The sequence below is a fragment of the Ruegeria sp. BHSC029 genome (genome assembly GCF_059613085.1).
Genome location: NZ_JBXWRU010000005.1, coordinates 56,767 through 172,109, shown reverse-complemented (window position 1 = coordinate 172,109; position 115,343 = coordinate 56,767). Strand labels below are relative to the sequence as shown.

General features: G+C 59.4%; 94 protein-coding genes, 1 tRNA gene and 4 pseudogenes (1 of these 99 running past the window's edge). 53 read left to right on the top strand and 46 right to left on the bottom strand.

Annotated features, from left to right (window positions below; all coding sequences use genetic code 11):
- The 10 genes from AC2FML_RS13805 to AC2FML_RS13760 all read left to right on the top strand — a co-directional run.
- A protein-coding gene (locus tag AC2FML_RS13805) for a bifunctional aspartate transaminase/aspartate 4-decarboxylase (RefSeq protein WP_496783612.1) crosses the window boundary here: on the top strand, nt 1-1,301 show its 3' portion. It extends 316 nt beyond the left edge of the window; only the last 1,301 of its 1,617 coding nucleotides appear in the window; its start codon lies off the left edge, out of view; the stop codon is at nt 1,299-1,301.
- Between the two features lie 116 nt (nt 1,302-1,417).
- A complete protein-coding gene (gene bioB / locus AC2FML_RS13800; RefSeq protein WP_496783610.1) occupies nt 1,418-2,398 on the top strand; it encodes a biotin synthase BioB in 981 nt (326 codons plus the stop codon).
- Entirely contained in the window at nt 2,395-3,525 is a 1,131-nt protein-coding gene (locus AC2FML_RS13795; RefSeq protein ID WP_496783609.1) for an 8-amino-7-oxononanoate synthase, read from the top strand. The genes bioB and AC2FML_RS13795 overlap by 4 nt, the downstream gene beginning before the upstream one ends.
- Entirely contained in the window at nt 3,522-4,142 is a 621-nt protein-coding gene (gene bioD, locus AC2FML_RS13790; RefSeq protein ID WP_496783607.1) for a dethiobiotin synthase, read from the top strand. The genes AC2FML_RS13795 and bioD overlap by 4 nt, the downstream gene beginning before the upstream one ends.
- Nucleotides 4,139-5,425: an adenosylmethionine--8-amino-7-oxononanoate transaminase gene (gene bioA / locus AC2FML_RS13785; protein WP_496783606.1), complete on the top strand. Its 1,287-nt coding sequence runs from the start codon at nt 4,139-4,141 to the stop codon at nt 5,423-5,425. Before bioD ends, bioA begins: the two co-directional genes overlap by 4 nt.
- A complete protein-coding gene (locus tag AC2FML_RS13780; RefSeq protein ID WP_496783605.1) occupies nt 5,422-6,039 on the top strand; it encodes a pimeloyl-ACP methyl esterase BioG family protein in 618 nt (205 codons plus the stop codon). Before bioA ends, AC2FML_RS13780 begins: the two co-directional genes overlap by 4 nt.
- Nucleotides 6,036-6,794: a methyltransferase domain-containing protein gene (locus tag AC2FML_RS13775; protein WP_170372041.1), complete on the top strand. Its 759-nt coding sequence runs from the start codon at nt 6,036-6,038 to the stop codon at nt 6,792-6,794. Before AC2FML_RS13780 ends, AC2FML_RS13775 begins: the two co-directional genes overlap by 4 nt.
- 107 nt (nt 6,795-6,901) lie before the next feature.
- Nucleotides 6,902-8,767 (top strand): PAS-domain containing protein, encoded by a 1,866-nt coding sequence (locus AC2FML_RS13770; RefSeq protein WP_437342670.1) that lies wholly within the window; start codon nt 6,902-6,904, stop codon nt 8,765-8,767.
- Nucleotides 8,767-9,468, top strand: a complete 702-nt coding sequence (locus AC2FML_RS13765) for a response regulator transcription factor (protein WP_480727499.1) — start codon at nt 8,767-8,769, stop codon at nt 9,466-9,468. Before AC2FML_RS13770 ends, AC2FML_RS13765 begins: the two co-directional genes overlap by 1 nt.
- A gap of 213 nt (nt 9,469-9,681) precedes the next feature.
- Entirely contained in the window at nt 9,682-11,448 is a 1,767-nt protein-coding gene (locus tag AC2FML_RS13760; protein WP_170445006.1) for an ABC transporter ATP-binding protein, read from the top strand.
- Here AC2FML_RS13760 and AC2FML_RS13755 read toward each other — a convergent pair whose 3' ends face one another.
- From AC2FML_RS13755 to AC2FML_RS13735, 5 genes are all read right to left on the bottom strand, one after another.
- Complete coding sequence (locus AC2FML_RS13755) at nt 11,449-12,759, bottom strand: HlyD family type I secretion periplasmic adaptor subunit (RefSeq protein WP_496783602.1); 1,311 nt, start codon at nt 12,757-12,759, stop codon at nt 11,449-11,451.
- A complete protein-coding gene (locus AC2FML_RS13750; RefSeq protein ID WP_496783600.1) occupies nt 12,743-14,890 on the bottom strand; it encodes a type I secretion system permease/ATPase in 2,148 nt (715 codons plus the stop codon). Before AC2FML_RS13750 ends, AC2FML_RS13755 begins: the two co-directional genes overlap by 17 nt.
- Nucleotides 14,891-14,892: 2 nt before the next feature.
- Nucleotides 14,893-16,230 (bottom strand): TolC family protein, encoded by a 1,338-nt coding sequence (locus AC2FML_RS13745; RefSeq protein ID WP_496783598.1) that lies wholly within the window; start codon nt 16,228-16,230, stop codon nt 14,893-14,895.
- A complete protein-coding gene (locus tag AC2FML_RS13740) occupies nt 16,217-17,041 on the bottom strand; it encodes a SapC family protein (RefSeq protein ID WP_170421363.1) in 825 nt (274 codons plus the stop codon). Before AC2FML_RS13740 ends, AC2FML_RS13745 begins: the two co-directional genes overlap by 14 nt.
- Before the next feature lie 64 nt (nt 17,042-17,105).
- On the bottom strand, nt 17,106-20,924 hold the full coding sequence (locus AC2FML_RS13735; RefSeq protein WP_496783596.1) for an Ig-like domain-containing protein: 3,819 nt from the start codon (nt 20,922-20,924) through the stop codon (nt 17,106-17,108).
- A 235-nt stretch (nt 20,925-21,159) separates the two neighbouring features.
- Here AC2FML_RS13735 and AC2FML_RS13730 point away from each other — a divergent pair, with 235 nt between their 5' ends.
- Nucleotides 21,160-23,199 carry a dockerin type I domain-containing protein gene (locus AC2FML_RS13730; RefSeq protein WP_496783594.1) on the top strand — a complete coding sequence of 680 codons (2,040 nt, stop codon included), beginning with the start codon at nt 21,160-21,162 and terminating at the stop codon, nt 23,197-23,199.
- A gap of 5 nt (nt 23,200-23,204) precedes the next feature.
- Here the strand turns inward: AC2FML_RS13730 and AC2FML_RS13725 are convergent, their stop codons facing one another.
- From AC2FML_RS13725 to AC2FML_RS13715, 3 genes are all read right to left on the bottom strand, one after another.
- Entirely contained in the window at nt 23,205-24,512 is a 1,308-nt protein-coding gene (locus AC2FML_RS13725; RefSeq protein ID WP_496783592.1) for an HlyD family type I secretion periplasmic adaptor subunit, read from the bottom strand.
- Entirely contained in the window at nt 24,509-26,233 is a 1,725-nt protein-coding gene (locus AC2FML_RS13720; protein ID WP_496783745.1) for a type I secretion system permease/ATPase, read from the bottom strand. Before AC2FML_RS13720 ends, AC2FML_RS13725 begins: the two co-directional genes overlap by 4 nt.
- Nucleotides 26,234-26,434: 201 nt before the next feature.
- A complete protein-coding gene (locus AC2FML_RS13715; RefSeq protein ID WP_093963099.1) occupies nt 26,435-27,310 on the bottom strand; it encodes a MurR/RpiR family transcriptional regulator in 876 nt (291 codons plus the stop codon).
- A 104-nt stretch (nt 27,311-27,414) separates the two neighbouring features.
- On the opposite strand from AC2FML_RS13715, the gene AC2FML_RS13710 reads away from it, so the two are divergent.
- From AC2FML_RS13710 to AC2FML_RS13680, 7 genes are all read left to right on the top strand, one after another.
- Nucleotides 27,415-28,200, top strand: a complete 786-nt coding sequence (locus AC2FML_RS13710) for an N-formylglutamate amidohydrolase (protein ID WP_170525855.1) — start codon at nt 27,415-27,417, stop codon at nt 28,198-28,200.
- 16 nt (nt 28,201-28,216) lie between these two features.
- On the top strand, nt 28,217-28,735 hold the full coding sequence (locus AC2FML_RS13705; protein WP_170391474.1) for a TRAP transporter small permease subunit: 519 nt from the start codon (nt 28,217-28,219) through the stop codon (nt 28,733-28,735).
- The gene (locus tag AC2FML_RS13700) at nt 28,735-30,060 is read left to right on the top strand and encodes a TRAP transporter large permease (RefSeq protein WP_170369364.1); all 1,326 of its coding nucleotides are present in this window, start codon (nt 28,735-28,737) and stop codon (nt 30,058-30,060) included. The genes AC2FML_RS13705 and AC2FML_RS13700 overlap by 1 nt, the downstream gene beginning before the upstream one ends.
- 70 nt (nt 30,061-30,130) lie before the next feature.
- On the top strand, nt 30,131-31,162 hold the full coding sequence (locus AC2FML_RS13695; RefSeq protein WP_093963096.1) for a TRAP transporter substrate-binding protein: 1,032 nt from the start codon (nt 30,131-30,133) through the stop codon (nt 31,160-31,162).
- An 86-nt stretch (nt 31,163-31,248) separates the two neighbouring features.
- Nucleotides 31,249-32,601, top strand: a complete 1,353-nt coding sequence (locus tag AC2FML_RS13690; protein ID WP_496783590.1) for a glutamine synthetase family protein — start codon at nt 31,249-31,251, stop codon at nt 32,599-32,601.
- A 94-nt stretch (nt 32,602-32,695) separates the two neighbouring features.
- Nucleotides 32,696-34,078: an aldehyde dehydrogenase family protein gene (locus AC2FML_RS13685; RefSeq protein WP_496783589.1), complete on the top strand. Its 1,383-nt coding sequence runs from the start codon at nt 32,696-32,698 to the stop codon at nt 34,076-34,078.
- Between the two features lie 66 nt (nt 34,079-34,144).
- Complete coding sequence (locus AC2FML_RS13680) at nt 34,145-35,290, top strand: iron-containing alcohol dehydrogenase (RefSeq protein ID WP_496783587.1); 1,146 nt, start codon at nt 34,145-34,147, stop codon at nt 35,288-35,290.
- A gap of 43 nt (nt 35,291-35,333) precedes the next feature.
- Here the strand turns inward: AC2FML_RS13680 and AC2FML_RS13675 are convergent, their stop codons facing one another.
- Nucleotides 35,334-37,301 (bottom strand): RiPP maturation radical SAM C-methyltransferase, encoded by a 1,968-nt coding sequence (locus tag AC2FML_RS13675; RefSeq protein WP_496783585.1) that lies wholly within the window; start codon nt 37,299-37,301, stop codon nt 35,334-35,336.
- 6 nt (nt 37,302-37,307) lie between these two features.
- Entirely contained in the window at nt 37,308-37,589 is a 282-nt protein-coding gene (locus tag AC2FML_RS13670; RefSeq protein ID WP_170341400.1) for an Os1348 family NHLP clan protein, read from the bottom strand.
- Nucleotides 37,590-37,740: 151 nt separating this feature from the next.
- Here AC2FML_RS13670 and AC2FML_RS13665 point away from each other — a divergent pair, with 151 nt between their 5' ends.
- On the top strand, nt 37,741-40,617 hold the full coding sequence (locus AC2FML_RS13665) for an ATP-binding protein (RefSeq protein WP_496783583.1): 2,877 nt from the start codon (nt 37,741-37,743) through the stop codon (nt 40,615-40,617).
- 50 nt (nt 40,618-40,667) lie between these two features.
- On the opposite strand, the gene AC2FML_RS13660 is transcribed toward AC2FML_RS13665, so the two are convergent.
- The 14 genes from AC2FML_RS13660 to AC2FML_RS13595 all read right to left on the bottom strand — a co-directional run bounded on the left by AC2FML_RS13660 (nt 40,668) and on the right by AC2FML_RS13595 (nt 62,161).
- Complete coding sequence (locus AC2FML_RS13660) at nt 40,668-41,426, bottom strand: maleate cis-trans isomerase family protein (protein ID WP_170582693.1); 759 nt, start codon at nt 41,424-41,426, stop codon at nt 40,668-40,670.
- Complete coding sequence (locus AC2FML_RS13655) at nt 41,423-42,505, bottom strand: pyridoxal phosphate-dependent aminotransferase (RefSeq protein ID WP_496783581.1); 1,083 nt, start codon at nt 42,503-42,505, stop codon at nt 41,423-41,425. Before AC2FML_RS13655 ends, AC2FML_RS13660 begins: the two co-directional genes overlap by 4 nt.
- Complete coding sequence (locus AC2FML_RS13650; protein ID WP_496783580.1) at nt 42,502-44,151, bottom strand: hydantoinase B/oxoprolinase family protein; 1,650 nt, start codon at nt 44,149-44,151, stop codon at nt 42,502-42,504. Before AC2FML_RS13650 ends, AC2FML_RS13655 begins: the two co-directional genes overlap by 4 nt.
- A complete protein-coding gene (locus AC2FML_RS13645) occupies nt 44,148-46,247 on the bottom strand; it encodes a hydantoinase/oxoprolinase family protein (RefSeq protein ID WP_496783579.1) in 2,100 nt (699 codons plus the stop codon). Before AC2FML_RS13645 ends, AC2FML_RS13650 begins: the two co-directional genes overlap by 4 nt.
- 224 nt (nt 46,248-46,471) lie before the next feature.
- Nucleotides 46,472-49,132, bottom strand: coding sequence for a molybdopterin-dependent oxidoreductase (locus AC2FML_RS13640; RefSeq protein WP_496783744.1), 2,661 nt, complete (start codon nt 49,130-49,132; stop codon nt 46,472-46,474).
- Nucleotides 49,132-49,464: a nitrite reductase small subunit NirD gene (gene nirD, locus AC2FML_RS13635; RefSeq protein ID WP_093963084.1), complete on the bottom strand. Its 333-nt coding sequence runs from the start codon at nt 49,462-49,464 to the stop codon at nt 49,132-49,134. The genes AC2FML_RS13640 and nirD overlap by 1 nt, the downstream gene beginning before the upstream one ends.
- Entirely contained in the window at nt 49,461-51,896 is a 2,436-nt protein-coding gene (nirB, locus tag AC2FML_RS13630) for a nitrite reductase large subunit NirB (RefSeq protein WP_496735972.1), read from the bottom strand. The genes nirD and nirB overlap by 4 nt, the downstream gene beginning before the upstream one ends.
- A 4-nt stretch (nt 51,897-51,900) precedes the next feature.
- Complete coding sequence (locus tag AC2FML_RS13625) at nt 51,901-53,580, bottom strand: ABC transporter ATP-binding protein (protein ID WP_496783578.1); 1,680 nt, start codon at nt 53,578-53,580, stop codon at nt 51,901-51,903.
- 5 nt (nt 53,581-53,585) lie between these two features.
- The gene (locus AC2FML_RS13620; RefSeq protein ID WP_068345377.1) at nt 53,586-54,668 is read right to left on the bottom strand and encodes an ABC transporter permease; all 1,083 of its coding nucleotides are present in this window, start codon (nt 54,666-54,668) and stop codon (nt 53,586-53,588) included.
- A gap of 72 nt (nt 54,669-54,740) precedes the next feature.
- Nucleotides 54,741-56,108, bottom strand: a complete 1,368-nt coding sequence (locus tag AC2FML_RS13615; protein WP_170359409.1) for a CmpA/NrtA family ABC transporter substrate-binding protein — start codon at nt 56,106-56,108, stop codon at nt 54,741-54,743.
- Between the two features lie 294 nt (nt 56,109-56,402).
- Complete coding sequence (locus AC2FML_RS13610; RefSeq protein WP_496783577.1) at nt 56,403-57,572, bottom strand: ABC transporter substrate-binding protein; 1,170 nt, start codon at nt 57,570-57,572, stop codon at nt 56,403-56,405.
- The gene (locus tag AC2FML_RS13605; protein WP_260066444.1) at nt 57,569-58,153 is read right to left on the bottom strand and encodes an ANTAR domain-containing response regulator; all 585 of its coding nucleotides are present in this window, start codon (nt 58,151-58,153) and stop codon (nt 57,569-57,571) included. The genes AC2FML_RS13610 and AC2FML_RS13605 overlap by 4 nt, the downstream gene beginning before the upstream one ends.
- Before the next feature lie 412 nt (nt 58,154-58,565).
- Complete coding sequence (locus AC2FML_RS13600) at nt 58,566-60,947, bottom strand: thiamine pyrophosphate-binding protein (RefSeq protein ID WP_496783575.1); 2,382 nt, start codon at nt 60,945-60,947, stop codon at nt 58,566-58,568.
- 14 nt (nt 60,948-60,961) lie between these two features.
- Complete coding sequence (locus AC2FML_RS13595; protein ID WP_496783573.1) at nt 60,962-62,161, bottom strand: methionine gamma-lyase; 1,200 nt, start codon at nt 62,159-62,161, stop codon at nt 60,962-60,964.
- 114 nt (nt 62,162-62,275) lie between these two features.
- Between AC2FML_RS13595 and AC2FML_RS13590 the strand changes: the two genes are divergently transcribed.
- Both AC2FML_RS13590 and AC2FML_RS13585 read left to right on the top strand, forming a co-directional pair.
- Nucleotides 62,276-62,728: an Lrp/AsnC family transcriptional regulator gene (locus tag AC2FML_RS13590; RefSeq protein WP_480727544.1), complete on the top strand. Its 453-nt coding sequence runs from the start codon at nt 62,276-62,278 to the stop codon at nt 62,726-62,728.
- 143 nt (nt 62,729-62,871) lie between these two features.
- Nucleotides 62,872-63,273, top strand: a complete 402-nt coding sequence (locus AC2FML_RS13585; RefSeq protein WP_496783571.1) for a helix-turn-helix domain-containing protein — start codon at nt 62,872-62,874, stop codon at nt 63,271-63,273.
- A gap of 1,065 nt (nt 63,274-64,338) precedes the next feature.
- Here the strand turns inward: AC2FML_RS13585 and AC2FML_RS13580 are convergent.
- The 3 genes from AC2FML_RS13580 to AC2FML_RS13570 all read right to left on the bottom strand — a co-directional run bounded on the left by AC2FML_RS13580 (nt 64,339) and on the right by AC2FML_RS13570 (nt 67,190).
- Nucleotides 64,339-64,836 carry a hypothetical protein gene (locus AC2FML_RS13580; RefSeq protein WP_496783570.1) on the bottom strand — a complete coding sequence of 166 codons (498 nt, stop codon included), beginning with the start codon at nt 64,834-64,836 and terminating at the stop codon, nt 64,339-64,341.
- Nucleotide 64,837: 1 nt separating this feature from the next.
- Nucleotides 64,838-65,959, bottom strand: coding sequence for a GmrSD restriction endonuclease domain-containing protein (locus tag AC2FML_RS13575; protein ID WP_496783569.1), 1,122 nt, complete (start codon nt 65,957-65,959; stop codon nt 64,838-64,840).
- A gap of 436 nt (nt 65,960-66,395) precedes the next feature.
- On the bottom strand, nt 66,396-67,190 hold the full coding sequence (locus tag AC2FML_RS13570) for an SDR family oxidoreductase (protein ID WP_496783567.1): 795 nt from the start codon (nt 67,188-67,190) through the stop codon (nt 66,396-66,398).
- A 228-nt stretch (nt 67,191-67,418) separates the two neighbouring features.
- Between AC2FML_RS13570 and AC2FML_RS13565 the strand changes: the two genes are divergently transcribed.
- Together AC2FML_RS13565 and AC2FML_RS13560 are read left to right on the top strand one after the other, a co-directional pair.
- Nucleotides 67,419-68,378 carry a TAXI family TRAP transporter solute-binding subunit gene (locus AC2FML_RS13565; protein ID WP_496783566.1) on the top strand — a complete coding sequence of 320 codons (960 nt, stop codon included), beginning with the start codon at nt 67,419-67,421 and terminating at the stop codon, nt 68,376-68,378.
- A 129-nt stretch (nt 68,379-68,507) separates the two neighbouring features.
- Nucleotides 68,508-70,244 (top strand): TRAP transporter permease, encoded by a 1,737-nt coding sequence (locus AC2FML_RS13560; protein ID WP_496783564.1) that lies wholly within the window; start codon nt 68,508-68,510, stop codon nt 70,242-70,244.
- A gap of 140 nt (nt 70,245-70,384) precedes the next feature.
- Here AC2FML_RS13560 and AC2FML_RS13555 read toward each other — a convergent pair whose 3' ends face one another.
- The 5 genes from AC2FML_RS13555 to AC2FML_RS13535 all read right to left on the bottom strand — a co-directional run bounded on the left by AC2FML_RS13555 (nt 70,385) and on the right by AC2FML_RS13535 (nt 74,776).
- Nucleotides 70,385-70,582 (bottom strand): hypothetical protein, encoded by a 198-nt coding sequence (locus tag AC2FML_RS13555; RefSeq protein ID WP_496783563.1) that lies wholly within the window; start codon nt 70,580-70,582, stop codon nt 70,385-70,387.
- A 366-nt stretch (nt 70,583-70,948) separates the two neighbouring features.
- On the bottom strand, nt 70,949-71,875 hold the full coding sequence (locus AC2FML_RS13550) for a porin family protein (RefSeq protein WP_496783562.1): 927 nt from the start codon (nt 71,873-71,875) through the stop codon (nt 70,949-70,951).
- Nucleotides 71,876-72,301: 426 nt separating this feature from the next.
- Nucleotides 72,302-72,589 carry a thermonuclease family protein gene (locus AC2FML_RS13545; RefSeq protein WP_496783743.1) on the bottom strand — a complete coding sequence of 96 codons (288 nt, stop codon included), beginning with the start codon at nt 72,587-72,589 and terminating at the stop codon, nt 72,302-72,304.
- A 127-nt stretch (nt 72,590-72,716) separates the two neighbouring features.
- Nucleotides 72,717-73,496: a COG3904 family protein gene (locus AC2FML_RS13540; protein ID WP_496783560.1), complete on the bottom strand. Its 780-nt coding sequence runs from the start codon at nt 73,494-73,496 to the stop codon at nt 72,717-72,719.
- A complete protein-coding gene (locus AC2FML_RS13535; RefSeq protein WP_170343017.1) occupies nt 73,496-74,776 on the bottom strand; it encodes a hypothetical protein in 1,281 nt (426 codons plus the stop codon). Before AC2FML_RS13535 ends, AC2FML_RS13540 begins: the two co-directional genes overlap by 1 nt.
- A 200-nt stretch (nt 74,777-74,976) precedes the next feature.
- Between AC2FML_RS13535 and AC2FML_RS13530 the strand changes: the two genes are divergently transcribed.
- From AC2FML_RS13530 to AC2FML_RS13495, 8 genes and pseudogenes are all read left to right on the top strand, one after another.
- Entirely contained in the window at nt 74,977-75,864 is an 888-nt protein-coding gene (locus AC2FML_RS13530) for a LysR family transcriptional regulator (protein WP_496783558.1), read from the top strand.
- 107 nt (nt 75,865-75,971) lie between these two features.
- A complete protein-coding gene (wrbA, locus tag AC2FML_RS13525; RefSeq protein ID WP_496783557.1) occupies nt 75,972-76,595 on the top strand; it encodes an NAD(P)H:quinone oxidoreductase in 624 nt (207 codons plus the stop codon).
- Nucleotides 76,595-77,233 (top strand): DsbA family oxidoreductase, encoded by a 639-nt coding sequence (locus AC2FML_RS13520; RefSeq protein WP_496783555.1) that lies wholly within the window; start codon nt 76,595-76,597, stop codon nt 77,231-77,233. Before wrbA ends, AC2FML_RS13520 begins: the two co-directional genes overlap by 1 nt.
- 177 nt (nt 77,234-77,410) lie before the next feature.
- Nucleotides 77,411-78,310, top strand: coding sequence for an EamA family transporter (locus AC2FML_RS13515; RefSeq protein ID WP_496783554.1), 900 nt, complete (start codon nt 77,411-77,413; stop codon nt 78,308-78,310).
- 175 nt (nt 78,311-78,485) lie between these two features.
- Nucleotides 78,486-78,938: a hypothetical protein gene (locus AC2FML_RS13510; RefSeq protein WP_496783552.1), complete on the top strand. Its 453-nt coding sequence runs from the start codon at nt 78,486-78,488 to the stop codon at nt 78,936-78,938.
- Between the two features lie 262 nt (nt 78,939-79,200).
- Nucleotides 79,201-79,449: pseudogene (locus AC2FML_RS13505) on the top strand (integrase core domain-containing protein); the annotation flags it as partial.
- Nucleotides 79,450-79,801: 352 nt separating this feature from the next.
- Nucleotides 79,802-81,202 (top strand): hypothetical protein, encoded by a 1,401-nt coding sequence (locus AC2FML_RS13500; protein ID WP_496783551.1) that lies wholly within the window; start codon nt 79,802-79,804, stop codon nt 81,200-81,202.
- 118 nt (nt 81,203-81,320) lie between these two features.
- Nucleotides 81,321-82,106 (top strand): hypothetical protein, encoded by a 786-nt coding sequence (locus AC2FML_RS13495; protein WP_496783549.1) that lies wholly within the window; start codon nt 81,321-81,323, stop codon nt 82,104-82,106.
- Nucleotides 82,107-82,496: 390 nt separating this feature from the next.
- Here AC2FML_RS13495 and AC2FML_RS13490 read toward each other — a convergent pair whose 3' ends face one another.
- Nucleotides 82,497-83,711 (bottom strand): hypothetical protein, encoded by a 1,215-nt coding sequence (locus AC2FML_RS13490; RefSeq protein WP_496783547.1) that lies wholly within the window; start codon nt 83,709-83,711, stop codon nt 82,497-82,499.
- A 648-nt stretch (nt 83,712-84,359) separates the two neighbouring features.
- On the opposite strand from AC2FML_RS13490, the gene AC2FML_RS13485 reads away from it, so the two are divergent.
- On the top strand, nt 84,360-84,806 hold the full coding sequence (locus tag AC2FML_RS13485; RefSeq protein WP_496783546.1) for a hypothetical protein: 447 nt from the start codon (nt 84,360-84,362) through the stop codon (nt 84,804-84,806).
- Between the two features lie 258 nt (nt 84,807-85,064).
- Here the strand turns inward: AC2FML_RS13485 and AC2FML_RS13480 are convergent.
- Nucleotides 85,065-85,664, bottom strand: a pseudogene (locus AC2FML_RS13480) (IS66 family transposase); the annotation flags it as partial.
- Nucleotides 85,665-86,385: 721 nt separating this feature from the next.
- Here AC2FML_RS13480 and AC2FML_RS13475 point away from each other — a divergent pair.
- From AC2FML_RS13475 to AC2FML_RS13460, 4 genes and pseudogenes are all read left to right on the top strand, one after another.
- Entirely contained in the window at nt 86,386-87,087 is a 702-nt protein-coding gene (locus AC2FML_RS13475; protein WP_496783545.1) for a hypothetical protein, read from the top strand.
- Nucleotides 87,088-87,230: 143 nt separating this feature from the next.
- Nucleotides 87,231-87,366: pseudogene (locus AC2FML_RS13470) on the top strand (IS3 family transposase); the annotation flags it as partial.
- A 133-nt stretch (nt 87,367-87,499) separates the two neighbouring features.
- Nucleotides 87,500-87,634, top strand: a pseudogene (locus tag AC2FML_RS13465) (excisionase family DNA-binding protein); the annotation flags it as partial.
- 17 nt (nt 87,635-87,651) lie between these two features.
- Nucleotides 87,652-88,635 (top strand): tyrosine-type recombinase/integrase, encoded by a 984-nt coding sequence (locus AC2FML_RS13460; RefSeq protein ID WP_496783544.1) that lies wholly within the window; start codon nt 87,652-87,654, stop codon nt 88,633-88,635.
- A gap of 71 nt (nt 88,636-88,706) precedes the next feature.
- Here the strand turns inward: AC2FML_RS13460 and AC2FML_RS13455 are convergent.
- A tRNA-Pro gene (locus tag AC2FML_RS13455) sits at nt 88,707-88,783 on the bottom strand.
- Nucleotides 88,784-88,888: 105 nt separating this feature from the next.
- Nucleotides 88,889-90,001 (bottom strand): THUMP domain-containing class I SAM-dependent RNA methyltransferase, encoded by a 1,113-nt coding sequence (locus AC2FML_RS13450; protein ID WP_496783543.1) that lies wholly within the window; start codon nt 89,999-90,001, stop codon nt 88,889-88,891.
- 298 nt (nt 90,002-90,299) lie between these two features.
- Between AC2FML_RS13450 and AC2FML_RS13445 the strand changes: the two genes are divergently transcribed.
- From AC2FML_RS13445 to nqrF, 6 genes are read left to right on the top strand one after another with little or no spacing between them, the layout of a single operon-like run.
- A complete protein-coding gene (locus AC2FML_RS13445; RefSeq protein ID WP_480637977.1) occupies nt 90,300-91,643 on the top strand; it encodes a Na(+)-translocating NADH-quinone reductase subunit A in 1,344 nt (447 codons plus the stop codon).
- 5 nt (nt 91,644-91,648) lie between these two features.
- A complete protein-coding gene (locus tag AC2FML_RS13440; RefSeq protein ID WP_170391488.1) occupies nt 91,649-92,857 on the top strand; it encodes an NADH:ubiquinone reductase (Na(+)-transporting) subunit B in 1,209 nt (402 codons plus the stop codon).
- Nucleotides 92,850-93,665 (top strand): Na(+)-translocating NADH-quinone reductase subunit C, encoded by an 816-nt coding sequence (locus AC2FML_RS13435; protein WP_170359420.1) that lies wholly within the window; start codon nt 92,850-92,852, stop codon nt 93,663-93,665. Before AC2FML_RS13440 ends, AC2FML_RS13435 begins: the two co-directional genes overlap by 8 nt.
- Complete coding sequence (locus AC2FML_RS13430; protein ID WP_170341437.1) at nt 93,665-94,318, top strand: NADH:ubiquinone reductase (Na(+)-transporting) subunit D; 654 nt, start codon at nt 93,665-93,667, stop codon at nt 94,316-94,318. The genes AC2FML_RS13435 and AC2FML_RS13430 overlap by 1 nt, the downstream gene beginning before the upstream one ends.
- Nucleotides 94,318-94,926: an NADH:ubiquinone reductase (Na(+)-transporting) subunit E gene (gene nqrE / locus AC2FML_RS13425; RefSeq protein WP_050603817.1), complete on the top strand. Its 609-nt coding sequence runs from the start codon at nt 94,318-94,320 to the stop codon at nt 94,924-94,926. The genes AC2FML_RS13430 and nqrE overlap by 1 nt, the downstream gene beginning before the upstream one ends.
- Before the next feature lie 12 nt (nt 94,927-94,938).
- The gene (nqrF, locus tag AC2FML_RS13420) at nt 94,939-96,159 is read left to right on the top strand and encodes an NADH:ubiquinone reductase (Na(+)-transporting) subunit F (protein ID WP_170341483.1); all 1,221 of its coding nucleotides are present in this window, start codon (nt 94,939-94,941) and stop codon (nt 96,157-96,159) included.
- Nucleotides 96,160-96,623: 464 nt separating this feature from the next.
- Here nqrF and tviB read toward each other — a convergent pair whose 3' ends face one another.
- The 6 genes from tviB to AC2FML_RS13390 form a co-directional block, all read right to left on the bottom strand.
- Entirely contained in the window at nt 96,624-97,907 is a 1,284-nt protein-coding gene (gene tviB, locus AC2FML_RS13415) for a Vi polysaccharide biosynthesis UDP-N-acetylglucosamine C-6 dehydrogenase TviB (protein WP_170341460.1), read from the bottom strand.
- A gap of 22 nt (nt 97,908-97,929) precedes the next feature.
- Nucleotides 97,930-98,943: a GDP-mannose 4,6-dehydratase gene (locus tag AC2FML_RS13410; protein ID WP_170341462.1), complete on the bottom strand. Its 1,014-nt coding sequence runs from the start codon at nt 98,941-98,943 to the stop codon at nt 97,930-97,932.
- Between the two features lie 113 nt (nt 98,944-99,056).
- Complete coding sequence (locus tag AC2FML_RS13405; RefSeq protein WP_496783541.1) at nt 99,057-99,485, bottom strand: hypothetical protein; 429 nt, start codon at nt 99,483-99,485, stop codon at nt 99,057-99,059.
- Nucleotides 99,467-99,832, bottom strand: a complete 366-nt coding sequence (locus AC2FML_RS13400; RefSeq protein ID WP_170444528.1) for a hypothetical protein — start codon at nt 99,830-99,832, stop codon at nt 99,467-99,469. The genes AC2FML_RS13405 and AC2FML_RS13400 overlap by 19 nt, the downstream gene beginning before the upstream one ends.
- Before the next feature lie 294 nt (nt 99,833-100,126).
- Nucleotides 100,127-100,546 carry a YjbF family lipoprotein gene (locus tag AC2FML_RS13395; protein WP_496783540.1) on the bottom strand — a complete coding sequence of 140 codons (420 nt, stop codon included), beginning with the start codon at nt 100,544-100,546 and terminating at the stop codon, nt 100,127-100,129.
- Nucleotides 100,471-100,827, bottom strand: a complete 357-nt coding sequence (locus tag AC2FML_RS13390; RefSeq protein WP_496783539.1) for a hypothetical protein — start codon at nt 100,825-100,827, stop codon at nt 100,471-100,473. Before AC2FML_RS13390 ends, AC2FML_RS13395 begins: the two co-directional genes overlap by 76 nt.
- Nucleotides 100,828-100,985: 158 nt before the next feature.
- Here AC2FML_RS13390 and AC2FML_RS13385 point away from each other — a divergent pair, with 158 nt between their 5' ends.
- From AC2FML_RS13385 to AC2FML_RS13370, 4 genes are all read left to right on the top strand, one after another.
- Nucleotides 100,986-101,813 carry a metallophosphoesterase family protein gene (locus AC2FML_RS13385; protein WP_496783538.1) on the top strand — a complete coding sequence of 276 codons (828 nt, stop codon included), beginning with the start codon at nt 100,986-100,988 and terminating at the stop codon, nt 101,811-101,813.
- Between the two features lie 89 nt (nt 101,814-101,902).
- The gene (locus AC2FML_RS13380; RefSeq protein ID WP_480696881.1) at nt 101,903-102,406 is read left to right on the top strand and encodes a sugar transferase; all 504 of its coding nucleotides are present in this window, start codon (nt 101,903-101,905) and stop codon (nt 102,404-102,406) included.
- Between the two features lie 765 nt (nt 102,407-103,171).
- Nucleotides 103,172-103,957 carry a GNVR domain-containing protein gene (locus AC2FML_RS13375; protein ID WP_496783536.1) on the top strand — a complete coding sequence of 262 codons (786 nt, stop codon included), beginning with the start codon at nt 103,172-103,174 and terminating at the stop codon, nt 103,955-103,957.
- Between the two features lie 143 nt (nt 103,958-104,100).
- Nucleotides 104,101-104,406: a tyrosine-protein kinase family protein gene (locus AC2FML_RS13370; protein ID WP_496736885.1), complete on the top strand. Its 306-nt coding sequence runs from the start codon at nt 104,101-104,103 to the stop codon at nt 104,404-104,406.
- A 4-nt stretch (nt 104,407-104,410) separates the two neighbouring features.
- Here AC2FML_RS13370 and AC2FML_RS13365 read toward each other — a convergent pair whose 3' ends face one another.
- Complete coding sequence (locus AC2FML_RS13365) at nt 104,411-104,935, bottom strand: CBS domain-containing protein (RefSeq protein ID WP_093963355.1); 525 nt, start codon at nt 104,933-104,935, stop codon at nt 104,411-104,413.
- Nucleotides 104,936-105,060: 125 nt separating this feature from the next.
- Here AC2FML_RS13365 and AC2FML_RS13360 point away from each other — a divergent pair, with 125 nt between their 5' ends.
- From AC2FML_RS13360 to AC2FML_RS13330, 7 genes are all read left to right on the top strand, one after another.
- Nucleotides 105,061-105,246 (top strand): hypothetical protein, encoded by a 186-nt coding sequence (locus AC2FML_RS13360; protein WP_170435711.1) that lies wholly within the window; start codon nt 105,061-105,063, stop codon nt 105,244-105,246.
- A gap of 66 nt (nt 105,247-105,312) precedes the next feature.
- Nucleotides 105,313-106,338: an FAD:protein FMN transferase gene (locus tag AC2FML_RS13355; RefSeq protein ID WP_496783534.1), complete on the top strand. Its 1,026-nt coding sequence runs from the start codon at nt 105,313-105,315 to the stop codon at nt 106,336-106,338.
- A gap of 15 nt (nt 106,339-106,353) precedes the next feature.
- Nucleotides 106,354-106,599: a (Na+)-NQR maturation NqrM gene (gene nqrM, locus AC2FML_RS13350; protein ID WP_093963352.1), complete on the top strand. Its 246-nt coding sequence runs from the start codon at nt 106,354-106,356 to the stop codon at nt 106,597-106,599.
- Nucleotides 106,600-108,267 (top strand): sulfatase-like hydrolase/transferase, encoded by a 1,668-nt coding sequence (locus AC2FML_RS13345; RefSeq protein WP_496783533.1) that lies wholly within the window; start codon nt 106,600-106,602, stop codon nt 108,265-108,267.
- A 92-nt stretch (nt 108,268-108,359) separates the two neighbouring features.
- Nucleotides 108,360-109,877: a 2,3-bisphosphoglycerate-independent phosphoglycerate mutase gene (gpmI, locus tag AC2FML_RS13340; protein ID WP_496783531.1), complete on the top strand. Its 1,518-nt coding sequence runs from the start codon at nt 108,360-108,362 to the stop codon at nt 109,875-109,877.
- A complete protein-coding gene (locus AC2FML_RS13335) occupies nt 109,874-111,007 on the top strand; it encodes a murein hydrolase activator EnvC family protein (protein WP_496783530.1) in 1,134 nt (377 codons plus the stop codon). The genes gpmI and AC2FML_RS13335 overlap by 4 nt, the downstream gene beginning before the upstream one ends.
- 6 nt (nt 111,008-111,013) lie before the next feature.
- Complete coding sequence (locus tag AC2FML_RS13330; RefSeq protein WP_170525885.1) at nt 111,014-112,360, top strand: S41 family peptidase; 1,347 nt, start codon at nt 111,014-111,016, stop codon at nt 112,358-112,360.
- Between the two features lie 54 nt (nt 112,361-112,414).
- Here the strand turns inward: AC2FML_RS13330 and AC2FML_RS13325 are convergent, their stop codons facing one another.
- The 3 genes from AC2FML_RS13325 to AC2FML_RS13315 all read right to left on the bottom strand — a co-directional run bounded on the left by AC2FML_RS13325 (nt 112,415) and on the right by AC2FML_RS13315 (nt 115,184).
- Complete coding sequence (locus AC2FML_RS13325; protein ID WP_496783529.1) at nt 112,415-113,941, bottom strand: MFS transporter; 1,527 nt, start codon at nt 113,939-113,941, stop codon at nt 112,415-112,417.
- Between the two features lie 110 nt (nt 113,942-114,051).
- Complete coding sequence (locus AC2FML_RS13320) at nt 114,052-114,411, bottom strand: hypothetical protein (protein ID WP_170341499.1); 360 nt, start codon at nt 114,409-114,411, stop codon at nt 114,052-114,054.
- 11 nt (nt 114,412-114,422) lie between these two features.
- Nucleotides 114,423-115,184 (bottom strand): DUF6478 family protein, encoded by a 762-nt coding sequence (locus AC2FML_RS13315; protein WP_496783527.1) that lies wholly within the window; start codon nt 115,182-115,184, stop codon nt 114,423-114,425.
- Nucleotides 115,185-115,343 lie beyond the last annotated feature (159 nt).

The window sequence follows — 115,343 nt, the reverse complement described above, 5'->3', positions numbered from 1 at the left end:
TGGATGTGGTCGACCACGCCATCCGGGCCTTCGGTTTCGACGCTGACGAATTCGTGCACGAACTGACGGACTCGATCATCGGCGACAACTACCCTGTTCCCGACCGTATTCTTAAGCACAACGCCGCCATCGCCCATGAATACCTGATGTGGGCCATGTGTGCCGGGCACCGTCCCGATGCGCAGTTCGACCTGTTTGCGGTGGAAGGCGGCACGGCGGCCATGTGCTATATCTTCAAATCGCTCAAGGCCAACCGGCTGTTGAACCCGGGCGACACGATCGCCCTGTGCACGCCGATCTTCACGCCCTATCTCGAAATGCCCGAACTTGAGGATTACAGCCTCGAGTCCGTTCACGTGGAAACGGACGAGGAAGATGGGTTCCAACTGACCGATGCTGCAGTCGAAAAGCTGAAGGACCCCAAGGTCAAGGCCTTCTTTCTGGTCAATCCGGGCAACCCGTCGTCGGTGGCCCTTAGCAATGCTTCTCTGCGCAAACTCGCGGATTTGGTCGAGAACCATAGGCCGGACCTGATTATCCTGACCGATGATGTGTACGGCACTTTCGTACATGATTTCACCTCGGTCATGGGCTACATGCCCCGCAACACGATCGGCGTTTATTCCTATTCGAAATATTTTGGCTGCACCGGTTGGCGGCTCGGCGTGATCGCCGTTGCGGAGGACAATATCTTCGACGAAAAGCTCGCCGCGCATCCTGCCGAGATCAAGCAGAAGCTCGACAAGCGTTACGGCACGCTCAGCCTGCACCCCAGCGAAATCAAATTCGTCGACAGGCTCGTGGCCGACAGCCGGGATGTGGCCCTGAACCACACTGCCGGATTGTCCCTGCCGCAGCAGGTCATGATGACGTTGTTCTCGCTCTGCGAGCTGGTCGACACTAAGAAAGCCTATCAGACCGCCTGTATCGAACTGGTGCATCGACGGTTCCACCTGCTGACCGAAGCCTTGGGGATCGAGGTCCAGCCGGGCGATCACTATGACGCCTACTACGGCATCATCGACTTCGAATTCTGGCTGCGCAAATACGTCGGCGAAGAGGTCGTGGACTGGATCAAGAAGAACGTCCACCCGTTGGACATCGCGTTCAAACTGGCCGAGGACTATGGGATCGTGCTGCTGAACGGCAGCGGTTTCGATGCGCCGAACTGGTCCGCGCGGGTGTCTTTCGCCAACTTGCCGGACGAGGCTTACTCCCAGATCGGCCGCGCCGTCCGTTCGGTCGCGCGCGGTTATGTGCAGGCCTATCGGGCGGCGAACAACAAGCCACTTCACGGTTGAATCGCCGTTAGCGGTCACGGTCATTTTCTGCGCCTGTGACATCGCGGATGTTGCGTTTTTCGGCTTTATTGATAAACCCGGGTAAATCTGAATCATCGGGAAAAATTATCTATAAAATGTCGGCTACATCGAACACCTGGACCCGCGAAACCGCTCAGGCCATCTATGACCTGCCGCTGATGGATCTTCTGTATCGGGCGCAGACCGTACATCGCGAGAATTTTGACCCCAACAAGGTGCAGATGTCGCGGCTTCTGTCGATCAAGACCGGCGGCTGCGCCGAGGATTGCGCCTATTGCTCGCAATCCGCACGCAACGGCTCCAAGCTGAGCGCCTCGAAACTGATCGAGGTCGAACGCGTTCTGGCCGAAGCTCGCAAGGCGCGCGACTCGGGCTCGACCCGGTTCTGTATGGGGGCGGCCTGGCGCGAGCCCAAGGATCGCGACATGGACGCGCTGGTCGCCATGATCGAAGGCGTCAAAGAAATGGGCATGGAAACCTGCATGACCCTGGGCATGCTGGACGACACCCAGGTGGTGCAGTTGCGCGATGCGGGGCTGGACTATTACAACCACAACATTGACACGTCCGAGCGTTACTACCCCGAGGTTATCACCACCCGCACCTTCGCCGACCGGATCGACACGCTGAACCGCGTGCGCGAGGCGGGGATGAAGGTCTGCTCGGGCGGCATTCTGGGCATGGGCGAAAACGGCGAGGACCGGATCGACATGCTGGTGACGCTGGCCAACCTGCCCGAGCCGCCGGACTCGGTTCCGATCAACATGCTGATGCCGCAGGCCGATACTCCGCTGGCGGACGCCAAGCCGATCGACCCGATCGATTTCGTGCGCATCATCGCGCTGGCTCGGATCATGATGCCGAAATCCCATGTCCGCCTGTCCGCTGGCCGCAGCGACATGAGCGACGAGATGCAGGCCATGTGCTTCTTTGCCGGTGCCAACTCGATCTTTGCTGGCGACACGCTGCTGACCGCCGAGAACCCCGAGGAAAGCAAGGACGCGATCCTGTTCGCCAAGCTGGGCATCCAGCCGATGGAGGCGGAGTCCGAGGCCCGCGTGGACGCGGCCGAATGACAGCGACCGCAAGGCTGGGCAATGCGCTGAAGGTGCTGGAAACGCGCCATCGGCTGCGCAGGCTTGCGCCCCGCACGGGGCTGGATTTCGCGTCCAACGACTATCTGGGCTTGGCCGGGTCCGACGTTCTGAAACGCGCGGCGCAGGGCGCTCTGGACCGGGGTGTTCCGCTGGGGTCGGGCGGGTCGCGCCTGCTGCGCGGCAACCATCCCGAGCACGAGGCGCTGGAAGCCGAAGCCGCCGCCTTTTTCGGCGCCGAGGCGGCGCTGTACATGGGCGGCGGGTTTCAGGCCAACCAAGCGATTTTTTCGACCCTTCCTGCGGCCGGGGATCTGATCCTGCATGACGAGTTGGTCCATGCCAGCGCGCATGAAGGCATGCGCCTGGGCAGGGCCGAGACCCGTGGCTTTGCACATAACGACGTTTCGGCGGCGCGCGCGGTGCTGGCCGACTGGCGCGCGCAAGGCGGCACGGGCCAGGTCTGGATCGCGGTCGAAAGCGTCTATTCGATGGAGGGCGATCTGGCCCCGTTGACCGCCCTGGCCGAACTGGCCCGAGCCGAGCAGGCAGTACTGGTGGTGGACGAGGCCCACGCCACGGGCGTCTTCGGCCCGAACGGGCAGGGACTGGCCCATGGGTTGGACGCCGAGACGTTGACCCTGCACACCTGCGGCAAGGGGCTGGGCGCCAGCGGCGGGCTGATCTGCGGACCTTGTGAAATGATCGACACCCTGATCAACCGGGCGCGACCGTTCATCTTTGCGACTGCCCCGTCGCCATTGGACGCCGCCATCGTGCGGGGCGCGTTGCGGGCCGTCGGACAGGACCCGGGCCTGACATTGGCCGCGCGCGACCGGATGGCCCATGCCCATGCCGAGGCCGCGCGTCTGTGCGGGTTGATCGGATTTCACAGCCAGATCATGCCCGTCATCGTGGGCGAGGACGCGGCCACGATGGATCGCGCGGCGAACCTCCAGCAGCTGGGGTTTGACGTGCGCGGCATCCGGCCGCCCACGGTGCCGCGCGGCAGCTCGCGGCTGCGGGTCTCGATCACCGGCAACGTGGGCGCGCAGGACATCACGGCGGTGTTTCAGGCCATCGCCGAACAACAGGCAGGAACCGCATGACCGCAGTGATCGTGACCGGAACCGACACCGGCGTCGGCAAGACCGTGTTTTCCGCCGGGCTGACCGCGGCCCTCGGCGCGCAGTACTGGAAACCCGTGCAATCGGGGCTTGAGGAGGAGACCGACAGCCAGATCGTGGCGCGCCTGTCCGGCCAACCGGTCCTGCCCGAGACCTATCTGCTGAACCTGCCCGCCTCGCCGCACCTGTCGGCCGAGGCCGAGGGGGTCGAGATCGACCTTGACCGACTGACCCTGCCGCAGACCGATGGCCCGCTGGTGGTCGAAGGGGCAGGGGGCGTCATGGTGCCTCTGACCCGGCAGGACTATTACCTTGACCTGTTCGCCCGCTGGCAGGCACCCGTGATTCTGGTGGCCCGAACGGCCCTGGGCACGATCAACCACACGACCCTGTCGCTGATGGCGCTGCGTGGCGCCGGCTGCCCGGTGGTCGGCGTGGCCTTCATCGGCGACCCTGAACCCGGGGTCGAACAGACCATCATCCAGATGTCGCAGGTGCTCCACCTGGGACGCCTCGGCCGGATCGAGAATCTGACACCCGACACCCTGCGTCACGCCTTCGAGGCGATCGACATGGACACGATCCGAGGTGCCCTGTGACCCCGCTGGAATTTGACGCCCGCCACCTTTGGCACCCCTATACGAACGTGGCCGAACCGGGCCCGATGCATCTGATCGACCGGGCCGAGGGCGTGTATCTGTACCGCGAGGACGAGGCGAAGATGATTGACGCGATGTCCTCGTGGTGGTGCGCCATCCATGGACACCGCCACCCGGCGATCACCGCCGCCATGCAGCAGCAGCTGGACAGGATGCCCCATGTCATGTTCGGCGGTCTGACCCACCGGCCGGCGATTGATCTTGGCCGCAAGATGGTGGCCCTGCTGCCCGAGGGGCTGGACCGGATCTTCTATTGCGACAGCGGCTCGGTCTCGATCGAGGTGGCGATGAAGATGGCGGTGCAGTTCCAGATGGCCCATGGCCGCACCGACAAGGTCGAGTTCGCCACGATCCGCGGCGGCTATCACGGCGACACCTGGAAGGCTATGAGCGTCTGCGACCCCGTCAACGGCATGCACGGGCTGTTCCGCGGCGCGCTGTCGATCCAGCATTTTTTGCCGCGCCCCTCGGTACGTCTGGGCGACGATTGGCCCGAGGACCCGTCGCAGAACGGGCTCGACGCTCTGGAACAATTGCTGCGGGACAAGGCGCACCGGCTGGCTGCGCTGGTGCTTGAACCGGTCGTGCAGGGCGCGGGCGGCATGTATTTCTATCACCCCGAGTTTCTGCGCCGGGCCAAAGCTCTGTGTCAGGCCCACAATGTTCTGGTGATCTTCGATGAAATCGCCACGGGTTTCGGCCGCACCGGAGAGTTGTTTGCCGCCACCCATGCGGAGGTGACACCGGACATCATCTGCCTGGGCAAGGCGCTGACGGGGGGACATGTCTCTTTCGCTGCGACCGTGACCACCGAACAGGTGGCTTATGGCATCGGCAACAGCGAGGCCGGCGTGTTCATGCACGGCCCCACCTACATGGCCAACCCGCTGGCCTGCGCTGCCGGCATCGCCAGCCTGGGGCTGCTGGAAGACGGCGGCTGGCAGGCCCGTGTGCGGGCCATCGAGGCGCAGATGAAGGCCGAACTGGAGCCAGCGCGGGGCCTGCCCGGCGTGGCCGATGTGCGGGTGCTGGGCGCCATCGGCGTGATCGAGATGGAGCACACGGTCGATCCGCGCATTGCCCATCGGCGGGCGCCGGAAACCGGTGTCTGGCTGCGTCCCTTCGCGCGCAACATCTACTGTATGCCGCCCTATGTGATTTCAAGCGACGAGCTGAGCCGGGTGACGGCGGCCATGGTCGAACTCGCGCGAGGCGACGCATGAGGCGGCACTGGCTGAACCGAGACGGCGCAGCGCAGTTGACGCTGGTGTTCGGCGGATGGGCGCTGGGGCCTGCGCCGTTTGCGGGCCTGACCGGGGCGGCGGATGTTCTGGTGGTTGACGACTATCGCAACCTCGATGACGCCCTGCCCGAAACCGGCGATTACGACACGGTCCGGCTGCTGGCCTATTCTTTCGGGGTCGCGTCGGCCGCGCATTGGCTGGCGGGTCACGGGCTGACCTGCGCCCGCAAGGTTGCGGTCAACGGTACGCTGTTTCCGGCGGATGCGGACCGGGGCATCGCGCCCGAGACGGTAGCAGCCACGGCCGATGGTCTGAGCGCGGCCAGCTTTGCCCGGTTCTGCCGCCGGGCCGGGCTGGATGGCCCCGCGCCCGGGATCGGTTTCGCCGCGGCGGCCGAGGAACTGCGGGCCATCGCGGCGCGCGGACCTGCGCCCGATCCCGGGTTCGACCGGGTCTGGATTTCCGCCTCGGACCGCATCGTGCCGACGGCCGCGCAGGAAATGGCCTGGGGCCAATCGGACACCGTGCGCCGCATCCCCGGCCCGCACCAGCCTTTCGCGGCGGGGCAGACCTGGGCGGAGTGGTTCGCATGAACGCCATGCCGACGGACCGCATCCGGCGCAGTTTCAGCCGCAGCTTCGGCAGCTATCACTGCGCCGCTGGCCCGCAGGCCCGGATCGCCCGCGCGTTGGCGCAGCGGCTGGTCGATCTCGGGGCACCCCGCCAGTTTGGCACCCTGTTCGAAATCGGCTGCGGCACCGGCCATCTGACCGAGGCGCTGCACCAGCAGTTTTCGTTCACCCGGTCCACGCTCAACGACCTGATGGCCGAGGCCCGGGACACCGCGCGGCGATGGGGCGCGGATTTCCTGCAAGGCGATATCCGAAATGTGACATGGCCTGCGCTGCCCGACCTGATCGCCTCGGCCTCGACGGTCCAATGGCTGGACGATCCGGCGGCGGTGGTTCGCCGCGCGATGCACGAGGTCGCACCCGAAGGCTGGGTGGCCATTTCGGGATTCGGCCCGGACCAGTACGCCGAGCTTTCCGCGCTGGGGTCGGCCGCCCGCGCGCCCGGCTTGTGCGCCCCTGATGATCTGGCCGCAGGCATCGGCCCCGAGGTTGAAATCCTTGACCTGTGGCAGGATCGGCAACCGCTGTGGTTCGACACGCCGTTGGACGTGCTGCGCCACCTGCGTGAGACCGGGGTGAACGGCCGTGCGGCGCAGGTCTGGACCCGCGCCGACCTGACCGATTTCAGCACACGCTATCGCGCCGCGTTTTCCGGCCCCGAAGGCGTGCGCCTGACCTATCACCCCGTCTGGATTATCGCCCGCAAACCCGGTTAGGGGCCAACCGGTCGCATCCGGCCCCCCTACACCTGCCCGAAAACTGGTGATAGGCCTGTGCCCAGGGGAGGATCGGCTTGGACATTTCCGAACAGCGCATCAAAGAGATGACCACCGCAGGGCTGAACCTGATCGGTCAGGCCCTGTCGATCTATGACGACAAGCTGCGCCTTGTGGTCAGCAACAAGCGCTTTCAGGAAATGTTCGACCTGCCCGAAGCCCTGGTGCAGCCCGGTGCGCTGTTCAGCGACACGATCCATTTTCTGGCCAGCCGGGGCGAATATGGCCACGATCAATCGGTCGAGGATCTGGTCAGCGTCCGGGTCGAACAGGCCTTGGCGTTCGAGCCGCACTACATGGAGCGCGTGCGCCCCAACGGACAGGTGATCTCGATTGAGGGCGCGCCGCTGCCCACCGGTGGCTGGGTTGCCGTCTATACCGACATCACCAGCACCAAGCGGGTCGAAGAGCTGCTGCGCAGCCGGTCTGAGGAGCTGTCGGACCAGTTGCTGAGCCATGCCGAAGAGCTTTCGGCGACCAACCGGCAACTGGCGGCCACGATCAGCGCGCTGGAAGAGGCCAAGCGCCAGCTGACCGAGATCGAAGCGCGCACCCGCATGACCACCGAGATGATGCCGGCCCATATCGCGCATCTGGATGCTGAGGGGCGGTACGACTATTCCAACCGGCGGCTCAGTTCGGTCCTGCCGGGGCGGCCGTCGGACATCCTGGGGCTGCACATCTCGCAGGCGCTCGGCGCGCATGCCTACGAGCGGGTCCGGCCGCATCTGCAACAGGCCTATGGCGGGCAGGCCTCGGTGTTCGAATTCACCGAGGATCAAGATTCGCGCCGTATCCGTGTTTCGTTCACGCCCGATGGCACGGGCGGCGTCTATATCATGTCGGTGGACATCACCGAGGAAACACAGGCCCGCGTGGCCCTGCAGCAGACTCGACGCCGGGCGATGGCCGCGCAAATGACCAGCGGGCTGGCGCATGATTTCTCGAATCTGTTGACCATCATCCTGGGCATGCAGGCCAAACTGGAGAAGATGGACCTACCCGAAGACGCCGCCGAGCTTGTCGCAGCAACCCAGCAGACCGCGCGGCGCGGCGGGCAATTGCTGAACCGCATCGCCGACATGACCGGCAATCGCACTCCGCAGCCACAGGCCACCGACATGCGCGGATTGCTTGAGGATCTGCGGGTGCTGGCCTCGCCTTCGCTTCCGCGTGGGGTGGGGCTGTCGGTGGTCAACACCCTGCCGGACGAGGCGCTGATGCTGGACCCGGGCATGGTTCAGGACGCGTTGTTGAACCTGGTGCTGAACGCCCGCGACGCCTGCGGCAGCAGCGGGCAGATTACCATCAGTGCCCATGCGATCGGCCGGATCTGGGTGGAAATCACCGTATCCGATACCGGTCCGGGGTTTTCGCCGGATGCGCTGGACAAGGCGTTGAACCCGTTTTTCACCACCAAGGGCAGCAAGGGGTCGGGGCTGGGCCTGCCGATGGTCTATGACACGGTCAAGCTGGCAGGCGGAGACCTGCAACTGCGCAATACGCCCTCGGGCGCATCCGTGATGCTGCGGCTGCCCTACCGGCCCGCTCCGCCTGTCCAGTCGGGCCTGGCGCTTCTGGTCGAAGACAGCGACGACTTGCGCCACCAGTTCCGCGACATGCTGGTCGATCTGGGCCTGTCGGTGATCGAGGCGACCTCGGCGGATGAGGCGCTGGTCCTGGCCACCAGCCTGGACGATATCTCGGTGATCCTGTCGGACATCCGGCTGGAGGGCGCTGCCACCGGCATTGATCTGGTCGAACGGCTTGCTCTGCCAATTCCGGTGATCCTGATGACCTCGCTACCCTATGATGACCCGCTGCACCGTCAGGCTCTTGCCAAGGCGCCGGTCCTGCGCAAACCCTTCACCCGCGCGCAATTGTCCGCGCTGATCCGAACCGAGGCCGCCTGATGACCCAACCCCTGGTGACCATTCTGGACGACGAACCCGAGATCCGCCGGATTCTGACCGAAGCGCTGGAGGATGCCGGGTTTAGAACGCAGAGTTTTGCCCGCGCCCGCGAATTCGAAGCGTCACTGAAACGGGTTACGCCGGATGTCTGCCTGGTGGACTTGTCGCTGCCGGATACAGACGGGTTGGCGCTGGTGCATCGGCTGGCGCTGGAACAGGGGGCGGCGGTCATCATCATCTCGGGGCGGGCACAGGTACAGGACCGGGTGACGGGGCTGGAGTTGGGGGCAGATGACTACATCACCAAACCCTTTGACCCGGCTGAGGTGGTGGCCCGCATTCGCGCCCGTCTGCGTGCGCCCAAGGCACAGCAACACCATTCGGATGTGGCTCGGTTCAACGGCTGGACTGCCTATTTCGATCGCTATGTGTTGCTGTCCGATACCGGCGCTGAAACACCGTTTAGCCATGCCGAAGGCGAAGTGTTGCGGTTGTTCCTGGAAAGCCCCAAACGCCTGATCAGCCGCGCGCAGATGCAGGAAACACTGGGTGGCGCAGCCGTTGAAAGCTTTGACAGGGCGATGGACGTGCGTATTTCGCGCCTGCGCACGAAGCTTGGTGAAGACCCGAAAAACCCGCGCCTTATCAAGACGATATACGGCGCGGGGTATATTTTTCTGGGGGATGTCGCATGGGATTGACCAATTCCGCCGGTTGAATTCGACTTGCACGACGCCGAACCAGACCACTGGTGACGCGGTCTGGTTTCTTGGGCTGCCTCTGGAAATCCGGCTGAAGTGACCTTAACTTCTGCCGGCTACACTTTGCGGTGCGGTATTGAAGCGCGTAACTATGGCAGCTTGCAAACTCTGCGCTGACGCGCAAGAAAGCGTCAGCTTGATTTGGAGACCCTTATGATCAGGAAAACCTGGGCCAAGTGGCGATCCGGCCATATCGGTCGGCTGGTGGGCGACAGCCTGCGGGCACAAGGCAAGAAATATGCGGTTGCCATGTTTGCCATGATGATCGTCGCCGCGACCACCGCAGGGACGGCTTGGATGATGGAAAACATCGTCGATGCCATGACGTCGCCTGACATGCGGTCTCAGGTTCATATCATAGCGTCAGCAGTAATCGTGCTGTTCCTGGTCAAGGCGCTGGCTTCTTACGTCCAGTCCGTGTTTCTGGCTCGCGCCGGCAACCGCATCATCGCCGAGCAGCAGGAGAAGTTGTACAAAAAACTGCTTCGGCGTGGGGTGGATTTCTTTTCCAAAAGTGAGTCTTCGGACCTTCTGATGCGTGTGACCCGGGGCGCGTCGGCCGCGCGGACGCTGGTCGATGTGATCGTGACCACGTTCGTTCGGGATGCGCTGACGCTCGTGGGTCTCATCTTTGTGATGGTTTATCAGCAGCCTGTGCTTTCGGGGCTGTTTTTCATTGTTGGGCCGGTCGCGCTGCTGAGCGTGCGCTATCTTTTGAAAAGCGTCCGCTCGATCATGCAATCCGAGCTCAAATCACTGGCCGAAATCATCCGGGTTCTGCAGGAAACATCGGCCGGGATCAAAATCATCAAGGTCTTCGCACTCGAAGATCGAATGACCGAGCGGATGAACTCGGCCATAAGAAGCGTTGAAAAACGCTCGAACGAAATTGCCAAGCTGCAGTCCATCGCCAGCCCAATGATGGAATTTCTGGCCGGTGTAGCCGTTGCCGGCGTGTTGGTCGTCAGCACAATGGGAATTGCCGGAACTGAACCGCCGACCGCGGGTCAGCTGATGTCCTTCATCACGGCGCTTCTGATGGCCTATGAACCGGCCAAGCGGCTGTCCCGGATGCGGGTGACCATCGAATCCACGTTGGTTCCGATCGAGATGATGTTCGAACTGCTGGATCAGGAAGACCCAATGCGCGAAAGCCCGCAACCCCAAGAGCTGCGGTCCGGTCCGGGCGAGGTACGCCTGCGGAACGTCACCTTTGGCTACAGCGGTGGTATGCCGGTGATCAATGGGATGAACCTGACCTTCGAGGCCGGAAAAACAACCGCCTTGGTGGGGCAGTCGGGTGGAGGCAAGTCTACCATCTTTGGCCTCATCATGCGGTTCTACGATCCTGACCAAGGCTATGTCGAGATCGACGGACAGAATTTGCAGGATGTCAGCTTTGCCTCCCTGCGGCGCAAGATTTCTTATGTTGGCCAGGATACGTTTTTGTTCTCCGCGACGGTCATGGAAAACCTGCGATATGCCCGTCCCGATGCGACCGAAGACGAGATTCGCGATGCGGCCAAAGCCGCGCATGCGCATGACTTCATCATGTCGCTTCCCAAGGGATACGACACCGAAGTCGGAGAGAACGGTGCGTTTCTGTCGGGAGGGCAGAAACAGCGGTTGGCCATTGCCCGCGCCATTCTTCGGAAGGCCGAAATTCTGCTGCTCGACGAAGCGACCAGCGCGCTGGATGCCGAGTCCGAGGCTCTGGTGAAGCAGGCGTTGGATAAACTGACGGAGAACGTGACCACGATCGTCATCGCTCACCGGCTGTCGACCGTGCTTGAGGCAGACAAGATCATGGTTGTTCAGGACGGTCAGGTGATCGAACAGGGCAAGTTGGATGAGTTGATGGAACAGAATGGCAGCTTCCGCCGCCTGTTCGATCAGCAATTCAAGACACCGGCTGCATAATCAATCCCGCAAAGCCTGGTTCTTTACCTTGAGAACAGGCTGGATGAGGTAGTCGAGAACGGTCTTCCGGCCGGCCAGAATGTCAACTTGTGCGATCATCCCCGGAATGATCTCTACTGCCAAGCCATCGGCGTCCAACAAGGTGCCGCTGGTTCGGATTTCGACGACGAAGACTTCCTCGTCCTGCCGCTCTGACCTTGTAATCGTATCCGCACCGATGCGAACAATTTCGCCATCCAGCGCGCCGTATCTGGCAAAATCATAGGCGGTGATCTTGACCTTGACCTGCTGACCCGCGCGCAGGAATGCGATGTCGTCAGGGCGGACATAGGCTTCGACCAGCAGGTTGTCGTCCAGCGGAACGATTTCGACAAGATCCTCGCCGCTGCGGGCCAAACCGCCCAAGGTCGTGCGGTGGATTCGGTTTACGATGCCTCGGACTGGCGCACGAACCTGCGCGCGCGCCGCGCGGTTCTCCAACGCGGGCAGGGCGGGCTCAAGCGCCGCAAGCTGCGCAGTGGCAATGGCAAGATCGGTCAGTGCCGCGCTGCGAAACCGGCTTTTGGTAGCCGTGATGCGGTCATCGATTTCACTCAGCCCGGTTTCCAGACGGTTTGCAGCGGCCTCGGCTCTTACCTTGCGCCCCTTCCATTCCGCCTCGCTGCGTCGCAGGGCCAGCAGAGTTGTTGCAGGTTCCATCTTGCGGCGGACCAGAGGCTCCATCAAAGCGCGCTCTTCGGACAGGACCTTGAGTGTTTCTTCTGCAGTGACCCGGTCCACCAACCCCTCTTCCAATTCGCGCTGCCTCTGCTCACGTTGGCGTTCCAGAATGGCGATCTCGTCGGCCAACTCCGATTTTCGGCCGAGATACAGAGCCGTTTCCGAGCGAACGACGTCTGGTGCTTGTTGCACAAGCTCGGGCTCGAACCGCAAATCGGATCCGTCGATTTCGGCCTGCAATCGCTTAATACGCGCCCTTAGTCCCAATGCCCGTTGCCGCTCGGCGTCCAGCTCGCTGCCGATTTGTGTCGCGTCCAATTCCAGCAGCAAAGCGTTCTTGTCGACGATCTGACCCTCTTGAACATGAACAGCTTGAAGAACCCCAGGTTCGGTTGCTTCGATCACCTGAACGTCGCCAGAAGGCACAACGCGACCGTCCGCGCGAACCACATCGTCCAGTTCGGTGACGTAAGCCCATACGCCGGCGGTCAGCATGCAGCCCAACACGGCCAGCAGCAATACCGAACCGCGAAACCCCGAGCCGCCGTTCATCTCGCGGGCCAATTTTTCAAGGTCAGGATGCCGCGACATTCATGTGCCTCCGCGCGTCTTTGGCTCGTTTGGTGAGAACTGACTTGACGGCGTCAACGCCCACTTTGCCGTTTTCGATCACGATGACCCGGTCGACCAGTTCCAACAGACTGGCCCGATGCGTAACGATGACCATAGTCGTATCCGCGGCCGCAGCCTTCAGCCGCTGAATGATGTTTGCCTCGTTCTTGAGATCCATCGCGCTGGTGGGTTCGTCCAGCAACAGGACGGGCGGCTGCCCGATCAATGCCCGGGCTAGGGCGATCGTCTGACGTTGCCCGCCCGAGAGCCCCTCGCCACGTTCGGCCAGCATCAGATCGTACCCGCTGGGATGCCGCGATACAAAGTCTTCGACGCCCGAAATGCGCCCGGCCCGGATTAGATCTTCGTCGCGCGGGCGGACCGCACCGGCCATAATGTTTTCGCGGACCGAGCCCGAAAACAGCCAAATATCCTGCAGGACCGACCCAATGTTGCGCCGAAGGTCCCCCGGATCAATCTGGCGGATGTCAATCCCATCCAAAAGAACCGAACCGATACGGGGCTGGTACAATCCCAGAAGCAGTCTTGCGATGGTGCTTTTTCCTGATCCGATCCGGCCGAGAATCGCAACTTTTTCCCCCGGTTTGATGTCGAAGGACACGCCTTTCAGTGTGTCCTCATCCTGGTCTGGGTAGGCGAAATACACGTTGTTGAACGTGATACGCCCTTTGAAGTTGGAGCGGCTGATCCAGGTGCGCCCCGACGGCCGCTCACTGTCGGCTTGCATCATTGCGTCTAGGTTCCGGTATGCACTGCGCGCCTGGTTGAACCGGGTGAGGGTTTGAGACAGCTGGCCCAACGGTGCCAAAGCCCGTCCGGTCAGCATCACTGAGGCGACCAAAGCGCCCATGCTGGTCAGGCCGTCCGCTATCAGAAAGACACCGTAAAACACGATCAGAACCTGGGCCGCCTGCTGCGTGAAACCGGTCAGGTTCAATGCGAATTGAGTGATGGCACGCGACCGAACACTGTTGCCGGATTGTCGTTCGATCGCCTCTTCCCAGCGTCGCCGCATCGTGCCGGCCGCAGTGGTCGTCTTGATCGTTTCCAGACCGGCCAGAGTTTCGATCAGCACGGATTGCTTTGACTGGCCATCCAAAAAACTGCGTTCCGCCAAGCGGGACAAAAGCGGCTGAATGGCGAGCCCGGCGATCAGCACGACTGGTACGGCGAGAGCTGGGATCAGAACCAGCGGTCCGCCGACCATGTAGATCGTAAGCAAAAACAGACCGATGAACGGCAAATCAACCACCATGACCAGCGTAGCCGACGTGAAGAACTCGCGGAGTGTTTCGAACTCACGCACCGTGTTCGCCATGGCGCCGGTTGATCCGGTTCGGGACTTCATCTGGATATTCAGAAGTTGATCGAAAACACGCCGACCCATCAACATGTCCGCATTCTGTCCTGCCCGGTCGATGAAACTGGCGCGCAGGATCTTCAGCACAAAATCAAAAAACAGCGCGATGCCGACACCGATGGTCAATGCGACCAGAGATTCCACGGCTTCATTTGGCAGAACCCGGTCATAAACGGTCATGATGAAAACCGAGGTTGAAAGCCCCAGAATATTCGTCAGAGCCGCGGCCAGAGCAACCTGCAAGTACGACCAACGATTGGCCACAAGCGCTGATCGGAACCAGTGACGGCTTGGTTGGCTTGGGTTGTTTTTGATTTCCTCGGAGTATGCTCGACGAAACAACATCGCATAGCCGGAATAGACGGTGTCGAGCTGGCATTCATCCATCTCACCAATGCTGTCTCCAAGCTCTGGGTCGTGGATCAACAGACGGCCAGACTTCGAACGGCCATGGTAGACCACGGCCCGCTGGTCCTCGAGCAACAGTATCGCCGGTGCGAGGCTGGGATCAAACTCCGACAGCCGGCGCGGCCCGAAGCCCGCCTGCAATCCATGGTCATGGGCCAGTGCGATCGCGTCCTGCACCTTCAACCCACCAGAGACCGAGGATTGGGCCGCCAAAAGGCTGGCTTTGGTCAATGGTCGGCCAAGCTCTGCCGCCACATGCAGCAGACATTCCTCAAAGTTGGTGAGGGGCAGGGATGTAGGAGGCTGGCTGCGTTGGGTCATGGTCAGTTGCCCCATGTTCTGAGCTGGATGCCGAGCAGATCAATGATGTCGCCCGTAAGGCTGAGCGCGGCGTAGTTCGTTAGGAAGAAATTCTGCTCCGCCAGGATCAGTCGCTCTTGGGCGTTCACAAAATCGCGCTGCGCGTCCAGTATTTCGATTAGGCTGCTGCGCCCGATCTGGAATTGCTCTTGAGTGGCGGCAACGCTGTCGGCATTTGCGGCAACTGCGATGCGGGCCTCGCGCAGACGCTGGGCGCCGGCCTTTTGGTCGGATCGAATGAAACCTAGCTCGCGCTGGATTTCCCGAACAAGAACCTCACGGGCATATTCCGCTTGTTTGACCCGCGCTTCGGCGGCGGCAATTGCAGCCCGCCGTTGACCGGTGCTGTCCAGCTCGTAGTTTACCGAGAGGTCTACGCCGAAATTAGCGTCCCTGCTGTCGTCCTGGTTGGCAAATGCCGAAACCCGCACGTCCGGCTGACGCCTCGCAGTTGCGGCAGAGCGGTCTGCCTGTGCCGCCAGAACCGCAGCGTCTGCGCGTCGAACCTGCGGGCTGTCCATCACGATGACGGCGTCGCTTCTCGACAGGTTGGGCGCTGGGACAGGGGGATCCAGTTTGCCTGGTGGGGTACCGAACACCTCTTGGAATCGCGCATTGGCACGATCAGCCTGAGCCCGGGCATCCGCCAACTTGGTCCTGGCATCCGCGACCCGAGAACGCGCCGTCAGAACGTCGGCAGCGGAACCGGCCCCTTGCGCGGCGCGGTCGGAGATCTGCTTCTCGATCTCCTCATGGCGGCGGACGTTTTCCCAAGCGATTTCAACGATTTTCCGCCGGTCGATGACCAACACATAGGTTTCAATTGCGGCAAGGGCCGTCGCGGCTGCGGTTTGAAGCTGATCGCCGCGGCTTTCGAGGACACGGGCCCGCGCCGCTGCCAAGTCTCCGGCGGCAGCTCCCCCGTCGTATACAAGCTGTGAAACCCGCAGATATGGTGATACATCCGCAATATCCGAATCCACCCGTTCCGATCGGGCATTCACGCCAAGTGACACCTGCGGAAGAAAGGCTCCTTCTGCCGCGTCCATATCGGCAAAGGCGGCGTCAACGCCGGTCTCGCTCTGCGCCTGGTTCGGGCTGGTTTCTACCGCGCGCCGTATTCTCTGGCCAAATGAACTGCGAGTCAGATGGTCCGACGGCTTAGTCGCGCCAGCACCCGTTGATCCCTCTGAAAAAGCCATCTCAACCGGGGCAAGATCCGGAACCGGCTCACAAGCCGCAGTGAGCACGGCCACCAAACCGATCAGCAGAGGCAAGATGAGTCGATCAGATGTAGGCATATTTGGCCTCCGCATCCGACAAGTCTCGTTCCCGGGCAATGGCATCCAAGAACCCCACAAGGTCGGAGTCCCTGCCGTTTGCGGGAGTGCTGATCACCTTGGGAGAATGCGTCTGGCAGTGGTGCATCCACAGAAGATGGTTGAGCGAGACTTGATGAGCGTAAATCAACTGCATCGCTCCACTAGATTGCAGAACCGCTGTCTGCGCCGGCCCAAGTTGGTTGAAGCGTCGAAAGTCCACGCTCATCCAACCGTCGGGCAACTCCGCATCCTTAAAACGGGTCAATTCGACGAATAGGCCCAATTCCTTTATCAGCGCGCAGGCACGTCGGGTTGCGTTGCGATCGGCCAGAAAGCTCTTCAAGAAGCCCTTCAGGGTTTCCAGTTCAGAGGAGATCGAGCCGTCCTTTGCGAAGAACGGGCTGCCGGATTGGTCACAGGACACGAGTCCGGTGGTTTCATCTACAACAAGCTTGCCTGAGCTGGTGCGCGATCCTGCTTCGCCACCGACCAGTTCGATCGAAAACGGATGGCATCTCAGCAAGGAAGGAACATAGGTGGCCCGCCAGCGTCCTTGGTCCGAAACAAATGGTGTTTCCGGAGAAGCTGCGGTCGCCAGAATAGCATGCGGCGATACCCCGCCCCCCGAGGATCGAAACGCAATTGGAAAAGCGGCGGCGGCTTCTGAGACTTCCGCACTTACGATCTCGCACTCCAATCTGCAGCGCGCGAAACCGTAGGATGTAAATCTGTGCCACGAGCGATCGGAATGTCTGTCGAAAGTGACGGGTACTGGGCCGTTCTGTGCCATTGATGTCTCCGCTGGTCCGTTAAGAAAGGGCCGGGGCGGCCCCACCTTTTCACGCTTGTCAGGATCAACTTGACGCGCCGGTCGGATCGGTATGCAGGATGTTGTCGCTGCTCAGACCGCTCAGATCACCTAGGCCGTCAAACTGCGCGACCGTGCTGACCGTGGCAGAGGTTGGGGCGGAATAGTCCACCTTGACCAGCACACTGTCAGTTCCATCGCTGGCCAGCAGATAGATCTCATCTCCGGATTGAGCCCCGGTAAGCGTTTCGGCGGCGGCTTCCAGAGTATCGGTTGTCAGATCGGTGAGTGTGGTTGTCAGCCCAACAAAACCTGTGTCGGCCGCGATCATGTCGCCGAGCGCCAGTGTTTCGACACCTGTTCCATCACCGCGAAGCGATGAGACATCCAACCCGCTGACCATAATGGCGTCGGCCATGTCGGCTGCAGGCCCCAGGGTGAAACCCGTTACGATGTCGGTGCCGTTGGCCGTCGGGTCCGCTTCGAAAACGATAAGATCTCGGCCAGCGCCGGACAGATCGATCACATCGTCGCCGTCCCCACCGCGGATGACATCGTCGATACCCGTGGCCGCCAATGTGTCTGCGCCTTCTGTTCCCAATACCCAACGGGTAGGGCCACCATCGGGCGTGTTGATCGTCAACTCGATCGGCTTCGTGGGGTCCAGCACCGTCATCGTGAACGTGACGACAGGCTGGGTCAGATCGCTGACGCTTGTTGCGGCCCCGGCAAAACCGATTTCCGCCGCCCCGTTCGGGTTTGCCAGAAACAGATCAAAATCGGTGTTTTCGACCTCGGATCCCGTGTCATAGGTCACGACCGCGGGGTCAAAACCCAAGTTGGCCGTGAAAGCCATCCCGCTGGATATGTCCCGGTCCGCATCGGCATGTATTTCGAAAGCTATCGTCGACCCGCTCCGGCCTGCCTCGGAGATGAAATAGGCCGCTGGAACGTGAGCCGTCGCCTGGTCTGTCGCGGGTAGGGGGTTCGGTCCTCCGGTAACCGTCGCTGAAACCGAAAAATCCAAAAGGTCACCCGCCGTTGTACCCGAAAACGCCGTGGCAGGTACGTTCAGGCTCCACGTGCCGTTGGCCGCGACCGTGGCTGTTCCAACAGAGACCGAGTTCAGCATCACCTCAACGGTTTGTCCTGCGCCGAGACCTATGGATGAACCGCTGACCGTCAGGCCGCTGGATTGCGCGTCACTCAGCAAAACCGCGTCGTTGGTACCGACCTCATTCAAGGTCAGGATGGGTCGGTAGTCAGTGGTCACCGAGTCTGCCGCCTGAGGAGCGGGGTTGCCAGCCAAGTCCGAAACCGATGCGGTGATAGAATAAGTTGCTCCGTCAGAAAGAGCGTTCAGATCAGCCGTAGGAATGGTGGTCGACCAGACCCCACCCAAAGCGGTGGCAGTATAGGTCTGCCCGTTCAGCCCGACAGTAATTGTTTGCCCATCTTCGGCAGTTGTTGTCCCCGATACTGTCAGGTCGCTGTCCTTCTCGGTGACGTCTAGAACCGATCCAATTCCCAGAGGGTTCAGTGAGATGGTCGGGGCGCTGAAATCGGTGTTGAACCCAGTCGAAGTCGTCTGTGTATTTCCGGCTGCGTCGCTGACTGACGCGGAAATCGTGTAGGATTCGGCATCTTGCAGGCCGCTAAGGTCGAGGGGTGAAGCGGTGTAGGTCCACGCGCCACTCGTCACTGTAGCGGTGCCTGAGACATCCACAGTCCCGTCCGCTCGTTGAACCTGGATCGAGACGATCGTGCCATCAGGCGCGTCGGAAATGCCAGAGACGGTCATTCCGCCGGATTGCTCTGCCAGGTTCATGGTGCCCCCGGACGATACCGTCGAGATTGACAGAGTGGGGGCCGTAAAGTCCGTGTCGAAGCTGGCAGTGGCCTGTGTGGCCGGGTTCCCAGCAAGGTCCGAAACATCGGCGGTCACGGTGACGGTGGCTCCGTCGGAGAGGCCGGCTAGATCGGTTGCGGGAACGCTGACAACCCAGTTTCCACCTGAAACGGTAGCGCTGTAGGTTTGGCCGTTCATTCCGATGGTCACGGTCTGGCCGTCTTCGGCGGTCGTCGTTCCGGATATACTGAGGTTGGTTCCCTGTTCGACCGCGTTCATGACCACGCCGTCCGAAAACGTGTCGATGCTGATCGTTGGGGCGGTCGCGTCTTTGGAAACTCCTGCACTCGCCTGCGGGGCCACGAGGCCATCGGCATCCGTCACGTCGGCGGTGATGGTGAAAGTTGCGCCGTCGGCCAGGGCAATCAAATCCGCGCTCGGCACGGTCACGCTCCACGTCCCTCCGGACACAGGGCCCGTGTAGGTCTGACCGTCCAAAGTTACGGTGACTGTCTGGCCATCGGTGACATTCCCGGTTGTGCCGCTGATCGTCAGATCCGCCCCGACTTCGACTGCGTTCAACACCGCACCGACGGATAGAGGCGAAATCGAGATGGACGGTCCGCTCAGATCCACGGGTACCGAAACCGCAACAGGCGTGGCCGGGTTTCCGGCGGCATCGCTGATCGCGGCACTGATGCTGATGGGGCTGCCACTGACCAGAACGCCGAGGTCGGCTGCGGGAACGGTCACACTCCAAGCACCGCCTGAGGCGATGCCGCTGTAAGTCTGGCCATTGAAGGTCAGCACAACCGGTTGGCCATCTTCGCCGGTCGTCGTGCCGGTAATCGTCAGGTCCGATCCGACGTCTACAAGGTCGATCTGGCCGCCTGCGACAGCGTCTATTGTTATGGCTGGGGCGAAAAAGTCAGTATCAAAGCTGTTGGTGGCTTGAGCCGCCGGATTGCCTGCCCGATCCACCACATCAGCGGTCACAGTGACGGTCGCGCCATCGGGCAGAGACGCCAGATCGGCGGCCGGAACCGTGACGCTCCAAGTGCCGCCGGACACGGTTGCGGTATAGATCTGACCGTTCAACCCCACAGTCACCATCTGACCTTTTTCCGCATCGGTCGTACCACTGATTTCCAGATCTGACGCGCTCTCGGCCCCATTCATGACCGCCCCGTGGGAAAATCCTGTTACCGCGATGGTCGGAGCGATGGTGTCGATGTTGTACGTGGCTGTTTCGACATCGATCTCACCTCCGGCTCCATCCAGGTGTCGGATCGTCACGGATGTGACCCCCTGAGGCAACCCTGCCGCCTCGACTTGGCTAAGCGAAACGCTCCAACTGCCGTCCGGCCCCGCTGAAACGGTTTTGGTGACCGACCCGATGGTTACTTCGACCGAAACGGTGCCGTCAGGTGCTGACGCCTTGGCGGTGGTGCTGTTGAGCGAATTTCCCTGCAACTGTGACAGGTTCAGACTGGGCGGGCGCGGAGATTCCTCGGGCGTCGCGGCATCTTCGCCGCCACCGCCGCCAGCGGCGGCCGCACCGGCCAGACCCAAACCACCCAGCACCGCGCCTGCGGCTCCCATGCCGCCACCACCAGCTGCCGCTGCTCCGGCGGCTTCAGCTGCCACTGCAAGCTGCGCGACTTCAACGGCCACGTCTTCGGCAATCATGATCGAACCGTTTTCCAGAACGTGCACGTTTTCCGCGGAAACCAGGACTGTGCGACCGTCCAAAAGCTTCAGTTGAACGTCGCCGTTTGGCAGCAGTTTGACCGACTGGACACCGGGCAGGACATCGGCAAACTGAAATGTGCTCAACTCCTCCTCAGTGGCTTGGGCCAGCGCCGGCAAGGCCAGAAGGGCAGAGGCCAAACCACCGCCGACGCCCGATCCGGCCCATCGGCGCAGACGCGCTTTGACCCATTTGCGGACATGCTTCTCATGCCCTGCATCTGGTGAGTCCTTCTGGATGGAGACTTCGTGCGAAACAGGTTTCATCGTCATCATGTCCTCACAATTGGTGGCCGCGGATACCCGCGCGGCAAGACCGAAGAAGCCAAGTTCTGTTCTTCTTTCCTGCTGCCGAGTTATTCATGCGGACGGACCTTGAAAAATTGAGTTAATCTGGAGCCGAATTCCTCGTTTTCACCACAATTTCGTTCTCGTCTTTGCCTTGGCACCGCGTCACCCTCGAAGGGACTGCCAGAGATGGCATTGGGGGTGATCTGAGTTGATGCTTCAGTTCGAAAGAGTGGTTGCAACGGGGAGTCCGGCGCTCGATTCAGGTATCGGCGATACGGCTTTAAAAACGCTTAACGGTGTTACGTATCTGTACAGCACGACCCGGGCTGGCGGCGGCATCGTGGTCTGGCAGCTTGTGGACGGTGGCGCTCCGCAATTCCACGACGATCAGTATTTCAGCGGCACCATATCGTTGCAGGTCGGCAGCCTTGGCGCTCTGGTCGTATTGGGCGCAAGCGACCTGTTGGCACTGGACGTCGACAACGCCTCAGGCCTTGTCGGGTACGAGTTGAATACGGATGGCACGATCGGGGCGCTGCAGGAAACGGCGGCGATTCCCGGAGGCGGTGATGTCACCGCATTGGTCCAGTACTCGGTGGGGGCGGTCGACTACCTGACGGTGGCCCATCAGGACAGTGGGCTCATCGGCACCTACGTGGTGAACTCGAATGGTTTGCTCAGTCATGTCGGCTCGGTCGCGGGTAATGCCGGGGCGATGCAGACCGCGGCGGTGGGCAGCAACCAGTATGTCGTCACCGCCAATGCCGCCGACAATGCGATCCGGGTGTTCAGCGCCGATCAGGGAAGCGGGACGCTGATCGAAGTGGACAACACGACAACCCAAACGCTTGGGATCAGTTCTCCGACAGCGTTGGAAACCGTTGATGCGTATGGACACACCTGGATTCTGGTGGCCGGGTCCAGCAGCAACTCCATCAGTTTGATGGAGCTGCGCGCAGACGGAACACTAGTTCCACAGGATCATGCGTTGGACACGTTGGGTACCCGTTTTGGCGCAGTTCAGGACATGAAGGTCGTCGAAGTCGATGGACGTGTCTTTGTCGTTGCCGGTGGCGGAGATGACGGGGTGACCCTGCTGACGATGACCCCTGATGGCAAGCTGATCTACTTGGACAGCTTTGCGGATACGCTGGATAGCGGTCTTCAGAATGTTGAGACCATCGAGGTGGCCCATGTTGGCGGCGACCTTCAAATCTTTGTGGCATCGCAGCAGGATGCAGGGCTTACCCAGCTGACAGTGTCTCTGGACACCTTGGGCAACGTCATCGAGGGGAATGGAATCGTAACTGGAACCGCTCAGGACGACATGCTGAGCGCCGGCGTTCTGGACACTGATTTGCAGGGCGGTGCCGGTGACGACATTCTGATTGCCGGTCGCAGTGAAACCACCATGCAGGGCGGTTCCGGCGCGGACATCTTCGTTATGCGATTCGGCAGTGGATTGACGACGATCACGGATTTCGAGGCCGGAACCGATCGGTTGGATCTGTTCGACTACCCGATGTTACGCAACCCCGGGCAGCTGACCGTGACGTCAACGGCACAAGGGGCTCGGATTGAGTTCATGGATGAAACCGTCGAGTTATTTTCGGCCGACGGTGGCACACTCACCAGCGCCGAAATCTTCGGGTCCGGTTTTAAGGGGCCGGATCATATCCCCGTTGACTTTGGCGTGCTCACGGGGCCCGAGGCCTCGGCCGGTGTGACGGGTCCAGTCACGGTAGAGTCTTCCGGTTCAAACCCCGCGTTGAGCGATGCTGAGATCGTGTTCAAGCCAGTTGGAAACAGCCCGATATCGGTACAGGCCGACGATCATGGCCAATTCGATCTTGATTTGCCATCAGGTTCGTTGCCGGGTCATGTGGACATCATCAAGTCCTATTCACATGCTAGCGGAGAGATCACGGCCCTCGATGCGCTGCAGGTTTTGCGGATAGCGGTCGGTTTGCGACCAACCTGGGGACCCGCAGCCCCCGAAAACCTCATCGCGGCCGATATCACCCGGGATGGCACCGTCAATGCACTGGATGCCCTGGCCATCCTGCAGGTTGCCGTTGGGTTGCCCACCGCACACGAGCCGGAATGGGTCTATCTGGACCAGAACGCCGATCTTTCCTCAATCACGCCCACGAATGTCGACTATCAAACCGGCGCTGCGATTGTGGTCCTGGATGGGGTGTTCAGTGTGGACATGACGTCGATCCTGCTTGGGAATCTCGAGGCGGTGTGAGCTGGCTATTCGCGGAACGACCGGTTGAAATAGTCCGCCATCGGTTTGATCAGGTATGAAAGCGGCGTACGCTCGTCGGTCTTAATCAGGGCCTCAACTGGCATGCCGGGCAGGAGTACCTGTCCGTTCAGACGCTCTAACTCGCCCTCAACGGGAACAACATCGGCGCGATAATAGGTGAATCCAGTTTGTTCATCCTTGAGCGTGTCTGCCGAAACATTGATGACCCGACCTTCGATTTCTGGTGTCTCACGCTGATTGAAGGCCGGAAAGCGCAGGGCGACAGGTTGGCCGACGTGCAACTGATCCACGTGTATTGCTCCGACGCGGGCAGCCACCACAAGCGGCGTGTTTTGTGGGACGACATACATCATAGGTTCCGCTGGCTGGACGACCGATTGCACTGCAAAGACCTGGCTGCCGAAAACGGTTCCTGAGACCGGGGCCCGGATGTCGAGACGCGCCAACCTTTCATTCAAGGATAACCTGCGTTGGGCCAGTTCGACGACCTCGGATTGTACCTGCCGTAACTCGGCAATGGCCTCTTCCCGACGAGCGGCGGCCAATTCGACGACCTGCAATTCCGTGGTGGCAATCTGTCCATTCAAGCGGGCAACTGCAGCTTCCAGGCGCCCAATTTCGCCGGTCAGGCTGGCTTCTTCACGTTGCAGGGCTGACACTCGGCTGGCTTGGGTCAACCCGCGTGTCAGAAGGTTCTGCTGATCCTCCAACTCGTTTCCAATCAGCTCAAGCTGCCTGCGCAGGGCCACCAGCTGCGCTTTCGTCCCGTCGATTTCGCTTTCGATCTGAACCCTTTGTTTGCCCAGTTGATCGATCTTCTTGGACAGGGTTTCCAACCGAGCGGAATACAGCCGGGTCTGTCCATCAATCAATTCAGGATCGATGGGTTCCGCGGCGGCCAGCTTTTGCATCCGGTCGGCAAGCGCGTTTGCGTCTGCCCCGTCTCTTTCTGCCTCCAGCCGAACCTTCCGCGCCAAGAGTTCGAACAACTGCGATTCCACGATGACTTTTTCCGACTTGAGAAACGTGTCATCGAACCTGAGCAGCAAATCACCCTGCTCGACCCGGTCGCCATCACGAACCAGAATATCGCCCACGACACCGCCATCCGGATGTTCCACAACTTGCCGATTGCTTTGCACCTCGACAACGGCCTGGGTCACGATTGCACCTGCCAGATGGGTCCTGACGCTCCAAACCCCAAGCCCGCCGACCAGAATGGCCAACGCGGCGAATCCAACAAGAGCGGGGAAAGTGATCCGCCATGGCGGCGGGCTTGAAACCTCGGTCATGCTTCACCCGCTTTGCGAAACTGTTTCTGGATTGCACCCGCATTTTGGACCATGGCGTTCAACACTTCGTCACGGCTGCCGAAATTGGCGATCCGACCCAATTCGACTACGGCCAGGTGGTCGCACTCTGAAATCGCCATCGGTCGGTGCGTCATGATGATCACGGCGCGCTCGGCCGCTTTGAACTCCCGGACTGCCGCATTCAGGGCATCGGTGCCCTCGGTGTCCAACGCCGAGTTCGGTTCATCCAGTACCAGCAGGACAGGATCGCCGTACAATGCCCGGGCCAGCCCTATCCTTTGCTGCTGGCCTCCGGATAGTTGACTGTTGGCTCCTTCCAAGACGGTATCATAGCCTTTTTCAAGTGAGAGGATCAGGTCATGTGCATTGGCCTTCTTCGCTGCCGCAACAACAGCCAGTTCATCAGGTTTCAGCGACATGCGAGCGATATTCTCGGCCACCGTTCCGTTGAAAAGTGTGACATGCTGCGGAAGATAGCCGATGTGGCGCCCCAACTCATCAGGGTCGTATTGATCCAGAGTTGCGCCGCCCAATCTGATCTCTCCGGCAGCAGGTGTCCAAAGGCCCAACAGCGCTTTGGCGAGCGTGGTTTTTCCCGAACCGCTTTTGCCGATCACTCCAAGGGCACGGCCGGGCTCCAACACGAACGAGGCGTTTTGGATAGTGGGGGTTTCGGATCCAGGGGGTATGATCGTCAGGTTCCGGACCGACAAACGGGCTTCCGGTGTGGGCAGGCGGGTTCTGGAGGGTTCGACAGGGACATGGGCCAAATAGTGGCTAAGCGATGACCAGGCGCTACGGGCCCGCTCGATCGCGCCCCATTGTCCAATGACCTGCTCAATCGGCGCGAGTGCGCGGCCCAAAAGGATAGAGCCTGCGATCATCGCACCGGCGGTCATTTCGTTTTGCAGTACAAGCCAGGCTCCCAAGGCGAGCATAGCCGATTGCAGAAACAGCCTGAGCGATTTGGTCAGTGAGGTGAAGCTGCCAGTCCAGTCGCTGGCGGCAATACTCTGGGACAGCGCGGCCGCTCTTTGTGTCAACCAACGCCGCGTTATGTCCTTTCGCATGCCTTGGGCGCGAATGACCTCGGCTGCCTGGCGTGCATTTTCGGACATTGAATTCGCCAACGCGGACGCAGCCTGTGCCTGAGCCACTTTGCGATGGGTCATCATCTGGTTCAGGATTGCGATCACGATCAGCACCGCTCCGCCTGTTACGGCCAACCATCCGAGCAGTGGATGAAAAAGAAAGATCGCCGCGAGGAAAACGGGTGTCCACGGGATATCCATGGCCGCTAGCAAAACGGGCGAGGAGCACAGCGTTTGAATGGCTTCCAAATCGCGCAGCGCTCTTGCCGGAGCTGCACGGATTTGCGGCACCAGTGCATCGCGCAAGGTTGCATCGAACACACGTTGGTCCAGAGTCGACTGAAACCGGGCACCAAATCGCGCGACAATGCGACCGCGCGCAAAATCCAGCATGGCCATCAGAGCGTACAGCAGCGCAACCAGCAAAAATAGTGCGGTCAACGTTTCAACGGCGCGAGACCCCAAAACGCGGTCATAGACCTGGAGCATGAACAACGGCCCCGTCAGCATCAGCAGGTTGACGAAGATGCTGAACAGGAACGCAATCCCGAGAAACGTAACCCCTCGGTTCCGTGCATCCCTGACTTCGTCGGTGCGCAATGCATCCATTGAATTGCGGCGTTCCACTGGCTCGGCCTCTTGGTTTTTCGACCACTTGCCCGGGTCGTTTCGCCGCGATGTCCGTCACTGTCGGACCCAACCCACCAGACAAAGAGTCATCAAGGGTTGGAAGCAGGTTTCAGACTCGCGTTGGCCGACACCCTACAGGTCGCGGTCCAATGGAACAATGGGATTGAAGGCAGCCAAGGCTCACGCCTCGTGGCTGCGGAAAATCCGTGTGGTCGAGAAATAGCGTTCCAACTCCTCGATACGCTCTTTGCTTTCTTCCCAGCGGGCTTCCTGAACCTCGGCGATCAGGGTTTCCGAAATGAGTTGAAGTGCGATCGTTGAATCCCAGCTTGATGGAGCTTCGACCAGAGCGTGAAAGGTATAGTTGGCCGATTTGCCGATGGGCGACCCCCATTGGTCGGTGAACAGCACGACGGTCACCCCGCGATCGGACGCAACTTGTGCCAGCTTTTCCAGATGCGCCTCGTAGCGGCGGATGTCGAAGATGACCAGAACCGAGCTTTCGTCCATGTCCAGCAGGTATTGCGGCCATACGTTGGCCGAGTTGCCCAGCATGGTCACGTTGGGCCGGATGATCTGCATGTGGTTGAACAGATAGTCGGCGTTCGAGCGGGTGATGCGGCCGCCCACGACATACAAATGGCGCTCGGTATCGGCCAGCAACTGGGCAACCGCGTCGAACATCGACTTGTCCAGCCGCTCCAGCGTGTGTCGCATGTTGGTCCAGACGGCTTGAGCAAAACGCGTGATCGGATGCTCGGTTTCATCATCCACGATCCAGGCATCGCGTTTCGAGATCGGCTTTTGGATCTGTGCCGCAACTTCTTCGCGCAGCGCCTCCTGCAACGCCGGAAACCCATCGAAACCCAGTTTTCGCGCCATGCGAATGACCGTCGGGGTGGACACTTGTGCCGCCGCTGCCAGCTTGGTGATCGATTGCAGCCCACCCATCGGATAATCCTGCAACAGGACCGATCCCAGCTGCCGTTCCGAGCGGGTCAGGCCTTCAAGTTCGTCCTGAATGCGTTGTTTGACCGTTTTGGCGACAGAGGCCATCGGTGCCCTCATATTATTCAATTTGCTACAGGATATGAGCGATTGTAATTTTGTCTACAGAAATTTTCTTGACAGGCTCAAGGCCGCTGTAACAAATGCTACGCATGCAGTCCAAGACCGAGTCATCTCTGTTATCCCCTCTGGAAGTGCCCGCCGCACGTGTGTTGAACGCGCGTGGCGTGGCGCGCGCGGTTCTGGTGTGCGAACACGCAAGCCGGTTCATTCCTGCGGCTTTGGATGGGCTGGGGTTGGACGACGTGGCGGCCCGTTCACACGCGGCCTGGGATATCGGGGCACTGGAGGTTGCAGTTGAACTGGCCGGCGCCCTGGATGCACCTCTCGTACACTCGCGGGTCAGCCGACTGGTCTATGACTGCAATCGCCCGCCCGAACGGGAAGACTCGATGCCGCCGCGCAGCGAGGTGTTCGCGGTGCCAGGCAATCATGGTCTGACCGCGGAACAGCGCGCCCAGCGAGTTCGCGACATTTATAAACCGTTCCGGGGTCTCTTGTCGCAAACGCTGGACCGCCGCCCAGAACCGCCTGTCCTGATTACGATCCACAGTTTCACACCAATCTACAACGGCAAGACCCGGGCGGTCGAACTGGGGATATTGCATGACTCTGATGACCGTGCGGCTCAGGTCATGCTGAACCATGCAGCGCATTGCGGGCTGAGAGTGGCGTTGAACGAACCGTATTCGCCAGAGGATGGTGTCACGCACACTCTGCGTGAGCACGGTATCGCGCGGGGCTTGCCCAACGTGATGATCGAGATCCGCAATGATCTGATCGACACGCCGACCGGGGTCAATCGGATCGTGGGGCTATTGACGCCAATACTGGCCGCCACGGTCGAAACCTTTTCCGACGCAGGGCAGAACACATGAGGACAGGGGTGCAGGTATGAGCTTCATGCGGGGATATATTGCGGTCATTGACCGCATGAACCGCTGGATCGGGCGGGTCGTCATGTACGGCATCTTCGTGATGATGGGCATCCTGCTGTGGTCGTCGATCTCGAAGACCTTTTTCCTTCCGTCGCTCTGGACGCTCGAAGTCGCGCAGTTTGCGATGGTCGCCTATTACATCCTGGGCGGACCGTATTCGATCCAGATGGGTTCGAACGTGCGGATGGACCTTCTCTACAGCGAATGGTCGCACCGGCGCCGGGCCTGGGCCGACGCCATCACCGTTCTGTTCCTGATCTTCTACCTCGGCGTGATGATCTATGGCGGTTTCGACTCGCTCAGCTATTCCCTGCAATATGGCGAGCGCAGCCCGACCGCGTGGCGCCCTTATCTGTGGCCGATCAAAGTGATCATGGTCGTGGGGCTGATCCTGATGCTGCTGCAGGCCATTTCCGAACTGTTCAAAGATATTCTACGCCTCAAGGGCGATGACATCCCGCGCGAGGTGATCTGATGTCGTATGAGTTGATCGCCATCCTGATGTTCTCGACCATGATGCTGATGCTGCTGACCGGTCAGCGCGTGTTCGGTGCCATCGGTTTCGTGGCCGTGGTGGCGGCGCTGCTGCTGTGGGGCGACCGCGGCGGCTATGACATCGGGTTTTCGGCCGCGATGAAGCTGATGAAATGGTACCCGCTGCTGACGCTGCCGATGTTCATCTTCATGGGTTACGTTTTGGCCGAGTCCAAGATCGCCGACGACCTGTACAAGATGTTCCATGTCTGGATGGGCGGGCTGAATGGCGGGCTGGCCATCGGCACGATCGGGTTGATGGTGCTGATCTCGGCGATGAACGGGCTCAGCGTCGCGGGGATGGCCATTGGGGCCACCATCGCGCTGCCCGAGCTGCTCAAACGCGGCTATGATAAGAAAATGGTGACCGGAGTGATCCAGGCCGGGTCATCGCTGGGCATCCTGGTACCGCCGTCGGTGGTGCTGGTTCTCTATGCGATGATCGCGCGTCAGCCGGTGGGGCAGCTGTGGTTGGCGGGCATCCTGCCGGGCCTGATGATGGCGGGGATGTTCATCCTGTACATCGTGATCCGCTGCCGGATAAACCCGGAACTCGGCCCGGCCCTGTCGAAGGAAGAGCGCGACGTGCCGATGGCGGAAAAGTTGCGGCTGCTGCGCGCGGGACTGCTGCCGCTGGCGATTTTCGCGGCGATGATGGTGCCCTTCGTCAATGGCTGGACCTCGCTGGTCGAAAGCTCTGCCATCGGCGCGCTGACGGCTTTTGCCGCCGCCGTGCTGAAAGGGCGGATGACGCGCAAGGTGTTCGAGGTCTCGGTGCGCTCGACCCTGGGCATCACCTGCATGTTCATGTGGATCATCCTGGCCGCGCTGGCCTTTGGTGCGGTGTTCGATGGGCTGGGCGCCGTGCGCGCGATCGAGACCCTGTTCACCGAACGGCTGGGTCTGAACCCCTGGGTGATCCTGATCCTGATGCAGTTGAGCTTCATCCTGATGGGCACCTTCCTGGACGACACCGCGATGCTGGTGATCGTGGCGCCGCTCTATGTGCCGCTGGTGGGGGAACTGGGCTTTGACCTGATCTGGTACGGGGTGCTGTACACGATCACCACGCAGATCGCTTATATGACGCCGCCCTTCGGCTATAACCTGTTCCTGATGCGGGCGATGGCCCCGCCCGAGATTTCGCTGCGCGACATCTACGGCTCGATCCTGCCCTTCGTGATGGTGATGACGCTGGCGCTGGCCATCATCATGACCTTCCCGCAGATCGCGCTGTGGCTGCCCGACTACATCTACAACAAATGACCCCGGACATACCGGGGCACCTGCGAGAGGTTGGTCTCTCGCCCATCGAAACCGACAACGGAGAGAGAAGATGACGAACAGACGCACATTCCTGAAAGGGGCCGCCGCGGCCCCGGCAGCCGCGCTGGCCACCCCGGCGCTTGCGCAATCCACGATCCGCTGGCGCATGCAGACCTATGCCGGCCCGGCATTGGCTGAGCATGTGATCGACCCGGCCATCAAGATGTTCAACCAGATCGCCGGAGACCGGATGCAGATCGAGCTGTTCTATGCCGACCAGCTGGTGCCCACGGGCGAGCTGTTCCGCGCCATGCAGCGCGGCACGATCGACGCGGTGCAGTCGGATGACGACTCGATGGCCTCGCCCACCGAAGTAACCGTGTTCGGCGGCTATTTCCCGTTTGCGTCGCGCTATTCGCTGGATGTTCCCGTCCTGTTCAACCAGTACGGTCTGAACGAGATATGGGACGAAGAGTATTCCAAGGTGGGCGTCAAGCACATCTCGGCCGGTGCGTGGGATCCGTGCCATTTCGCCACCAAGGACCCGATCAACAGCCTGGCGGACCTTCAGGGCAAGCGGGTGTTCACCTTCCCGACGGCGGGCCGGTTCCTGTCGCAGTTCGGCGTGGTCCCGGTGACCTTGCCGTGGGAGGACATCGAGGTCGCCGTGCAGACCGGCGAGCTGGACGGCATCGCCTGGTCGGGCATCACCGAGGACTACACTGTAGGCTGGGCGGATGTGACCAACTACTTCCTGACCAACAACATCTCGGGCGCCTGGGCAGGGTCGTTCTTTGCCAACATGGACCGTTGGAACGAACTGCCCGAAGATCTGCAGACCCTGTTTCGCGTCTGCACCGACCAGTCGCATTACTACCGTCAGTGGTGGTATTGGGGCGGCGAGGCGTCGCTGCGCGTGAATGGTGACAAGATGAAGCTGACCTCGATCCCGGATGAAGAATGGGCGCAGGTCGAAGCCGCCGCAGTGGCCTTCTGGGATGAGATTGCAGCCGAGTCCGAGACCAAGGCGAAGGTTGTGGAGATCATCAAGAAATACAATGCCGACATGCAAAAGGCTGGCCGTCCCTACCGGTACGGCTAAGGTGAAACCGGCCTGCCCTCATACCGGGGGCAGGCCGATGCAAACGTCAGTCCGGCAGGTGGCGCCGGCGCAGAAATAGGTGGCTCATGCTCAACTTCGACACGCTCAAGACCCAGGTTGCCGAAGGCTCGGTCGATACGGTTCTGGTCTGCATGGTGGACATGCAGGGCCGCTTGATGGGCAAACGATTCCACGCGGGTCACTTCGTGGCCGGGGCCTGGGAAGAAACCCATTGCTGCAACTACCTGCTGGCCACCGATCTCGAGATGGCGACGCCGGACGGCTATGCCTCGACCAGCTGGGAGCGCGGCTATGGCGACTATGTCATGAAGCCCGACCTCAGCACCCTGCGCCCGGTGCCGTGGCTGGAGGGCACGGTGATGGTGATGTGCGACGTGCTGGATCACCATACGCATGAAGAGGTTCCACACGCGCCTCGGTCTATTTTAAAGAAGCAGGTCAACCGGCTGAAGGCCATGGGCTATGACGCGATGTGCGCCACCGAGCTGGAGTTTTTCCTCTTTGAGAAGAGCTTTGACCAGATACGCAAGGAAGGTTTCCGCGGTCTGGAACCGATCTCGGGCTATAACGAGGATTACCACATCCTGCAGACCACCAAAGAAGAGCATGTGATGCGGCCGATCCGCAATCACCTGTGGGATGCGGGCATTCCGGTCGAAAATTCCAAGGGCGAGGCCGAGGCCGGGCAGGAAGAACTGAACATCAAATACGCCCCGGCCATGCAGACGGCCGAGTATCATTCGATCGCCAAGAACGCGGTCAAGGAGATCGCGTGGCAGCATGGCCATGCTGCGACCTTCCTGCCGAAATGGCATCATGACCGGGTCGGGAGTTCGTCGCATGTGCATCAGTCGCTGTGGGCGGACGGGCAACCGGCATTTTTTGACAAGGCCGATCCGCTGGGCATGTCGGACCTGATGAAAAACTACATGGCGGGCCTGCTGAAATACGCGCCCGACTATACCTGTTTCATGGCACCCTACATCAACAGCTACAAGCGGTTCATGAAGGGCACCTTTGCGCCGACGCGCATCATCTGGTCGGTGGACAACCGCACCGCGGGGTTCCGGCTGTGCGGGGATGGCACCAAGGCGGTGCGGGTGGAGTGCCGGATTCCGGGTTCGGACATGAACCCCTATCTGGCCATCGCGGGCATGCTGGCCGCAGGGATCGCGGGCATCGAGGAGGGGCTCGAGCTGCAGCCGCCGACCAAGGGCGATGTCTATCAGGGGGATACGGGCATGATTCCGGGCAACCTGCGCGCGGCGCGGGATGCGTTGCATGGGTCGTCCATGCTGAGGGCGGCCATGGGCAATGACGTGGTGGATCACTATGTCCGCGCCGCCGAGGTCGAGATCGAGGAATTCGAGCGCGTGGTGACCGATTGGGAGATTGCCCGCGGGTTCGAGCGGGCGTAGAGGGCGGATGTGAGGGGCCAGCCCCTCACGCTCCCCGGAATATTTTTGGCCAGATGAAGCAGCGGGTCTGCTTTGCTTGAGGATGGAGTGACCAATGGGTCAGGTGTTGAAATGTATCTCGCCGATCGACGGATCGGTGTTTGCCGAGCGGAACACGCTGGATCGTGACGCGGCATTTGCCGCAGCGGGCCAGGCGCGGGCGGCGCAGGCGGATTGGGCAGCGCGGCCCCTGCAGGAGCGCATCGATCTGGTGATGGCCGGCGTTGCCGCCGTGGGTGCGATGAATGACGAGATCGTGCCGGAACTGGCCCGGATGATGGGGCGGCCGGTGCGTTATGGCGGCGAGTTCGGCGGTTTCAGCGAACGCGCGACCTATATGGCGGGCATCGCGCGCGATGCGCTGGCTGATATTGCCGTGGGCGAGGACGAGACGTTCAAGCGATACATCAAGCGCGAGCCGCATGGCGTGGTGTTCGTCGTGGCGCCCTGGAACTATCCGTACATGACGGCGATCAACACTGTGGCGCCGGCCTTGATCGCGGGCAATACGGTTGTGCTGAAACATGCCACGCAGACCTTGTTGGTGGGCGAGCGGATGGCGCGGGCCTTCCACTCGGCTGGCGTGCCCGAGGACGTGTTCCAGAACCTGTTCCTGAGCCATGACGTGACCAACGATCTGATTGCCGGCAAGGCGTTCGATTTCGTGAATTTCACCGGCTCGGTCGCCGGAGGGCAGGCGATGGAGCGGGCGGCGGCCGGTACCTTTACCCCCGTCAGCACCGAGTTGGGGGGCAAGGACCCGGGCTATGTCATGGAGGACGCCGATCTGGACGCGGCGGTCGACACGCTGATCGACGGGGCCATGTTCAACTCGGGCCAGTGCTGCTGCGGGATCGAGCGGATCTATGTGCATGAAAGCCTGTATGACGATTTCGTCGCCAAGGCGGTCGAGATCGTCAGGGGCTACAAGCTGGGCAACCCGCTGGATCCGGAGACGACGCTGGGGCCGATGGCCAACGTGCGTTTTGCCGACGAGGTGCGCGCCCAGATCGCCGAGGCCGTGGCCGCCGGTGCAGTGGCGCATATCGAGACCTTTGCCGGAGATGACGGCGGCGCCTATCTGACGCCGCAGATCCTGACCAACGTCACGCACGACATGCGCGTGATGCGCGACGAAAGCTTCGGCCCGGTCGTGGGGATCATGAAGGTGTCTTCGGATGACGAGGCCATTGCCTTGATGAACGACAGCGAATTTGGCCTGACCGCCTCGCTGTGGACGCGCGATGTGGCGCGGGCCGAACGCATCGGAGACCGGATCGAAACCGGAACCGTGTTCATGAACCGGGCCGACTATCTGGACCCGGGTCTGTGCTGGACCGGCTGCAAGAATACCGGTCGTGGCGGCGGCCTGTCGATCATCGGATATCACAACCTGACACGTCCCAAATCCTACCACCTGAAAAAGGTGACGGGCTGAGGACGATTTGCCTGCCCCGGACCGACCCCCTCGCCGGGGCAGGCCTTAGACACAAGGAAAGCTGACATGAGTCTTGTTGGAAACTGGTCCTATCCGACCACGATAAAATTCGGCGCGGGCCGCATCAAGGAACTGCCCGAGGCCTGCGCGGCGGCTGGGATCAAGCGCCCGCTGCTGGTGACCGACCGCGGCCTTGCCGATCTGCCGATCACCGCCGCGACGCTAGACATTCTTGAGGCCGCCGGGCTGGGCCGGGGCCTGTTCAGCGAGGTCGATCCGAACCCGAATGAAAAGAACCTCGAGGCCGGTGTGGCCGCCTACAAGGCGGGTGAACATGACGGTGTGATCGCGTTTGGCGGTGGTTCGGGGCTGGATCTGGGCAAGATGGTTGCCTTCATGGCCGGTCAGACTCGCCCGGTCTGGGATTTCGAGGACATTGGCGATTGGTGGACCCGCGCGGATGCCGAGGCGATCGCGCCGATCATCGCGGTGCCGACGACGGCCGGCACCGGCTCGGAAGTCGGCCGCGCCAGCGTCATCACCAATTCGGAAACCCATGCCAAGAAGATCATCTTCCACCCCAAGGTGCTGCCGACCGTGGTGATCTGCGACCCTGAACTGACCGTGGGCATGCCGAAATTCATCACCTCCGGGACCGGACTGGATGCGTTCGCGCATTGTGTCGAGGCCTATTCCAGCCCGCATTACCACCCGATGAGCCAGGGCATCGCGCTGGAAGGGATGCGGCTGGTCAAGGAGTACCTGCCGCGCGCCTATGCGGACGGCACCGACATCGACGCCCGCGCCCAGATGATGAGCGCGGCCGCCATGGGTGCAACGGCTTTCCAGAAGGGGCTGGGCGCGATCCACGCCATGAGCCACCCGATCGGCGCGGTGTTCAACACCCATCACGGCACCACCAACGCGGTCTGCATGCCTGCGGTTCTGGAGTTCAATGCGTCTGTAATCGCCGACCGGTTCGAAGCAGCCACAGCCTATCTGGGCATTTCGGGCGGGTTCGACGGGTTCCGGGCCTTCGTGCAGGAGTTCAACGACTCGCTGGGTATCCCGCGCAAGCTGTCCGATCTGGGCGTGACCGAGGATGCGATCCCGGAGCTGGTCAAGGGTGCGATCATCGACCCCTCGTGCGGTGGCAACCCCATCGAGTTGACCGAGGAAAACCTGACCGGATTGTTCAGGGCCGCTCTATAAGTGTTAGGCGGATCCGGGGAATTGATACGCTCCGGGTCCGGTCTCATTCCGCGGGTTGTGGTCCCGCTACCTGTTCACTTGCGAATTCTGCGGGAAATTGAGCGGCGAAAGCACGTTCTGGCTCATTGCGGATCTCGGACCAGGTCGGCGCCCGCTGGAAGCCAGGCGATCTGAGGGCCAGGGACAGCACGGATTTGTCCTCGACATAAATCAGCCCAAGCTTCTCAAGGCGGTCCATCGCAGAGTCAAAAGCGTCCACCCCGTACAAGTCGGATACCTGATCACCAAGAAGCGCCCTGCCGATGATCACTGGGCTCAGGTCAAGGATGGCCCGAGCCGCATCGTCCAATTGGTGAACAACGCGTTTGCCTGACGCTCGCCGGTCGATCACCGTGTTGCCCTCGACGTAGAGGGCTGACGTACCGGCCTCGCTTTGCCATGCAGAAAGAGCATCCAGCGTCGACGCCGCGCGCAGCGCTGGCGGGCTTGGACCGTTGTCGACGATGTCGAAATGGTAGGCGAAATTCCAGACTTCTTCGGGCGGCAGGTCGAATATGAATGAATACGGCTTCGCTGGTTCGACCTCGACCCCAAATGCCTCGGGGTGTTCAAAATACGGGCTGAACCGGTCCGCTCGCACCGGGCCAATCGAGCCGGGTGGTTGCAGGTGATGCAGCAGCGGAATAAGCTTTGCCATCCGTTCGAAGGCCTCGGGGCTTTCACCGGGAAACCCGTAGAGGAAACACCACTCGACAAAAACTCCGGCCTCGGCACACAGCTTCAGCGTCTGGATGTTCTGAATTCCGCTGACCCCTTTCCTCATATGCGCAAGGGTCGGAGTATCGAAGGTCTCGATCCCCGGCTGGATCTTTCGAACGCCGGCGTCGGCCAGACGGGCGATCACGGTCGGCGAGAGGTTTGATTTTACCTCGTAATGCATCAGGAATGGTCTCGTGTCCTGCGCAAGTTTCGGGATCAGGGTTTTGAGGTAGCGGTGATCCAGAATGTTGTCGACCACGACAAGATCCGGGCCATAGAGATCGGCAAGCGTGCAGAATTCGGCATAAGCCCGCTCGGCTGACTTGCTCCGGTAGGTCATCGATTGACCGTTCAATCCGCAGAAAGTGCAATGGTGTTTCGCTCCCCACCAGCAGCCACGCGATGTTTCGATCGTAGCAGATGGCACAAGGCGCTCTGATAGTCCCGCAGTGTTTTGAAATTGATCAAAGAAGGCGTTGAAGTCCGGTATGGGCAGCTTGTCCAGATCCGTGGTCAGGCGCGGTCGAGACTCCTCCAGCGGGTTATCCAATTGGCTCCGGTTCAGAAACCCCTCGACCACGGGCAAGGGTCTGCTTGGCCCCAGGGCTTTCAGAAACTCGGGAAAGGCATGGTCGCCTTCGCCAATGCAAACCGCGTCCAGTTCAGGATGTGCCTGTATAAGCGCGCGCCCGAGCGGCCCCTCGCAATTAGCGCCGCCCATCACTATGATCACGTCGGCTGACCGTTTCCGCACAGCCCGGGCCAGTGCGATCGAGGCCATGACCTGTTGGAACGACGACGTAATCCCGATCACGGTCGGGTTCTGTTCCACCACCGCATCGGCGCAACGTTCGACAAACGCTCCGGCTTGCTTTCGGGCTGCGATGGCGTTTTGCATGAACGCCAGCCACTCGACTCCGGATACATAGTCACCAAGCACCGTGGTCAGGTAGTCCATCGCGTCCAGATCGCTGCGCGGGTAGATCAGATCGCTGAATATCCATTCACCCATCAGCGCCTGATAGCAGCGGCCATCAGACAGCATGAAATACTCATCGAGGCCGATCGCCTCGGCGTAGTCGAAGCTGAAGTACTTCTCGGTCGTCGCAAAGCCGTTGTCCCGCGCCAGCTGTGCGAGAAGAGACATCCCAAGCCCGGGATGCTGCAGCGAAGAAAACGGCATGGACACCAGACACAGCTTATGCAGAGCTGCGCCTTGGTCGTGACTGGAGACGGCCGCGCTTTCGCTCATGCGAAGTTACGCGCAGCGGGGCCGGATCACACCGTCGGACGTATCTTCGTAGGCATTCTTGATATCTTGCATCGCCGACTTCAGGTCGGATTCACCGGAAAAGACGTTCCCAATCGCGGCCAACAGCTTGCGCGCCTCGCCGTCCTGATCGAGCGAGATTCCCAAGCGGTTTACTACGCCTTCGGGGTTGTCGATGAATTCTTTTCGAAAGGCCTCGTCAAGGATGCCGCGGCCAATGATCTGCTGAACATCTTCCAGGGTCAAACCCCGAGTATGGTGGTCACTCATAATTGTTCCTTTCGCAATACAAGGCCAATTGTTAATAGTTTTTTTACTCAATATCAATGCCGTGGATGGTCCGCGCCACCCTTGCGTGGTGTCTGGAAAAAGGCCTTGATCAGCGACATACTGAACTCGGGCAGTCGGGGGGCGCTTGAACATGAGGAAACAGGTCCAGATCGAACCGACCGAGCGCAGAATGTGCACGGTTCTGTTCGCCGACATTGTTCGTTCGACCATGATGATCGGCAGTTTGGATCCCGAAGACGCCGTCAGCCATCTGGGCCCTGCCATCGAACTGATCATGTCGATCTGCGAAAAGTTTGGCGCAACCACGTTGTTCACCGGCGATGGCGCGCTCGCGGTTTTTGGATCACCGAACGCGGACGAGGATCACGCGGTCAAGGCAATAGCCAGCGCCCAGCGGATCATCGACCGCATCGGCAAGCTGGACGATCGGCAGTTGGATGTGCGGGTTGGCGTTCATTCCGGCGAACTACTGGTGGGCCAGTTGCAACACACCCTCGGGGAAGAGCAGGCCTTTCTAGGACCGGTCATGAACATCGCCAGCAAGATCGAGGCCGCCGCCAGAAAGAACGTGGTCACGGTTTCCGGTCAGGTTTTGGAGAATGCCGGTGATCTTTTCGACCATACCCATGTGGGCGATCTCGAGCTGGATGGGGGTGCGGGTCCGATCAAGCTGTTCGAAATCACCGGCCGCAAAGAACAGGTGTCGCGCTGGATGGCGCGGGCGCGCCGCGAACGTTCGCCATTTGTCGGGCGCGAAAGGGAACTGGCCGAGCTTGTTGCGGCGTGGAACCAGGCGCGTGACGGCAAAGGAAACTCGGTTCTGTTGTTGGGGGCGGCTGGCGTCGGCAAATCCAGGCTGCTGCATGAGCTGGTCGAGAACTGGCCCCTGGGCGCGCACCAGGTTCTGGAGTTCAACTGCTTTTCGCTGGATCAGGAAGCTGCGTATCTGCCGATCACCCGCGTGATCAATGCCCGTTTGGGACTGTCGGACACCAAATCCGATGCCGAACTGGACCAAAAGCTGTCCGAGGTTCTGGGCGGGACCAAGTTCCTGGATGCGCATACCCGATCGGCCCTGTATTCACTGTTCAGCCGTTTCCAAACGGAACCGGCGCTTTCGGCTGTAGATCCGTCTCGCCGACGGAGGCAATTGAACCAGATGCTGTCGCGGCTGGTTCTGTCGATGAAGCAGGACAAGCCCCTGCTTCTGTTGTTCGAGGATTTGCATTGGGCCGACCAGGGGACTCTGGACGTCATCGACAACCTGTTGGGGCAGGTGCGGGGAACGAATGTTCTGATCCTCCTGACATCGCGCAACGCGAACCTGTTCACGAACGACCCGATGGGCTTGCTCAAGGTCGTTCCGGTCGCCCCGCTGGGCGAGGCGGCCTGCAAGGACCTGATCACGCGCTTGCTGGGCCAGAGCGACATCGATGGTCAGCTGGGCTCATACATCGAAGCCATGAGCGGCCGCACACCGCTTTTCGTTGAAGAATTTGCCCACCACATGCGGGACCGCATGTCGCAAGCCGGGTTCAAGGACGGAGCGATGGACAGCCTGGGCGACATCGAGATCCCCGCCCGGGTTCAACCGTTGATCGCCTCCCGGATTGATGCCCTGCAAAGCGAGGACCGCAAAGCTCTGCAGCTGGTTGCCGTCGGCGGGTTGCAGTGGACGTGGGGCGTTCTCGCCGACACGCTTCAACGGCTGGGCTTCGACGCCAAAGCCCAGATTTCGACCTTGGTGGAACGCGGTTTTCTTGAACTGCCGGAATCTCAGGACGGCCAGCAGCTGCGGTTCAGTCATGCGTTGGTGCAGAAGGTCGGGTATCGCAGTATTCCACGCCAGCGCCGCGCAAGGCTGCACCGTGCGATCCATGAAACTCTGCTGAGCCGCGGCACATCCGACGATTTGGACGTGGCACAGTCCATCGCCCGTCACGCGGACAAAGGCGAGTTATGGCTGGAGGCCGCCGAGGCTTATACGCGGTGCGGCGAGATGTCGATCAAGCTGTTTTCATTCGAGGCTGCCGTCTCATATTTCGAAAACGCCCTGCGGTGCATCGACCAAGTTCAAAAGCGGACCGGTACTCAGGTGGCTGTTGACCTCGGGCTACGTGCCCGGCGCGGTCTGCGCGTTTCGCTGGTCGCCAGCGGCAACTTCAACCGCATCCTGACCATCTCACGCGAGGCGGAAGCCTTGTCCGACGCGTTGGGGGACACATCCGCGCGCGTTGCGTTTCAGGTCGACCAGGCGATCATGCTGACGATCTTGGCGGATGTGCGGCAAGCAATGGAGGTGTCTGAGCGCGCGCTGCGAACCGCAACCGACGCCGAAGATCCGCGCCTGCAGGCAAACGCGGCCTTTGCACTGGCGCAGGCTGCGTGGTTTCACGGCAACTTCGCGGCCGCACGGGCGGCGATTGATCAACATGCGGATCTGTTCCAGACGATGTTCCGTGTGGCCGAAGCGGGCACCACCGGGTCGATTTCGGTGCTCGGGCTTGCGACCCGTGCCAACGCCAACAGCATGATGCATCGGTTTGACGAAGCGGATACCGGTATCCGCGAGGTGCTGTCGATCGCCGAAGAAACCGGCAAGGCCTATGACCTGAGTTTTGCGCTGATCGCGCGGGGGATCTGGTGCTGGCAGCGAAACGAACCGGCTGACGCCGCCATTGCGTTGCGCCGCGCCTTGCGCGTGTCGGACGATGCTGGAATCGATGTTCTGTGCTGTTTCGCAGCGGCTCCCCTGGCTCGGGTGCAGTCGGTGTTGGGTGAACTTCCGGATGCCCGGCTGGTCCTGAACCGAGGTCTTGAACTGGCGCGTGACATGGAGATGGAAGCCTTCGTCGCCTGGCTGCTGTCGGCCGAAGTGCAGGTTCTGGTGCAGGAAGGCAGAACGAAAGAGGCCAAGGAACTGCAATCCGATTTGAACGACCTGTGTGACCGCAACGGGTATTTCCAGCACGAGCAATCCAAGGCATTGAGGGCGTTTAAGATTTGAACACCCCAAAAAGCCTCGGCTGAAAATACTGCGCATTCTGGCGCTCGACCTCAGCGTTGCAGGTTCAGCATCAGCCGGCCAAATCCGGCCGGTGGTGTGGTGATCCCGGCCATTTGCATTGCTTGGAATGCCATCGCCTGATTTGAAGTTAGAACGGGCTTGCTAACAGTTTTTTCAAGCCGGTCGATGATTTCCACGCTGCGCATGTCCGTACAGGACAAAACCAACACCTCGGCCTCGGGGCAGTCTGCGGCCAAACCCAGGTCAAACACCGCCTGTGGGGTCAGGGCGCCTTGGCCGTAATTGTCCAGCTGGCCTGTCACTTCGGACCGCGACACGGTTGAAATGCCAGTCTCGGCCAGGAACCGGATTGCCAAGTCATTGATGTCTGCGACATAGGGAGAGGCAAAGCCGATGCGTGTCGCCTCCAGCGTATGCAGTGCATGCACCAAGGCGCCCGCGGCCGTAACGGTCTGCGCCCCGCTGCTGGTCCTGATACGGTCGGCAAGTTCGCGATCGAAGGCCGGGCCATGGGTCAGCGTTGCCGAGGTACACCCATAAAGAATGACATCCGGCCGGACACCATGCAAAAGCCTGAGCGGCTCATCCAGATCGGCGGTGCCAAGACCGTGCATTTGGGCAGCATCGGGTATTTCTTCCTGATCATAGCCACCCATTCGGGCAAAGTGCAGTGAAACGCCCTCGGGCCGCAGCATCGTCATGTCGGGTTCGAGATTGGTGTTCGTGAACGGCACGAGAATACCGAAACGGGACCGGCCTCTGGATGGGTGGAAATTTCTCTGCGTCATGGCTGATACTCCTCGGCCCAACGTTCCAGAACCGCGGCCATGAGTTCGAGGTCTGCAGTCTGACCGATGGTGGCACGTAGGCAATTGGCCAGTCCCGCGCCGGATTGCGGTCTCAGGAATATGCCTTTTTCCCTTAGGGCTTTGTCGGCTCTGGTCGCGGTGGATTGGTCCGCAAAGCGGATCAGAAGAAAGTTGGTATGACTTTTGGGAACGTCGAACCCGGCGGACCGAAGGCGATTGGCGAACCGGTCGCGCAGCTCGGCAGTGAGGGCACATGTCTCGCGCATGTAGCTCTGATCGTTCAGAGCGGCCAAGGCAGCCGCCTGTCCGCACACCGACACGTTGTTTGGGCTCATCACCTTGCGTATCTGGACGGCGATCTGCGGCGGGAACAGGCCCCAGCCCACGCGAAACCCGGCCAGCCCGTAGGCCTTGGACAGAGTTCGAAGAACGACCGTGTCCGCCCGCGCGACAAGGTCGAACATCGGCTCGTTCAGATCATCGGCGAACTCGCCATAGGCCTCGTCGATCACAAGCAGGGTGTTGTCCCGCAACCCTTCCCGAAGCCGCAGCAGATCGCGGCGGGAGATACGGGTGCCTGTCGGGTTGCCGGGATTGGCCACAAACACCAACCTGGTATCCGGTTGCACGGCCGCCAGAAGCGCGTCGACGGATACGCATCCGTCCACCTCGGCGGCAGTGTCGAAACGGGCGCGAGCCAACTGAGCCACGGTACGAAAAAACGGGTATGCGTTCGCAGGGGCAAGAACGGCGGCGTCTGGTCCGGCAAAGGCCAGCGCCAGACCCGCAATCAGCTCCATCGACCCGTTCCCGCACAACAGACCTTGCTCGGGCAGGCCATGAAGCTCCGCCAGTCGCGCACGCAATGCCGTCCAGTCCGGGTCCGGGTAGAGGTGCCCGTTCGCTGCCGCCTCTGCGACGGCCTGTCCGACCAAGGGACTTGGCGGGCGCAGGCTTTCGTTCTGCGACAGCGAAACAAGGCGCTGTCCTGCCGGCGGATCCAGCTGAGCCAACGCATAGGGTGACATGGCAGCGACATGGGAAACGGGACGGATCATGGCTTTACCCCATAGACATGCTGCGCGGCCCGGGCGCTCACAAGCTCGTCCCGCACATCCTGTCGAACAGCCAAGGGTGACCTTTCATCGGGTGGCCCAAATCCGCCGCCGCCCGGAGTTTGGAAGATCAGCGTTTCGCCGCCGCCAATTCGCACCTCGCCCTTGCCCGGCAAGTCCGGGCCGTCGGGGCCGAGACGGATGCGACCGGGCGCGCCCGCCAGTCCGCCGTGCCGTCCCTTGGCTGGGTTTGCGATGCGTTCGACCGAAAGGAACAGCATGAAATCCTCGCCGGTGGAGGAGCGTATTTCGATGTCCTGCCCCAATCCGCCGCGGAGGCGACCGGGGCCACCGCTGTCCTGGCGCAATTCGCGACGCGTGATCAGGACAGGCGCGACAGCCTCGGTTGTCTCGACCTGGCTGCCCCAGACACCCGAGGGGAAGGCCGTCGCCGACAGGCCATCCAGGCTTGGCCTTGCGCCGGTTCCGCCGCTGAACACCAATTCCAGAGCAAACTGCGTGCCACCGCGGGAAACCGCCTCGGGTGCGTGGCGCAGAGGCAGGTCGTACATGCACGATGCACCTTCGGCCGGCACGGCGTCCGGTATAGCCTGCGACAGGCAGCCATAGACCAGATCCGGGGTCATCTGTCCCAAGGTATGACGCATGGCCACCGGAGCGGGTGGCTGCGCATTCAGAATGCAATCCGCCGGTCCCGTCACGTGGAATGGCGCCAAAGAGCCTGCGTTGTTGGGGATGTCTGGGCCGATGATGCAGCGCAGGGCAAATACCGTGTAAGCCGTTGCATAGTTGAGCGGGACATTGATGCCTTTGCGCGACAGGCCCGACGTGCCCGAAAAGTCGACCAGAACCCGGTCATCCGCGATGGTCAGGGCCGCGCACAAGTCGATCTCGCACTCGTACCCATCGACGGTCAGCACATTGTGCCACGTGCCATTCGGCAGCGCCGAAATGGCCTCGATCGTGCCGCGGCGCGAGGTTTCGATGATGTAATCGGCCAGGCTGTCCAGAGTATCGATGCCAAACTCGACCATCATGTCGGCCAGACGCGCTGCGCCCGTTTCGCAGCACGCGATCAATGCGTAGATGTCGCCCTCATTGGCGATGGGCTCGCGCGAGTTAGCTTTGACGATATCCATCAGCAGCGCGTTCAACTGACCTTGGTCGACCAGTTTGCACGGCGGGATTCGAAGCCCCTCATCAAAGATATCCGAGCCTTCGGGACCCATGCCCAAACCGCCGAGGTCGACCAGATGCGAGGTGCAGGCCGAAAACCCAACCACATTGCCACGATGAAAAACCGGCATCATCAGCAGGAAATCGTTCAAATGGCCAGATGCGATCCAAGGATCGTTGGTCAGAAAAATATCGCCTGGCTGCATTTCGGAGCGGGAGTATCGCCCGCACAGGGTCTTAACCGCTTCGGCCATCGTGTTGATGTGGCCCGGCGTTCCAGTAACGGCTTGGGCCAGCATACGGCCGCGTACATCAAAAATGCCGGCGGATATGTCGCCGCATTCACGAACGATCGGAGAAAAGGCGGCGCGGATCAGCGCCTGGCCCTGTTCTTCGACCACCGCTAGCAGCCGGTTCCACATGACCTGCAGACGGGTATTCGTCGTGTTCATTCGGCGTCCTCCTGTATCCGGTTGAGCCAGAGATTGCCGCCGCCATCGACGCTGGCCTGAAAATCCGCGCTGACGAATGTGGTGGTTTGAGGCTCGGCAATCAGCGCCGGTCCGCGCAGCCAATCGCCGGGTTCAAGACCGGATCGATCGTAGATACTGGCGTCGCACCAATGCCCGCTGACATCACAAAGAATGCGTCGATGGTCGCACGGCCGCGCCGTGCGCTGTTGGGCTACGTCAGGAACCCGGCTGAGGGCAGGGGCGGGTGACGACACCTCGACGGACCAGTTGAGAATCTCGATCGCCATTCCCGGTACAGCGCGGCGGAACAATCGGCTGTACTCGGATTCGAAATCCCGGCGCAGGATTTCGATGTCTGCAGGCCCAAGTGCCCGATCCGGAAGCGCGATCTCGATCTCATGACCCTGGCCGTGGTACCGCATGAAGGCCTGTTTTCGGATCGACAACTCGGCTTCAGGTGCACCGGCGCGGACCACGGCCAGCGCCTCGGCTGTCATTTCGTCAAAAAAGGCGTTGAGGCCGTCGAGACCCGGCTGGTCCAGCGTGGCATAGCGCGACCGGACGATTTCGAAGGCGACCGGCGCATATAGAAATCCGACCGCTGACCCTACGCCCGGGTCCTTCGGGATCACGATTTGGTCGACCTGACACCGCCGGGCCACTCGCGTTGCGTGCAATGGCCCATTGCCGCCAAAGGCGATCATCACTCGGGTTGCCAACTCTTTTCCGGACTCGACCGCGTGCATCCGACCTGCGGCGGCCATGCTTTCGTCGACGATTTCGCTGAGACCACGTGCAGCTAGGTCCGGCGCCAAATCCAGTGCGCTCCCGATTTCCACGGTGATGGCCTGTTCGGCGGCTGCCGTGTCAATCGTCAGTCGGCCTTCGGCAAACCGGCCGGGTTCGATCAGGCCCTGCACCACATCGGCGTCTGTTACGGTCGCCGCCCTGCCGCCATTGCCGAAGGCGGCAGGGCCTGGCTGTGCGCCGGCACTTTCGGGGCCAACCTGCAGGCGACCTAGCCGGTCGACTCTGGCAATCGAGCCGCCGCCTGCGCCGATTTCGATCATCTCGATCACGGGGATGCGCACCGGCATGCCTGAGCCTTTGATGAAGCGCGCGGCCCTTGCGATTTCGAACCTGCGCGCGGTCTGCGGGCGGAAAGCATCAATCAGACACAGCTTGGCCGTCGTCCCGCCCATGTCAAAGCTGGTTACGGCGCGCGCACCGGTTTCAGCCGCGATCCGTGCTGCAAGGATGGCCCCGCCGGCCGGGCCGGATTCGACCAACCGGATCGGCAGGCGGGCGGCCGTTTCCAGGGTTGTCATACCACCACCGGCCGTCATCATGAGAATGGGACAGCTCAGCCCCTCTGCGGCGAAGCGGGATTGGAACTCGGCCAGATACCCGGCCATCTGGGGCTGGATATAGGCGTTGGCGATGGTGGTGCACAGGCGGTCAAATTCGCGCGCCTCGGGGCTGACTTCGTGCGAGAGCGAGATGGCCAGGTCGGGGAGAGCCCTGAGCAACTGGTCCCGCAGAGCCAGCTCGTGCTTTGGGTTGGCATAGGAATGCATCAGGCACACCGCCACGGCCTGGGCGTCGCTATCCGCAATCTGGCGCACCAGATCGTCCATTCCCGCGACATCCAGCGGTGTCAGTTCGTCACAACGTGCATCCATTCGCCCGCCGATCGTGAAGGCACGAGCGCGTGGGACCAGCAGGTCGGGCTTGACCAGATTGATGTCATACTGGCTGTAACGACGTTCATACCCAATCTCGAGTATGTCCCGAAACCCGTCGGTGGTTATTGTCGCAACCGAGGCACCGCGCCGCTCGATCAGGGCATTGGTGGCCAGAGTGGTGCCGTGAATGAACCCGGAAATCTGCGGGAAACCGGCATTGGCGTCATCCAGAACGCGCTTTGCACCAATCAAGGCGCCGACGGTTGGGTTGTCCGGTGTCGTCGGAGTTTTCGTCGTTGCGAGGATATTGGATTGCCCGTCCATCAGAACGGTATCGGTAAATGTGCCGCCAATATCGACGGCCAGCCGAAGCCCAGCGTGATTGTGCATAAAATGAAGCCATGGGCAGAAGTTTCAGATCGGTCCGGGCTGCTGGTTCAGCATCCGGAGACTGCGAAAACCCGTCCCTCGTCAGACGACGAGGTTGCAACCGGTTGCCCGGCGGCCTTGGGTATCTTTGGCGCAGTCAATCACGGCTTGATCACTCTGATTGTCGATCCGATAGAAAAATGCTGCCCATCGCGGGATCACCTGTCAACAGAAATGCGACCGGGCTAGGCGACGTCTCCCTGCAATTGTCGGCTCAGGTTGTCGGCGGCATCCGGGGAATACCGGTCGATCAGGGCACCCAATTCAGGCCGGCAAGACCCGCAATTTGTTCCGGCGCTCAACGCCGCGCCGATAGCGTCGACACTGATCGCTTTCCCGCACGAGATCGCGTCAACGATCGTCTTCAACCCGACGCCAAAACAGGCGCAGATGATCGGTCCGGTGTCCTTGGCATCTGCGGGTGCGCGGCCGGTCAGAAACTGTGCGGGTGGTATGTCCGGCATCGACGCAAGATAGTCCCGCATCAGGGGCAGCGGGCGCGGCGACACGAACAGTGCCGCTTGCAGGCATCCGTTCTGCGACAACGCAATGCGAAATGAACCGCGGGCGGGGTCACCTGCCGTGACCGCGTCCGCATCGGTCAGCGCAAACCATTCGCGGGCGGTTTTTTCCCAATTCAGTATCCGGGCATGATCAGCCAGCTCTGTCCTGTAACCGTTGTCCGTTCGGGCCGTCGCCCGGTAAGCGACCGAGGGGATCAGGGGGTTCCTGGAGACTGCAAAGGCGTACCACGCCGCCTGCATGACCGAGATCGAAACGGGTGTTGCCTTGCTTTCGGGTTGTCCGGAAATCGGATCAGTAGTGCCGGGAACCAGCATGTCCACCCGGCCCGAAGGGGCCGTTTCCGCAGTCCAATGGATGGGGGCAAAGACGTGACCGATGCGAACATCTTGGGTGATGCGCGCGCGAAAAATACCACGCCCAGTGGGACTGGTGACCTCGACAAGATCTGCGCTGGATATCCCCTCGCGGGCGGCGTCCTGGGGATGAATGTCCACAAACGGCTCGGCCAGATGGGCGGACAGGCGGGCTGAAAGACCGGTCCGGGTCATGGTGTGCCATTGATCCCGTGTGCGTCCGGTGTTCATCACAAAGGGATATTTCGGTCCGGGCAGGGCTGCCGGACGCCGATGAGCAACGGGAACGATCCGGGCCTTCCTGTCGGAGTGAAAGAAGTGTCCGTCACCAAAAAATCTCCCACCTGCACCCTTGCGACCCAATGGCCAGCGGGTGGGTTCCAATTCGGCATAGCCCGCCTCGTCAATTTCGGAGAAGCCCGAAATGTCGAAGTCTTTCCCGAACTGCGCGGCGATTTGGGACATTGCGGCGTATTCCCGGAATATCTCGGCCGGTGAAGCGTAGTCGAACGCGGTTTTCCATCCCATGCGGCGGCCAACTTCGGCCAGGATGTCCCAATCCGGGCGCGCTTGGCCCGGTGACTGCAAAACGGCGCGTTGCCGGCTGATGGTTCGGTCCGAATTCGTGACAGTTCCGTTCTTTTCGGCCCACCCAGCGGCCGGCAACACAACGTCGGCCAGACGCGCCGTATCGGTATTCAACGTCAGATCACTGACGACCGTGAACGAGCAGGCGGCGATTGCGCGGCTGACCCTGTCAGCTTCGGGCATGGTTGCCGCCGGGTTGGTGTGGATGATCCAAAGGGCCTTGATCTGCCCATCTTCGACCGCACGGAACATGTCCACGGCCTTCAGCCCCGGAGACTGCGGTATTGCAGGCGCCTGCCAATACGCCTGAACCGCGGCGCGATGATCGGCGTTTTCGATGTCCAGATGGCAAGCCAGCGTGTTGGCCAGACCACCCACTTCGCGCCCACCCATCGCGTTGGGTTGGCCGGTGACCGAGAACGGGCCCATTCCCGGCCGTCCGATCCGACCGGTGGCCAGATGGCAGTTCAGAATGGCGTTGACTTTGTCGGTCCCGCTGGAGGATTGGTTCACTCCCTGGCTGAAGACCGTCACGACGCGCGGGGTATTGATCCATAGATCGAAAAATGCGGCGAGTTTTTCGGCAGGCAGGCCGGTTTCCGAGATCTGGTCGTTTCCGGCCGTTTCCAGTGCGGCTTCCAGACCCGAGGTTAGCCTCACGAAGTCCGGGTCCACGGCCCCGCGCCGATGAATCTCGGTCAGCAGCCCGTTGAACAGCGCCACGTCGCTGCCCGGATTCAGCGCCAGATGCAGATCGGCCTGATCGCAGCTGGCGGTGCGGCGCGGGTCGATCACCACGATCCGGGTGCCGCGCGCCTGCCGTGCCGCCAGAACGCGCTGGTACAGAACCGGGTGGCACCACGCCAGGTTCGACCCGACCAGTACCACCAGATCGGCCTGGTCCAGATCCTCGTAGGTGCCGGGCACGGTGTCGGTGCCAAAGGCCCGCTTGTGCCCGGCCACGGTCGAGGCCATGCACAGCCGCGAATTGGTGTCGATATTGGCCGATCCGATGAAGCCCTTCATCAGCTTGTTGGCCACATAGTAATCCTCGGTCAGCAACTGCCCCGAGACATAGAAGGCCACGCTGTCGGGACCATGCGCCGCGATCGTTTCGCGGAACCGGTCGGCCACCAGTTGCAGTGCGTCGTCCCAGCCCACATCCCGGCCAAAGGCGCGCGGTGTCAGCAGGCGGTGGCCCAGCCCGACCGTTTCACCCAAAGCTGTGCCCTTGGAACACAACCGTCCGAAATTCGCCGGGTGGACCGGGTCGCCCCGCACGGTCAGACCGCCGGCCCCGTCCGGGCGCAGCAGCACGCCGCAGCCCACGCCGCAATAGGCGCAGGTGGATCGCACCTCGGGCAGGTTCGAGCCGTCCATCACGCGGCGCTCCGCTCGGTGACGGCGCGGGCGTCCAGCAGGATGCGCCCGCCCTCCAGCCGAACCGGATAGGTGGTGATCCGGCCTTCATCCGCGCCTTGAGCCTCGCCCGTATTCAGGTCGAACACCCAGTTGTGCAGCGGGCAGGTCACCGACTGGCCATGCACGATGCCTTCGGACAGCGGGCCGCCCTTGTGTGGGCAGGCATTGCTGGCCGCGAACAGTTCCGCCTCGGCCGTGCGGAAGATGGCGATGCAGCCAAGACGGGTTTTCACCAGACGTGCGCCCCGCAGCGGCACGTCGTCGATATGTCCGATGTCGATCCAGCTCATTCCGCGGCCTCCAGGGTGAAATCTGCAATCGGGGCATAGCTCGGCGCCTTGTCGCGCACATGCTCGGCCCAGGGGTCCTTGCGATAGATGCTCTGCGACAGTTCGAACCGCTCGACCAATGCCCGCCGGTTTTCGAGGTCGTCGACCACATTGGCCCTGACCCAGTCCATGCCGACCTTGGCCAGCCATTTGTACAGCCGGTCCAGATACTTGCCGCCCTCGCGATAGGCCTGGGTGACGGCCATCACCACCTCGATCGCCTCGTCCTCGGTCGGGACCTGGCACAGCAGTTCGGTTTCCTTGACGTCCATCCCGGCCGCCCCGCCGATGCCGATCTGATAGCCCGAGTCCACGCAGACCACGCCGATATCTTTGCAGGTCGCCTCGGCACAGTTGCGGGGGCAGCCCGAAACCGCCAGCTTGAGCTTGTGCGGTGTCCACGATCCCCACAGGATCTGTTCCAGCTTGATGCCAAGGCCGGTGCTGTCCTGGGTTCCGAAGCGGCAGTGATCGGTGCCGACACAGGTTTTGACCGTGCGCAGACCCTTGGAATAGGCGTGCCCCGAGACCAGACCGGCCCGGTTCAGATCGGCCCAGATGGCGGGCAGGTCCTCGCCCTTGACGCCCAGCAGGTCGATGCGCTGACCGCCGGTGACCTTGACGGTGGGCACGTCGTATTTCTCGGCTGCGTCGGCGATGGCGCGCAGCTCGGCCGGGTTGGTGATGCCGCCCCACATGCGGGGCACGACGCTGAAGGTGCCGTCCTTCTGGATGTTGGCGTGTTTGCGTTCGTTGACGAACCGGCTTTGCGGGTCGTCCTGATACTCCAGCGGCCAGTCGGCCAGCAGGTAATAGTTGATCGCCGGCCGGCAGACATGGCAGCCATTGGGCGTTTTCCAGCCCAGCTCCTGCCAGACGGCGGCCTGGCTTTTCAACTCTTGCGCCTTGATCAGGCGGCGCACGTCCTCGTGGGTCAGATCGGTGCACCCGCAGATCGGTTGCGCCGCCGGCATCTGGAACTCATCACCAAGCGTGACCTGCAGGACCTGTTCGACCAGACCCGTGCACGTTCCGCAGGATGCGCTGGCCTTGGTGCTGGCGCGCACGGCGGCCAGATCGGTGGCCCCGGCGGCGATCGCCTCGACGATGGTGCCCTTGCATACGCCGTTGCAGCCGCAGATCTCCGCCTCAGGCGGCAATGCTGCAACGGCTGACAGAGGGTCCGCGGTGTCGCCCCCCTGATAGGCCGGGCCGAAGATCAGCGTGTCGCGCATCTCGTCGATGTCGGTGCCGTCCTTGATCAGGCTGAAGAACCAGCTGCCATCGGCGGTGTCGCCATACATGACCGCGCCGATCAGGCGGTCGTCTTCGATCACCAGCCGTTTGTAGACCCCGCGCGCCGGGTCGCGGAACACGATGTCCTCGCGTCCCTCGCCCTCGGCGAAGTCTCCGGCGCTGAACAGGTCGCAGCCGGTGACCTTCAGCTTGGTGGCGAGTTCCTTGACCACGAATGCATCCGGCTGGCCCAGCAGGGTATTGGCCACGACCTTGGCCTGATCGTAAAGCGGCGCCACCAGGCCGAACAGGTGGCCGTCGAATTCGACGCATTCGCCCACGGCCAGCACATCCGGGTCCGAGCTCTGCATCTGCGCGTTCACCTCGATCCCGCGGGCCACGTCCAGCCCGGCATCGGTGGCCAGCCGGGTTTCGGGGCGGATGCCGACCGCCATCACCACCAGATCGGCGGGCAGCGTCTCGCCGCTTTCCAGCAGCACCGCCTCGGCACGCCCTTCGCCCAGAATGGCCTTGGTCGAGGCCTGGGTCCGCACGGTGATCCCGCGGCGTTCCAGATCCTTGCGCAGCAGGTATCCGGCGGCTTCGTCCAGCTGCCGCTCCATCAGGTGGCCCATCAGGTGCACCACGGTAACGGTCATGCCGCGCTCGGCCAGCCCCGCCGCGGCCTCGAGCCCCAGAAGACCGCCGCCGATCACCACCGCGTTGCCACCCTTGGCGGCCGCGTCGATCATCGCGTTGGTGTCGTCCAGATCGCGATAGGTGATGACGCCGGGCAGGTCCTTGCCCGCAACCGGAATGATGAACGGGGCCGAGCCGGTTGCGATCAGCAGCTTGTCATAGGGCACATGGCCGTTTTCGCCCTCGACCACCTTCATCTCGCGGTCGATCTTCACCACATGCTCGCCAAAGCGGCAGGCGATGCCCCGTTGCGCGTACCAGTCGCCGTCATGGATGACGATGTCCTCATAGGTCTTCTCGCCCGACAGAACCGGGCTGAGCATGATGCGGTTGTAGTTTCCGCGCGGTTCGGCGTTGAAAAGCGTGATGTCGAACACATCTGGCGCGGTCTCGGTCAGATGTTCAAGCACGCGGCCCGACGCCATCCCGGCACCGATCACGACAAGTTTCTGTTTCATGGGGTCACTCCGCTGCAATGGCCTTGGGGGCGGGCGATTTCGGCTTGGCGCCGTGTTCGTATTCTTCGAGGAAATCCAGAACTTCCTGCCGGTAGGCGTAGTAGTCGGGATGTTCGAGCAACGCCTTGCGGGTGCGCGGGCGCGGCAGGTCCACGCGGGTGATCTTGCCGATCGTAGCCTGCGGGCCGTTGGTCATCATCACCACCCGGTCGGCCAGCAGGATCGCCTCGTCCACGTCATGGGTGACGCAGATCGCGGTGACCTTGGTGCGCGACCAGACCTCCATCAGAACCTCCTGCAGCTCCCAGCGGGTCAGGCTGTCGAGCATCCCGAAAGGTTCATCCAGCAGCAGCAGCTTGGGCGACAGGGCAAAGGCGCGGGCGATGCCGACGCGCTGTCTCATGCCGTTCGACAGGTCGCTGGCCTGCTTGTCCATCGCATCGGCCAGGCCGACGCGTTCCAGGTAGTATTCCACCACGTCCTGCCGTTCGGCCTGGCTGGCGTTCGGATAGACCTTGTCGACCCCGATCGCCACGTTCTCTTTCGCGGACAGCCACGGGAACAGGTTGGGTGACTGGAACACCACCGCGCGTTCAGGGTCGGCGCCTTCGACGTGGCGGCCATCCAGCTTGATCGCGCCCTTGGAAATCTCGTTCAGCCCCGCCGCCATGGTCAGCACCGTGGATTTGCCGCAGCCCGAATGGCCGATCAGCGAGATGAACTCGCCCTTGTCGATCTTCAGATCGAAGTCCTCGACCACGGTCAGCGGCCCCTTGGGCGTGGGATAGACCTTGTGCAGTTGCGAGAAATCCAGGAACCGGCTGTCGATCATGCCCTTCTGCGCCTCGGTCACGGCGGCGGGCACGCCGTGGATCGGCGTGACCTCGGGCAGGATGCGGGTGCCTTCGACCTTGGCCTCGATCCCCACATCCATCAGATATTTGGTGACCTCGGCGCGCAGGCGCTTGAAGGTTTCGTCAGTGTTCATCGCCGCCCGGTCGCGCGGGCGCGGGATCGAGACGCGGAACTCGTGCCCCAGCGTGCCGTCGGGGTTCAGGGCGATGATCCGGTCGGCCAGAATGATCGCCTCGTCCACGTCATTGGTGATCAGCACGCAGGTCTTGCGGTCGGCTTCCCAGATGCGCTCGATCTCGTCGGCCAGGTTGGCGCGGGTCAGAGCGTCCAGTGCCGACAGCGGCTCGTCCAGCAACAAGACCTCGGGGTTCATGGCCAGCGCCCGGGCCACGTTGACCCGCTGGCGCATCCCGCCCGACAATTCGGCCGGACGGCGCGTCGCCGCGTGGCTGAGGCCGACCATCTTGACGTAATTGGCCACCTTCGCGGCCTTCTCGGCCTTGGGCAGGCCCGGAAAGACCGTATCGACCGCCAGTCCGACATTGCCGCTGACCGTCAGCCACGGCATCAGCGAGTAGTTCTGAAAGATCACGCCGCGTTCCGGCCCCGGCCCCTTGATCGGCGCGCCCTTGAAGGTGACCTGCCCGCGGCTGGGCATGTCCAGCCCGGCCATCAGGTTGATCAGCGTGGTCTTGCCGGTGCCGGAAAAGCCCAGGATCACCAGGAACTCGCCCTCCTGCACCTGCAGGTCGATGCCGTTCAGAACATCGGTGCGCCCGGTGCCTTCGCCGAAAGATTTCGAGACATTTTCGAAGCTGAGGATGCTCATCACGCTCACCGGTTGTTGGTAAAGGTAAACAGGGACTGCAACGCGTACATCACCCGGTCCAGCAGGAAGCCGATGATGCCGATGGTGAAGACCGCCACCATGATCCGGGCCAGCGAGCTGGACGAGCCGTTCTGGAACTCGTCCCAGACGAATTTGCCCAGGCCCGGGTTCTGCGCCAACATCTCGGCCGCGATCAGGACCATCCAACCCACGCCCAGCGACAGGCGCAGGCCGGTGAAGATCAGCGGCAGCGCCGAGGGCAGCACCAGCTTGGTGATCTTGGTCCAGGTGTTCATCTTCAGAACCTTGGACACGTTCACCAGATCCTTGTCGATCGAGGCCACGCCCAACGAGGTGTTGATCAGCGTGGGCCACAGCGAACACAGCGTCACCGTGATGGCCGAGATCAGGAAGGATTTCGCGAACCAGCCGTCATTGGTGACATAGACGGCCGAGACGATCATCGTCACGATCGGCAGCCAAGCCAGCGGCGAGACCGGTTTGAACACCTGGATCAGCGGGTTCAGCGCCGCGTTTGCGGTGGGCGACAGCCCCGCCGCGATGCCCAGCGGCACCGCCACGACCGTGGCGATCAGGAACCCGAAGAACACGGTTTTGATCGAGGTCCAGATCTGCTGGTAGTAAGACGGCGCGCCGGTATAGGCGACCTGCTTGACCTCGTCTGCGCGGCCGGCCTCGATTAGCTTCTGGTTCCGCTTTTCGACCATCGCCTCGAACTTGGCGCGTTTGGCGGCCTTGGCCTGAGCGTCCTGATTCAGGTTGACCATTTCCTCCCAGACCTGCGCCGGGCCGGGCACCGCCCCAAGCGAGGTCTGTACCTTGGGGGCCAGCGTCGCCCACAGCAGCAGGAAGGCGCAAATCGACAGGATCGGTACGATCAGCAGCCGCCAGATCTCGGCCATCTGGGCGCGGGGATTGTCGCCGGCGGCGGCCTTCAGAACCGGGGTGGCCCAGCTGAGGCCCAGCACCTGGAACCATTTGTCGGCGGCGTTGATGCGGGTGAATAGACGGGCGCGGCGCGCGTCCCGTGCGGCGTCTGCGTTGAATTCCGGATCGACCGTTGTCATCTGATGCGTCCTTGCGATGGCGGGGCGTTTCAGGGGCCCTGCCCGACCGCAGCCGGGCAGAGCGGTTCGGGGTCAGCCTTGGATTTCGGTCCCGACGACCTTCTGGTCGCCCTTCAGGCCGATCGGCAGGCTTTCGAGATAGGCGTTCGGCGCGTGGCCATCGAAGGGAATGCCGTCGATGATGTCCTCGGCTGGGGTGGGCGCCTTGTAGCCGTCGCTGTCCCAGGGGAAATCGGCCTCGTCCGCCAGGCCTTCTTCGACCAGAAGGCGCGCGGCCTGCAGATAGATCTCGGGCTTGTAGACCGACTTGGCGACCTCGTCATACCAGCTGTCTGCCTTGGCTTCGGGGATCTGCCCCCAGCGGCGCATCTGGGTCAGGTACCAGACCGCGTCGGAATAGAACGGATAGGTCGCGTTGTAGCGGAAGAACACGTTGAAATCGGGCACCTCGCGCTTGTCGCCCTTTTCGTATTCGAACGTGCCGGTCATCGAGTTGGCGATCACCTCGTAATCGGCCCCCACATATTCCGGGCGGCTGAGGATCTCGACCGCCTCGGGACGGTTGGCATTGTCGTTCTCGTCCAGCCACATCGCCGCACGGATCAGCGCCTTGGTCACGGCCAAGGTGGTGTTCGGGTATTCCTCGGCGAATTCGGCAGTGATGCCGAACACCTTTTCAGGGTTGTTCTTCCACAGCTCGTAATCGGTGATGACCGGAACGCCGATGCCCTTGAACACCGCCTGCTGGTTCCACGGCTCGCCTACGCAATAGCCATGGATCGTGCCGGCCTCGAGCGTCGCGGGCATCTGCGGTGGCGGGGTGACCGACAGGAACACGTCCGCGCCGATCTGACCGGTCACGTTTTCAGGGCTGTAATAGCCCGGGTTCAGCCCCCCGGCGGCCAGCCAGTAGCGCAGTTCGTAATTGTGGGTCGAAACCGGGAACACCATGCCCATGTTGAAAGGCTTGCCCTCGGCCTTGTACTTCTCGACCACCGGAGCCAGTGCCTCGGCGCTGATCGGATGCTGCGGGCGGCCGTCGTCCATCACCGGGATGTTGGGTTTCATCTCCGCCCAGACCTCGTTGGATACCGTGATGCCGTTGCCGTTCAGGTCCATCGAGAAGGGCGTGATGATATGCGCCTCGGTTCCATAACCAATGGTCGCCGCCAGCGGTTGACCGGCCAGCATATGCGCACCGTCCAGCTGGCCGCCGATCACGCCGTCCAGCAGAACCTTCCAGTTGGCCTGCGCCTCGAGCGTCACGAACAGGCCCTCGTCCAGGAAATACCCCTGCTCATAGGCAACGGCCAGCGGCGCCATGTCGGTCAGCTTGATGAAGCCGAAGGTCAGTTCGTCCTTTTCCAGCTCCAGCATTTCTGCGGTGGCCGGCGCAACAAGGGCTGTCGTCGCAACAAGACTCAGAATGAGTTTTTTCATCTTTGTTCCTTTCGGTCCGGCCCAAACCGGGCTGGGTGGCGGCCCGAGCAACGTTCGGGCCAAAAAAAAGCCGCCGACACACACCGCCGGAAGGAGAAGGCGGTTGGTCGAGCGGCTTTGCTCAGAAGTTTTGCCCAAGACATCGGGCGAATTCCTACGGTGGGCGACGTTGCCTGCCGTTGTCCTGATAAAGGCACCGGTGAGCAGATGAGTCATCCGAAATTGACGGCCATCAGGTGAAAATTCTGCAATGCAGCATAATTTGACGCTGCAGTGCAAAAAAATTAGGCGCGCTTACTGGGAAGGCTCAAAAATCCGACTGTCAAAAAAGACGTTTCGCGGCAACATCAACTTTCCGCCCGGGCCTGACACGAGCGTCGGATCGTTGCCGGCACCCTCGGGCTTTTCAGATTCGGCGGGCATGACAACACCGATTCCCTGCAGCTCGCGCCGATACAGGTCACTTTGGAACACATCGGCTGCCGTACGCTCGGCATCTGACGGATCCAGTCCATATCTTCGCGCCATGTGGTGCGCGATCCATTTGGCCTGACTGCGCCACGGAAAACCCGTTGCGCCTTCATGAAAAGTGACAAACCGGTCGACCTGACGCTGGTCTCCGCGCGCTGAAATCGCAAATTGTCCGGTCAATGCCCGGTCGACCAGGTCCGCGGGAACATCCAGATAGAGCCTCTGCGCCAGCATCTCCGACGCCGTAGTCAGGCTTTCGGGATTTGAAAGCCACCGGCCCGCCCGCCAGATCGCCCGCAGCAGCGCGCCCGTCAGATGTGGTTCCGTCTGCGCCCATTCCGTTCGCACGGCCAGCACCTTTTCAGGGGCGCAGGACCAAATCGCGTTTCCCGGGAGCAGGAGCGCACCCACCCGGTCATCGACGGAAAACGACCCCCAGGGCTCACCCACGCAGAAAGCATCGATCTCACCGGCGGCCAGGGCCTGGGCCATCAACGGTGGGGGAACGGTGCGGATCTCAACCTGGGTCGAGGCGAGTTCCGTGCCGCTGACCCAATACCGCAGCAGCTCCACATGCATGGAAAACGGAAACGGAACCCCGAAGGTCAGCGTTCCACCGGCCGCCTTTGCCAAGGCCGCTCCGGCCGCAAAAGCATCGCTGAAATCGAAGGCATAGCCATTTTCGCGCAGCCGCGCCTCCAGTTGGCGGCCAACGCCGATCACGTTTCCATTGACCGACAGGACCGATACGGCCGAAAGGGGCGTGACGATCCCCCCAAGCCCCAGCGCCATGGCCACCGGGACAGGGGACAGTAGATGTGCCGCATCAACATGTCCGAAGGCCAGCATGTCCCGCAACGAGGACCAGGACGGGGCAGGGCGCAGGTCCAGAGAGATGCCCTCGGCCTGATCATATCCCATCTCGTGCGCCACGATCAGGGGGGCTGCATCGACCAACGGCATATAGGCCGCTCGGAGCGAGACCGCCCTCATGACAACAGCCCCGAAGCCGTCACCAAAGCCTCGGCCACATCGGCCACCCGGCGATTCTGATTCATGGCGGTCTTGCGCAGCAGGGCATAGGCTTCATCTTCCTGAATGCCCTTTGCTTTCATCAACACCCCTTTCGCGCGGTCGATCACCTTGCGCTCTTCCAATGCGCGTCTGGTTTCGGCCAACTCGGTCCGCATCTGGCGCAGTACTTGGAAACGGGCGATGGCGGTGTCGATGATGGGCTTGACCCTTTCGGGATGCAAACCGTCGACGACATAGGCCGAGACACCTGCTTCGACCGCAGCTTTGGACAGGCCGCCTGCAGCCCCGGATACGAACATGGCAACCGGCCGCTCCATCGGGCCGGAGGCGGTTGTCAGTTCTTCAAGCATGTCCCGAGATGGATTGTCGATGTCGATCAGAACGACATCGGGATTGTGGACAGCAATCTTGCTCGGCAATTCAGACACGCCATCGATCACCTGCGCCTCGACGCTCCCCGCCGCTTTCAGGGCCTCGAGGATCGCATCGGCGCGGTCCGGGTTCTGTTCGACAACAACAACGGTCAACGTTTGGTTCATAACATCGAACTGACCAAGCAGGCAGAGCGAGGCAATGCCACCCTCGGAGCGCTGCGTTCAATTCCCTGGAAAGCGCCTATCTAGATGGCAGATCGTGCGCGGATGCCGAATAATTCAGCACGTTGCTGCCCCGGACATGTTTGGAGATACGACCAACCAAAAAAGGCGCCACAGGGCGCCTTGTTTTATTGGTCGGAGTGAGAGGATTCGAACCTCCGACCCCTGCCTCCCGAAGACCGGGGGCAATGGCCAAGTTGCTGTTTTTTGGTCAAGAGAGCCCTGTTTTACACAGCGTTTTGCCCATGAAACCAATTTAGTCTTGGTGCCTCAGGTTCAATGAACCAAAGAGCACTGTCTACATGACTTCCATAAGGATTGGATAAACGGCTTTCTTTGCCTCCAAGGCCCATGTTTAATCCAGAAGGGCAGGCGCAAGGTCTCTGCCTCGGGTCAAGTTGCTCACTGCTTCAACGATGGCTTTCGCATCTATGAGATGGTGCCGATAGAGATCACCGATCGTGCCAGTTTGTCCGAAGTGCTCGACGCCCATCGGAATTGTTTGGTGGCCTTGGACTGAACCGAGCCAAGCCAGCGTCGCGGGGTGCCCGTCGATCAAGGTGACCAACTTGCAGTGGCGCGGCAGCTGTGACAGCAAGACCTCGATATGCGATCTGGCGCCGGTGTTTCCACGCATTCTCGCCCGTTGTGCGGCTGTCCATCCTGCGTTCAACCTGTCCGCCGAGGTGACAGCCAGCACCCCGATGTCCCGGCGGCCTTCTCCGATCATTCCCGCTGCCTTGATCGCCTCCGGGGCGACAGCGCCTTGGTAAGCGATCACGACTTCACAGTTTGGACCCGGCGGGCGCAACCAATACGCCCCGTCGATGGTGCCCTGCCGGAAGCTGTCATCAACGCGCTTACCCGGCTGTTCGAGCGGGTTCGTTGTCAGGCGCAAATAGACCGAGCCACCTGTTTCGTCCCTCAACCAGGTGCGTTCGTCAGGCTGGCCATCGCCATCGCGCTGGACGTAATCAAAGCTCCATTCCATGATCACCGCCAGTTCATCGGCAAACGCCGGTTCGAAGGCCGCCAAGCCGTCCTGGCTCATTCCGATCAGCGGGGTGCCAACGGATTGGTGAGCTCCGCCCTCCGGCGCCAGAGTCACGCCTGACGGTGTGCCCACAAGAATGAAGCGCGCATCTTGGTAGCAAGCATAGTTCAACGCGTCGAGACCGCGGGAAACGAACGGGTCATAGACCGTGCCGATGGGGATTAATCGCTTGCCGAACAGGGAATGCGACAAGCCTGCCGCTCCCAGCAGCAGCATCAGGTTCATTTCGGCGATTCCTAGTTCGATATGTTGTCCATCTGGGGTGAATTCCCATTTGGCCGTTGATGGAATCCGATGCTCGATAAAGGTGTCGGCCCGCTCGGTCCGGGCAAACAGCTTGCGACGGTTGACCCACGGGCCAAGGTTTGTTGTGCCGGTGACATCTGGAGAGGTTGTGACGATCCGCTCGGCCAGGCGGCTGTCGCCTTTTGACAGGTCATCCAGAATTTTTCCGAACGCCATCTGGGTTGAAATCTCTCGACTGGTGTCGACTGCTATCGCCGGCACATCCAGCTTTTCATCGGTGTATCGGCGTGGCCCCTTGGCAAAGAACGGCACCTGAGCCAGGAAACGTCGGAACGCGGAAGGGTCCTTGACGGTGGCGAAGGGCTCCCATTCATCGCCCTTTGGAACACCCATATGGGCCTGCCACTCTGCGAATTGGCGGGTATTCATCAATCCGCCGTGATTGTCCTTGTGGCCTGCGATCGGGGTGCCCCAACCCTTGACAGTGTAGGCCAGAAAACAAGTCGGTCGGTCATGGTTGATTGCGGCAAAGGAATGAGCCATGGTCTCAACGCAGTTGCCGCCTAAATTCTCCATCAATGCGGCCAGTTCGACGTCGCTGCGCCGCTCGATCAAGGCAGAAACGTCACCCTGATCCCCAAGATCATCCAAAAGGCGCTGTCGCCAGACCGCACCTCCCATAAATGTCAGGGCCGAATATTCCTGGTTCGGACAAGAGTCGATCCAGTCCCGCAACCGGTCACCGCCGGGTTCAGTAAAAGCCGCGCGCTGCAGCACCCCGTATTTTATGCGGATGACGTCCCATCCGAAGGCATCGAAGATCTTCTCGATACGCTCGAACAACCCTTCGCGCACGATCCCGTCCAGCGACTGGCGATTGTAGTCTATAATCCACCAAGTGTTGCGCAGGTCGTTCTTCCAACCTTCCTGCAATGCCTCGTAGACATTCCCCTCGTCGAGCTCGGCATCGCCCACCAAGGCAACCATCCGCCCCATGGGGCTGTCAGCGCCCCAAGTCTTGGCTTTGATGTAGTCTTGAATGATCGAGGCGAACGAGGTGGTTGCAACGCCAAGCCCAACCGAACCGGTTGAAAAATCAACGTCGTCGACATCCTTGGTCCGGCTGGGATAGCTCTGCACGCCGCCAAAACCGCGGAAATTCTCCATCTTCTCGCGGGTTTGGTTCCCCATTAGATATTGCATCGCGTGAAATACGGGTGATGCATGTGGTTTGACGGCAACTCTGTCCTCGGGCCGTAAGGCCGAACAATACAGTGCCGTCATGATGGACACCAAAGACGCCGAAGAGGCCTGGTGCCCACCCACCTTGATCCCGTCGACCTTGGGTCGGACATGGTTGGCATGATGGATCATCCAATGCGACAGCCACAGCAGCCTTTGTTCGACGATCTTCAACTGGGTTGGATCAATGGGCATGGAACTCTCCGGTGTCAGGCGGCGTTGCTGGCGGGGTGGGGCAGGGCCTGTGCAAGATCGGCCAAGATATCCTCGACATCCTCCAGCCCGACCGAGAGGCGGATCAGCCCGTCGCTGATCCCGTGTTCGGCTCGTTCTTCGGGCGTGTAGGTCGAGTGGGTCATCGAGGCCGGGTGCTGGATCAGGGTTTCCGCGTCGCCAAGTGAAACGGCTCGTTGAATCATTTTCAGACTGTTCATGAAGGCGATCCCGGTGGACAGGCCGCCGTTGACTTCGAATGCAATCATTGCGCCTGGCTGTGACATCTGTCGCTGCGCGAGATCGTGCTGGGCAAAGCTTTCCAGACCCGGGAAATACACGTTTCGAACGGCCGGATGTCCCTCGAGAAATTCAGCGACAACCCGGGCTGACGCGCAGTGTCGATCCATGCGTAGGTTCAGAGTTTTCAACCCGCGTAGTATCAGCATCGCGTTGAATGGGGCCATGACCGCGCCAGTCATGTCCTTCATCCCAACCAGCCGAATTTCCGCGATTTGGTCGGCAGACCCGACTACCAGACCAGCGACCACGTCACCATGACCGCCCAGATATTTGGTTGCCGAATGCAGGACTATATCCGCCCCCAATTCGATCGGGCGCGTCAGATAGGGGGTGGCATAAGTGTTGTCGACGACAACTTGTGCGCCGACCGAATGTGCGATTTCGGCGCAGGCGGCAATGTCAACAAGGCGCATGTTGGGGTTGGCTGGCGTTTCGAAATACACCACGCGCGTCGTTTCCGAAACTGCGGCACTGAGGTTCTTCGTATCGGTCATGTCCACATGGGTTATCTTCACGCCCCATTTCGCCAACCCGTGCCGCATGAAGGCAAAGGTGCAGCCATAGAGCGTCTTGTCCACGATGATCTCATCCCCCGGCGATAACAGCGTCCACAACACAGCAGTGATGGCTCCCATGCCACTGGACAGCGCCAGTCCGGCCTCCGCCCCCTCGAGGCTGGCTATGCGTTGCTCCAGAAGATCGCATGTAGGGTTTGAAATACGGCTGTAGATATGACCCTGACGTTCTCCCGCGAACATCTCACCCCCGGCTTCAGCCGTTTCGAATGAAAACGTCGAAGTCAGATGCAGTGGCGGGGTCAAGGCACCGCCATTTTCCAGCGGATCATAGGCGTGGTGGATGGCGCGGGTGGCAAATCCTGTCGAACTGGTCATGGCTAGCTCCTGGTTCATGTTGAAACCAGTTTGCGCCAATACATGAGGTAATAGATTGCGAAATATGCCAACTTCTGACCAAATATTGGCAGAATCTGCTAAGGAGGTGGGAAATTGGACGACAAGGACAGACAAATCATCCGAGCGCTGCAGAGATACGGACGTATGACAAACCAGGATCTCGCCGATGAAGTGAATCTTTCCCCATCGCCGTGTCTGCGCCGTGTCAAAAACCTCGAGGCAAGCGGGGTAATAAGGGGATACAGCGCCAACGTTGACGCAGCCGCCTATGGATTGCCTATCACCGTCTTCGTTCGCATTCGTTTGGAACGTCACAATGAAACGGATGTCCAGAAATTCGAGAAACAGGTTCGGTTGATCGACGAAGTGCTCGAATGTCATGTTCTAACTGGAGCAATGGACTATCAGTTGAGGGTCTTGGTGTCTGATCTCGAAGCCTATGAAAGCTTTATCCGCAACCGGATCCACCCAATTGGCGGGATTGCTTCGATCGATACCAGTTTTGTCTACGGAACCGTCAAAGAGACGGAGGTATTTCCATCCTAATCAATCGGGTCGTTTTCCGAGCGTCTAGTCGGTTGGATGATCGCAGCCTCTGTCTTCCAGTTTTCCCTGGGCGCAGTCCCTAGGTCGCCGTCGCTATAGAGAAGACATGCAGCAAGCGCTGCGTTACTTCAGGAAGGAAAGCGATGCGCAAGAAACCTTATGATAGCTCGCGTCTGGCAAAGTTCGTTGAACGCCGGGTGCTTGAACTCAAACCGACCAAGAGCCAGGCCGATATTGCATCACAGGCCGGATATACCAACGCCAATATGATCACGATGATCAAACAGGGAAGTTCAAAGGTTGCGCTTGATCGCGTGCCTGCTCTCGCCAAGGCGTTGGAGTGCGATCCTGCTTACTTGATGCGTCTTTCATTAGAGCAGGCAATCGGAGAAACAGCCGCTGCGTCTGTTCTCGAGATTTTCGGAGATCCGGTGACCGAGAACGAACGCTCCTGGCTGAAAGCGATCCGTGAGGCCTCCGGCAATTCCGATCCCCGGCTGACCAGCAGGTCACAGGCCTCGATCAAGTCGCTCTTTGGAAAATGAGAGACGAGAGTATGCACAACGAAGCATTGACGTCCAACGAGCACGCTTGGTTACGCTTCCTGCGTGAGTTGAGCAATCACAGCGACCCGGAACCCACATTGCATCAGGTCCAGCTGTTGAGACGCGTCTGCTCTCGCAGACCGAAATAACGCCGTGAGCGCCGGGGTAGTTCAAGCCATCATTGGCTGGGCTGCCTCCTCAATCCGGCTTGGAAACCCCGGCCGGGTTGCGCAAGGTTGACAAAGGTTTACATCGCTCTTGCCCGACGGTTGGAGATGTAAACCTTTTCTTGCTTCCGAAGCCGGATATTTAGCCAAAAGGTTTACATTAGGTTTACCCTAAGTTGACAGATTTACCCGAGAATCCGGTTTTTTTGTCGAAAATGTAAACCTTGATACAGCAACCTAGCGCAAAAGGTTCGACCTCGCAGTGAATGACTTTGGATTGGCGCAGTTGTTCGTTCTTCTGATGTGCGGTCGCGGAGCTCAGTTTCATTGGCAAGACGGTTTCCCGCACTCTGTCGCATTAAATGGCTTGTTGTCTTGCTTAGTCATGCGGTGGATGTTTCGCTCGGCACAAACCGCGCCTAGTCGAGTATCGAACGATGTAGCGGAGGCTTGGTTGGCGAAGAGCGAATGGAGCGATGAGCGCTGGAACTGCTCAAACTTCCTCAACGTTCGATTTCCGTCGCCACATTAGCATTCGGCAGCGGTTTGACCGGCGTCCTTGGCGCCAGCGTCACCGGCGACAGGCGCTTGCTGCTGTAGAGGCGCTCGAATTCGAGCCACAACAGATGCGAAATGTCCCCCTGCTGTCCTTGTTACGGTGTCGAAGCCAACTAAAAAAGGCCAGCGATATTCGCAGACCGACAATAAGGAGCCATTCGACAAAGGCCTCCAGATTACCGTAGAAAAGCCAGAACTGCCGACGCTGCAAACTGAACAAACGGCAATCAAGGGCTGAGAGCGGCCGTTCGATGCGTGTGCGGACGAGTTGGTCGCAATGTCGACAGCAGACATTAACTTACCGCAATGACACGCACGTCTGAGTTTAGGGACCAGGCTGTTAAATGCTGTTCAGAATGCAGTTTCTAAAATTATCAAGGCGTCCTGAAAGCAGGCGATATTGGTTCTTCGTCCACGACGGTGCATAGATATTAATCTGTGCTCTTTGGTGCGCTGCTAGATCAGCGTGGGCAAGGTTGCAGCGCAACCGCCAGAGTGTGCCTAAGTTGGAGCGAATAAGCTCAAGATCGCCTTGGTGGCTTTGCTCAAAACTGTCTTCGATCCCACGAATTCTATGCTCCCCTAAAACACCACAAAGCATGGGTCTAAAGTGCTTATTATAATGAAAACCGTGGGTTTGTTTGATGATGTTCTCTTCGACCCACTCTGTGTCGTTCAGTGTGGATTGATTTACCTGCCGAACAGCTTCATCCATCCACTCCTCAAGCCAGCCGCAAAATTCAATTAAGGCGAGCTTCGAAAGTAGCTTCGGCCTTTCGTTGTCCGCAGTTGGTTCTTTAAACCAGTTTTCAATACCGGTAATCGTATCTGTAATCATCTCAGACGATCTTGAATTCTTCAATTGCCACAGCAAGTCGCGACTTAACGTTCGCTTCTGACGCTACCGCGTAACGAGCCGCCTGCGCAAAGTTGTCCCGACGCATCATTCTAAGGAAATTACCATGCAGAACTTCTTTGCTGGCTTCGAGCGATGAGTCCAGATTCGACAGCACTCCAACAAGTGTGGCCTCGATGAAAGTCATAGAGACCTTTGTTGTGCCACTTCCCAAGGCGAGAACGGCTTGCTGACTCATTTTTGCGAGCCTACTCTGAAGTTGTTCGATTTGGTCTTCGTCTAGGTCTACCCTCTCGTGCATATATTTGTTCAGGAAACGCGCGAGGTTGCCGTCATATTCTTGAAGTTTCTCTGTTAACGCGAGCGCCCGCAGCAACAGTTCTACCGATCTAAAGCGATTGGCGGAGCCCCAAATCCGCCTCTTTACTTTAATCCAATTTGCGTCCTTAGCGTCGAATTCTTTTAGGCAAGTATTAAACGAGCCAGTGTAGATGCAGTTCCGAATTTCTTGATTGTTCAACCTCACACCGCCAGAGTTCAGGCGATGAAAAATAGTGAAAAGGTATTGCATGTGCGCAGGCTGGGTATAATCACACCTCAACACGGTAATGGGTATCGATACATCCTGAACGGTAGTGAAAAGTCTCTGTTGATCAGGATTTCCATTCTTCAGGTCTACGTTTCGACTTCCGCGCAATAGAGGGTGTATGTCCTCTAGGCTTCGTAAACGCCACGGCTGATCCGAAAGGAATGCAATAATTGAGCTCATCCTCTGTAGGCCGTCGATAACCTTCCATTTTTGCGTTTTATAATCCAAGCTGAAACACATGCTTGGGATCGGCAATTGTTTGACTAAAGAGTCAATGAAACGACTTTGGTCATTTGGCTTCCAAACTACTTCTCGCTGGAAATCTGGCTGAATTTCAAGTTTGTCCGTTTCGAATAGTCGAAACAGGTCAGCACACGACCTTAACTCGTTGTAGGATACGATGTCTGACGGAGGTATGGGTTCAGCGCCTTGCGCCTCATCAAGAGTGTTTCGATATTCATCTTCAGCCTTTTTATCAAGTTGAAGCGATACATCGGGGTTAACTTCTGCGTTCATACTTACTCTCTAGAGTTTTTCCTTTCAACCAGTGTCTCTCGCTATGCGGGTATCTTCAAGATTTTTCTCAGCCACTCGAAGCGAGCATTGTGGATGCTCGTTTTGTCAGACCCGCGGATGAGATCAGTTGTGGGGAGGTAACAGTAGGGTTGCTGCGGGGAGCACGTATGACCGGTTCGGCGAAGATGCGATGCAGCGTCCGCGCCCAAGCTGAAGGTCTGGAATGGGCCAAGTGCAGACCCTCGATCGCGATCAACGAACGAGGGCCTCGTCTGCAGCTTCGCCGTTGACGCAATTCTTCCCACGTTCGGTTGTAGGTAGAAGCCGCCGCTGAGAATGTGGTTACTTTTTGGGTCTCGTGTCTAGTTTTCGGACTGCGATTTGGCCGATACGTTCGCTCTTGGTTAGGTCGCTAATCATCCTAGTTGGTATTGAGCTAGCTTCCCGGGGTCGCTGCGGAACCTGCCAGTATGCCTCCGTCAATTGATAGCTCGGCACCGGTGATGTAAGTAGCTTCGTCGGAGGCGAGAAGCACGGCCAGAGCCGCGACTTCTTCGGTAGTTCCAAACCTTCGCAATGGAGTGTCCGCGACCATCGCAACTTCACGCTCAGCTCTGTCTGGTCCTTTACCCAGCATCGGCTCCCACATCGATGTCATGATCGCAGCGGGATGGATGGAATTGCATCGGATCGCAAGGCCTTGGCTTGCGCAATACAAGGCAACGGACTTTGTATGATTGCGAACAGCAGCCTTGGAGGCCGCATAGGCCGCCGCCATCGGGATGCCAACAAGGCCAGATCGGGAGGAGATATTGATGATCGATCCGCAACCATTTCTTCGCATTGCCTTGATCCCATAACGGCAGCCCAAGAAAGTTCCGTCGTTGTTCACGGCATGGACGGTTCGCCAGTCAGCCAGGCTAGCGTGCTCAGGATCGTGTGCAGGAGGTGTGCCGGTCGCGGAAGTTTCAAAGCCCGTTACGCCAGCGTTGTTCACCAACACGTCCAACACCGGAAATTCAGCCTCAACCCTTTGCCAATCCGCCTCCGACGAGACGTCGAGCTGGCGGAATATTGCGCCGATTTCATCTGCGGAACTTTGGCCGTTTTTGGCGTCGACATCTGTCAGAATGACGTCAGCGCCTTCTTCGCGAAACGCTTTGGCGATGGCCAGTCCTATTCCTCGGGCTCCTCCGGTAATGAGAGCGGTTTTCTTTTCCAACCTGGACATTGTGCGCTCCTGAGACAGATCCACGAAGGCTCAACGCATCAGTTGGATGCCGTTTGCCAGCTGACTTTTTCGTTTAGTCAAATTGCAAAGACAACGCCAGTCCGTCGGCCCTGGCCCCCACACTTCCCGGCTGGGGCATAAGCGACGCCCCGCGCCCCCGAGATCCCGGGCCATTGACCCCGGATCAGTCTGAGTGCTTTATCGCTGCTATCAAAGGGAGACTCTCAAATGTTCGACAATTTCAAGTGCATGGTTGCCGCCGTAGCCGCCACAGTGGTCGTGTCATCTCCGGTTTGGGCCGAAACGCGCGTGACCTACAAGTCCGCCAAGGCGGGGACTTCATACTACCAAATGGGCGTCCAGATCGCCGAAGCCATGAAGGCCGGATCGGACGGGAACATCATTGTGACCGTGGAAGAAGGTCAGGGTTCGGTTCAGAACGTAATGGAAGTTCGCGCGCGCGGTGGCGACTATGTGTTCACTACACCGCCGGCCTTGGTTGGACTGGCTCAGGGCGGAAAAGCGATGTTTGAGGGCAAAAGCGATCCGTCCTTTGACGAGATCCGCGCCCTGTTCCCGATCCCTTCCTTGACCATGCATTTTGTTGTTTCCGCGGACAGCGGGATCGACAGCTTTGAAGACATGGAAGGCAAAACCATCCTCTTGGGGAAAGGCAGTTTTGGCGCGCGCGAAGGCGAGAAATACCTGAACTTGTTTGGACTGGAAGGCAAAGTCAACATTGCTGATGCGGAGCTCTCCAACGCTGTCGCCGCCCTGAAAAACGGACAGATCGACGGCTTTGTCACCGCCGGCTCCTGGCCCGCCCCAAATGTGGTGGAAGCCGCCGCTTCGGCCGGTGTGAAAGTGCTGTCCCTGAGTGACGACCAAGTCGCGCAGACCAAGCGCGCGCGTCTGGTAATACCGGCCGGCACTTATGCTGGTCAGGATGAGGATATCGTGACGACCTCTCTGCCAGTAGTTGCGTATACCACCACCAAGATGGACGACAACACCGCTTATCAACTGACCAAGACCTTCTGGGAAAGTAAGAATGCGATGGCTGATACTGCGGCCTGGTGGGCCGGTGTTGATACCGACCTGATGGAAAACATCACGGGCAAGATCCATCCCGGAGCAATCCGCTACTACAAGGAAGCGGGCATTGCGCTGACTGACGACCAAATGTAACTCGTCCCTCGGACAGGATGAGCAGAGGCCGGGCCAGATCAGGCCCGGTTTTTCTGTCGGGAAGGAAACAACGTGACCGGATCGGTTGATCTTCCGCAAAAGTGGAGCCTGCGAGCCTTGTGGATTGCCTTGGCATTGGCTCTGGTCGCATTCCACATCGGGTTGGTCTTTCTAGGCCTTGTTCCCAACCTGGTCAGTCGACCGTTGCACCTGGCGCTCATTCTGCCTTGGGTGTTCTTGTTCGGCGTGGTCGATCGCGCTCGTTTTGTCTCAGGTGCGGTGCTTTCCGCAATCGGTGTCGCCTCGGCGCTTTGGGTGGCCTGGAACCACGAAATGCTGGGGGACCAATATGGTTTCCTTGAAAGCCGTTTTCAGGTCGCGGTAGGTTTTGCGCTCTTGGCGGTGGTGATTGAAGCCGCAAGGCGCGCCATCGGCTGGCCGCTTCCCACAGTGGCAGCCCTCGCGCTGCTCTATGCCTTTTTCGGTCAGCACATACCCGGAGAGTTTGGTCATTCGGGAATGCCTCTGCGCTCATTCCTTGGGTCGATGACCATTGCAGAAGGTGGCATCTGGGGCAGCCTTACGGCCGTCTCCGTCGGCGTGGTCTCGATTTTCGTGATATTTGGCGCTGTCTTGAACGCCGGCGAGGCAGGACAGGGCTTCATGAATGTGGCAGCCGCTGCCGCTGGCCGGCTCAAAGGTGGAGCGGCCAAGGTTTCCGTTTTGTCGTCTGCGCTGTTTGGCTCCATATCCGGTTCGGCCAGTGCAAATGTTGCTTCGACCGGAGCCATTACGCTCCCCGCCATGATGCGGCTGGGATACCCGAAGCGGCTGGCGGCGGGTGTCGAAGCCGTTGCTAGTTCGGGCGGACAGATCATGCCGCCCCTGATGGGAGCAGGCGCGTTTGTCATGGTCGAGCTGACGGGCGTTCCCTATACCCAGATCATGGGAGCCGCGCTTCTGCCTGCCATTCTCTATTTCCTGGCGGTCTGGATCGGGATCAACGCCTACGCGACCCGGTTCGAGCTCAAGGGTCTGGACCCGTCACAACGCCCGCAAACGCGCGATGTGGCCGTAACGTCCCTGTTCTTCCTCGTGCCCTTCAGCGTGTTGATGGTCGGAATGTTCGCAGCCGGCTACACGCCTCAATACGCTGCATGCCTTGCCATTTTCGCTGGGGTATTCCTGTTGCTGATCGATGGCAAGCTGACGTTCGACGTGAACAGGACCGCAGACCGCATAACCCAAGCGCTGGTCACCTCATCCCGTCAGGTGTCCATGATCGCGGCTATCATCTTCTGCGCCTCGATCATTATCGGCGTCTTGGGGGCGACCGGGCTGGGCGTAAAGATCACTTCCGTGATCCTCGAAGGGTCGGGGGGCGTGTTGTGGGCATCCTTGTTGTTGACTGCGATTGCCTGCCTGATCCTGGGCATGGAAGTGCCGACAACGGCGGCTTACGTGATCTGCGTATCGGTGGCCGGCCCGGCCTTGATGCAGCTTGGCCTTGAGCCACTTCAGGCACATCTGTTCGTTTTCTGGTTCGCGCTGCTGTCCACGATAACGCCACCCGTTTGTGGGGCTGTTTTCATCGCTGCCGGGATGGCGGGAGAAAACTGGATCAAGGTGGCACTGACAGCTATGGCTTTAGGTGTCGGCCTCTATTTGATCCCGGTCGGGATGATCACTTGGCCGAATCTGATCCAACTTCCGTCGGAGCCAGCTGCTGCTATTACGGCATTTGTTGCCTTGGCCCTTGGGCTGTCAGCGTTGTCTTTCGCGCTGATTGGGCGGGCAAATATTTTAGTGAGAACAGCCTTGGGCCTTGCGAGCGTTGCGATCCTTTTGGGGCCGGTGATTGTGTGAGTTGGATCGCGATCTGCGGTATTGGCCTACGCATCATTTTTGGGGAGGCGCGGCCTGTCGCTACAATCCGGACTTATCGCCTTCGATCAGTGCAAAGCGACTATGGATTTCGCCGAGGTCCTTAGGCAAAGAGAAAGCCATCAAGACAGCAGTTTCATTGATCCCTTGAGACGCTTTTCCGCATCGCTCGCAATGGCACGCAAACGCTCTCGACGAGCTGCATTTTCGTCGGACCCCTCTTGGTTTGGTGACAAACCGGTTTGTGCGCACCCTGTGTTTTCATCCTGAGCCGGACGCTTTTGGGTGTCTTGTTTTTTGCTTTCGTCGATCTTTGCCATTCCGTTTCTCCGTCTAGCCTTGAATCGTAGGGAATGGTTCCACCCATGGCAATCACCAAAGAAACCGTTTGCCTTTGAATAGCCGATGGGTTGGACCACAACCCGCTTTTCTCCGGGTCCGGGAATGGCTGAAGATTCAACCTGTGGGATCCGTAGCCCTCATGAACGAAGTCCTAGAATTCTCTCAAAATGCTGAAGGGGATGCGTTCCGGCTTCGCGCAGCTCAGAGAGCCAAAGCTCCCATTCAGTAAGAGACAAGGCACGCATTTTTCGATGGCTGCGATCTTTCGTCTAGCAACTCGAAATTCCGTCGGATTCGGGGCCAGCATTTCAGTTGGCTGGCCCCGGCAATTTGTTTTGTGCGTGTTAGAACAGTGTGTCCGTGAAAGTGGTCAAAGCGTTGTGACGTGGCGCCATGGCTGCACGTGCTACGCTGTTGACCGGGGTCGCAACTTCACGTTGTCCGAGCGGGAAAGTGAGACCAAGACGCACGGTATCAAGATCGCCGCTTACACCACCAACATCCAGGTCAGTCCGAACAAGTTCGAGGGAGACCTGACCAGGGAATTGGCTAATTTGACGGAGGTCGTAGTCGATGCCGACGCCAAGTGTCGTTGCATCCGCATCAATGTCACTCAGCGATTGGCGGCTGATACCGGCAAACGCTCCCCAACCTTGAGCGAATTGATAATATCCACCGATACCAAAGCTCGACAGAGCAATGCTTTCACCATAGCCCGAAAGCTCGCTGCGGACATAGTGAATACCGAGGACAGTCTGTTCGGAGGGTTGATAGCGGAACAGCGCGCCGTAGTCCGTCCAGTCCACGCCATCAATATCCGGGGAGAACTCGGTTTCACCAATCCATGCTTCGAAGCCATAACCGTTGGCGGAGTAACCGCCCGTGACACCATAAGAGGTTGTGTCACCTGACAGATCGAACCCAAGCCCGGTATCGATATCCGCATCGGCATAGTCGAGGTAGGCACCTGCCGTTGCACCGTTGCTGAATTGATAGGTCAGGGTCGAGCCCAGATCTAGCAAACTCATATCGCCTGAGACGTCGTCCGGATCGATATTGGTAAGCTTGCCGTCCAAGCCTAGAAACAGGCTATTTTCAAAATCAAAAACACCAAAAGCGTCTAGCGATGGCGTTCCAATATCACCGCCTCCATCAGAAAGGGATGTATGCCCATAACCAACTGTTGCTGCCCCTTGAAAACTCTGAGCTGCGGCGGTAGTGGATGCGAAGATGGCGATCAGAGCGATCGATGTTTTGTCTATGGAAAACAAAGTCTTTTCTCCTTTTTTTTGCTGTTTCCAAGCGCCGAATTATCCAAGGTCGGTAGCACATTCAATATCAAAATGAGACTTTTTCGAGCCTCTAACTCGCGAGGCAGAATCTATAAGTTTCCAATGAAAAAAGTGCGTAGTGGCTCAATACAGACTACCCATGGGCCTGTTTTTTTCGGACTGGCGCGCGCGCAAATGATGCATGCTTCGGCAGCATTGTCTCTATCAATCGCTATAGCTTTTTGATGTCATAGCGCACCAGCAGCTTATGAGTGAAAATGACATAGTATGACCGTCGTATACGTTAGCAGGGCAACGGAAACTTCGACCCGATGATGGCGGGTCTGGCTGCTAAGCTCGGTATCGGGAGGACCGTAATTGTCGCTTTAGGGCGTCGCTAGTGCCAGTTACTTTTCAGAATCAAACTCAACAATATGGGGCTCTTCGCAACCTCGATCGCGCGGCTGAAGTCTCTAAACTCCGATAGCGACCGCCACTATATCGCGCACAGTCAAGAGCATAGCCAGCTGCAATCACAGCTGCTCCGATGTCTCTGCCATCGGCGTAGCAAACGCCGACATAGCGATCATAGGTTCGCTCTCCTGTGAGCTTGCACTCAATGGATTTGCCACGCAGGTAGTTGACCATCCATCGGCGTGCATCTCGCCCAGCAGAGGTTCCCAATTCCGGTGCATCTGCACCCTGCAATCTCACCGGTGTTCCATTTACAACAATCGTATCAGCATCTCGCACCTGCACGCCACCGGCCCATGCGGTGCTTGCAGTAAAAATCAACGTGGCAACTAGTCTCTTCAAAACAAATACAATCCTAGGTCTTTCGTCATTCGAGAATCTGAGTGGCAAGCCTTGTTTGGATTAGCTCATCTGCAACTAAGGCGTAAATCTGATCTGGAGGTGTGTTCAGCGAATAGAGCATGAGCGCTGGGTCGATGCCCATTTCGATAAGGTGCTGCATCGTTTCGCCTTGGCCTTTCTGAATGCCTTCTACGGCAAACACCACCGGGATCATACGCGGCTGTTCATAGTAATGCTGGTGCATTCCGACGACCCCTTTTTGAGACACAAGACGATCAATCCCACCCGCGAGAATATACGGGCATGAGGACATGCACACAGAACCTGCAAGAACTCCGGTATTTACTCCGGCTTCCCTCAAATGCTGTCCGATAATCAGTGCCTCTGAGACACGTCCACCGGGGCTGTGTAGCGCGACCAAGCCGGGTTTCTCGGTCATGTCTGAAAGGTATGAAATGAGCCGAGCAGCGTCCCCAGTCTCTATCTGACCGCTTAACAGAAGCACCTGCCCAAACTCGTCGAGCTCACTGACAGAAAAATCCAAACGCGCGGAAAAATTCGCCGGAACCGGCAAATCCTGCGGTTCATCGTTCAAAAATAGCGTCGGGTCAGTCCGATCGGTTCGATATTCACGCCGCTGGTCACCAGGTGATACCGGTCCAGACGGCAGTTCAACCCGATTTTTGAACGGATTTGAGAACTCTTCTGCGACATCGCTAAAGATAAGAACCACTGCGATGACAAGCTGTAGGATCAGCACATATCTAAGACCGGAACGCGGATCGAAGCGCGATAGGTATCTCATCACGCGTCGTCTTTTTTCTGGGTCGCCCGCTCAATTACGGCAGCGTCTGCGACACCAAGCGTGGCCTCAACATCCTTCATCGCATTCATCGCCGCTCTCAGATCGGACAGCGTTAGAGTGTCCTCGATACTCATGCCGTCTTTTCCACTACGAATTGCGGCTTGAGTTATTGCCAGCACGAAGACCAGCACCGCAGGCAACAAGTCGATGGCAATTGCCCCCGCCCACGAGGGCACAAAGTTGCCCGCATAGATAATCACCGCGTCAGCGCTGGAGATTGGATTGTAAGCTGTCTCAATCGGCGGCTCCATGTCCAAAACCTCGTCAGCGGCGTTCTTAAGCGTCTTGCTGCGTTGATCGAGTGCGTTCAACACAGAGTTGATAGTTGAAGACTGCGCACTGCGGACATCAGAGCTACGTCCATCCAACTCTGGGAGAACGACTGAAGAAGGCAGGTCTTCCGCCGCGCGCGCCACAAGAGGTGCTACGCTGTATTGGTTCAGGCGAGAGATTACTCCAGCCAGCTTTACGCTCTCTTCAGAAAACTGCACTGAGCGGCGCTCAACTGGCCCGGGCGCAACGGTTAGTTCGCGCATCTTTGCGAGGATTTCATTTCCCTGCTGGAAAGCTTCTTCGATCGGTTGCTGCTGGGCGGCGATTTGCTCTTCCAAGTTTCGGAGTTCTTCAGCCTTCTGTGTCAGCACGCGAAAGACAGCACCCCGTCCGGCTGTTCCGGAAAGATCGCCGGACTGCTCCAACTCCGCCAGTTCCTCAAAACTTTGGCGCGCACGCTCCACTTCACGACCCAGAGCTTGGCCGCTCAAAGCAATATCATTGGCTTGTTCTAATGCCGCCTGATAATCCCGAACCGTGTTCTCTAAGTGTTGTTCAACCGCAGCAGAACCGGCTAGTGCCGCCGCATTCAACCAACTGGACATCGCAATAATTGCGATTGACCCAACTATCGTAGAAATGGTCAATCCGATGAAGCCACTCGCTGTGCGCATCGACGGAAGCAACCTCAGCATATAGCTCCAGAACACGAAGATGCCGACAGATACCGCAACGGAGTAAGCCACAGCAGCAAAAAAAGAGACGGCTCCGTTATCTTCAAGCAGCGATGAGACACCAAGATAAGTGTAAATCCCGGAAGCGATTGCCAGGACCCCGAGAGCTGCTGGGGTGAACGTGTCAAGCCAGGCCAGGTGACTTTCAAGTTCCTTTGCAGTTCGAAGACCTTTTGCTTCTTCTGCCGTCAAACGCCCATTCCGTTCCGTCATGTTGACTCGCTACCCACTATCGAATTTGCACTCATCGAATAGTTAATCATCCGCTTTCGGGATTCAAACCGCAGATACCTCAATGGTTGAGCAGCTATCTGCGTCAAGCCTTCCCGCCATCGCACAACGCCAGGACGCGTGCTATCAGTAGGTCTAGTCGTCTGTAAGATCCATCAATTCGGTAAGAAGGGTGCCCGACTTTGGACAAATTGGCGGTCATGCATGCCTTTAGGCGCATTGTGGAACGTGGAAGTTTTGCGCGCGCGTCCGAGGACTTAGGCGTGTCACCAGCGTTGCTGAGTCGAGAGGTCAGACTCTTGGAAGAAAGCTTGGGCACGCTTCTTCTGACCCGGACCACTCGATCCATGTCACTCACCGATGCGGGCCGACTGTATTACGAGGAGGCGCAGAACATTCTCGCTGCGGTAGGCGACGTTGAGAACCGCATCCGGGAGGGGGCCGGAGCGGTCCGCGGACACCTGCGAGTCAATGCGTCCAATTCTTTTGGCCAAGAAGTGATTGCGCCGATGCTGCCGGGTTTCATGGCGAGCTTCCCTGATTTGCGGGTCACGCTGTCGATGGATGATCGCGTTGTCGACATGGTTGAAGGCGGTTTTGACGTGTCGATCCGCATTCGTGCAGCGATGCCAGACTCGGCGTTGGTTGCCCGAAAGATCGGAGCGGTGCGGCAAAGAGTGTATGCCTCACCGGCTTATGTTGCGTCGGCCGGAATGCCGGAAAAACCCGAGGACGTAGCCCGGCACAAAGTGATCGGATTTCTTCTTGCCGATCACCTCACCACATGGACGCTTACTGGTCCGGATGGGACAACCACTATAGAGCTCGACCCAATGATCCGGGTGGGGAACAGTCTTGTTCTGCGAGACTTGCTGGTTTCTGGTCAAGGTATAGGGACATTGCCCGATTTCGTCTCGCGCCGCGCTGAGGCGCGAGGAGATCTGGTCCGCGTTCTTCCTGACTACGAGCTTCCGGCGCCCGAAATCTTTGCCGTAACAACATCAAGACTGGGTGCGGATGCAAAGGTATCGGCCTTTGTCGATCATTTGCGATCGGCCTTGCGCGACTGAGATTATTCAACCTGCGTAAAGAATGAAATCAAACCAGACCGCTTACTCCGTGGTCGGGTATTTCCCATTCTCTCTGGCAAGCAATCGTCACGCCTGAGAGGTTCAAAATGACACGCATTCTCGTTCTTTACTATTCCAGCTACGGTCATGTCCGCGCCCTTGCAGAGGCTGAGGCGGAAGGCGCACGCAGCGTCGCCGGCACACATGTCGATCTGCGTCGCGTTCCGGAAACCGTCCCTGAAGAAATTCGCCAAAAAGCAGGGTTCACAGACGACAGAACCCCTGTGGCAAGCCCTGCCGACCTAGAGCACTACGACGCCATCATCTTTGGCACACCAACCCTGTTCGGCATGATGGCGGGTCAGATGAAATCCTTTCTCGATCAAGCCGGCAGCCTTTGGGCGCGCAATGCATTGGTTGGCAAGGTCGCGGCGGTTTTTGCCTCCACCGGCTCGCAGCATGGCGGGCACGAGGCGACGCTGCTAACCACGCAAATCCCGCTCCAGCACTTTGGAATGCTGATCGTAGGCATGCCTTATACCTATGTTGGCCAAACCACGGCTGACGAAATCATCGGCGGCGCGCCCTACGGCGCTGGCACCATCGCTGGCGCGGATGGCTCGCGCAGTCCGACAGAGAAGGATCTCGCCGGTGCGCGGTTTCAGGGCAAACATGTTGCGCGGATCGCAGCGCGGCTGGCCGGGGCGAACCTTCATGAGGAGGCCGCGTGATGGCGACCCTCACTGTAGAGTTCTACCACGATGTCGTGTGCTGCTGGTGTTTCAACATTTCCTCGCGGCTGCGCGTGCTTGCCACCGAGTTCGATTTGAAGGTCGTGCATAGAACTTTTGTCCTGCAGGCAAGTCGCGCAGAAATGGCAGCCCGGTGGGGCACACCGGATCAGGCCCGTGAGACCATCCTTGGCCATTGGTCGGTTTGCCGACAGGTCAGCGACCGGCCCGAATTGGTCGACATCGATGCGATGCGCACGGCCAAATTCGACTATCCGCATGGACTGACCGCAGCCATCGGCTGCAAGGCAGCGGAACGCCTGGGCGGACAACCTGCCCATTGGGATATGTTCGACCGCCTCCAATTGGCCCATCTCAGCGCGGCGCGCAACGTCGCGGACGCCGAGGTTGTGTTTAGCGTCGCAGACGAACTGGGTCACGACGCGCGCTTGTTCGCCGAAGTGTTCCGGGACCCAGCAACGGTCCGGGCGGTCGAGCAAGACCGGCACCGCGCGCGCGCTCTGCAAGTTCACTCTGTTCCAACCCTCATCATACGAGAAACCGGCACTCGTCTGGTCAATGGGCCAACCGATGACCTTGCCACGCAGTTGCGAACTGCCATGCGCCTGGTCGCCTGAAAGGAGAACGCCATGAAACGCATCATTCGACGGGTTTTCAAACCCATCCAACCGCCACGCCATGTGCGTTGCGATCTGCCACCTAAACTGCGTCGCGACATGGGGCTTCCACCGTGTCCGCAACGTCCCCGCTTGAAGATCCACACTCTGTGGTGATTGAGAATCTGGAGCTCTGCCATGTCCCGCACAACCGACATCTTTCTGACCGCACTGGCGCCCGCCGTTTGGGGCAGCACCTACCTGGTTACGACCGAGGCTTTGCCGGGCGGCTACCCGATCACCTTGGCGGCTTTGCGCGCGCTACCGGCCGGGATGCTTCTTCTGGCGCTGACACGCTGTCTGCCTCATCGCGCCTGGCTGGGTAGGGTCTTTTTGCTGGGCGCCTTCAATTTTTCAGTGTTTTGGGTGCTGCTGTTCATTGCAGCCTATCGCCTTCCAGGCGGCGTTGCGGCGACCTTGGGTGCTCTTCAGGCAATGATGGTTATTTTCATGGCGCATGGTTGGCTCGGCACTCCCATCCGGATCGCGGCAGTTGGGGCAGCGGCAACCGGTGTGCTGGGAGTGGCCCTACTGCTTGTCACACCGGAGGCCGCGTTGGACCCTGTCGGTGTTGCGGCCGGTCTTGGCGGAGCCGCGTCGATGGCGGCGGGAACCGTTCTCAGCCGCAAATGGCAACCACCAGTCTCAGCATTGAGCTTCACCGCCTGGCAATTGACGGCAGGTGGTTTGATACTGGTGCCATTGGCACTGATTTGCGAGCCGCCCCTGCCAACGCTGTCTGTCACAAACGTTGTGGGACTGACTTGGCTAGGACTCGTTGGCGCAGCCGCAACCTATGCCCTTTGGTTCCGAGGCGTGGCGCGAATTGAACCTGGAGCTGTGGCCATGTTGGGCATGATGAGCCCTGTAACAGCTGTGGCCCTCGGCTGGATCTGGCTCGACCAATCATTGTCGCTTGTTCAACTCATGGGTGCCTTGATCATCATTGGCTCCGTCTTGGCGGGCCAGAGGGCTAATCGGGTCCTCCCCGAGCGACTTCCCGCAGTGAAGAGTAAGCTGTCCAACGTCTCAGCTTGAATATTGCCGGGAAAGAGACTTCTCAGCCGGCTTCAAATTTTTTGGGCAATTCCGCAGTTCGACGACGCGCTCGCTATAGACACATTTGTGATCAGGAACTTATGCGGAGAGCAGAGCGTGAACACCCGGACGTGTTTCACACTCAAAATGGCCAAGCCATTTCCATTACAAGCGCATGCGGAATGAGTTGCGGCGCAGGCTATGTGAATTTCAGTTTGACTACTTCGTGACTCTTGCGAGCAACCACAAGCCGCTGGGCTATCCGCGTATGCGTGAGCTTTTGAAACAGTGGGACGCTCGTGTGAATAGGGAGATCAATGGACCCCGCTGGACGAAGCGTCCGGACGAACGTTTGTTATGGTTCGCATTTCCGGAAAAGCTCGACGTGAATCCGCACTGGCACCTGATCGTTCAGGTTGACCCCCATGTCGAAACCCAGACCCGTGCCGATCGGACGCTGCAACTGCCGCAGATTGCAGAAAAACACTGGATGCAATTGCTTCCACAGGGGTCCTTCGACTGCCAAGGTGTTAAAGATTATGCAATTATCGAGTATATTACCAAGGTGAGCGAAAGAGAGGATCTGTTCCGGAGATTTATGGTATCCAGAGAGTTTCTGAAGAATTAGGCGACTGCTTCGGGCCCGTTTGCGACGCTATGGGTGCCAAGCGACTTTCTATACATCCTCAGCTCCAAGCGGCCCATCTCCGGCCGTAATTGTTTTCTATTGCGTAGAGGGAAGCTCTAACCGTAGCACACTCATCCTAAGAAAAATGACCTGGCTGAGCGCCGACCGAAGGGAGGTGCTCCTCGGACTGAGTGAGGCCGAAGGCCGAACGAGGGAGAACTCCTTCTCATAAAACACAGGTGGCACAATCCCGGACTTGGGAGCAGTCACACGGATACATGCGCTCTACGTCGGATCAAACACTCCCAGACTTTACTGCGAAAGCTTCAACGCAAGGTTCCGTGACGAGTTCCTCAACGGCGAAATTTTCTACAGCCTCCGCGAGGCCCAAATCCTGATCGAAAAATGGAGGAAACACTACAACACAAAAAGACCACACAGTGCTTTGGGCTACCGCCCACCGGCACCGGAAACCATCGTCCAGATGGACCCGAGGCCGGTCATGCACTAACAATCAACTTGGACCACTCAGGTGGGGCTGACCACTTTGTCCCGTTGCTGCCTAAGTTCCTCCAAAAGTCCAAGGGCTTCAGAAAAGGCAGTGATACGGGACGCCTGATGACATTCAGAGACACATCCAAAAGAAGAGTATTATCAGATATGCACTGACCGGAGACCAGACAGTATCAATAGCTATATTGCTGACCACGCAATTGGCTGGCTGGTGGGATAACTAGATCAAAAAATGTTTGAGCCTGGCCAGCGAACTAAAAAAGCTGCATTTAGATAGTTTTTCATTGACTAAACATGGATCTAGACGCCTATCTGACACCGACGCGCGACTATTTTTTGGATTTCGAGCAATGGGTGATTTCGAGGATGTCTTTGGCGCCGGCGCTGACATCGAGGCGGTAATCGACGGTATCAGCGCGATGGAAAACCGCCGCGATATTAATATTGAAGATATATTGGTAGAACACCAACTCTGGTTTCCAAATTTTGCCGCGGCGGAGATTTGGGAGAGGGCTCATCCTGGGACGGCTTTCAAACGCCGACCGCATCTAGGAGGCTTCGAAGTTGTTTTGACAGATTGGAACAGCCGTGCACATTATTGGCAGAGCTCGAGTGAACCTTATTCATCGACGACTTCGGGAGCCAGCTTTGAACCAGTTGAACTCGTCTACGCTACAGGGCTGCAAGACAGAGTAGTCTCGTATGGTCCATTCTGCGTTTCTCTCGCGGCAGAGACAACAAGCATGCTAGTTGGTCTTCTAGATCGCTTGCGACACGAGGTTCCTGTAGCACGAAGAACCAAGAGTCCGATTGTTCTCTCAAAGAAACAACTCCGGCAGTTTTTCCGCGGGATGCCGGAAAGCGTTTCCTTTGATTTAGATCTAGGGCTGGGTTCGGTGGCAATCTTTTGTGCGGATCATTGCCTCCTAGTTGGCCGCAGACTTCCAAGAGACGAAGTAGCAATCTGGCCGTGGATTCTAGAGATAAATTGTGGTGGGGCTAAGATTGATGCCGGAGGGAAGGCTGCCTGTATCCTTTGCAAACATCACGACTGCGATGACGGATACAATATCCCGCGTAATACTCATTTCGACTTTGAAGCGTTCGACTTCGAACACAGCGCTCCGGCAGAGCATCATCATTTCATCGCCTCCAAACTTTATGCAGGAAAGATCACTCGAACAGACTTGGCACGCTGTGTTCATGACTGGGTCGCTCTCTTGTCGCCACTTGATGCAAAGATGGATGCAACCCGGCGCGCGCCCTCGAATTTAATAGCAACAAAGAAAGAGACTTTTGCTGGCGCCAAAGACTTGCAAAGGATCTGCGACGCGCTGGCATGTGTAATTTCCATTCGGGAAAAGATCGAATCTGGAGTGACCGTCCAGATCCACAGTTCGACAGATCTCCGGAGTCTGCCTCAAGTGGAACCAAGCGTCTTGACGTTTTCCTGGAAAGAAGGCCTCGGCCTCTTTTTCAATAGAAAGGATATCAAATCAGATATCCCGGACATTTCGGGGCTCGATCTGACAGTAGCCTTTCCCAAGTGGCGCGACGTCGTAGATCTGATCCCGATGGAGCGACGCCCATCGACTGTCAGTTGGGGGAAGGAGGTCATTTCTAGTGGGCATTTTTTGGGAGGGAACTTGACTGCCCAACAAAAAATTGCGGCCGAGCATCTATCCCAAACGCTACGCGAAAGTGATATTCAGCCCGTCATACACGATTTTTTGGCGACATGCTCGAGTTGACATACTTCCAGCAGAAGTGACCTGCCCCCCGCAAAATCCCTCAGCATGATGTAGAGTCTGCGCCAACTCTGAAGGAGCAGACGACCTGACCACGTCCGACTGTTTTTTTGTGCCGGTTATGGTCACCACGCTACCCGGGTTTCAGATCGATGCCGTCGAAGAGCAAATCGCCGAAGCACTTGGGCATGCGGCTGAGTTGGCGGATCCGGATATCCTTGAGTTTGCGCTCTCCATGGGCGTCCTGCGCGGTGGACTTGAAGTGGCGCAAGGCAAGATTCCCGTCAGCGACTTGCCTGCCTGGCTGCTACTGGACGGAGCTTCTCGCGGCATGCTGAGCCTGGTGGGGGCGAAAGCGGGAGGCTGGCTCGGACTTGTGGTCGTAGGCCCGGCAGGAGCGCTTGTTCTGGGTCCGGCAATTGGTTGCGCGGCGTTGATGGGGAACAGTGGCATCAAGACTGCGGCGCAGAAGATACTGATGAGGGAGTGGCTGCGCGAGCTGCTTGAGCATGGAGCCGACTTGCACGGTGCCATCAAGGTGGCGCTTGAAAGACGTATTCATCACCTTTCTCACCGCTCGACCAAGTTTGGATCGACGGCACCAAATCAAAGTCAAATCACCAGATGGATGATAGCCCGCTCTCAAGATGATCTCATCGCCGTGTTGGAGGATCATGCGCAGCTAGGCAGCAGGCCGGCGGAAGAGGCTCACTGCATCGAGCTCCTTTTCAAGGCCCCCGATCTTGCCCCGACGGACGCCGCCGTTCTGCAAGCGGCAAGCGGACTAAGAAGGCATTTTGCCAAGAAGCCCGGGTTGCAGGAGCTGCTCGTAGACAGACAGTTGGAAGGAGTCGGCGATTTCTTTGGTAGGCATGTGCGACGTCGACTAGGATTCCGTTCCGAGTAGCAGAAGAGCACCTAGGTCTTGGCTTTGAGTTGGCAGTCGTGGGCACCAGCGCATCCCTTATATCCTGTATCGCCTGCTTATTCTCAAGCGGTCTCAATCTTACACAGGTGTGCAAGAAATTTTGCTCTGTCGTTCGACATTCCCTTAGCGTCAGCGCAATCGATCATTGTCAGACACCAGCTTGGATTTCGCCAGTTGTCAGCTGTGAAACGCTTTCGCAACACGACCTCAACGCGACAGCCAACGTAGCGAACAAAAAAGCTACGCCGTTCAGCCAGTTCCCAAAAGAGGCTTTCCTCTTTCCGACTAGGTGTGTGCTTCGAGGATGCTTAATCTTCGAAGCACACATTATTGGTGGAATTGCGATTCCCTTCTGCCCCAGAGTGGCGATTATGCCACCTTTTTGGATACCCTCATGCCAAGAATCTCTGGATAGCATTCGCGCAAATGCCTAACGGCCCGAAACGCTTTGTCATTCAGAAAGTGCCATTGAGACAGCCCTTGGGGCTGACCCTCTTCGGGAACAGACTTAATGCTAAGCATGTCCAATTCCTGAAGCGCTTCGAAAACTGCTATCGGGAATTGTCTGTCCTTCTTTTCACCTACGATACGCCAAGGTTCTCGGACATACTCAGGGCTGTTGACTAGTATCTCACGCACGTGGTTATCACCGGCAATCGGTGTCCCAATCAGCAACCCCATCCCAAGCGTGCGGCGAGCTCGTGAACTGTCCGTTAGGCGCACAATCTCACTCAAGATCGGCGAGGTTAGCTGTTTTAGCTCCATGCTGCATCTAGAGTCTGCCTCATTCCATGAAGCCGTTTGGACATCCTCTACGATCCACTGCAATGGAGGGGCGCTTTCAATTAGAGGCAACCAAATTGGACAGTTTATCGTTTTATCGTAGATCTTTTGCTCTCCTGCACCATATACGCGGTATCGCCAACCGGCGAAAATAGAAAAAGAAAGATACACGACACCTTGGCGCTCTCGCACGCGGGTCGCAAAAAAGTGGACAATCGCACCGAACTCCGATGTTGGATCGCTTGCTGTGCCTATTGTTTCCGTTACCAACGCATCGGTGTGTTCTACAGCTTTGGCACCCGGGATGAAATCAGTTGCAACGTGTTCAACATTTGGCATGGAATTCGCATTGACTCCAATGCGATAGATGACTTCTTCAATGCCACGTTTTCCAAGTGCGGAATTCATGGGATGGAATTTTGATACGATCCGCCGGAAAAGCTCGTCCCGTTCCTTGTCAGTTTGCGAAAGCCTGAATGGGACGAATCCGGTTCCAATTACAATGTGCTCCGCCAGAGTATATACCAAGTCTGAGTCGATACCCCACTTGTCGGTTTCTTTTTCCGAAAGTTCGCGCAGTCTGTTGGTGAACTTACCACCATCAAAAGTGCCGTAACCATAGAACTTGTCGGCATCAATGCCGACTTTTAGCGCCGCATCTGATTTGTATCCGAACCCGGCAGCTATCGCTTGCGAGATATGACTGCTTTTAAAACCACTGTTTGGTGTTCTGAGTTGATTGCGAAACAAGCTTCGTTTGATGCCTGCGACGGACTCATGCGAGCATGGTAGGATGAACATTACCAATCTCCTAGTAAATCGGGAATTGTTCGTCGATTACACGCACCCGGACAGGAAATGGGATGTGCTCATTTTGATATAAAACCAACTGTTTGAGTCGACGATAGCTCAAGCCGTTTGCGCTCACTCCATCGATATCGTGACGTCAAAGAAGTTGTCAAGGTCAGTGCGGTCAGATCGCTGTTTGCGAAATTTTCAACATTTCGCCCTTCGATCTACGGTTTAGGTATGCGCGCTGCGAAAGCAAAACAATGTAACTTAGCGGGATGGCGTTCGACACTGCCTAAAGGCAGAAGTCCTAGAAAAACCAGCATATGCGAATGGGATGCATTCTGGAGCTATCGTGTATGCGTGACCACAAGTTGGCGCCGGAATTTCTGGCCTTTGATTTCAAGTAGTTTGAGAAGGTTGAGAAGGATCAACAAGAATGACCAAAACCCATTCTGCTCACTCCAGTCACAATGAGGTCGTTGTTGCAGAACACATCTTCTGCAAGCAATGCGCCAACCTCACTGTGATTTAGGCCTTTGTTCGTCTTGGTCGTGCGCCTGGGTTTATGGAACGGTTCTTGCGGCAATCACGTGTTGTTTGACGGGACGTGACAGGGCAGTAGACTGATCAAACCAATTATCAATTGGAGGTTTTGAGATGTTAGGACAGCTTAATTTCAACGATGGCGACAACCCGAGAAACGTGCTTGAAGAATTCATCGAAGATGTCGTTCGATTTCTGAGGATGGTTGCCTTTAACGACGAACCTAACTGGAAACCAATCTTTCGCGAAAGCCTCATAGGTCCAATGCAAGCGGCAACCGAGGGATTGAACTATCACTCGGATCGCGCCCGAAAGCAGATCAGAGTGCTTGGTGAGGATCAGATCCGCGATCACGGACTGTCGGGAAACGAGTTGAGATTCAAGCTCGCAGTGATCAACGACGCCTATGGGGCCAGTGGAGGAATCTGGACCTTTCCTGGGTGGCGACGCCTAATTGAAGCGATTGATGTGCTATTGGAATCCATTTTGGCCGCAACCGGGGCAGGAACAGCGGTGTCTGAGGTCAAGGATTACATCGGTTTAAGCGTGGTTGATGAGTAGGCCAGTCAAGCAGACGGACGGCGAGATCACGTAGATGACAACTAAGGACTTTGCCACCGCGCCAAAGGGTTCGGACCCTCTCAGTGATCGAAAAGCCGAATTTCTGATAGAGGAGTTTCGGACGCTTTGCGGCAAAATTTCGAGACAATCTCGTCGTGCTTCGGTCACTAGTTCGCCAATCGTGGTCCTCCGTTCCCCAAACACAGAAGTGGACCAGTTTAGGTGTAAGCGGCACGCCTTTCACACGTGCGAGGCATTTCCGACATAGCCATCAACTTGCAGCGTGCCAAGGAAACCCCTAAGGATTGCTTTGCGTATTCATCGGCGCGACCGGGTGCATATATGAAGGCCACAGCAGGTGTGTCGTCCCCACTCCAGGGTCGGTCATCGCGGGCCAGTGCCCAGAAATAACCGTTTTGGTTTTCTTGCGACAGGGGTTGGGGACCGGAGCCACCCTCCCACCTATTACCCAGTAGGCGAATGCGAAGCATGCTGCCGAGAGGGCATGAACAGCTTGGTTGACCGCTTCAGATCAGCCATCAGGGCGTCATAGACAGGGCGCAGTTCGAACGCTGTCCGGCCGCTCCATGCTGCCAGAGTCCAGCGGTCCAGATCGATCCCTTACCGGGCGTAGATCTGAGCTTGGCGATGTAGCGGCGTTGGGTCCGCGTATTTTGAGACGATCACATGTGCGATGGTCGCCTCGACGGGCATCCTGTATGGGATCAGATGCGCCCGGGCTGAAGCCTGAACGATACCTCCTTCGCAGGATCGGCAGGCATATTTCGGGCTGCGGGTGGCAATCACCTGAAACTGGGCCGGAACGATATCAAGCCGCCGACTGATATTCTCACCAATGAAATACCCTTCAACTGCCAACCAGCAAACTCTCGCAAGTTGGCGAGGAATGGTTCAGAGTTTCGTTCAAGCCTGCTCGTTGGATCTATGTAGTATCGAAGCCCTAGATAGCCCTCCGATTATTGAAGGGGATCGGTTATGGCTCCGCAGTATCCGGACGGTCCAAACCTCCTCTAGTAATGGTCACATTGAAGCCGAACACGCTACACGCTGAGAGCGCTCAGGGCGCGCCTTTTGACTTTAGTGCTGTCCTGCCTCGAAAACGGCGCTGGACGCTGCCAGAGAGCGCCCTAGCCAGCCGGGTGCTAATCTTAGAAAACGTTAAGAGTTCAGACTGCGTAAACTCACGTCAGAGCAGCGGCAGGTCAGTAGAAATGACGTGGAAAGGTATTCATGCCCAAATGACAGTTAGCAAACGAAACCCGGGCCGCTCGCTCGAGTTCATGCCTCAAAAAGCAGATACAGTCTCTTGGTCCGGAGCAGCGTAGATCTTGAGCAGGAAAGAGGAGCTTTGCCCTACTTTAGATGTATGTATTGAATAAGAGGTATATATATTAGTAGAGAGACGGCTTTGGGAGCTTAAGGGAGAGTGGAGCTTCCGGATATTAAGTAGTTGCAGAGTGGTTTCTTGCAGATCAAGTCCTGTGTAGTTAGTTCCGGCACTGAAACACATTTTTCACATTTGCGTAGGCCTTCACAAATGTGAAAGTGAGGAGCCAGTATGATATTCTACGTTCTGCTAACCTACGGAATTCGACCCACCGGGGCGATCAAAAGTCACCCTGCAGCAAAAGCCCAATTGGCACTGATCAATCGACTTGTATCTCTAGATCCGCAAATCAAACCCAAGGTTGTGTTCGACTATGCTCGTAGCGTTGAGGGCCTTCGTTCACTACCCCAACTTGCGTATGTCCTCGCTAGATTGCAAGGCTTTGATGGCCCAAAAGTGCGACTCGATGATTTGTCTCGGTTGTTTCGCATAGCAGAAATGAGAGACCGAGAACGGCTGCTCAAGGAACTGCAAGTTTATGGCTCGATTCTATTCTCGCTAAAGCACCGGAAAACTCTATCAGAATTCTCAACTAACGAGATTCACAACCTTATCTTGCATGCTGAGAAATCGAAGTCGCCGGCTCAGCAACAACGAGCAGGTGATACAGCCAACGCCCGAGCAGCATCAATAAATTCCAGGAAGAGCAGATCAATCGCGGTTGCAAGACAGCTCCAAGCTTTGAAAAACGAATTGCTTCAGAGAGAAGTCCCGGCGGTAAATCAAAATGTTGCAGACGAAGCCAATGCGCGAGGTATTCGAACCACCAGAGGAGGCAAATGGACAGCTCAGAATGTCGACCGCATGCTCAAGTCATTAGAGCGAGTATCCGTAGAATTCGTTTCGGGTCAGGACCATGCCCGCGACCAGTAGTGCGGCACGAAGCATGCTGGTGCTGCCCGGCATCTGGTCGTAGCGAACCTTGCCTTTGACCTGCCCCCCGCAAAATCCCTCACCATGAAGTAGAGTCTGCCCAACGTATTTAGGAGCAGACGAATGCGGAAGAGCCGTTTTGCAACACCGTCGGGCCGCACCCATCGCTCGGGAACAAAACGCCGGACGCTTGAGCAATCTGAGGGCTCCGCGCCCGGCGCGCTTGCCAAACCCGAAACCGACGACTACCAAAATCAAACCCGCAGACTCTCGTCATGAACGAGGGGCCAGCGGGGGCCGATCAGAATTTCTTTCGTTTAATTTCAATATCTTAAAATTTTTCTCCCAAAACTTTGCGCATCGCAGCTCCTCGTCGCTATAGACAACTCAGCTTGATCGAGGAGAGCAAAAGGTGACACGACCGTATACCCCGGAATCACTTGCGGAGCGTTGGGATTGCAGCGCTGAAACTGTGCGGCAGCTCTGCAAGTCAGGCCGACTGAGTTCGTTTAGAATTGGTCGGCTTTTTCGCATCCCTTCACAGGCAGTAGAGGAATTTGAGCAGTGCAGGAATACACAATCGGCCGCCTCAAAGGTCGCTTCGTCGTTGTCTGGTATGAGAAAGATGGAAAAAGACGCCGGTATCGTCTTGATGCGGAAACCCGTGAGGCAGCTGAAGCAGAAGCGCGGGATATCCTCCTCTCCGCAACAGCCCAGAAAAGCCAGTTGACCGTCGAAATGATCTGGCATGCATATAGCGAAACCGTCGTAGGCCGCCCGGTCCATGAAGACATGAAATACACAGGGCGTTCGGTTCTGCCTTGGTTCGGATCTCTTCGCCCTGATCAGATAAGTGCGAATGACTGCCGTGCCTATATTGCGGACCGCAAGAGAGCGGGAATTCAGGATGGAACTATCTGGACCCAACTGGGAAAACTGAGAACATGTTTGAATTGGGCGGAGAAGACAGGGCTGATCGAGCGAGCGCCCTACATAGAACGCCCTAGCAAACCTGCGCCGAAAGAGAGATACTTAACGCGAGACGAGGTCAAGAAGCTGCTTTCAGTTGATTGCGCACCCCACATCAAGCTGGCGATCCGGCTGATGCTGTCGACAGCGGCACGAGTGACTGCCGTCTTGGAACTCACCTGGGACAGAGTAGATTTTTCGCGCCGCCAGATAAATCTTCGCACCGGTGAGGGGCGCAGAAAGGGACGCGCCATAGTGCCCATGACCGACGGTCTCCACTCAGCATTGATAGACGCACAAGAAGCGGCGCTTTCGGAGTATGTGATTGAATGGGCGGGCGGTCCTGTGAAGTCTATCAAGAAAGGGTTCAAGGCGGCTGCGGACGCCTCTGGGCTGCGGAACGTTTCGCCGCATGTTCTTCGGCATACTGCGGCAGTCCATATGGCCGAGGCAGGAATTTCGATGGATGAGATAGCTCAGTATCTCGGCCACACCGATACCAGAATCACGGCGTCGACCTATGCTCGGTTCAGTCCCGAGCATCTGCGGAAGGCTGCCAGAGTTCTGGAGTTCGAATAGCAATGAGGTTCAACGAACCTTGGAGCTCTGTCTTACCAACAAAAAAGGCGCCGCAGGGCGCCTTGTTTTATTGGTCGGAGTGAGAGGATTCGAACCTCCGACCCCTGCCTCCCGAAGACAGTGCTCTACCAGGCTGAGCTACACTCCGACCGTGGCGCGTGATCTATACCCAGTGGATTTGATGCGCAAGAGGGATTCTGTGTGCTTTTTGTCCGAACTAACTCTGCCGCTTGGACCCGCAGGAATTGACGGGTCAGGGCAGGGCCTCGGTTTGATAGAGGCGGATCTTCGTGCCGCCATGATCGACGATCGGACCCGGAGGTAGCAACGGCAGGCGGGTGGCGCGCGCCAGGGACTGGTTGCTGGTGACGATGCCGACACGCCAGCCGGAAAACCTGGACATCATCACCTTGCCAAAGCTGCCATACAGCGACCGCAGGCGTTTTTCGTCGCCGATGCGTGCCCCATACGGTGGGTTGACGATTACCAGGCCCGGCCCGCCCATGGGTGGTTTCAGGTCAGCGACTGCGCGTTTTTGGAATTGCGTCGCGCCGTCCACTCCGGCGCGGCTGGCATTTGCCTGCGCGGCCGCGATCGCCCCGTCATTACGGTCCGAGCCATGGAACACGGTATCTGTCTGCGTTGCGACCCAGTCGGCGCGGAGTTCCGCCCATGCCTTGGGGTCGAATCCGGCAAAGTCCTGAAAGGCAAAGGCTCTGTCGCGGCCGGGCGGCAGGCCCATCGCGATCTGCGCGGCTTCGATCACGAAAGTGCCCGAGCCACACATCGGGTCCAGCACCGGCTCAGATCCGTCAAAGCCGCAACTGCGCAGAAACATCGCCGCCATCGTTTCGCGCATGGGGGCCTTGGCCACCGCTTCCTTGTGACCGCGCTTGTGCAGCGCCTCTCCGGAACTGTCGAGGGAAAATGTGCAGATGTCTTTCTCGATTCGCAGCAGAACACGGACCGTCGCCTCGGACGAGATCGGAGCCCCCAACGTGTCAGAGATCGCGCCTTCAATCCGTTGCCGTGCGGCGCCGGCATGATAGATGCGAGATTTTCGGCTAGTGGCCTCAACCCGAACCGGGACATCGGGTTTCAGAAAATCTCCCCACGGAAACTTTCGTGCCCGCTTGTCCAGCTGAGCCAGATGCACAGCCGGGAACGAACCCACCCGAACCAACACCTTGTTGGCCCCGCGCAACTGGAGATTGGCACGCCAGACCTCGCGCAGGTTGCCACGAACCGTGACACCACCGGGCGCCAGCCGGGCCTCAGCGAATCCGGCCTCCTGCGCTTCGGCGAGGAGGGGAGCCTCCAGACCGGGTGTCGCGACCAGAAAAATCTCAAGATCGGTATTCTCCATTCCGGCTGCTTATATCAGCAGGGCCTTCCGTGCGACACGAAATTTCCTACCAAGTTTTTGGTACTCCGCCCGTGGTTTCGGGTAAAAATAGCTACACGGCGCGCGATTTGGGCGGTAACAGGTTTGCGTTTGGCCGCTTCGCCGCGTAAAGGGGCCGTAATCAGAGAGACGCCCGCGGATTTCGGCCGGTCCTCGTCGTTTTTACGACGGGCTTGACGAAACTCCGCGCTATTCAGTGCCCAAAGCAAAGGGCCCTGTATGACGGGCGCAAGAAAAAGGCTTGGAAGAACGTAGCGACATGCAAACTTTCAAACTGAAAAAGGGGCTGGACCTTCCGATCGAGGGATCGCCTGAACAGGTCATTCAGCCAGGGCCAGCATATTCTTCGGTTGGCGTGCTGGGTGGAGACTATATCGGGCTCAAACCACGGATGCTGGTGCAGGAAGGGGACAACGTCCAGCGCGGCGCGCCGCTGTTCTGCCACAAGGATGCGCCCGAGGCGATGATGGTGGCGCCGCTGACCGGCAAGGTCGTGGCCATCAACCGCGGCGCGCGGCGCGTGTTGCAGAGCGTCGTGATCGAAGTGTCGGACCCCAACGACCCCGGCGTCGATTTCTCAGGCGTGGGCGATGCCGAGACCGCGCAGGGTCTCACCACCAAACTGTGCGCCGCCGGCCTGTGGACCGCGTTCCGCACGCGGCCCTATTCCAAGATGCCGCAGCCGGGCACCGCGCCCGCCGCGATTTTCGTCACCGCCATGGACAGCGAGCCGCTGGCTGCCGATGCCGCGCTGATCATCAATGACGCGGCCGAGGCCTTTGCCGCCGGTCTGGCCGCCGTGGCCAAGCTGACCGAAGGCAAGACCTATCTGTGCCAGAAGGATGGCGACACGATCCCCGGCGCCGATCTGCCGGGCGTCGAGGCTGCGGCCTTCAGCGGCCCCCATCCGGCGGGCCTGGCCGGGACGCATATCCATTTCCTCGAACCCGTGACCGCCGCGAAAACCGTCTGGACCATCGGCTATCAGGACGTGATCGCCATCGGGCGGCTGCTGCAGTCGGGCCATCTGGACCCGAACGTTGTGGTGGCCCTGACCGGCCCTGGCGCGCGTCAGCCGCGTCTGATCCGCACCGTCATGGGGGCCTCGACCGAGGATCTGACCCGCGACGAGATCAATGTCGACGGCGAGGCCCGCGTCATTTCAGGCTCGGTCCTGTCGGGGCGTCACGCCACCGGGCCGTTCGCTTATCTGGGACGCTTCGCGCACCAGATCTGCATCATCCGCGAGGATCACGACCAGATCCCGATGGGCTGGATCCGTCCGATGCCGTCGAAATACGCGGTGCAGCCGGTTCTGGGTTCGGCCTTTGCCAAAAAGCTGTTCGCCTTCACGTCGAACCTGAACGGTGGCCGCCGCGCCATGGTGCCCACCGGTACCTTCGAAGAGCTCATGCCGCAGGATTACCTGCCGACGCAACTGCTGCGGGCGCTGTTGGTGATGGATACCGACACGGCGCAGGCCCTGGGCGCGCTGGAGCTGGATGAAGAGGATTTGGGCCTTGTGGGCTTTGCCTGTCCGGCCAAGTATGAATACGGGCTGGCGCTGCGCGACTGCCTGACCAAGATTGAAAAGGAGGGCTGATCCACATGGGTTTGCGCAGCTTCTTTGACCGGATCGAGCCGAACTTCACCAAGGGCGGCAAGTACGAGAAGTTCTTCCCCATCTACGAGATGGTGGAAAGCTTCATCTACACTCCGAAAACCGTAACATCCGTGGCACCGCACGCGCGGTCCTACGTGGATATGAAGCGGATCATGACCTATGTCGTGATCGCAACCATCCCCTGCATCCTGTGGGGCATGTACAATACCGGGTTCCAGGCCAACTCGGCCATCGCGACGCTGGGCCCGGAGTCGGCAACCGGTTGGCGCATCGCCATCCTGCAGGCCTTGGGCATTTCTCTGGACCCGTCCAGCATCTTTGCCAACGTGATGCACGGGCTGATGTATTTCCTGCCGATCTATATCGTAACACTGGTCGCCGGCGGCACCTTCGAGGTGATCTTTGCCACCGTGCGCGGGCATGAGGTGAATGAGGGCTTTCTTGTCACCTCGATGCTGTACACGTTGATCATGCCGGCCACCGCGCCGCTGTGGCAGGTGGCGCTGGGGATCATCTTTGGCGTCGTCATCGGCAAGGAAGTGTTCGGGGGCACCGGCAAGAACTTCCTCAACCCCGCGCTGGTGGGGCGCGCCTTCCTGTATTTCGCCTATCCCGCATCCATGTCGGGCGACGCGGTCTGGACCCCGGTCGACGGCTTTTCCGGCGCGACCGCGCTGGCCGTTTCGGCCGCTGACGGCTATCAGGCGCTGGCGGCCGAGGGCATCACATGGTGGAACGCCTTCTTCGGCTCGATCCAGGGCAGCTTTGGTGAGACATCGACCCTGGCATGCATGATCGGGCTGGCCTTCCTGCTGATGACCAAGATTGCCAACTACCGCCTGATCGTGGGCTGTCTGGCAGGGACCATCGGCTTTACCCTGCTGCTGAACCTGATCGGGTCGGACACCAACCCGATGTTCGCGATGCCTTGGTACTGGCACGTCGTGCTGGGCGGTTATGCGTTCGGTCTGGCCTTCATGGTGACCGAGCCGGTCTCGGCCAGCCACACCAATATGGGCCGCTATATCTATGGCGCGCTGATCGGGGTCATGGTCGTGATGATCCGGGTGGTGAACCCGGCCTTCCCCGAAGGCATGATGCTGGCCATCCTGTTCGGCAACGTCTTTGCGCCGCTGATCGACCACTTCGTCGTTCAGGCAAACATCAAACGGAGGGCGCGTCGCCATGTCTGATACGCAATCCCCTGAACCCAAAGGCGCCATCGCCCGGTTCCTGGCGGCCTCGCCGGACTCGGTTGGCAAGACGATCTTCATCGCGGTCGCCGTGTGCCTGGTTGCTTCGATGATCGTGTCGGCCGCGGCGGTCAGCCTGCGCCCGGTGCAAGAGGCCAACAAGCTCAAGGACAAGCAGATCAACGTTCTGCAGGTCGCGGGGGTCTATGAGCCGGGCATCGACGTGGCCGAGGCTTTTGCCGCTTTCGAACCGCATGTGCTGGAGCTGGCGACGGGTGAATTCGTCGACGACCAGTTCGACCCGGCCACGTTCGACGACATTGCCGCCGCCAGTGACCCCGAGTTGAGCGAGCCGCTTGCCGACGACCCTGCCGGCATCGGCCGCAAGGCGAAATACCGCGTGATCTACCTGCTGCGCGACGAAAACGGCGCGCTGGACAAGGTGATCCTGCCGGTCCACGGCTATGGGCTGTGGTCTACGCTCTATGGCTTCATCGCGCTCGAAGCGAATGGCAACGACATCTTCGGGCTGCAATTCTATCAGCACGGGGAAACGCCGGGCCTGGGGGCCGAGGTGGACAACCCGCGCTGGAAAGCCCTCTGGAGCGGCAAGAAGCTGCGTGACGATGCGGGTGATCTGCAGATCACGGTCGCCAAAACCATGCCCGCCGCAGGGCCTGACTTCTATATCGATGCGCTGGCTGGCGCGACCCTGACGACGGTCGGCGTCGACAACCTGGTGAAATTCTGGATGGGGGACGCGGGCTATGCTCCGTTCCTGGCCAAGCTGCAAGCAGGAGAGATCTGATGTCACAGACCAAGAAAGATCTGCTGGTCGACCCGCTTGTCGACAACAACCCGATCACGTTGCAGGTGCTGGGCATCTGCTCGGCGCTGGCGGTAACTTCGTCGCTGCAAGTGGCCTTCGTGATGTCGCTGGCGGTGATGTTCGTGACGGCGTTTTCGTCCTTTTTCATCTCATGCCTGCGCAACCAGATCCCAGGCTCGATCCGGATCATCGTGCAGATGGTCATCATCGCGTCTCTGGTGATCCTGGTCGACCAGATCCTCAAGGCCTATGCCTTCGAGATCTCAAAGACGCTGTCGGTCTTCGTGGGCCTCATCATCACCAACTGCATCGTGATGGGTCGAGCCGAGGCCTTTGCCATGAAGAACCCGCCCGTGGCGTCCTTCATCGACGGCTTGGGCAACGGCATGGGTTATGGCCTGATCCTGATGCTGGTCGGCGTCGTCCGCGAGCTGTTCGGCTCGGGCTCTCTGTTCGGGGTGACCATCCTGGAAACCGTGAACAATGGCGGCTGGTACGTGCCCAACGGCTTGCTGCTGCTGCCGCCGTCGGCCTTTTTCATTATCGGCCTGATCATCTGGGCCTTCCGCACGTGGAAGCCGAACCAGGTCGAGGAACGTGAATACAAGATCCAGCAGGTAGAGGCGCACTGATGGAAGGTCTCATCTCACTGGCCGTAAAGGCCATCTTCGTCGAAAACCTCGCGCTCAGCTTTTTCCTGGGCATGTGTACCTTCATCGCCGTGTCGAAAAAAATCTCGACGGCGCTGGGGCTCGGGATCTCGGTCATGGTCGTGCAGGCCATCACCGTTCCCGCCAACAACCTGTTGCTGAACTACCTGCTCAAGCCGGGTGCGCTGGCGTGGGCCGGGTTCCCGGATGTGGACCTGACCTTTCTCGGCCTGATTTCATATATCGGCGTGATCGCGGCGATGGTGCAGATCCTCGAGATGGTTTTGGACAAGTATTTCCCGCCGCTTTACAACGCGCTGGGTATCTTCCTGCCGCTGATCACGGTGAACTGCGCCATCCTGGGCGGCTCGCTGTTCATGGTCGAGCGCGACTACAACTTTGCCGAGGCCGCAACCTATGGCCTGTCCTCCGGCTTTGGTTGGGCGCTGGCGATCACCGCCATGGCGGGCGTGCGCGAAAAACTGAAATATTCCGACATTCCGGACGGACTGCAGGGCCTCGGCATCACCTTCATCACCGCAGGTCTGATGGCGATGGCCTTCATGTCCTTCTCGGGCGTCAAACTGTAAAGGGGCAGGGGCATGGAAACTTTCTCGCTCGGCGTTGTCCTTTTCACCCTGATCGTTCTGGCCCTGGTCGCGCTTATCATGGCGGCCCGGTCTCGGCTGGTTTCATCGGGCAACGTCAACATCACCATCAACGGTGAGAAAACCATCTCGGTTCCTGCCGGCGGCAAGCTGCTGCAGACGCTGGCAGCCGAAAAGCTGTTCGTTCCGTCGGCTTGCGGCGGGGGCGGTACCTGCGCGCAGTGCCGGGTGCGAGTGCTGGAGGGCGGCGGGTCGATCCTGCCAACCGAAGAAAGCCACATCACCAAGCGCGAGGCCACCTGCGGTGACCGCCTGTCGTGCCAGGTGGCCGTCAAGCAGGACATGAAGATCGAAGTTCCCGAAGAGGTCTTTGGCGTCAAGAAATGGGAATGCACCGTCCGGTCGAATGACAACGTTGCGACCTTCATCAAGGAACTGGTGCTGGAACTTCCCGAAGGCGAGGATGTGAATTTCCGCGCGGGCGGGTACATCCAGATCGCCGCCCCGGCGCACAAGGTCGACTACAGCGATTTCGACGTCGCCGAGGAATACCGTGAGGATTGGGACAAGTTCAACCTGTGGCAGTACAAATCCACGGTTACCGAACCGATCGAGCGCGCCTATTCGATGGCCAACTACCCCAACGAAAAAGGCATCATCATGCTCAACGTGCGGATCGCCTCGCCCCCGCCGGGGTCCGAAGGCATTCCGCCCGGGCAGATGTCGTCCTACATCTTCAACCTGAAGCCGGGTGACAAGGTTACGATCTCGGGTCCGTTCGGGGAATTCTTCGCACGCGAGACCGACAAAGAGATGGTGTTCGTCGGTGGTGGCGCAGGTATGGCCCCGATGCGCAGCCACATCTTCGACCAGCTCAAGCGTCTGAACACCAAACGCAAGATCACCTTCTGGTATGGTGCGCGGTCGCGCCGCGAGATGTTCTATGTTGAAGATTTCGACCAGCTGGCCGCCGAGAACGAAAATTTCGAGTGGCACGTTGCTTTGTCCGACCCGCAACCGGGCGACGATTGGGATGGCTACACAGGGTTCATCCACAACGTTCTGTTCGAGGAATACCTCAAGAACCACCCGGCGCCCGAAGACTGCGAATTCTACATGTGCGGTCCGCCAATCATGAACCAGTCGGTCATCAACATGCTGCTGGATCTGGGTGTTGATCGCGAAGACATCATGCTGGACGACTTTGGTGGCTAAGACAAAACCGGCGCAGTCTTGCGCCGGTTTCATTTTGTAACATCAAGACCCAAAACGCTGCGTATTGCCGTCAGTGGGTCAACGCGGTTGTCCCGCATGCAGCGTTCTACCAACGCCAACGTCCGTTCGACACGACGACGATACCCAAGACCCTGTAGCCGGGGAAACCGCCGCCCTTGGCGGCTATCCAAAAATCCCAGCCAGATCACGTATCGCAACAGGAAATAGGCTCCGGCCCTGAGCCCACCCGACGAGAACGTGCTGCATTCCCCATCGCAATCAGCGCGGTGGTCGCTGCGCCATTCAGCGTGGACACAAAAGCAAGGACGCAGAGCACAGCGGACCAAGCACCAGCACGCCAGTCAGAAGACTGAACAGGCCGGCGGCAACCCACAGGGCCTGGGACCTTGCGGACAGTGGTTTCACAGTCAGAAAATGTCTCTCATTTCAGTGTGCTGCGCGGGTCAGAGCCGCAGATCACTGACGCGGCGCGGCAGGCAGGATTTGACGTCGAACAGGACATTCCGGGCCTTTCCGAACGCTCGGATTTCGGCCGGATCCATCGCAAGATATGCGTCATGGGCAACGGCAAGGACGATACCGTCATAGGTGCCGGGCTTGGGCTGCTCCAGCAGGTCGATCCCATACTCGTCACGTGCGGCTTGCGGGTCGGCATGGGGATCGTGAACGTCCACGGTCACGCCGTAGCTCTGCAACTCGTGAACAATGTCCACGACCCGGGTGTTTCGCAGATCAGGGCAGTTTTCCTTGAAGGTCAGCCCCATGACCAGGACCCGGGCGTCCGTCATCTCGATCCGCTCGCGGATCATCCGCTTGACCAACTGGGACACGACATATGCGCCCATTCCATCGTTCAGGCGCCGCCCCGCCAGAATGACCTGAGGATGATGGCCAACGGCCTCGGCCTTGTGGGTCAGGTAGTATGGGTCGACCCCGATGCAATGCCCACCGACAAGGCCGGGGCGGAAGGGCAGGAAATTCCATTTGGTGCCCGCCGCCCGCAGCACCGCATCGGTGTCGATGCCGAGGCGCCCGAAGATCATGGCAAGTTCGTTCACCAGGGCGATATTCAGATCGCGCTGTGTGTTCTCGATCACCTTCGCAGCCTCGGCCACGCGGATGCTTTCGGCCTTGTGCGTCCCCGCCGTGATGATCCGCGCATAAAGCGCGTCCACCAGATCGGCGGCCATAGGCGTCGATCCGGACGTGACCTTGCAGATATCGGCGATGCGATGCGCCTTGTCGCCGGGATTGATCCTTTCGGGACTGTACCCGGCAAAGAAATCCACGTTGAAACGCAAGCCGGATTCCCGCTCCAGGATCGGGACGCAGTCTTCCTCGGTCGCGCCGGGGTAGACGGTTGATTCATAGATGACCAGATCACCAGGCTTCAACACCCGTCCAACCGTTTCTGAGGCGCGCAGCAACGGTGCAAGGTCTGGCTGTTTTTGTGCCGTGATCGGTGTGGGCACCGTTACGATATACGTGTTACAGTCAGCCAGATCGGCGGGGTCAGTGGTAAACCTAAGACCCCCGGCGGCGGACAGCTCGTCTTCGCTGACCTCATGCGTGGCGTCTTTGCCCTGTCGCAACGCGTCGATGCGCGTGGGATTGATGTCAAAGCCCAGAACCGGTCCGATCTTGCCAAAGGCGGCGGCCAGCGGCAGGCCGACATAGCCCAAACCGATCACGGCGATCCGACGGGAATTGGGGTTCGTTTCAAGCATACGTCAGGTCCGGGTCACTATATCATTTGCCGTGGTATTCGCGGAACCATTCGACGAACTGAGCGATTCCATCCTTGAAATCGGTCTGCGGACGATACCCGGTCAGGCGTTGCAGCAGGTCGGTATTGGCCCATGTCGCCGGAACATCACCCATCTGCATGGGCATGTAATTCCGGATCGCCTTCTTGCCCACGGCTTCCTCGATTGCTTCGACGAAATCCATCAGACGCACCTTGTCACCATTCCCGATGTTGACCACACGATAGGGCGCGACCGGCGACAGGCTGTCACCCTCCTCGATATCCCCGGGGCTGTCCGGACGCACGGGGACCGCATCGATCAACAACCGGATCCCGCGCACCAGGTCGTTCACATTGGTGAAGTCGCGATACATTTCGCCGTGATTGTAGATGTCGATCGGGCGCCCATCCAGAATTGCATCGACAAATTTGTACAGGGCCAGGTCTGGACGGCCCCAGGTGCCGTATACGGTGAAGAACCGGAACATGGTCGTGGGCAGATCCCAGAGATGGGCATAGGAATGTCCCATCGCTTCGTTCGCCTTCTTGGTGGCAGAATAGATCGTCAATTGGGTGTCGGCCTTTTCCACCTCGGTAAAGGGCATGTCTTCGTTTGCCCCATAAACCGAAGAGGTAGATGCCATGAGCAGGTGACCGACCTTGTGCTGACGGGCCACCTCCATCACGTTGAACGTACCCACAACGTTTGAATCGATATAGCTGCGCGGGTGTTCAAGGCTGTAACGCACACCCGCCTGGGCGGCGAGGTGAACGATAACCTCGGGCTGGAATTCGTCTGCAACCTGCATGAGGCGTTCGTAGTTTTCCAACAGATCCTCGGTTGCCGAGAAGCCGGGCGTCTGCAAGAGCATCTGATGGCGGCGTTGTTTGAGAGTGACGTCGTAGTAATCCGTCATCCCGTCATAGCCATGGACCTGAAATCCTTCGGACAACAGCAGCTTGGCCAGGTGGAACCCGATGAAGCCCGCAGTGCCCGTAATCAATACCCGTTGCATGAAACCCTCGAACGCAAATCAATAATCCCGACCATCAGGGACCCTTTCGACCCGCCAAGGTCAAGGGGATTATCGGTCGGTGGGGCCTCATATCCGATGCAGGGCGGTGCGCGTCAACCATTTGCCGCGCCCAGCCCCGCATTGACCATCGAGGGCAGGAATTGATCCAGCGCCCGACCCCAGGTCGTGATCCGCTGTTCTTGGATGAAGACAATATCGTTGGGGCGCAGTTCCATACGGGCCGCAATCGACAATGCCGCAGGATTGCGCGCATCCAGGTGCCAGGCAGTGAACACACCGATTTCCTTAGGTTTGGGAGAGGCACGCAATACATAGATTTGCGACGCGTCTGCCGTTCTGATGCTGTAACCGCCTTCGCCGAACAAAGCGTCGGCCAGGCTCAGGTGCTGGCCGTAGGGCAGGGGAACACGAGCGTTCTTGCGGATCTCTCCCCCTAGATAGACATAGTCGCGCTGTTCGGCGCCCAGTTGACTGCGAACCGTGAAATTTTTGCGTGTCTCCGTCAGTTCGGCGCGGCGCAAACCGACCTCTTGCTCAAGTTCGGCCAAGGCGGCCCCCGAGCCTGACGGTTCAGGCTGATGACGTCGATCTGATCGCGATAAAACGCAAGAGCCCGGCCCAGGTCATAGCTGGTATCGGCAAACACGGCGTCCCCGTTCCAAAGGACCAGTTGACGGAACTCCGGTCGGGCCAAATAGTCGCGCAACGGAATCTGATACAAATCCCCACTGCGGTAGATGCGGATCGTACCCAGCTCTCGATCCCGGTTCGTCAGGCGTCCGGCCGCGGCAATCGCCTGACCGAGTGTCAATGAAGCGACGGTCAGCGGCACCACGACCTGCGTCGAGGATAGAGGTCGTACCGTCATCGCGCACAGTGAAGGTATCCCGCTGAGCGCCCGCGCCAGCAAGTTCGGCAACCCGTGCGGGGCGTATGATCACCACCACATCACCCGGTCCCAGGTGACAAGGTGGAGCCTTCACACGCGGAGGCGCGCGCAATTCAAGCGGCTCGGGGGTGAAATCCGGAAAGGCAGGACCATCCGGCAGCGCAACCAATCGAGAGTGGGCCGGCCCGGTGCCTGCGGTTTCATAGAAGGACTGCGGCAGGCTGCGTGGCCGAAAGGATGTCGTCCCGTTTTCCATGAGCACCGTCTGAGCCGTCAAAGGTACTTCTCGCAGGGCGACGCTGTCCAGTTGGTTGGAGATGCGCGAAAGCTGGGTTGGTATTCGCCGTCCAAATAGCTGTGCAGGCGGATATGGCGCGCCGAGCCGTCCCTGGCCAGCATGACGCGTGTTCCACTCACATCCGCCGACATCACGTCCGCGCCCAATCCCCGGCTTGAGACCAAAACTCCATCCAGAAAGGAAAGCGAAACACCGTCCGCTAACTTCCAGGTTTGAACGTCACCGTTGCCACCAAACAGGGCCATCGTTGCGCTGACCGACAATTTGGGCAGCTCGGCCAGCATTGTGGGCTGGCCCTGACGATTCAGCATCGCGCGCGTCAGAATCGAACGCGGGTCATCACCAGCCGGGGTGCAGACCGCCAGACCCAGCACAACGGCGATGATCCTCGCCATCGCCAAAATCGACCCCAATTGGCACGCAGATCGTGCCCGCGCAGCCCTCGGACCGTATCATCCAGACGCTCGCCAGCTTTCATCTGCATTGCAAAAGACCGTCCCGTTTGAACCGTGTGACCCAAAGCCGCTTCCAATTCAGGGATGGCATCGTCGGCGGTGATTTCAAACCGGATCGATGCACCACCCACGTTGCTGAGAAGAATATCCTGGTCCGCGGCCGCATCGTGGCGGTTTTCAACAGACCACTGCGCGGCCGGTTTGTAAGTCATCGAAGGCATGGAAAGCTCCTGTTGTTTGTCGGGGGCCACTCTGATGCCGAGGCCCCTTGCGTTGCGCGCCCGCCTCAATAACCTGTTGTTCACAACTACGGCGGTCGCGTCAGCCGGCCCTGTCCGCCATTGCTGCCTGGGCCACAGCGCGATAGGGAACAGGTCTGATGATAGGATCGTGGATCAGAAAACTCAGGCGGGGCACCGACGAGCCTGAGCAGGAATCGCTGCTGGAGACCCTGGCACCCGATCGGCGGTTCTATGTCGTTGGTGACATTCACGGACGGCTGGACCTGTTGCAGCAACTGCTGACCCGTCTCGATCCGGACATTCCTCTGGTATTTGTTGGGGACTATGTCGACCGTGGAGATTACAGTGCTCAGGTTTTGCATCACCTGCGGCATCTTTCGGAAAACGGCGAGCGTGAAGTGATTTGTCTGCTGGGCAATCATGAAGAGATGCTGCTTCGATTTATCGAGGAACCCAAGCGGACCAGTCGCTTGTGGCTGGGAAACGGTGGGCTTCAGACACTCGCGTCGTTCGGCCTGACGGGAATAACCGAAGCGACACTGGGCGAAGATGCTGTCCAAATCTCGCATCAGTTGCGGTCTGTGATTGGCGACCCGGTTCTGACTTGGCTCGAGAACCGGCCACTGACCTGGTCAAGCGGGAATGTCTCGATCGTCCACGCGGCCCTTGATCCGGCTCTGCCAATCGATGACCAACCGCGCCATGTCTGTTTGTGGGGGCACCCCAATTTCCCGCCCACCGCTCGATTGGATGGCCAATGGGTCGTGCACGGGCATACCATCGTCCCAGATCCAAAAGTCAGTGGGCGGGTGATTTCGATCGATACCGGCGCGTTTGCGACCGGTCGGCTCACGGCGGCAGACATCAGCCCGGGCATCGTCAATTTCGTATCAACCGGCCCCGGCAATGAGGCCTCGGACACCGCCGGTCGGGCATGTTGGCCATGGTCAAATGATGATCTCTAAATACTCTATTAACATTAGCTCGGTATTTACCATTCCGCAGCGAAACTCTCGCTGAGCCTACGCGATATCAGACGCTCAGGGTGGGATGGATGAGCATCGATATTGTTGGTTCCCAGGCAGCTTTTTCCGGTTTTGCCGCGCCGCGCGTAGGTCTGACATTCAGTATCACCAAACGCTTCATGGATGTTGCTGTTTCTCTGGCCCTGTTGCCACTCCTGGCGGTTTGCGCAGTCCTGTTGCTCGTCATGAACCACATTCTAAACCGAGGGCCCTTGTTGTTTTGCCAGATCCGCATGGGCAGAGGAGGAAGAGCGTTTGTCGCCTACAAATTCCGTTCAATGAAGCCTGGTCACGGTAAGATCAGGGGGCCCCTATGGCCCGGTTACCGCGCCCGGCTTGGCGTCCGCCCCGGAATCAGCGGCTATGCCCAGACCGAAGTCGGGCACGCACAAAGTCTTGAAGATATTCGGAAAAATTTTGGACCGACCACTACTACATCAATAATCCGAGCCTTGCACTCGAATTTTGGATTATTTGGCGGACGCTGCAGGCGGTTGCAGAGTTCAAGGGCAATTGACGCCAAGAAACGGTGACAGAACACAAGCACTTGCAAAGGCCTAACACGACCGACGAAAAACCTCATGGCGCGAACAGGCGCGAGAAAACCGTGGACGGTTTGGTTCTGCTGGCCTTTGCCCGGCTGTGATGGCCGGACAGATACACAATCGCCGGCTGCGCGGGTCTCGGTCTTTTGCTGGGATTGGGGATCTCGCCCTTTGCGATAGAACCCCGCTTCCGGTCCGAAACGACGTTGGTTCTGACACGCTCTGCGGGCTATTCCGACGTGCCGTCGCAAGCCATGACGGGCTAGGTGTCGACATCTCCGCCATCAATACCCAAGTCGAAATCCTTGGCTCTGCTCGTTTGATGCATAGCCCGGCGCTGGAGCTAAACCTCCAGGATGATCCATAGTTCAATCCAGCCATCCTCGCATCGCGTTGGACCGTATTTTGGCAAAATCCGGCGAACCGGTCGGATAGCGAAGCCCTGGGCATTGTCGCGGAAAACGTCACACAGGTGGTATCTATCGAAAACGTCCGGAATTCAGATGTCATCCGGATCGGCGCAACAACCAACCGCCCTCAGAAGTCGGCTGAGATTGCGGATACCTTGGCCCAGCTTTTTGTTCGGGATCAAATCAATGCAAAAGCCAAAGGACTAACCGAAACTGTTTCATGGTTGTCGGACCGGGTGGCCGGGCTGGAGCAGGAAATCGCCCGGCAGGAGGACGCCATCAAGGTCCTGCGGGCGCCAGCCCCGAAGCACTGGCCGCGCACCTTTTCGAGACCCGAACAAGGTTGGCCAATCTGCAAAGCCGTCTTCAAGAGCTTGACCAACTGGACCAGACACTTGTTGACTTGGACCCCGAACCCATCAAAGGCGAGGTTCAGGAAGTCATTCATGGTCGCCTTCCCACCAGCCTTTCAAGGCAGGTTGCCACGAGGGACGCAGCAGCAAGGATAGCTCTCGCCGAACGTGTTTCAGAATTGATCGCCCAGAATGCCAGTGTGACAGCCGAACTGCGCCAGTTCGAGCGCGACGCCCGTGTAACCCGGTTGCTGCACGAAACCTTTATTTCCAGACTGGAGGAAGCCGCCGTCCAACAGGGCGCACAAACGCCGGACAGCCGCATAATTTCGACAGCCACTCCGGGTAAACAAGTTGCACCGCGTTCTGGTCTGATCATGTTTCTTGGGGTGATCGCCGGGGCGGCTTTGGGGCTGGGCATCATTCTTGTCCAGCAAATCCGGCAATCCGCGGTTCCGGCTGGGGCCGATCTGGAGATGGCCACCAGCGTACCGGTTCTGGGGCATTTGCGATTGGCACCGATCCGCCAGCACAGTCGGTTGGTCGGGTACCTATCGACAAATTCGACGTCGCCGCTATCGGAAGCGGCCAGAAACCTGCGAACGTCTGTGCTGTCACCAAATTCGGACGCTCAACCACAAGTCATTCTGTGCACCTCGTCGGTACCGGATGAGGGTAAGATCACGATGTCGATTGCCCTCGCGCAAAGTCTGGCGGGGCTCGGTCGATCTGTTCTGCTGGTCGAAGCCGACATCCGGAGCCTGTCTTTCAGGTAGTATTTTCCAGACAACCCGAACGGTGGGCTGGTCACAGCGCTGACCGGAGGGACACCCTTGGGCAACCTTCTACGTACCGACACCCGGTTGTCGGTCAATGTTCTGATGGGCGAGCGCAGCACACGCAGCGCCGCGGATATTTTTTGTCTTCGCGCTTTCATGACCTCACGCAGAGGTTGCGGGCAGACTACGACAATATTCTGATCGACAGCCCGCCGGTTTTGGCCGTTTCTGACGTCCGGGCAATCGGGCAGGCCTGTGACGCGATCCTTCTGTCGGTTGCACCGGCCACCACGTCCCGCGCCCAGTTGGGACAGGTGCTGCGCGAGTTTTCTAGCCTGAACGTGCAGGTCACCGGGCTGGTCATGTCGGACCTAGGGTCAGCCCGAAAGCAGACCAATGCAGGCGGGCAGCCTTATGGGGCCTATGCCCGTTACTACGACGTGTGACGATCTAGCCGACGATCATCTGCTTCATGCGCAGGGCTTCGTATTCCAGCTCTTTCAGGCGGAAATGCACGACATCTCCGATGGTGATCATGCCGCAAAGCTTGCCGTCGCGAAGAACCGGCATGTGGCGGAATCGCCCCTCGGTCATCGTCTTCAGCACATCCATCAGCAGGTCGTCCGGTGTGCACGTCCGCACATCGCGGGTCATCAACGCCTCGACCGATTGTGGCAGCGTCTGACCCGGAGTATCCGCCATGCGGCGAACGATATCCCGCTCGGACAGGATTCCCTGCAGTGCGCCGTTCTGATCGGTGACGACAACCGCCCCGATGCGTTTCTCCTTTAGAATTTCGACCACCGAATGGATGGTGTCATTCGGCCGAACCGAAAACACCGCATCACCTTTTCCTTCCAGCAATTTGGCGACAGTGGTCTGAGTATGTGACAAATTCGACTCGGCGGATTGGCTGTAAGTGCTTGACCCGGCCTTGTCGCCACGTGTCGGGGGCTGGTAAGAGCTTGGGGCCATGGGCGGTCTCCTCCTTCAACGCTACAGGCTGTCCTCACCACCTTATCGCAGCAGAGAAACCTGTATAGGGTGCAAATTCAAAAACCGGCGCAACCGCGCCGGGTCGCAAGGAAAAACCGGACCCCGTGACCCAACTCCATCTGTCTCCTGCGGTTGCCGCCGTGATCTTCCTTCTGGTCGTGATCTGCGGGCATAATTTCCGCAAACTGTGGAAAGAACAGCCCCCGGGTTGGCAGAAACGCGCGTGGCTGTTTGGAGTGCCCGCTGCGGTCGGGCTGCTGATCCTGGGCTTCCTGCCGCTGACGCCCTGACGCAGGTTTGACTCTGGGTGGGGCCGCTGGCATATGCCGGGCAACACATTTCCAGGAGATCGCCCCATGCGCCGACTGCTTGCTCTGGCCCTGCCGCTTGTTGTTTCTGGCTGTCTGTTCGACGAGGAGCCCGAGATCGTCCGTCTGTCCGGCGAAACCATGGGCACGACCTATCACATCACCGCAATCGGCGAGGATCTGGACGAGGCTGCCCTGTCCGGCTCCGTGGAGGAAACGCTGGCGCAGGTGAATGCCAAGATGTCCAACTGGGACCCGAATTCCGAAGTCTCGGTCTTTTCCGCCTCGGCCAACACCGACCCGATACCGGTGTCACAGGAATTCGCCTATGTGATCGCGGCGGCCAACCAGGTGCACGAGCAAAGCGGCGGCGTTTTCGACGTGACCCTCGGCCCGTTGATCGAGCTGTGGGGCTTCGGCCCGCGCAAGCCCGAAGACCCGGTGCCGTCGGATGCCGAGATCGCAGCGGCGCTGGAACAGGTGGGGCAGGCGCGCCTGCTGACGCTGGATGCGCAGGCCGGGGCGCTGGCCAAGGCGCAGCCGGGCGTGGGGATCAACTTGTCGGCCATCGCCAAGGGCTACGGGATCGACGCCGTGGCCGAGACGCTGCGAGAAGCCGGCATCGAGAACTACATGGTCGAGATCGGCGGCGATCTGGTGGCCCGTGGTCAGAACGACAAGGGCGAGGCCTGGCGCATCGGCATCGAAAAGCCCGAAACCGGGTCGCAGACCATCCAGTTCATCGTACCGCTGGACAACCGCGGCATGGCGACCTCGGGCGATTACAAGAACTTCTTCGAACAGGACGGGGTGCGGTATTCGCACATCATCGACCCGACCACCGGACGCCCGATCACGCATCGGACGACCTCGGTCACGGTTCTGGCCGAAAATGCGATGATGGCCGATGCCTGGGCCACCGCGATGCTGGCGCTGGGGCAGGAACGGGGGCTGAAACTGGCCGATCAGATGGGTTTGGCGGTGTTTTTCATCTCGCGGGATGTGACAGGCGGCGAAGATGCCTATATCACGGTACAAAGCAGCGCGTTCAAGGATGCGCTGGGATCGAACTGAAGGGCGGGCCGGCTGATGAGCACCTTTATCCTCGCGTTTGTTCTGCTGCTGATCATCATGGTCGGCATGTCGCTGGGCGTGATGCTGATGGGCAAGACCATCAAGGGCAGTTGCGGCGGGCTGAACGCGATCTCGGGCGCCGACAAATGCGTGGTGTGCCAAAAGGACGTGGACCCCAACAGCCCCCTGCGTGACAAGCTGCAATGCAAGCGCGCCCGCCGGATGGTGGAACAGATGGAAAGCCAGGGCGCGCAGCACTGAATGGCCAAGGCCCGCAACATCCTGTTCATCATGTTCGACCAGCTGCGCTGGGACTACTTGAGCTGTTACGGGAATCCACATCTGCACACGCCCAATATCGACCGGCTGGCCGCGCGCGGCGTGCGGTTCACGCGGGCCTATATCCAGTCGCCGATCTGCGGCAGTTCGCGCATGTCCACCTATACCGGGCGGTATGTTCAGTCGCACGGCGCCTCGTGGAACGGCATCCCGCTGAAGGTGGGTGAGCAGACCATGGGCGACCATCTGCGCAAGGCGGGGATGGACTGCTGGCTGGTCGGCAAGACCCATATGCGCGCCGACGCCGAGGGCATGGCGCGGCTGGGCCTGGAACCCGACAGCCTGATCGGCGCGCGCGTGGCCGAATGCGGTTTCGACGTGTTCGAGCGCGACGACGGGATGCGCCCCGAAGGCCCTGACGGGTTCTATGACCCCGACGGGGCCCGCGCCTACAACGCGTGGCTGGCCGACAAGGGCTATGACGGCGACAACCCCTGGCACGACTTTGCCAATTCCGGGCTGGACGAGGACGGCAACGTGCTGTCGGGCTGGTTTCTGAAAAACGCGCCGCAGGCCGCGAACATCGCCGAAGAGGACAGCGAGACCCCCTATCTGACCACGCGTGGCATGGAATTCATGGAAACCCATGACGGACCGTGGTGCTGCCACCTGAGCTACATAAAGCCCCACTGGCCCTATATCGTCCCCGAGCCCTATGCCTCGATGTACGGACCCGAACAGGTTCTGCCCGCCAACCGGTCCGAGGCCGAACGGGCGGCGGCACACCCCGTGCTGAGCGCCTTCATGCACACCAAGATCGGTCAGACCTTCTGGCGGCAGGATGTGCGCGAGGCCGTGATCCCCGCCTATATGGGCCTGATCAAGCAGGCCGACGACCAGATCGGGCGGCTGCTGGACTGGATGGAGCAGACCGGCCGCATGGACGACACGATGATCGTGCTGACCTCGGACCATGGCGATTTTCTGGGCGATCACTGGATGGGCGAAAAGACGTTTTTTCACGACGCTTCGACCAAGGTGCCGCTGATCATCTTCGACCCGTCCGAACAGGCCGATGCAACGCGCGGCACCACCTGCGACGCGCTGGTCGAGTCGATCGACCTGGCCCCCACTTTCGTCGAGGTCGCGGGCGGTGCGGTGCCGGACCATATCCTGGAAGGCCACTCGCTGCTGCCCATCCTGCACGGGCAGGCGACCGAGACCCCGCGCAAATTCGTGATTTGCGAATACGACTATTCGGCCTCGCCCATCGCGGAAACGCTGGGCATGTCGGTGCGCGATGCGGCGATGTTCATGGTGGCCACGAAAAAATGGAAGCTGATCCATTGCGAAGGTGGGTTCCGCCCGATCCTGTTCGATCTGGAAAACGACCCCGGCGAGCTAACCGATCTGGGCGACAGCGCGGCCCATGCGGATGTGATCGCGCAGATGTATGACCATCTGTTCGCCTGGGCCCGTCGCCCGTCGCAGCGTACCACCCGCTCGGCGGCCGAGCTGGTCGAGATGCGCACCAAAAGTCGCGGCAAGGGCGTGGTCCTTGGGGCCTATGACGAAAGCGACGCCCCGCCCGAGCTGACGGTCAAGTATCGCGGCCGCAAGGCGCGGCCCTGGCAGCAGATCAGGAAATAGTCCCGCGCGGGGCGGATCGCCGCAAAAGGCGGTTCACGATGCGGCGGGCAGGGGATAGAAGAACGGACAAGAGCAGTTATCGGAGATCCGACATGAGCGCACCCAAACCCGTCGTCCTGTGTATCCTTGATGGTTGGGGCCTGTCCGAAGACACGCAGGCCAATGCGCCCTATCTGGCCCAAACGCCCACCTTCGACGCGATCATGACCAAGGGCCCGCACGCGCGGCTGATCACCCATGGCCCTGATGTGGGCCTGCCCAGCGGCCAGATGGGTAATTCCGAGGTCGGCCATACCAATATCGGGGCCGGGCGGGTCGTGGCGATGGATCTGGGCCAGATCGATCTTGCGATCGAAGACGGCTCGTTCTTCGAAAGTGCCGCACTGCAGGACTTCATCGCCAAGGTGAAGGCGGCGGGCGGAATCGCGCATCTGATGGGGCTGGTCTCGGATGGCGGGGTGCATGGGCACCTGAACCATATCGTCGCCGCCGCGACAGCGATCACCGAGGCGGGCGTGCCGGTGGCCCTGCACGCCATCACCGACGGGCGCGACGTGGCCCCGAAATCGGCGCTGGACTTCCTGGCCGAGCTGGAACGCCGCCTGCCTGCGAACGCGCGTGTCGTCACCGTGTCGGGGCGGTATTATGCCATGGACCGCGACAACCGGTGGGAACGGGTCGGCCGCGCCTATGACGCGATCATCAAAGGTGAAGGCGCGCCGGCTCATACCGCAAGCGCCGCGATTCAGGCCGCCTACGACCGGGGCGAGACGGACGAGTTCATCGCGCCCACAGTTCTGCCCGGCTACGACGGCATCCGCGACGGTGACGGTTTTTTCTGCCTCAACTTCCGCGCCGACCGCGCCCGCGAGATCCTGCGCGCCATTGCCGAACCTGATTTCGCCGACTTCGACACCGGCCCGCGCCCGCACCTGTCGGCGCTGCTGGGCATGGTGGAATATTCCGACGGCCACAATGCCTACATGACGACCGTTTTCCCCAAGCGCGAGATCGTGAACACGCTGGGCGAATGGGTTGCCAAGCAGGGCCTGCGCCAGTTCCGCCTGGCCGAAACCGAGAAATACCCCCATGTCACGTTCTTCCTGAACGGCGGCAAGGAAACCCCCGAGCCCGGCGAGGATCGCTATATGGCCCCGTCGCCCAAGGTGGCGACCTATGATCTGCAGCCCGAGATGTCGGCCGGAGAGGTGACGGACAATTTCGTCGAAGCGATCGAGGGCGGCTATGACCTGATCGTCACCAACTATGCCAACCCCGACATGGTGGGCCATACCGGTGACCTGCAGGCCGCGATCAAGGCCTGCGAGGCCGTTGACCAAGGCCTGTCCCGCGTGGTCGCCGCGCTTGAAAAGGCAGGCGGTGCCATGATCGTGACGGCCGATCACGGCAACTGCGAAACCATGATCGACCCCGAAACAGGCGGGCCGCATACCGCTCACACCCTGAACCCGGTACCCGTGGCGCTGGTTGGCGGACCCGAGGGCGCAACCCTGCGCGAAGGTCGCCTGTCCGATCTGGCGCCTACGGTGCTGGACCTGATGGGCCTGCCCAAGCCGCCGGAAATGACGGGTCAGAGCCTGCTGTCATGAGGCTGCGCGCGCTTCTTCTGGCGGCCCTGATGGCGGGGCAGGCGGTCCGGGCCGCGCCGGACCCCGCGCAGGCGGCACTGGAGGCAGCGCAGATGCTGGAACAGGCCTCGATCGCGCTGACCGAGGCCGAAACCGCCCGCGACCGCGTGCGTGCCCTGACCGAGACGATCCAGGCCTACGAGGCCGGGCTGGCCGCCATGCGCGACGGGCTGCGCCGGGCGGCTTTGCGCGAAAGCCAGCTGACCGCCGAGTTGAACGCGCGCGAACGCGAAATCCGCCAGTTGCTGGGCGTGCTGCAAACCATCGAAACCACGGCGCCACCGGTTCTGATGCTGCACCCGGCCGGGCCGCTGGGGGCGGCGCGCACCGGGATGATGCTGTCCGAAGTCACCCCTGGCCTGAACACCAGAGCCCAGGCGCTGGCCCGGGATCTGGACGAGGTGCAGACCCTGCGCCGCTTGCAACAAAGCGCTGCGGACACGCTGACCGAAGGGTTGGAAGGCGTGCAGAACGCCAGGACGAAGCTGAGCGAGGCCATAGCGGACCGTACCGACCTGCCGCGCCGCTTCATTGAAGACCCGGTACGGACAGCCATCCTGATCTCATCAACGGAGACTCTGGATGGTTTCGCCAGCGGTCTATCTGAGATATCGGATGGAGAAATCATAGCCTCGAACGCGGATGTGTCCCAACTGAAAGGACAGATTCCGCTGCCGACCCAAGGCGTCATACTCCATCGTTCCGGCGAAACGGACGCCGCAGGGGTCACGCGTCCGGGGCTTGTACTGGGAACCAGACCACGTGCATTGGTGCTGTCGCCCACAGCGGCCACGATCCGATACCGAGGGCCGCTTCTGGACCTTGGAAACCTTGTGATCCTGGAACCGCAGCCCGGTTTGCTTTTTGTCTTCTCCGGCCTTCAGGAGGTGTATGGGGACCCCGGTCAGGTGATCCCCGAAGGAACACCAGTGGGCCTGATGCCCGGTCAAACACCAGAAATCGGCGCGATTTTGTCAACAAGCAGTGATGGCACTGGAACTGATCGTCCAGAAACGCTCTATATAGAGGTAAGAGAGAACAATAGCCCCGTGGATCCGGAATCATGGTTCCGGCCTGACAAGGATGGATAGACGAGTATGAAGAGATTTGTGATGGCCGGTCTGGCTGGCACCGTGGCAGGGATTATTGCGACTACCCAGATCGCCGGGCCACTGCTGGCGCAAGAGGCCGAAAACAAGGCCGGAGTGTATGAACAACTTGACCTGTTCGGAGATATCTTCGAACGGATCCGCGCCCAGTATGTTGAGGAAGTCGCCCCCGAAGAACTGATCGAGGCAGCGATCGACGGCATGTTGACGTCGCTGGATCCGCATTCAAGCTATCTTTCCCCGGACGACGCCGAGCAGATGCGCGTGCAGACGCGCGGTGAATTCGGTGGGCTGGGCATCGAGGTCACCCAAGAGGACGGCTTCGTCAAAGTCGTATCGCCAATTGACGGGACGCCTGCGGACGAAGCGGGCATCGAGGCCGGCGATTTCATTACTCATGTGGACGGCGAAAGCATCCTGGGCCTGACGCTGGACAAGGCAGTCGACCTAATGCGCGGCCCGGTCGGTTCGGAAATCGTCATCACCGTCGTGCGGGAAGGCGAACCCGACCCATTCGATGTGACCATCATCCGCGACACGATCAAACTGACCGCCGTTCGCGCCCGCACCGAAGGCGCCAGCGTGGTGCTTCGTGTGACCACCTTCAACGATCAGACCTTCCCGAACCTGAAAGAGGGCTTGGAAAAGCAGATCGCCGAAGCTGGCGGCATCGACAAGGTGAACGGCTTTGTTCTGGACCTGCGCAACAACCCCGGCGGGCTGTTGACCCAAGCCATCAAGGTATCGGACGCATTCCTGAACGAAGGCGAGATCGTCTCGACCCGTGGGCGCAATCCCGAAGATGGTGAACGCTTCAACGCAACCCCGGGTGATCTTGCCCAGGGCAAGCCGATCGTAGTGCTGATCAACGGCGGATCGGCGTCGGCTTCCGAAATTGTTGCAGGTGCATTGAAGGATCACCACCGCGCGATCGTCGTCGGCACCAAAAGCTTCGGCAAAGGATCGGTTCAAACCGTGATGCCGCTGCGTGGCGACGGGGCGATGCGTCTGACCACCTCGCGCTACTACACCCCGTCGGGTCGGTCGATCCAGGCTTTGGGTGTCAGCCCCGACATCATCGTGGAACAGCCCCGCGTCCGTCCCGAGGCTGAGGAAGAGGAAGAAAGCAACGCCCGCACCCGGTCCGAGGCCGACCTGCGGGGCAGCCTGAACAATGACAGTTTGACCGAGGATGAAATCCGCCAGATCGAGGAAGACCGCACCAAAGCGGAAGAAACCGCCGAACTGCGCAACGAAGACTACCAGTTGGCCTATGCGATCGACATTCTCAAAGGCCTGTCCGCCTTCAATCCGACAGAGCGGGCATCGCAGTAAGCTGCGCAAACAATGACCGAAGGGCCGCGGTTTTCCGCGGCCTTTTCTTTTGGCTCAGCTCTCGATTTTGTGCAGTTTCTTTTCGTCAAGCATCAGCGCCAGAACCAGCCCTATCGACACCGACAGCGTTGAAAAGACAAAAGCCATGTCCATCCCGCTGTCAAAGGCCATCGACAACGCGGATTTGATCTTTTCGGCCTCAGCCGCGCTGAATTTCTGCATGACAGCGTGCGCGGTCTTGGTCGTCAATGTACCGCCATTGATGGCTTTTTGATCGGCCAGGGACATGTCGATGCTGGCCTTGGCAAGGTGCTCGCGAAAGCTGGACAGGCTGACCATGTACATGATGGCCGTCGCGCAGGCGACCGAAATGGCGCCATAGACCAAGTGCACCATGAAGCTCAGACCGCCAACCAGGCCAGCGCGTTCGGGCTTGACGGCGCAAACGGCGGCGGTGCCCGACGGGCCAACCGTCAGTGTCGCTCCCAATCCGATCAGAGCCATCCCCGGAAGAATTTGGAAATACCCCAGCCCGGCCGGCATCACGACGACGCTGGCCGCGCCTATCGTAGCGCAGAGATATCCCCAGAACAGCAGGCGCTTGGGTCCGAAATCATTGTACAGGGTACCTGACACGATCGACCCCACCGCCAAAAGAACGGTCAGCGGCGCAAGGCCCAAAGCGGATTCAAATACTGACCAGCCAAGAACCTTTTGCATGTATTGCGGAAAATACAGCAATCCCACAAAGGCGGCCGAGACGTTGAACATGTTCAGCCCCAAGGTGATGCGAAATTGCGGATTTTGCATCATCTGCGGCAGCAAAAGCGGTTCTTTCACCCGTTTTTCCACGCGTGGGAACAACAGAAACAGCGACGCGCTGAGGAAAAACAGAAACATCAGCGGAACCGACATCCAGCCCCAGTCCGATCCGACATCAAGCGCGTACAACAGCAGCAGGACGGCAAAAGAAAGGACACCCATTCCGGCAAAGTCGATGTGCTCGCCTGTCTTGTGGGACTTGTCACGCTGCATCAGCAGGACTGCCGTGGCCATCGAGATGCACGAGAAGACGACATTCGCCAGAAAGAACAGGCGCCAATCCCCAAGATTGACGACAAACCCGCTGATCATCGGACCAAATACGTTGCCCGTCGTGACACCGGCAAGGATCAAACCCATGACCATCGCACGGTGTTCCTCACGGGATACCCTCGTTGCCCCGAAGGCCAGCGTGCACGGCCACACGCATCCCGCGCCGATACCTTGAAGCGCGCGTGCGCCGATCAGGAAATCAAGGCTGGGAGATACGAAACACATGACCGAGGCGAAAAGAAACAGCGACAATCCGATGATCATGATCTTGCGATGACCGTACATATCGCCCAGCCGGCCGCCTGCGACCATCGTCATGGCGAAGAACAGCGCGTAGATGTTCAACACCCACTGAGTACTCGTGATATCGGCATCAAACGAGTTTTCGATCGCCGGAACCAGCATCAGCGCACCGGTAAAGTCTATGCCGATGCCAAACGCCGTTACCATCAGCGCTATGACCTTGATAATGCTGTCACGTTCCATTCGGCCCCCTGAGTTTCCTTGGCGGCTCAATCATGCATGAATTCAGCAAAAAAGATAGGAATGCGTCCAAGCAGGTTTCGATTACGTAGATCCTGCAGGCTTTTGGCCGATCAACCCTGACCAGCGCTCAACCGACGCACCACGCGCTTCAGAAGATCAAGTTCGGCGCGCAGCAGGTCCATCTCGGCTCGGATATCGCCTACGGCCGGCGCGCCCGCGATTACGGTGATGTCGCCCACTTTTTCCTGTGAAGCGCTGTCGAGGATAATCACACTGTGGACACCTTCGGACAACAGGACCGTTGGTACGGGAACCCGAACATGCCAGCCACCTTCGGCCTCGGAAACCTCGATACCTTGCAGGACCTGATCCCGGTACCGGGCTTCAAGTTGGGGTGCGGTACTTCCTGAAAAGTGGCCTTCCCATACGCCGTCTTCGAACCGGATCGGGACGAGTTTTGTTTCCACCATGGCCTTTCCTTTCACAAGTCAGCGCGATGATGGCGGCACAGGGTCAAATCCCGCAGCACCACACGGTTCATACCAGGATCCTGGATGATAAGGTCCAGCCACATCTTCTCGATGCGACGTTCGTTCAAGGACAGATGCGCAAGATCAAAATCGATGTCGGATGTCGCATCTTTCGGTTCCAGCTTTCGCAGCACCTGCTCGGTATTCGGTCCATTCTGGATATTCAGCCTGGCAAAGACCTCGGCCGGGCGTTCACTGTCGACCGTCACATGGGTCCGGACCAGGTGTTGCCGCGTCAGACCCTCGGCGGCGCTGCCCGGAAGTTCGACAGACACGGAGAGGAACGAGCCTTGAAAGCTGAATACGTCGATCGCCAGGCTGAAAGGCGCCAGGTCCTTTTCCCCGCTGTTGCGCATTTGCCGGACTGCAATCTCGGCCAGCGGACAGTCATGGAAAAGCGCCACGCTGTCATCAAGTTGCGCCTTGCGAGACAATGATACCAGGCCCGTAACGGGCAGGGGGCTGCCCCACAAATCCGGGCGCCAGGCCCAATCCGTGCCAAGCGGTCTGGGGAAATTCTGGGTGCCGATATGCGGGCGGGTCAGGCGCCCGTCCGCAATCTGAATCAGCCGATCAAGTTGGGCGCGAAGCACTCGCGCCTGATCACGCTGCTGGCGAAGCAGGGACAGGTCTTCGTGCGGCGCGTTCTGCGCCGTCCGTTTCCAGTGCCCAACTGCCTTGCGGCTGAAATACCGATCCAGAAGTCTGCTCATGTGCCCAGTGCTTGAAACTGCACCTCTTTAGTCGGATTCCGCGGGCGGAATAAACCCGCCTTCGACAGATAGCACTGCAAAATTTCCGAATTGTGAACGACGCCGGTCGTGCCGGCCGGATTTTTGCAAGATCACGCCGGGGCACGTTCTTGAAATAGC

Bases quoted from the DNA above. Each gene is read 5' to 3' on its own strand.
- AC2FML_RS13710 (WP_170525855.1), top strand. From the start codon at position 27,415: ATGCAGTCCAAGACCGAGTCATCTCTGTTATCCCCTCTGGAAGTGCCC.
- AC2FML_RS13440 (WP_170391488.1), top strand. From the start codon at position 91,649: ATGGGTTTGCGCAGCTTCTTTGACCGGATCGAGCCGAACTTCACCAAG.
- AC2FML_RS13390 (WP_496783539.1), bottom strand. From the start codon at position 100,827: ATGCCTTCGATGACTTACAAACCGGCCGCGCAGTGGTCTGTTGAAAAC.
- AC2FML_RS13715 (WP_093963099.1), bottom strand. From the start codon at position 27,310: ATGGCCTCTGTCGCCAAAACGGTCAAACAACGCATTCAGGACGAACTT.
- AC2FML_RS13445 (WP_480637977.1), top strand. From the start codon at position 90,300: ATGCAAACTTTCAAACTGAAAAAGGGGCTGGACCTTCCGATCGAGGGA.
- AC2FML_RS13490 (WP_496783547.1), bottom strand. From the start codon at position 83,711: ATGTTCATCCTACCATGCTCGCATGAGTCCGTCGCAGGCATCAAACGA.
- AC2FML_RS13515 (WP_496783554.1), top strand. From the start codon at position 77,411: ATGTCCCGCACAACCGACATCTTTCTGACCGCACTGGCGCCCGCCGTT.
- AC2FML_RS13500 (WP_496783551.1), top strand. From the start codon at position 79,802: ATGGGTGATTTCGAGGATGTCTTTGGCGCCGGCGCTGACATCGAGGCG.
- AC2FML_RS13775 (WP_170372041.1), top strand. From the start codon at position 6,036: ATGAACGCCATGCCGACGGACCGCATCCGGCGCAGTTTCAGCCGCAGC.
- AC2FML_RS13580 (WP_496783570.1), bottom strand. From the start codon at position 64,836: ATGATTACAGATACGATTACCGGTATTGAAAACTGGTTTAAAGAACCA.
- AC2FML_RS13690 (WP_496783590.1), top strand. From the start codon at position 31,249: ATGCTCAACTTCGACACGCTCAAGACCCAGGTTGCCGAAGGCTCGGTC.
- AC2FML_RS13485 (WP_496783546.1), top strand. From the start codon at position 84,360: ATGTTAGGACAGCTTAATTTCAACGATGGCGACAACCCGAGAAACGTG.
- AC2FML_RS13685 (WP_496783589.1), top strand. From the start codon at position 32,696: ATGGGTCAGGTGTTGAAATGTATCTCGCCGATCGACGGATCGGTGTTT.
- AC2FML_RS13665 (WP_496783583.1), top strand. From the start codon at position 37,741: ATGAGGAAACAGGTCCAGATCGAACCGACCGAGCGCAGAATGTGCACG.
- AC2FML_RS13645 (WP_496783579.1), bottom strand. From the start codon at position 46,247: ATGCACAATCACGCTGGGCTTCGGCTGGCCGTCGATATTGGCGGCACA.
- AC2FML_RS13380 (WP_480696881.1), top strand. From the start codon at position 101,903: ATGAGCATCGATATTGTTGGTTCCCAGGCAGCTTTTTCCGGTTTTGCC.
- nqrF (WP_170341483.1), top strand. From the start codon at position 94,939: ATGGAAACTTTCTCGCTCGGCGTTGTCCTTTTCACCCTGATCGTTCTG.
- AC2FML_RS13475 (WP_496783545.1), top strand. From the start codon at position 86,386: ATGATATTCTACGTTCTGCTAACCTACGGAATTCGACCCACCGGGGCG.
- AC2FML_RS13355 (WP_496783534.1), top strand. From the start codon at position 105,313: ATGCGCCGACTGCTTGCTCTGGCCCTGCCGCTTGTTGTTTCTGGCTGT.
- AC2FML_RS13650 (WP_496783580.1), bottom strand. From the start codon at position 44,151: ATGAACACGACGAATACCCGTCTGCAGGTCATGTGGAACCGGCTGCTA.
- gpmI (WP_496783531.1), top strand. From the start codon at position 108,360: ATGAGCGCACCCAAACCCGTCGTCCTGTGTATCCTTGATGGTTGGGGC.
- AC2FML_RS13720 (WP_496783745.1), bottom strand. From the start codon at position 26,233: ATGGATGCATTGCGCACCGACGAAGTCAGGGATGCACGGAACCGAGGG.
- AC2FML_RS13700 (WP_170369364.1), top strand. From the start codon at position 28,735: ATGTCGTATGAGTTGATCGCCATCCTGATGTTCTCGACCATGATGCTG.
- AC2FML_RS13325 (WP_496783529.1), bottom strand. From the start codon at position 113,941: ATGGAACGTGACAGCATTATCAAGGTCATAGCGCTGATGGTAACGGCG.
- AC2FML_RS13385 (WP_496783538.1), top strand. From the start codon at position 100,986: ATGATAGGATCGTGGATCAGAAAACTCAGGCGGGGCACCGACGAGCCT.
- AC2FML_RS13750 (WP_496783600.1), bottom strand. From the start codon at position 14,890: ATGACCCAACGCAGCCAGCCTCCTACATCCCTGCCCCTCACCAACTTT.
- AC2FML_RS13575 (WP_496783569.1), bottom strand. From the start codon at position 65,959: ATGAACGCAGAAGTTAACCCCGATGTATCGCTTCAACTTGATAAAAAG.
- AC2FML_RS13770 (WP_437342670.1), top strand. From the start codon at position 6,902: ATGACCACCGCAGGGCTGAACCTGATCGGTCAGGCCCTGTCGATCTAT.
- AC2FML_RS13540 (WP_496783560.1), bottom strand. From the start codon at position 73,496: ATGAGATACCTATCGCGCTTCGATCCGCGTTCCGGTCTTAGATATGTG.
- AC2FML_RS13605 (WP_260066444.1), bottom strand. From the start codon at position 58,153: ATGAACCAAACGTTGACCGTTGTTGTTGTCGAACAGAACCCGGACCGC.
- AC2FML_RS13320 (WP_170341499.1), bottom strand. From the start codon at position 114,411: ATGGTGGAAACAAAACTCGTCCCGATCCGGTTCGAAGACGGCGTATGG.
- AC2FML_RS13735 (WP_496783596.1), bottom strand. From the start codon at position 20,924: ATGAAACCTGTTTCGCACGAAGTCTCCATCCAGAAGGACTCACCAGAT.
- AC2FML_RS13670 (WP_170341400.1), bottom strand. From the start codon at position 37,589: ATGAGTGACCACCATACTCGGGGTTTGACCCTGGAAGATGTTCAGCAG.
- AC2FML_RS13675 (WP_496783585.1), bottom strand. From the start codon at position 37,301: ATGAGCGAAAGCGCGGCCGTCTCCAGTCACGACCAAGGCGCAGCTCTG.
- AC2FML_RS13725 (WP_496783592.1), bottom strand. From the start codon at position 24,512: ATGACCGAGGTTTCAAGCCCGCCGCCATGGCGGATCACTTTCCCCGCT.
- AC2FML_RS13640 (WP_496783744.1), bottom strand. From the start codon at position 49,132: ATGGACGGCTCGAACCTGCCCGAGGTGCGATCCACCTGCGCCTATTGC.
- wrbA (WP_496783557.1), top strand. From the start codon at position 75,972: ATGACACGCATTCTCGTTCTTTACTATTCCAGCTACGGTCATGTCCGC.
- AC2FML_RS13510 (WP_496783552.1), top strand. From the start codon at position 78,486: ATGCGGAATGAGTTGCGGCGCAGGCTATGTGAATTTCAGTTTGACTAC.
- AC2FML_RS13565 (WP_496783566.1), top strand. From the start codon at position 67,419: ATGTTCGACAATTTCAAGTGCATGGTTGCCGCCGTAGCCGCCACAGTG.
- AC2FML_RS13780 (WP_496783605.1), top strand. From the start codon at position 5,422: ATGAGGCGGCACTGGCTGAACCGAGACGGCGCAGCGCAGTTGACGCTG.
- AC2FML_RS13600 (WP_496783575.1), bottom strand. From the start codon at position 60,947: ATGCCCATTGATCCAACCCAGTTGAAGATCGTCGAACAAAGGCTGCTG.
- AC2FML_RS13430 (WP_170341437.1), top strand. From the start codon at position 93,665: ATGTCACAGACCAAGAAAGATCTGCTGGTCGACCCGCTTGTCGACAAC.
- AC2FML_RS13555 (WP_496783563.1), bottom strand. From the start codon at position 70,582: ATGGCAAAGATCGACGAAAGCAAAAAACAAGACACCCAAAAGCGTCCG.
- AC2FML_RS13615 (WP_170359409.1), bottom strand. From the start codon at position 56,108: ATGAAAAAACTCATTCTGAGTCTTGTTGCGACGACAGCCCTTGTTGCG.
- bioD (WP_496783607.1), top strand. From the start codon at position 3,522: ATGACCGCAGTGATCGTGACCGGAACCGACACCGGCGTCGGCAAGACC.
- AC2FML_RS13365 (WP_093963355.1), bottom strand. From the start codon at position 104,935: ATGGCCCCAAGCTCTTACCAGCCCCCGACACGTGGCGACAAGGCCGGG.
- AC2FML_RS13315 (WP_496783527.1), bottom strand. From the start codon at position 115,184: ATGAGCAGACTTCTGGATCGGTATTTCAGCCGCAAGGCAGTTGGGCAC.
- AC2FML_RS13705 (WP_170391474.1), top strand. From the start codon at position 28,217: ATGAGCTTCATGCGGGGATATATTGCGGTCATTGACCGCATGAACCGC.
- AC2FML_RS13395 (WP_496783540.1), bottom strand. From the start codon at position 100,546: ATGGCGAGGATCATCGCCGTTGTGCTGGGTCTGGCGGTCTGCACCCCG.
- AC2FML_RS13335 (WP_496783530.1), top strand. From the start codon at position 109,874: ATGAGGCTGCGCGCGCTTCTTCTGGCGGCCCTGATGGCGGGGCAGGCG.
- nqrE (WP_050603817.1), top strand. From the start codon at position 94,318: ATGGAAGGTCTCATCTCACTGGCCGTAAAGGCCATCTTCGTCGAAAAC.
- AC2FML_RS13730 (WP_496783594.1), top strand. From the start codon at position 21,160: ATGCTTCAGTTCGAAAGAGTGGTTGCAACGGGGAGTCCGGCGCTCGAT.
- AC2FML_RS13655 (WP_496783581.1), bottom strand. From the start codon at position 42,505: ATGATCCGTCCCGTTTCCCATGTCGCTGCCATGTCACCCTATGCGTTG.
- tviB (WP_170341460.1), bottom strand. From the start codon at position 97,907: ATGCTTGAAACGAACCCCAATTCCCGTCGGATCGCCGTGATCGGTTTG.
- AC2FML_RS13520 (WP_496783555.1), top strand. From the start codon at position 76,595: ATGGCGACCCTCACTGTAGAGTTCTACCACGATGTCGTGTGCTGCTGG.
- AC2FML_RS13330 (WP_170525885.1), top strand. From the start codon at position 111,014: ATGAAGAGATTTGTGATGGCCGGTCTGGCTGGCACCGTGGCAGGGATT.
- AC2FML_RS13495 (WP_496783549.1), top strand. From the start codon at position 81,321: ATGGTCACCACGCTACCCGGGTTTCAGATCGATGCCGTCGAAGAGCAA.
- AC2FML_RS13625 (WP_496783578.1), bottom strand. From the start codon at position 53,580: ATGAGCATCCTCAGCTTCGAAAATGTCTCGAAATCTTTCGGCGAAGGC.
- AC2FML_RS13410 (WP_170341462.1), bottom strand. From the start codon at position 98,943: ATGCAACGGGTATTGATTACGGGCACTGCGGGCTTCATCGGGTTCCAC.
- nirB (WP_496735972.1), bottom strand. From the start codon at position 51,896: ATGAAACAGAAACTTGTCGTGATCGGTGCCGGGATGGCGTCGGGCCGC.
- AC2FML_RS13740 (WP_170421363.1), bottom strand. From the start codon at position 17,041: ATGGCACAGAACGGCCCAGTACCCGTCACTTTCGACAGACATTCCGAT.
- AC2FML_RS13760 (WP_170445006.1), top strand. From the start codon at position 9,682: ATGATCAGGAAAACCTGGGCCAAGTGGCGATCCGGCCATATCGGTCGG.
- nirD (WP_093963084.1), bottom strand. From the start codon at position 49,464: ATGAGCTGGATCGACATCGGACATATCGACGACGTGCCGCTGCGGGGC.
- AC2FML_RS13345 (WP_496783533.1), top strand. From the start codon at position 106,600: ATGGCCAAGGCCCGCAACATCCTGTTCATCATGTTCGACCAGCTGCGC.
- bioB (WP_496783610.1), top strand. From the start codon at position 1,418: ATGTCGGCTACATCGAACACCTGGACCCGCGAAACCGCTCAGGCCATC.
- AC2FML_RS13595 (WP_496783573.1), bottom strand. From the start codon at position 62,161: ATGACCAGTTCGACAGGATTTGCCACCCGCGCCATCCACCACGCCTAT.
- AC2FML_RS13755 (WP_496783602.1), bottom strand. From the start codon at position 12,759: ATGTCGCGGCATCCTGACCTTGAAAAATTGGCCCGCGAGATGAACGGC.
- AC2FML_RS13795 (WP_496783609.1), top strand. From the start codon at position 2,395: ATGACAGCGACCGCAAGGCTGGGCAATGCGCTGAAGGTGCTGGAAACG.
- AC2FML_RS13435 (WP_170359420.1), top strand. From the start codon at position 92,850: ATGTCTGATACGCAATCCCCTGAACCCAAAGGCGCCATCGCCCGGTTC.
- AC2FML_RS13610 (WP_496783577.1), bottom strand. From the start codon at position 57,572: ATGAGGGCGGTCTCGCTCCGAGCGGCCTATATGCCGTTGGTCGATGCA.
- AC2FML_RS13450 (WP_496783543.1), bottom strand. From the start codon at position 90,001: ATGGAGAATACCGATCTTGAGATTTTTCTGGTCGCGACACCCGGTCTG.
- AC2FML_RS13695 (WP_093963096.1), top strand. From the start codon at position 30,131: ATGACGAACAGACGCACATTCCTGAAAGGGGCCGCCGCGGCCCCGGCA.
- AC2FML_RS13680 (WP_496783587.1), top strand. From the start codon at position 34,145: ATGAGTCTTGTTGGAAACTGGTCCTATCCGACCACGATAAAATTCGGC.
- nqrM (WP_093963352.1), top strand. From the start codon at position 106,354: ATGAGCACCTTTATCCTCGCGTTTGTTCTGCTGCTGATCATCATGGTC.
- AC2FML_RS13585 (WP_496783571.1), top strand. From the start codon at position 62,872: ATGCGCAAGAAACCTTATGATAGCTCGCGTCTGGCAAAGTTCGTTGAA.
- AC2FML_RS13535 (WP_170343017.1), bottom strand. From the start codon at position 74,776: ATGACGGAACGGAATGGGCGTTTGACGGCAGAAGAAGCAAAAGGTCTT.
- AC2FML_RS13620 (WP_068345377.1), bottom strand. From the start codon at position 54,668: ATGACAACGGTCGATCCGGAATTCAACGCAGACGCCGCACGGGACGCG.
- AC2FML_RS13745 (WP_496783598.1), bottom strand. From the start codon at position 16,230: ATGCCTACATCTGATCGACTCATCTTGCCTCTGCTGATCGGTTTGGTG.
- AC2FML_RS13660 (WP_170582693.1), bottom strand. From the start codon at position 41,426: ATGACGCAGAGAAATTTCCACCCATCCAGAGGCCGGTCCCGTTTCGGT.
- AC2FML_RS13765 (WP_480727499.1), top strand. From the start codon at position 8,767: ATGACCCAACCCCTGGTGACCATTCTGGACGACGAACCCGAGATCCGC.
- AC2FML_RS13400 (WP_170444528.1), bottom strand. From the start codon at position 99,832: ATGACGGTACGACCTCTATCCTCGACGCAGGTCGTGGTGCCGCTGACC.
- AC2FML_RS13570 (WP_496783567.1), bottom strand. From the start codon at position 67,190: ATGTCCAGGTTGGAAAAGAAAACCGCTCTCATTACCGGAGGAGCCCGA.